General features: G+C 55.6%; 91 protein-coding genes, 1 rRNA gene and 1 pseudogene (1 of these 93 running past the window's edge). 35 read left to right on the top strand and 58 right to left on the bottom strand.

Going from position 1 to position 106,317, the window contains the following annotated elements:
• Positions 1 to 107: ribosomal RNA gene (locus OB87_RS09920) — 16S ribosomal RNA — on the bottom strand; the annotation flags it as partial.
• Positions 108 to 482: 375 nt separating this feature from the next.
• Complete coding sequence (gene gmhB / locus OB87_RS09915) at positions 483 to 1,049, bottom strand: D-glycero-beta-D-manno-heptose 1,7-bisphosphate 7-phosphatase (RefSeq protein WP_033569279.1); 567 nt, start codon at positions 1,047 to 1,049, stop codon at positions 483 to 485.
• 179 nt (positions 1,050 to 1,228) lie between these two features.
• Here gmhB and metN point away from each other — a divergent pair, with 179 nt between their 5' ends.
• The 6 genes from metN to proS all read left to right on the top strand — a co-directional run bounded on the left by metN (position 1,229) and on the right by proS (position 6,845).
• Positions 1,229 to 2,260, top strand: coding sequence for a methionine ABC transporter ATP-binding protein MetN (metN, locus tag OB87_RS09910; RefSeq protein WP_033569278.1), 1,032 nt, complete (start codon positions 1,229 to 1,231; stop codon positions 2,258 to 2,260).
• Positions 2,253 to 2,906 (top strand): methionine ABC transporter permease MetI, encoded by a 654-nt coding sequence (locus OB87_RS09905; RefSeq protein WP_033569277.1) that lies wholly within the window; start codon positions 2,253 to 2,255, stop codon positions 2,904 to 2,906. The genes metN and OB87_RS09905 overlap by 8 nt, the downstream gene beginning before the upstream one ends.
• Positions 2,907 to 2,969: 63 nt before the next feature.
• Positions 2,970 to 3,785, top strand: coding sequence for a MetQ/NlpA family lipoprotein (locus OB87_RS09900; protein WP_033569276.1), 816 nt, complete (start codon positions 2,970 to 2,972; stop codon positions 3,783 to 3,785).
• Positions 3,786 to 3,899: 114 nt separating this feature from the next.
• Complete coding sequence (gene rcsF / locus OB87_RS09895) at positions 3,900 to 4,307, top strand: Rcs stress response system protein RcsF (RefSeq protein ID WP_033569275.1); 408 nt, start codon at positions 3,900 to 3,902, stop codon at positions 4,305 to 4,307.
• On the top strand, positions 4,304 to 5,011 hold the full coding sequence (tsaA, locus tag OB87_RS09890) for a tRNA (N6-threonylcarbamoyladenosine(37)-N6)-methyltransferase TrmO (protein WP_033569274.1): 708 nt from the start codon (positions 4,304 to 4,306) through the stop codon (positions 5,009 to 5,011). The genes rcsF and tsaA overlap by 4 nt, the downstream gene beginning before the upstream one ends.
• A 115-nt stretch (positions 5,012 to 5,126) precedes the next feature.
• A complete protein-coding gene (gene proS / locus OB87_RS09885; protein WP_033569273.1) occupies positions 5,127 to 6,845 on the top strand; it encodes a proline--tRNA ligase in 1,719 nt (572 codons plus the stop codon).
• 79 nt (positions 6,846 to 6,924) lie between these two features.
• Here the strand turns inward: proS and rpoS are convergent, their stop codons facing one another.
• The 15 genes from rpoS to cysJ all read right to left on the bottom strand — a co-directional run bounded on the left by rpoS (position 6,925) and on the right by cysJ (position 22,534).
• The gene (gene rpoS / locus OB87_RS09880) at positions 6,925 to 7,917 is read right to left on the bottom strand and encodes an RNA polymerase sigma factor RpoS (RefSeq protein ID WP_033569272.1); all 993 of its coding nucleotides are present in this window, start codon (positions 7,915 to 7,917) and stop codon (positions 6,925 to 6,927) included.
• Positions 7,918 to 7,970: 53 nt separating this feature from the next.
• Entirely contained in the window at positions 7,971 to 9,182 is a 1,212-nt protein-coding gene (nlpD, locus tag OB87_RS09875; protein WP_033569271.1) for a murein hydrolase activator NlpD, read from the bottom strand.
• A 307-nt stretch (positions 9,183 to 9,489) separates the two neighbouring features.
• Positions 9,490 to 10,116: a protein-L-isoaspartate(D-aspartate) O-methyltransferase gene (locus tag OB87_RS09870; RefSeq protein ID WP_033569270.1), complete on the bottom strand. Its 627-nt coding sequence runs from the start codon at positions 10,114 to 10,116 to the stop codon at positions 9,490 to 9,492.
• Positions 10,117 to 10,245: 129 nt separating this feature from the next.
• Positions 10,246 to 11,286, bottom strand: a complete 1,041-nt coding sequence (gene truD, locus OB87_RS09865; RefSeq protein ID WP_033569269.1) for a tRNA pseudouridine(13) synthase TruD — start codon at positions 11,284 to 11,286, stop codon at positions 10,246 to 10,248.
• The gene (ispF, locus tag OB87_RS09860; RefSeq protein ID WP_033569268.1) at positions 11,280 to 11,777 is read right to left on the bottom strand and encodes a 2-C-methyl-D-erythritol 2,4-cyclodiphosphate synthase; all 498 of its coding nucleotides are present in this window, start codon (positions 11,775 to 11,777) and stop codon (positions 11,280 to 11,282) included. The genes truD and ispF overlap by 7 nt, the downstream gene beginning before the upstream one ends.
• 14 nt (positions 11,778 to 11,791) lie before the next feature.
• Positions 11,792 to 12,511, bottom strand: coding sequence for a 2-C-methyl-D-erythritol 4-phosphate cytidylyltransferase (gene ispD, locus OB87_RS09855; protein ID WP_033569267.1), 720 nt, complete (start codon positions 12,509 to 12,511; stop codon positions 11,792 to 11,794).
• Positions 12,512 to 12,513: 2 nt separating this feature from the next.
• The gene (gene ftsB, locus OB87_RS09850; RefSeq protein WP_033569266.1) at positions 12,514 to 12,852 is read right to left on the bottom strand and encodes a cell division protein FtsB; all 339 of its coding nucleotides are present in this window, start codon (positions 12,850 to 12,852) and stop codon (positions 12,514 to 12,516) included.
• A 214-nt stretch (positions 12,853 to 13,066) separates the two neighbouring features.
• A complete protein-coding gene (locus OB87_RS09845; protein WP_033569265.1) occupies positions 13,067 to 13,411 on the bottom strand; it encodes a DUF3561 family protein in 345 nt (114 codons plus the stop codon).
• A gap of 122 nt (positions 13,412 to 13,533) precedes the next feature.
• Positions 13,534 to 14,157: an adenylyl-sulfate kinase gene (gene cysC, locus OB87_RS09840; RefSeq protein WP_033569264.1), complete on the bottom strand. Its 624-nt coding sequence runs from the start codon at positions 14,155 to 14,157 to the stop codon at positions 13,534 to 13,536.
• A gap of 1 nt (position 14,158) precedes the next feature.
• Positions 14,159 to 15,586 (bottom strand): sulfate adenylyltransferase subunit CysN, encoded by a 1,428-nt coding sequence (cysN, locus tag OB87_RS09835; protein ID WP_033569263.1) that lies wholly within the window; start codon positions 15,584 to 15,586, stop codon positions 14,159 to 14,161.
• A gap of 11 nt (positions 15,587 to 15,597) precedes the next feature.
• Positions 15,598 to 16,506: a sulfate adenylyltransferase subunit CysD gene (gene cysD / locus OB87_RS09830; protein WP_033569262.1), complete on the bottom strand. Its 909-nt coding sequence runs from the start codon at positions 16,504 to 16,506 to the stop codon at positions 15,598 to 15,600.
• 10 nt (positions 16,507 to 16,516) lie between these two features.
• On the bottom strand, positions 16,517 to 17,938 hold the full coding sequence (cysG, locus tag OB87_RS09825) for a siroheme synthase CysG (protein WP_033569261.1): 1,422 nt from the start codon (positions 17,936 to 17,938) through the stop codon (positions 16,517 to 16,519).
• Positions 17,939 to 18,248: 310 nt separating this feature from the next.
• Positions 18,249 to 18,983, bottom strand: a complete 735-nt coding sequence (locus OB87_RS09820) for a phosphoadenylyl-sulfate reductase (RefSeq protein WP_033569260.1) — start codon at positions 18,981 to 18,983, stop codon at positions 18,249 to 18,251.
• A gap of 12 nt (positions 18,984 to 18,995) precedes the next feature.
• Positions 18,996 to 20,711 (bottom strand): assimilatory sulfite reductase (NADPH) hemoprotein subunit, encoded by a 1,716-nt coding sequence (cysI, locus tag OB87_RS09815; protein ID WP_033569259.1) that lies wholly within the window; start codon positions 20,709 to 20,711, stop codon positions 18,996 to 18,998.
• Positions 20,711 to 22,534 carry an NADPH-dependent assimilatory sulfite reductase flavoprotein subunit gene (gene cysJ, locus OB87_RS09810; protein WP_033569258.1) on the bottom strand — a complete coding sequence of 608 codons (1,824 nt, stop codon included), beginning with the start codon at positions 22,532 to 22,534 and terminating at the stop codon, positions 20,711 to 20,713. Before cysJ ends, cysI begins: the two co-directional genes overlap by 1 nt.
• Before the next feature lie 292 nt (positions 22,535 to 22,826).
• Between cysJ and OB87_RS09805 the strand changes: the two genes are divergently transcribed.
• Positions 22,827 to 24,536: a hypothetical protein gene (locus OB87_RS09805; protein ID WP_033569257.1), complete on the top strand. Its 1,710-nt coding sequence runs from the start codon at positions 22,827 to 22,829 to the stop codon at positions 24,534 to 24,536.
• Positions 24,537 to 24,554: 18 nt separating this feature from the next.
• Here OB87_RS09805 and OB87_RS09800 read toward each other — a convergent pair whose 3' ends face one another.
• Positions 24,555 to 25,844: an ABC transporter substrate-binding protein gene (locus tag OB87_RS09800; RefSeq protein ID WP_033569256.1), complete on the bottom strand. Its 1,290-nt coding sequence runs from the start codon at positions 25,842 to 25,844 to the stop codon at positions 24,555 to 24,557.
• Positions 25,845 to 26,378: 534 nt separating this feature from the next.
• On the opposite strand from OB87_RS09800, the gene OB87_RS09795 reads away from it, so the two are divergent.
• Both OB87_RS09795 and queD read left to right on the top strand, forming a co-directional pair.
• The gene (locus OB87_RS09795; protein ID WP_033569255.1) at positions 26,379 to 27,713 is read left to right on the top strand and encodes a glycoside hydrolase family 28 protein; all 1,335 of its coding nucleotides are present in this window, start codon (positions 26,379 to 26,381) and stop codon (positions 27,711 to 27,713) included.
• Positions 27,714 to 27,842: 129 nt separating this feature from the next.
• The gene (gene queD, locus OB87_RS09790) at positions 27,843 to 28,211 is read left to right on the top strand and encodes a 6-carboxytetrahydropterin synthase QueD (protein WP_033569254.1); all 369 of its coding nucleotides are present in this window, start codon (positions 27,843 to 27,845) and stop codon (positions 28,209 to 28,211) included.
• Positions 28,212 to 28,250: 39 nt separating this feature from the next.
• Here queD and queE read toward each other — a convergent pair whose 3' ends face one another.
• Positions 28,251 to 28,922, bottom strand: a complete 672-nt coding sequence (gene queE / locus OB87_RS09785; RefSeq protein WP_033569253.1) for a 7-carboxy-7-deazaguanine synthase QueE — start codon at positions 28,920 to 28,922, stop codon at positions 28,251 to 28,253.
• 330 nt (positions 28,923 to 29,252) lie between these two features.
• On the opposite strand from queE, the gene OB87_RS09780 reads away from it, so the two are divergent.
• Positions 29,253 to 30,227, top strand: a complete 975-nt coding sequence (locus OB87_RS09780; protein WP_033569252.1) for an MBL fold metallo-hydrolase — start codon at positions 29,253 to 29,255, stop codon at positions 30,225 to 30,227.
• A 70-nt stretch (positions 30,228 to 30,297) separates the two neighbouring features.
• On the opposite strand, the gene bglB is transcribed toward OB87_RS09780, so the two are convergent.
• The 7 genes from bglB to rlmD form a co-directional block, all read right to left on the bottom strand.
• The gene (gene bglB / locus OB87_RS09775; RefSeq protein WP_033569251.1) at positions 30,298 to 31,437 is read right to left on the bottom strand and encodes a beta-galactosidase BglB; all 1,140 of its coding nucleotides are present in this window, start codon (positions 31,435 to 31,437) and stop codon (positions 30,298 to 30,300) included.
• Positions 31,438 to 31,512: 75 nt separating this feature from the next.
• A complete protein-coding gene (locus OB87_RS09770) occupies positions 31,513 to 33,087 on the bottom strand; it encodes an MFS transporter (RefSeq protein ID WP_033569250.1) in 1,575 nt (524 codons plus the stop codon).
• A gap of 451 nt (positions 33,088 to 33,538) precedes the next feature.
• Positions 33,539 to 34,837 (bottom strand): phosphopyruvate hydratase, encoded by a 1,299-nt coding sequence (gene eno, locus OB87_RS09765; RefSeq protein WP_033569249.1) that lies wholly within the window; start codon positions 34,835 to 34,837, stop codon positions 33,539 to 33,541.
• A gap of 97 nt (positions 34,838 to 34,934) precedes the next feature.
• Positions 34,935 to 36,572, bottom strand: a complete 1,638-nt coding sequence (gene pyrG / locus OB87_RS09760) for a glutamine hydrolyzing CTP synthase (protein WP_033569248.1) — start codon at positions 36,570 to 36,572, stop codon at positions 34,935 to 34,937.
• A gap of 226 nt (positions 36,573 to 36,798) precedes the next feature.
• A complete protein-coding gene (mazG, locus tag OB87_RS09755) occupies positions 36,799 to 37,596 on the bottom strand; it encodes a nucleoside triphosphate pyrophosphohydrolase (RefSeq protein ID WP_033569247.1) in 798 nt (265 codons plus the stop codon).
• A gap of 67 nt (positions 37,597 to 37,663) precedes the next feature.
• Positions 37,664 to 39,901: a GTP diphosphokinase gene (relA, locus tag OB87_RS09750; RefSeq protein ID WP_033569246.1), complete on the bottom strand. Its 2,238-nt coding sequence runs from the start codon at positions 39,899 to 39,901 to the stop codon at positions 37,664 to 37,666.
• A gap of 9 nt (positions 39,902 to 39,910) precedes the next feature.
• Entirely contained in the window at positions 39,911 to 41,245 is a 1,335-nt protein-coding gene (rlmD, locus tag OB87_RS09745; protein ID WP_033569245.1) for a 23S rRNA (uracil(1939)-C(5))-methyltransferase RlmD, read from the bottom strand.
• 60 nt (positions 41,246 to 41,305) lie between these two features.
• On the opposite strand from rlmD, the gene barA reads away from it, so the two are divergent.
• Positions 41,306 to 44,077 carry a two-component sensor histidine kinase BarA gene (gene barA, locus OB87_RS09740; RefSeq protein ID WP_033569244.1) on the top strand — a complete coding sequence of 924 codons (2,772 nt, stop codon included), beginning with the start codon at positions 41,306 to 41,308 and terminating at the stop codon, positions 44,075 to 44,077.
• Between the two features lie 157 nt (positions 44,078 to 44,234).
• On the opposite strand, the gene OB87_RS09735 is transcribed toward barA, so the two are convergent.
• From OB87_RS09735 to OB87_RS09710, 6 genes and pseudogenes are all read right to left on the bottom strand, one after another.
• Positions 44,235 to 45,377: a glycerate kinase gene (locus OB87_RS09735; RefSeq protein WP_033569243.1), complete on the bottom strand. Its 1,143-nt coding sequence runs from the start codon at positions 45,375 to 45,377 to the stop codon at positions 44,235 to 44,237.
• Between the two features lie 271 nt (positions 45,378 to 45,648).
• A complete protein-coding gene (garR, locus tag OB87_RS09730) occupies positions 45,649 to 46,539 on the bottom strand; it encodes a 2-hydroxy-3-oxopropionate reductase (RefSeq protein WP_033569290.1) in 891 nt (296 codons plus the stop codon).
• Positions 46,540 to 46,610: 71 nt separating this feature from the next.
• Positions 46,611 to 47,377, bottom strand: a pseudogene (garL, locus tag OB87_RS09725) (2-dehydro-3-deoxyglucarate aldolase); the annotation flags it as partial.
• A gap of 70 nt (positions 47,378 to 47,447) precedes the next feature.
• Positions 47,448 to 48,788 (bottom strand): glucarate dehydratase, encoded by a 1,341-nt coding sequence (gudD, locus tag OB87_RS09720; protein ID WP_033569241.1) that lies wholly within the window; start codon positions 48,786 to 48,788, stop codon positions 47,448 to 47,450.
• Positions 48,789 to 48,803: 15 nt separating this feature from the next.
• Positions 48,804 to 50,165: an enolase C-terminal domain-like protein gene (locus OB87_RS09715; protein WP_033569240.1), complete on the bottom strand. Its 1,362-nt coding sequence runs from the start codon at positions 50,163 to 50,165 to the stop codon at positions 48,804 to 48,806.
• Between the two features lie 21 nt (positions 50,166 to 50,186).
• Positions 50,187 to 51,539: an MFS transporter gene (locus OB87_RS09710; protein ID WP_033569239.1), complete on the bottom strand. Its 1,353-nt coding sequence runs from the start codon at positions 51,537 to 51,539 to the stop codon at positions 50,187 to 50,189.
• Positions 51,540 to 52,320: 781 nt separating this feature from the next.
• On the opposite strand from OB87_RS09710, the gene garD reads away from it, so the two are divergent.
• From garD to OB87_RS09685, 5 genes are all read left to right on the top strand, one after another.
• Positions 52,321 to 53,910 (top strand): galactarate dehydratase, encoded by a 1,590-nt coding sequence (gene garD / locus OB87_RS09705; protein WP_395856716.1) that lies wholly within the window; start codon positions 52,321 to 52,323, stop codon positions 53,908 to 53,910.
• 569 nt (positions 53,911 to 54,479) lie between these two features.
• Complete coding sequence (locus OB87_RS09700; protein WP_033569237.1) at positions 54,480 to 56,015, top strand: methyl-accepting chemotaxis protein; 1,536 nt, start codon at positions 54,480 to 54,482, stop codon at positions 56,013 to 56,015.
• 158 nt (positions 56,016 to 56,173) lie between these two features.
• Positions 56,174 to 56,506, top strand: a complete 333-nt coding sequence (locus tag OB87_RS09695) for a FlxA-like family protein (protein WP_033569236.1) — start codon at positions 56,174 to 56,176, stop codon at positions 56,504 to 56,506.
• 174 nt (positions 56,507 to 56,680) lie between these two features.
• Positions 56,681 to 57,064, top strand: a complete 384-nt coding sequence (locus tag OB87_RS09690) for a FlxA-like family protein (RefSeq protein WP_033569235.1) — start codon at positions 56,681 to 56,683, stop codon at positions 57,062 to 57,064.
• 122 nt (positions 57,065 to 57,186) lie between these two features.
• Entirely contained in the window at positions 57,187 to 57,555 is a 369-nt protein-coding gene (locus tag OB87_RS09685; RefSeq protein ID WP_033569234.1) for a FlxA-like family protein, read from the top strand.
• 148 nt (positions 57,556 to 57,703) lie between these two features.
• Here OB87_RS09685 and OB87_RS09680 read toward each other — a convergent pair whose 3' ends face one another.
• From OB87_RS09680 to OB87_RS09660, 5 genes are all read right to left on the bottom strand, one after another.
• Positions 57,704 to 57,925, bottom strand: a complete 222-nt coding sequence (locus OB87_RS09680) for a DUF3820 family protein (protein WP_033569233.1) — start codon at positions 57,923 to 57,925, stop codon at positions 57,704 to 57,706.
• Between the two features lies 1 nt (position 57,926).
• Positions 57,927 to 59,984 carry an NAD-dependent DNA ligase LigA gene (gene ligA, locus OB87_RS09675; protein ID WP_033569232.1) on the bottom strand — a complete coding sequence of 686 codons (2,058 nt, stop codon included), beginning with the start codon at positions 59,982 to 59,984 and terminating at the stop codon, positions 57,927 to 57,929.
• 11 nt (positions 59,985 to 59,995) lie between these two features.
• On the bottom strand, positions 59,996 to 61,423 hold the full coding sequence (gene hldE / locus OB87_RS09670) for a bifunctional D-glycero-beta-D-manno-heptose-7-phosphate kinase/D-glycero-beta-D-manno-heptose 1-phosphate adenylyltransferase HldE (protein WP_033569231.1): 1,428 nt from the start codon (positions 61,421 to 61,423) through the stop codon (positions 59,996 to 59,998).
• A gap of 155 nt (positions 61,424 to 61,578) precedes the next feature.
• Complete coding sequence (gene glnE, locus OB87_RS09665; RefSeq protein WP_033569230.1) at positions 61,579 to 64,428, bottom strand: bifunctional [glutamate--ammonia ligase]-adenylyl-L-tyrosine phosphorylase/[glutamate--ammonia-ligase] adenylyltransferase; 2,850 nt, start codon at positions 64,426 to 64,428, stop codon at positions 61,579 to 61,581.
• A 111-nt stretch (positions 64,429 to 64,539) separates the two neighbouring features.
• On the bottom strand, positions 64,540 to 65,871 hold the full coding sequence (locus OB87_RS09660) for a CYTH domain-containing protein (RefSeq protein WP_033569229.1): 1,332 nt from the start codon (positions 65,869 to 65,871) through the stop codon (positions 64,540 to 64,542).
• Between the two features lie 307 nt (positions 65,872 to 66,178).
• Here OB87_RS09660 and OB87_RS09655 point away from each other — a divergent pair, with 307 nt between their 5' ends.
• Together OB87_RS09655 and OB87_RS09650 are read left to right on the top strand one after the other, a co-directional pair.
• On the top strand, positions 66,179 to 66,799 hold the full coding sequence (locus OB87_RS09655) for a TIGR04211 family SH3 domain-containing protein (protein WP_033569228.1): 621 nt from the start codon (positions 66,179 to 66,181) through the stop codon (positions 66,797 to 66,799).
• 151 nt (positions 66,800 to 66,950) lie between these two features.
• Complete coding sequence (locus OB87_RS09650) at positions 66,951 to 68,198, top strand: multifunctional CCA addition/repair protein (RefSeq protein ID WP_033569227.1); 1,248 nt, start codon at positions 66,951 to 66,953, stop codon at positions 68,196 to 68,198.
• Positions 68,199 to 68,243: 45 nt separating this feature from the next.
• Here OB87_RS09650 and bacA read toward each other — a convergent pair whose 3' ends face one another.
• Both bacA and folB read right to left on the bottom strand, forming a co-directional pair.
• Positions 68,244 to 69,065, bottom strand: coding sequence for an undecaprenyl-diphosphate phosphatase (bacA, locus tag OB87_RS09645; RefSeq protein WP_033569226.1), 822 nt, complete (start codon positions 69,063 to 69,065; stop codon positions 68,244 to 68,246).
• Between the two features lie 175 nt (positions 69,066 to 69,240).
• Complete coding sequence (gene folB, locus OB87_RS09640; RefSeq protein ID WP_033569225.1) at positions 69,241 to 69,603, bottom strand: bifunctional dihydroneopterin aldolase/7,8-dihydroneopterin epimerase; 363 nt, start codon at positions 69,601 to 69,603, stop codon at positions 69,241 to 69,243.
• 107 nt (positions 69,604 to 69,710) lie between these two features.
• Between folB and plsY the strand changes: the two genes are divergently transcribed.
• Positions 69,711 to 70,352 (top strand): glycerol-3-phosphate 1-O-acyltransferase PlsY, encoded by a 642-nt coding sequence (gene plsY, locus OB87_RS09635; RefSeq protein WP_033569224.1) that lies wholly within the window; start codon positions 69,711 to 69,713, stop codon positions 70,350 to 70,352.
• A gap of 67 nt (positions 70,353 to 70,419) precedes the next feature.
• On the opposite strand, the gene OB87_RS09630 is transcribed toward plsY, so the two are convergent.
• Entirely contained in the window at positions 70,420 to 72,006 is a 1,587-nt protein-coding gene (locus tag OB87_RS09630; protein ID WP_033569223.1) for a methyl-accepting chemotaxis protein, read from the bottom strand.
• A gap of 312 nt (positions 72,007 to 72,318) precedes the next feature.
• On the opposite strand from OB87_RS09630, the gene ppa reads away from it, so the two are divergent.
• Positions 72,319 to 72,849, top strand: coding sequence for an inorganic diphosphatase (gene ppa, locus OB87_RS09625; protein WP_033569222.1), 531 nt, complete (start codon positions 72,319 to 72,321; stop codon positions 72,847 to 72,849).
• 112 nt (positions 72,850 to 72,961) lie between these two features.
• Here ppa and OB87_RS09620 read toward each other — a convergent pair whose 3' ends face one another.
• From OB87_RS09620 to tamA, 3 genes are read right to left on the bottom strand one after another with little or no spacing between them, the layout of a single operon-like run.
• Positions 72,962 to 73,309 carry a gamma-glutamylcyclotransferase family protein gene (locus tag OB87_RS09620; RefSeq protein ID WP_033569221.1) on the bottom strand — a complete coding sequence of 116 codons (348 nt, stop codon included), beginning with the start codon at positions 73,307 to 73,309 and terminating at the stop codon, positions 72,962 to 72,964.
• A 2-nt stretch (positions 73,310 to 73,311) separates the two neighbouring features.
• A complete protein-coding gene (gene tamB / locus OB87_RS09615) occupies positions 73,312 to 77,067 on the bottom strand; it encodes an autotransporter assembly complex protein TamB (protein ID WP_033569220.1) in 3,756 nt (1,251 codons plus the stop codon).
• On the bottom strand, positions 77,064 to 78,761 hold the full coding sequence (tamA, locus tag OB87_RS09610; RefSeq protein WP_167334388.1) for an autotransporter assembly complex protein TamA: 1,698 nt from the start codon (positions 78,759 to 78,761) through the stop codon (positions 77,064 to 77,066). The genes tamB and tamA overlap by 4 nt, the downstream gene beginning before the upstream one ends.
• Before the next feature lie 433 nt (positions 78,762 to 79,194).
• Here tamA and msrA point away from each other — a divergent pair, with 433 nt between their 5' ends.
• Entirely contained in the window at positions 79,195 to 79,833 is a 639-nt protein-coding gene (gene msrA / locus OB87_RS09605; RefSeq protein ID WP_152605889.1) for a peptide-methionine (S)-S-oxide reductase MsrA, read from the top strand.
• A 137-nt stretch (positions 79,834 to 79,970) separates the two neighbouring features.
• Positions 79,971 to 81,287, top strand: coding sequence for a hemolysin family protein (locus tag OB87_RS09600; RefSeq protein WP_033569217.1), 1,317 nt, complete (start codon positions 79,971 to 79,973; stop codon positions 81,285 to 81,287).
• A gap of 85 nt (positions 81,288 to 81,372) precedes the next feature.
• On the opposite strand, the gene OB87_RS09595 is transcribed toward OB87_RS09600, so the two are convergent.
• Complete coding sequence (locus OB87_RS09595; protein WP_022634715.1) at positions 81,373 to 81,579, bottom strand: DUF1107 domain-containing protein; 207 nt, start codon at positions 81,577 to 81,579, stop codon at positions 81,373 to 81,375.
• Positions 81,580 to 81,996: 417 nt separating this feature from the next.
• Positions 81,997 to 82,737 (bottom strand): 3'(2'),5'-bisphosphate nucleotidase CysQ, encoded by a 741-nt coding sequence (cysQ, locus tag OB87_RS09590; protein ID WP_033569216.1) that lies wholly within the window; start codon positions 82,735 to 82,737, stop codon positions 81,997 to 81,999.
• Between the two features lie 234 nt (positions 82,738 to 82,971).
• Between cysQ and OB87_RS09585 the strand changes: the two genes are divergently transcribed.
• Positions 82,972 to 84,921 carry a bifunctional 2',3'-cyclic-nucleotide 2'-phosphodiesterase/3'-nucleotidase gene (locus tag OB87_RS09585; RefSeq protein WP_033569215.1) on the top strand — a complete coding sequence of 650 codons (1,950 nt, stop codon included), beginning with the start codon at positions 82,972 to 82,974 and terminating at the stop codon, positions 84,919 to 84,921.
• A gap of 134 nt (positions 84,922 to 85,055) precedes the next feature.
• A complete protein-coding gene (gene ytfE, locus OB87_RS09580; protein WP_033569214.1) occupies positions 85,056 to 85,721 on the top strand; it encodes an iron-sulfur cluster repair protein YtfE in 666 nt (221 codons plus the stop codon).
• 104 nt (positions 85,722 to 85,825) lie between these two features.
• Here ytfE and OB87_RS09575 read toward each other — a convergent pair whose 3' ends face one another.
• Both OB87_RS09575 and fklB read right to left on the bottom strand, forming a co-directional pair.
• A complete protein-coding gene (locus OB87_RS09575; protein ID WP_033569289.1) occupies positions 85,826 to 86,185 on the bottom strand; it encodes a DUF2502 domain-containing protein in 360 nt (119 codons plus the stop codon).
• A gap of 294 nt (positions 86,186 to 86,479) precedes the next feature.
• Complete coding sequence (gene fklB / locus OB87_RS09570) at positions 86,480 to 87,100, bottom strand: FKBP-type peptidyl-prolyl cis-trans isomerase (RefSeq protein WP_033569213.1); 621 nt, start codon at positions 87,098 to 87,100, stop codon at positions 86,480 to 86,482.
• 226 nt (positions 87,101 to 87,326) lie between these two features.
• On the opposite strand from fklB, the gene OB87_RS09565 reads away from it, so the two are divergent.
• Positions 87,327 to 88,034, top strand: a complete 708-nt coding sequence (locus tag OB87_RS09565) for a LysM-like peptidoglycan-binding domain-containing protein (protein WP_033569212.1) — start codon at positions 87,327 to 87,329, stop codon at positions 88,032 to 88,034.
• On the opposite strand, the gene OB87_RS09560 is transcribed toward OB87_RS09565, so the two are convergent.
• From OB87_RS09560 to yjfP, 6 genes are all read right to left on the bottom strand, one after another.
• Positions 88,018 to 88,392, bottom strand: a complete 375-nt coding sequence (locus tag OB87_RS09560) for a DUF488 domain-containing protein (protein ID WP_033569211.1) — start codon at positions 88,390 to 88,392, stop codon at positions 88,018 to 88,020. The genes OB87_RS09565 and OB87_RS09560 overlap by 17 nt on opposite strands.
• Positions 88,393 to 88,508: 116 nt before the next feature.
• Positions 88,509 to 88,958, bottom strand: coding sequence for a 50S ribosomal protein L9 (gene rplI / locus OB87_RS09555; protein WP_033569210.1), 450 nt, complete (start codon positions 88,956 to 88,958; stop codon positions 88,509 to 88,511).
• A gap of 41 nt (positions 88,959 to 88,999) precedes the next feature.
• Positions 89,000 to 89,227, bottom strand: coding sequence for a 30S ribosomal protein S18 (rpsR, locus tag OB87_RS09550; protein ID WP_000135199.1), 228 nt, complete (start codon positions 89,225 to 89,227; stop codon positions 89,000 to 89,002).
• Positions 89,228 to 89,231: 4 nt separating this feature from the next.
• Positions 89,232 to 89,552 carry a primosomal replication protein N gene (priB, locus tag OB87_RS09545; protein ID WP_026594838.1) on the bottom strand — a complete coding sequence of 107 codons (321 nt, stop codon included), beginning with the start codon at positions 89,550 to 89,552 and terminating at the stop codon, positions 89,232 to 89,234.
• A gap of 5 nt (positions 89,553 to 89,557) precedes the next feature.
• Entirely contained in the window at positions 89,558 to 89,950 is a 393-nt protein-coding gene (gene rpsF, locus OB87_RS09540; RefSeq protein ID WP_012768533.1) for a 30S ribosomal protein S6, read from the bottom strand.
• Positions 89,951 to 90,157: 207 nt separating this feature from the next.
• Positions 90,158 to 90,907, bottom strand: a complete 750-nt coding sequence (gene yjfP / locus OB87_RS09535; protein WP_033569209.1) for an esterase — start codon at positions 90,905 to 90,907, stop codon at positions 90,158 to 90,160.
• A 225-nt stretch (positions 90,908 to 91,132) separates the two neighbouring features.
• Between yjfP and OB87_RS09530 the strand changes: the two genes are divergently transcribed.
• From OB87_RS09530 to OB87_RS09520, 3 genes are all read left to right on the top strand, one after another.
• Positions 91,133 to 93,073 (top strand): methyl-accepting chemotaxis protein, encoded by a 1,941-nt coding sequence (locus OB87_RS09530; RefSeq protein ID WP_033569208.1) that lies wholly within the window; start codon positions 91,133 to 91,135, stop codon positions 93,071 to 93,073.
• A 138-nt stretch (positions 93,074 to 93,211) separates the two neighbouring features.
• Entirely contained in the window at positions 93,212 to 93,610 is a 399-nt protein-coding gene (gene bsmA, locus OB87_RS09525) for a biofilm peroxide resistance protein BsmA (RefSeq protein WP_050515684.1), read from the top strand.
• Positions 93,611 to 93,620: 10 nt separating this feature from the next.
• On the top strand, positions 93,621 to 93,896 hold the full coding sequence (locus tag OB87_RS09520) for a hypothetical protein (RefSeq protein WP_033569206.1): 276 nt from the start codon (positions 93,621 to 93,623) through the stop codon (positions 93,894 to 93,896).
• Between the two features lie 98 nt (positions 93,897 to 93,994).
• Here the strand turns inward: OB87_RS09520 and rlmB are convergent, their stop codons facing one another.
• The 3 genes from rlmB to nsrR all read right to left on the bottom strand — a co-directional run bounded on the left by rlmB (position 93,995) and on the right by nsrR (position 97,767).
• Positions 93,995 to 94,729 (bottom strand): 23S rRNA (guanosine(2251)-2'-O)-methyltransferase RlmB, encoded by a 735-nt coding sequence (gene rlmB, locus OB87_RS09515; protein WP_033569205.1) that lies wholly within the window; start codon positions 94,727 to 94,729, stop codon positions 93,995 to 93,997.
• Between the two features lie 94 nt (positions 94,730 to 94,823).
• On the bottom strand, positions 94,824 to 97,301 hold the full coding sequence (gene rnr / locus OB87_RS09510; protein ID WP_033569204.1) for a ribonuclease R: 2,478 nt from the start codon (positions 97,299 to 97,301) through the stop codon (positions 94,824 to 94,826).
• 40 nt (positions 97,302 to 97,341) lie between these two features.
• Complete coding sequence (gene nsrR / locus OB87_RS09505; protein ID WP_033569203.1) at positions 97,342 to 97,767, bottom strand: nitric oxide-sensing transcriptional repressor NsrR; 426 nt, start codon at positions 97,765 to 97,767, stop codon at positions 97,342 to 97,344.
• 360 nt (positions 97,768 to 98,127) lie between these two features.
• On the opposite strand from nsrR, the gene OB87_RS09500 reads away from it, so the two are divergent.
• The 3 genes from OB87_RS09500 (at position 98,128) to codA (ending at position 102,177) form a co-directional block, all read left to right on the top strand.
• On the top strand, positions 98,128 to 99,714 hold the full coding sequence (locus tag OB87_RS09500) for a methyl-accepting chemotaxis protein (RefSeq protein WP_033569202.1): 1,587 nt from the start codon (positions 98,128 to 98,130) through the stop codon (positions 99,712 to 99,714).
• Between the two features lie 298 nt (positions 99,715 to 100,012).
• Positions 100,013 to 100,924 (top strand): PucR family transcriptional regulator, encoded by a 912-nt coding sequence (locus OB87_RS09495; protein WP_033569201.1) that lies wholly within the window; start codon positions 100,013 to 100,015, stop codon positions 100,922 to 100,924.
• Positions 100,925 to 100,926: 2 nt separating this feature from the next.
• Complete coding sequence (gene codA / locus OB87_RS09490) at positions 100,927 to 102,177, top strand: cytosine deaminase (protein WP_033569200.1); 1,251 nt, start codon at positions 100,927 to 100,929, stop codon at positions 102,175 to 102,177.
• Positions 102,178 to 102,376: 199 nt separating this feature from the next.
• On the opposite strand, the gene yajD is transcribed toward codA, so the two are convergent.
• The gene (gene yajD / locus OB87_RS09485) at positions 102,377 to 102,724 is read right to left on the bottom strand and encodes an HNH nuclease YajD (RefSeq protein ID WP_033569199.1); all 348 of its coding nucleotides are present in this window, start codon (positions 102,722 to 102,724) and stop codon (positions 102,377 to 102,379) included.
• A 140-nt stretch (positions 102,725 to 102,864) separates the two neighbouring features.
• Entirely contained in the window at positions 102,865 to 103,878 is a 1,014-nt protein-coding gene (locus OB87_RS09480) for a type IV pilus twitching motility protein PilT (RefSeq protein ID WP_033569198.1), read from the bottom strand.
• Between the two features lie 27 nt (positions 103,879 to 103,905).
• Between OB87_RS09480 and OB87_RS09475 the strand changes: the two genes are divergently transcribed.
• The 4 genes in view from OB87_RS09475 to yggU are tightly spaced (at most 43 nt apart) and all read left to right on the top strand, a layout consistent with a single transcriptional unit that may run on beyond the window.
• Positions 103,906 to 104,619, top strand: a complete 714-nt coding sequence (locus OB87_RS09475) for a YggS family pyridoxal phosphate-dependent enzyme (protein WP_033569288.1) — start codon at positions 103,906 to 103,908, stop codon at positions 104,617 to 104,619.
• A 33-nt stretch (positions 104,620 to 104,652) separates the two neighbouring features.
• Positions 104,653 to 105,474 carry a pyrroline-5-carboxylate reductase gene (proC, locus tag OB87_RS09470; protein WP_033569197.1) on the top strand — a complete coding sequence of 274 codons (822 nt, stop codon included), beginning with the start codon at positions 104,653 to 104,655 and terminating at the stop codon, positions 105,472 to 105,474.
• Between the two features lie 43 nt (positions 105,475 to 105,517).
• Positions 105,518 to 106,072 carry a YggT family protein gene (locus OB87_RS09465; protein WP_033569196.1) on the top strand — a complete coding sequence of 185 codons (555 nt, stop codon included), beginning with the start codon at positions 105,518 to 105,520 and terminating at the stop codon, positions 106,070 to 106,072.
• Positions 106,069 to 106,317, top strand: the 5' portion of a protein-coding gene (gene yggU, locus OB87_RS09460) for a DUF167 family protein YggU (protein WP_033569195.1). 42 nt of this gene lie beyond the right edge of the window; the window shows 249 of its 291 coding nt (coding positions 1-249); the start codon lies at positions 106,069 to 106,071; its stop codon lies beyond the right edge, outside the window. Before OB87_RS09465 ends, yggU begins: the two co-directional genes overlap by 4 nt.

Below are 106,317 nucleotides of genomic sequence, written 5' to 3'. Positions count from 1 at the left end.
CGCCGCTCGTCACCCAGGGAGCAAGCTCCCTTGTGCTACCGCTCGACTTGCATGTGTTAGGCCTGCCGCCAGCGTTCAATCTGAGCCATGATCAAACTCTTCAATTTAAGATTTGTTTGATTTGCTGAACTCGTCAGCGATGCTCAAAGAATTTACTGTTAGTTCGTAATGAATTAACTGTTGTCACTCTTCAAGACTTTTCACTAATTTTTTAGTGAAGTGTCCTGCGAGTGCCCACACAGATTGTCTGATTAATTGTTAAAGAGCAGTGCGACCGGCTTACAGCCTGCTGTCGCGAGGTGGCGTATACTACGCTTTCCTCATTCAGAGTCAACGACTTTTTTTTTCGTTTTCTCTGCCTCACACCGCGCTGGCTCATCGCCGTTGCCGTGTCAGTGGATGCGCATTATAGGGATCCGAACGGGTTACACAACCACTTTCTCGATCTTTTTTTCCGTTCGCGCATTTTTCAACCCTTACGGCTAATTTACGCGCTGTTTAATCGTTTTTGGCAGGTCTGCCAGGCTGTCTATTAGCCAATCAGCCAACTTTTCGCCTTCTTCGGTGACGGTTTTACCGGTTTTAACCAACACTTTAGTACCGACCCCTGCCGCCTGCGCTGCCTGCATATCTTCAACTTTATCGCCCACCATATAAGAAGCGGCCATATCAATGTGTAAATGGCGCTGCGCAGAGATAAGCATCCCCGGATGAGGTTTACGGCAATCACACTGTTGACGATATTCCCCTTCGCCAGCATCAGGGTGATGCGGGCAATAATAGATACCGTCCAGGTCAACACCACGGTCAGCCAGCGACCAATCCATCCACTCGGTCAGTTGCATAAACTGATCTTCAGTGAACTTGCCCCTGGCAATCCCCGACTGATTCGTCACCAGTACCAGGGCAAAGCCCATGCTTTTAAGCTCACGCAGGGCATCGATCACCCCATCGATAAACTGAAACTGATCGATTTCATGGACATACCCATGGTCTACATTAATAGTACCGTCACGGTCTAGAAAAATTGCTGGAACGCTATTTGCCACTTACCTTGCTCCTGATGGCGTAAATTGCGCGTAGTATCGCATGTTTTTATCATCTGAGAGAATGTCATCCCTAACGGGATCTCGATTGACTTAGACGTCTAGACGCCTTAACATCCCCTCCACATTGGGTCGGAATATTATGGTTTCTTATCCGACCATCGTCATCTTTGATAAGACTTATGATTGAACTGATTAATATTACAAAGGTTTTTCAGCAAAAAGGACGCGCCATCACTGCGCTGGACGACGTGACATTACGCGTGCCTGCGGGTCAGATTTATGGCGTGATTGGCGCATCAGGTGCAGGTAAAAGTACACTGATTCGCTGCGTGAACCTGCTGGAAAGACCGACTCAAGGGAAAGTGCTAATCGACGGGAAAGATCTGATGAGCCTGTCGGAAAGTCAATTGACACGCACCCGCCGCCAAATCGGCATGATTTTCCAGCATTTCAATTTGCTATCCTCACGTACTGTATTCGGCAACGTGGCGCTGCCGCTGGAATTGGACAACACCCCTTCTGCTGAAATCAAACAGCGGGTGCATCAGCTTCTGGATCTGGTCGGGCTGGCGGACAAACACGACGCCTATCCAGCTAACTTGTCCGGTGGGCAAAAACAGCGCGTTGCTATTGCTCGTGCGCTGGCAAGCAACCCCAAAGTACTGTTATGCGATGAAGCCACCAGCGCGCTGGACCCGGCCACAACCCGTTCCATTCTTGAATTGCTGAAAGACATCAATCGTCGGCTAGGGCTGACTATCCTGTTGATTACACATGAGATGGATGTGGTTAAACGTATCTGTGATCAAGTGGCGGTTATTAGTGACGGCAGACTGATTGAGCAGGATACGGTTAGCGAAGTGTTTTCCCACCCGAAAACGCCGCTGGCTCAGAAATTTATCCAATCTACTCTGCACCTGGATATTCCGGATGACTACCAGCAGCGACTGTCGGCAACGTCTCGCCCAGGCAGCGTACCGCTGCTGCGTATGGAGTTTACCGGCCAGTCGGTTGACGCGCCGCTGCTGTCCGAAGTGGCTCGCAAGTTCAACGTCAACAACAACATTATCAGCGCGCAGATGGATTACGCCGGTGGCGTGAAATTCGGCATCATGCTGGCCGAAATGCACGGGCAGGAAGCCGACACCCAAGCCGCCATCACTTTTCTGCAAGAACATCACGTGAATATTGAGGTATTGGGTTATGTCTGAAGCCATGATCTGGTTGATTGCCCGCGGCGTTTGGGAAACCGTGGTGATGACATTTGTGTCCGGCTTTTTCGGTTTTATGCTGGGTTTGCCCATCGGTGTGTTGTTGTATATCACCCGCCCTGGGCAGGTTATCGCCAACCCTAAGCTCTATAGTAGCATTTCCGCGTTAGTGAATATCTTCCGCTCTATTCCCTTTATTATTCTATTGGTGTGGATGATTCCTTTTACCCGAGTGATTGTCGGCACCGCAATTGGTCTACAAGCAGCCATTGTTCCGTTAACAGTCGGTGCGGCACCTTTTATCGCTCGCATGGTGGAAAACGCCCTGCTGGAAATTCCGACCGGGCTGATTGAAGCGGCTCGCGCGATGGGTGCCACGCCGTTGCAAATTATCCGCAAGATTCTGTTACCCGAAGCGCTTCCTGGCCTGATCAACGCCGCCACGATTACATTAATCACATTGGTTGGTTATTCAGCCATGGGGGGGGCAGTCGGTGCCGGTGGTCTGGGGCAGATTGGTTATCAGTATGGTTACGTCGGCTATAACGCCACCGTGATGAATACCGTACTGGTGCTGTTGGTGGTTCTGGTTTATCTCATTCAGTTTTTTGGTGACAGAGCAGTGCGCGCGGTTACCCACAAATAACGGGTTTTATTATCGCGTCTATTATTCTTTGGTGCAGGTTAAAAACATTACACAGAGGTAAAAATGGCAATTAAATTGAAATCTCTCGCGGCGGTTGGTGCATTGATTGGTGCGCTGGCGCTGGCCGGATGCGGCCAGGAGCAGAAGAACCCTAACCACATTAAAGTGGGCGTGATCGTCGGTGCCGAGCAGCAGGTAGCGGAAGTGGCGCAGAAAGTCGCCAAGGAAAAATACGGTCTGGATGTTGAGCTGGTTACCTTTAATGATTACGTACTGCCGAACGAAGCGCTGAGCAAAGGCGATATCGACCTGAACGCTTTCCAGCACAAACCGTACCTCGACCAGCAGATCAAGGATCGCGGCTATAAACTGGTTTCTGTCGGCAACACGTTTGTGTATCCGATTGCCGGTTACTCCAAAAAAATCAAATCGCTGAATGACCTGCAGAACGGTGCTCAAATCGCCCTGCCGAACGATCCGACCAACCTGGGCCGTTCACTGCTGCTGCTGCAGAAAGTGGGTTTGATCAAATTGAAAGACAACGTTGGCCTGCTGCCAACCGTACTGGATGTGACTGAAAACCCGAAAAACCTGAAGCTGGTCGAACTGGAAGCACCGCAATTGCCACGCTCTCTGGATGACGATCAGATTGCTCTGGCCATCATCAACACCACTTATGCCAGCCAGATCAACCTGACCCCAACCAAAGACGGTTTGTTCGTAGAAGAAAAGGACTCCCCGTACGTTAACCTGCTGGTTGCTCGTGAAGACAACAAAGATGCAGAAAACGTGAAAAAATTTGTAAAGGCTTATCAGTCTGACGAAGTAAATCAGGCGGCGCTGAAAGTATTTAATGGTGGCGCGGTGAAAGGATGGTAAGTTAACACTTACTTTCTTGCATAAAAGAGATAAAAGACGGGCAACTGCCCGTCTTGTTATTTTCTGTATTGCTTGCTTCAATAACCGCACTTTATCCAAGTCAGAGGAAAATTTATGCGTGCTGTACCTATTCTGCTGTTGGCGTTTTCGCTGACAGGATGTTCCCTGCTGCACAAACCTGCTGCGCCGGCACCACAACCGCAGACACCAGCGGCTGTGGAACCTCCGCCGAAGCCGAAGCCGGTCACGCATCCCGCCCCTGCCGTGTTGTATAAAAGCGCCGAAGAGTTGGTAGGTAAACCATTCCGCGACATGGGTGAAGTATCGGGTTCATCCTGCCAGGCCAGCGCGCAAGATACGCCGCCCAGCATTCCGTCTGCCCGTAGAAGAATGCAGAACCGTGCCACCGCCATGAAAGCCAATGCTGTGCTGCTGCATGACTGCCAGATCATCAGCAATGTTGCAGGGTGCTACCGTCAAGCCGTCTGCCAGGGTTATGCACTAAAAGTTTCCGCGCAATGAGCCAATTTTGCTTTAATCAGATCGGCGTTATCCGCTCACCTTATAAAGAAAAATTTGCTGTACCCCGACAACCCGGTCTGATTAAGGATGGCGGCGGAGAGCTACATCTCCTCTCGCCTTATAACCAACCCGAGGCCGTGCGCGGGCTCGAAGATTTCAGCCACCTGTGGTTGCTGTTCATTTTCCACCAGACCGCCTCTGCGGGCTGGCGCCCGACGGTCAGGCCGCCTCGCCTGGGCGGCAATGCCCGCATGGGCGTATTCGCTACCCGCTCAACGTTTCGCCCTAACCCTATCGGTATGTCACTGGTTGAACTGAAAGCAATACGCACCATGCGCGATAGTGTGATACTGGAGCTGGGCAGTCTGGATCTGGTGGACGGCACCCCGGTCGTGGACATCAAACCTTACCTGCCGTTCGCAGAAAGCCAGCCACAGGCGCGGGCCGGTTTTGCCCAATTAGCACCCGAAGCCGATATGCCGATCCATTTTTCCGTTCTGGCGGAGCAGCAACTGACGGAGCATCAACAACGTCACCCTAATTTGCGGCGTTTCATTAGCCAGGTGCTGGCGCAGGACCCCCGCCCGGCTTACCGTAAAGGAGAAGATGACCTCAAGGTCTATGCCGCGCGGTTGCTGGAGTTTAATGTCAAATGGCAGGTTATTGACGGTCAAACGGAAGTTATCAGCCTTGATGCCGGTTAAAAAACGTGGCTGTGCCTTTTGGGGAACGGCTCGCACTGGTAAACTAAACCACTTTTTCTGCCTGAACCACATTGTGGTTAATGCTATTTATTTGTTCTGACGGAACTCAAACATCATGCGTACAAGTCAATACATGCTCTCCACGCTGAAGGAGACGCCCGCCGATGCCGAAGTCATCAGCCATCAGTTGATGCTGCGAGCTGGGATGATTCGTAAACTGGCTTCCGGCCTTTATACCTGGCTGCCGACCGGGTTACGGGTGCTGAAAAAAGTCGAAAACATCGTGCGTGAAGAAATGAACAATGCTGGTGCCATCGAAATTTCGATGCCGGTCGTTCAACCCGCCGACCTGTGGCAGGAAAGCGGCCGCTGGGAACAATATGGTCCGGAGCTGCTGCGCTTTGTTGACCGAGGCGACCGCCCGTTTGTACTCGGCCCGACGCATGAAGAAGTCATCACCGATTTGATTCGCAATGAAATCAGCTCCTACAAGCAGTTGCCGCTGAATTTCTATCAGATCCAGACCAAATTCCGTGACGAAGTGCGCCCGCGCTTTGGTGTAATGCGTGCCCGCGAGTTCCTGATGAAGGATGCTTATTCGTTCCACACCACGCAGGAATCCCTGCAGGTCACTTACGATGCCATGTACGCGGCCTACAGCAAGATTTTCAGCCGCATGGATCTCGATTTCCGCCCCGTACAGGCCGATACAGGCTCCATCGGCGGTAATGCATCGCATGAATTCCAGGTGCTGGCCAGCAGCGGCGAAGACGACATCGTATTCTCTACCGAGTCAGATTACGCCGCCAACATTGAACTGGCGGAAGCTGTTGCGCCGGAGCACGGCCGCGCGGTGCCGACTCAGGCCATGACGCTGGTGGATACCCCGAACGCCAAAACCATCGCTGAGCTGGTGGAACAATTTGCAGTGCCGGTGGAAAAAACCGTCAAGACCCTGCTGGTGAAAGCGACCGAAGAAAGCGGCCATAAATTGGTTGCACTGCTGGTGCGTGGCGATCATGAACTGAACGAAGTCAAAGCGGAAAAACTGGAGCTGGTCGCCAGCCCGTTGACCTTCGCGACTGAAGAAGAGATCCGTGCAATGGTGAACGCGGGTCCGGGTTCGCTGGGGCCGGTGAATCTGCAGGTGCCGGTAGTAGTCGATCGTACTGTAGCAACGATGAGCGATTTCAGCGCGGGAGCCAATATCGACGGCAAACACTACTTCGGTATTAACTGGGAGCGCGATACCGCGCTGCCGCCGGTTGCCGATATCCGTAACGTAGTGGAAGGCGATCGCAGCCCAGACGGCAAAGGCACGCTGCTGATCAAGCGTGGTATTGAAGTCGGCCACATCTTCCAGTTGGGCAAGAAATACTCTGAAGCCTTGAAAGCAACCGTTCAGGGTGAAGACGGCCGCAATCAAACACTGACTATGGGCTGCTACGGTATTGGTGTAACGCGCGTGATCGCCGCCGCCATTGAGCAGAACCATGACGATCGCGGCATTATCTGGCCTGACGCGATTGCACCGTTCCAGGTGGCGATTCTGCCGATGAACATGCATAAGTCCTTCCGCGTGCAGGAAGTGGCCGAGAATATCTATCAGCAACTGCGTGCCAACGGCGTCGATGTCTTGCTGGACGATCGTAAAGAACGCCCCGGCGTGATGTTTGCAGACATGGAATTGATCGGTATTCCGCACACTATCGTGATCGGCGATCGCAATCTGGATAACGACGAGATCGAATACAAGCACCGCCGTAAAGGCGAAAAAGAGATGCTCAAGGCTGGCGATATTGTCGAGTTCCTGCTGTCTCAGTGTGCCCGATAACGCACAAACCTGATTACAGATATAAAAATGGTGGGACATATCCCACCATTTTTTTGTGCCATGTTAGTTATTGTACGAGTTATTCGCGGAACAATTCTTCAATATCCAACCCTTGTACCTGCAGGATTTCACGCAAACGGCGCAGTCCTTCGACCTGAATCTGGCGAACCCGTTCACGAGTCAACCCGATTTCACGCCCCACATCTTCCAGCGTGGCAGCTTCATATCCCAGCAAGCCAAAACGGCGAGCCAGCACTTCACGCTGTTTTGCGTTCAGTTCAAACAACCACTTAACGATATTCTGCTTCATATCGTTATCCTGGGTGGTATCTTCCGGGCCGTTATCCTTCTCATCCGCCAGAATATCCAGCAGCGCTTTCTCCGAGTCGCCGCCCAGCGGTGTATCGACCGACGTGATACGCTCGTTGAGACGTAACATGCGGTTAACGTCATCCACCGGCTTATCCAGCCGCTCGGCGATTTCTTCCGCACTCGGCTCGTGATCAAGCTTGTGGGACAGTTCGCGTGCGGTACGCAGGTAGACATTCAGTTCTTTAACGATATGGATGGGTAAACGGATGGTACGAGTCTGATTCATGATGGCCCGTTCAATGGTCTGACGGATCCACCAGGTGGCGTAAGTCGAAAAGCGGAACCCGCGTTCAGGGTCAAACTTCTCGACTGCGCGGATTAAACCGAGATTCCCTTCTTCAATCAGGTCCAGCAACGCCAGCCCACGATTGTTGTAACGGCGGGCGATTTTCACCACCAGCCGCAGGTTACTCTCGATCATGCGGCGGCGAGATGAAACATCGCCGCGCAGCGCCCGACGGGCAAAGTAAACTTCTTCTTCAGCGGTCAGAAGAGGTGAGTAGCCGATTTCTCCCAGATAAAGCTGGGTTGCATCCAGCACGCGCTGAGCAGTTCCTTGCGACAGCAATTCCTCGTCGAGCAGGTCGCTATCACTGGTTTCTTCCTCCGCCAGCGCTTTGTCGTCAAAAACGTCGATTCCATTCTCATCGAATTCAGCATCTTCATGTAACTCGTTAACTTTCAGCGTATTTTGGCTCATAAGTGGCTCCTACCCGTGATCCCATGGCAGAATACCGAAATACTCTGCCCGATTTATCGCTGCGGAAGAAAACGCAGCGGGTTTACGGATTTCCCCTTGTAACGAATTTCAAAATGCAAGCGTACTGAACTGGTTCCGGTGCTACCCATGGTAGCGATTTGTTGACCCGCCTTTACCTCTTGTTGTTCCCGGACCAGCATGGTTTCGTTATGGGCATAGGCGCTCAGGTAATCATCATTATGTTTGATGATAATCAGATTACCGTAACCGCGTAACGCATTACCCGCATACACTACACGCCCGGATGCGGTAGCGATAACGGATTGCCCACGTGAGCCGGCGATATCAATCCCTTTATTTCCCCCCTCTGAGGCTGAGAAACTATCTATGACTTTCCCGTCTGTAGGCCAACGCCAGCTGGCAATTGCCGCGTTTGTTTGCGTCGGTTCGGTGGTCGGAAGCGTGGTCGCAGCCCCCGCTGTAGGCAACATCTTACCCACATTCTGTTTACCCGAACCTTCAGAATACGCATTAGTTGGTTGAGAATCAACCTGCGCAGTTTGCATTTGTGTTGACGATGATGACTGCGCGGCGGCCGCGTTAGCTGGCAGCATATGACCACTGCTGCTGGCGGTGCTATTACCTGACAACATACGGCCGTTGCCAGAGGCTTTGGCGGCATTTTCAGGCAACATATGACCGCTGTCGGACGGGCTGCTTACCACCGGTGCGGATGTTGCTACTGTCGTCGGCGCGCTGGCAATCGCCATGCCCTGAGTGCTGCCACCGGCATTCATATTGCTGCCGAGGCTTAACGACTGGCCCACATTCAGGCTGTAAGGTTCCTGAATGTTGTTGCGCTGAGCCAGCTCGCGGTAATCGTTGCCAGTAATCCAGGCGATATAGAACAACGTATCCCCACGTTTGACGGTATAGTTATTACCGCTATAGCTACCTTTGGGGATGCTGTTATAGCTGCGGTTATAGACAATTTTACCTTCACGGGTGGTGACCGGCGCATCGCCGGAAGGGCGGCTGATGCCCGCTGAAGGAGCAGATTGTGTATTGCTGCTCACACTGCCTACACTGGAAATGCGGGGCGGCGGAGAATAGGTGGTGGAACTACCCGAACGGCTTCCTGCGCCGTTATCTCCCACGCTGCTGATCGGAGCCGCCTGATTATTATCATTTGCACAACCAGCCAATCCCAGAGTAATCACCGAACACACAGCGATCTGACGCCAATTCACGATTTGGCTTCCCATGCGCCAAATTCCCCCTATAACCAAAAATGACGAAATCTGTCCGGTCCCGAAACGTATTTCCGCTCGGAACACCCTGATAAAGGCAAGCAATCATGCGAAGCGAGGAACGTAAAACGATTACCGTTTATTTTATTCGTCGACGCAAACAGGCGGCACCATAAGGTCTGTCTGGCGATCACGCCATACCAACAGGGTTAGAATCACGGACAACGACGGGACACAGCCTATCAATATCAATCCGTTATCACCATAAGACAGTTGTATTGAAATTTTAAAGACGGACTTTTTACCGAGATTGGCAACCGTATCAGGCCAACTCCCCTTTGACCAGCGGAACAAACCGAACCATTTCCACCGTCTGAACGACAAACTCGCCATTGCGATGCAAAACAACCTGCAATGTCTGCTGTTCTTCACCTACGGGCAAGACCATGATGCCGCCTTCGTCCAGTTGCGCCATCAGTGCGGACGGAATTTCCGGCGGTGCCGCCGTGACAATTATTGCGTCAAACGGCCCTTTGGACGACCAGCCTTGCCAGCCGTCGCCATGACGAGTAGACACATTGTGCAGGTCAAGTTGCTTAAGACGCCGCTTAGCCTGCCACTGTAATCCCTTAATACGTTCTACCGAAAACACATGCCGCACCAGATGCGCCAGAATCGCGGTCTGGTAACCGGAACCGGTGCCGATCTCCAGCACGCGGGACTCCGGCGTTAGCCGCAACAGCTCGGTCATTCTGGCTACGATGTAGGGTTGAGAGATAGTTTGTCCGGAACCGATCGGCAGGGCGACGTTATCATAGGCTTTATGTTCAAACGCCTCGTCAACAAAACGCTCGCGAGGAACCGAGGCCATAGCCTGTAACAGGCGTTCATCCTGAATGCCCTGTTGGTGAAGCTGCGCCAGCAACGTTTGCACGCGTTTATTCACCATTCTCCGTCAACTCCGGTGTTAGCCCACCTCATCAACTCGTCCCGTCCTCCGATAACCAAAAAAATCGATAGCCTATATCCAGATAAATCATACCGCCGAAACCGGGAAAGTTGTCGGCTATCAGGTCAGTCACTCAATCTCCTGGTGCACAGGAAGTAGCAGTTCCCGTATCACGCTGGTGGCGAAACACCCTGTCGGCAACCAGAAGTGTAACTCAAGCGTAGCGTCATCCCGCCATGACCAGCGCAGGTCTTGTGGATAGAGCATGATAGCGCGGCGCGCACTGTCTACTCGTTCACGTCTCAGTAGTGACAACAACAGCGTTTGGTCTTCCAGACATTGTTGTTCGAACGCCAATGCCTGTTCCTGTACGCCGGGTTCGCCCTGTCCTGGCAGTGCAGCAGTAATCCGCAGTTCGCCAGCTACCACGCGCGACTGCGCATCAGCCTGTTCTTCCGGCTTGACCACAAACCAACTGCCACGGCCAGCCAGTTGCAATGCATCGCCAGTTAACACCTGTGTTGTACCATACGTCGCAAGCCGCGCACTGGTCATCTGGTTGAATAACTCACTGCGAACGGCAGACAAGTAGAAGCTGCGCTTGCTGCGATCCTTAACCCGAATCTCATCATTCGCCCAACGGCGAGCCTGTTCCAGGTTGTTACCGTCACGACCAAAACGCTGACTGCCGAAGTAGTTGGGCACACCTTCACTGGCGATCAGCGCCAGACGAGCATCAACATCGGCACGGTCGCTAACCTCGCGCAACACCAGACTAAAATGGTTGCCGCGCAACGCGCCAATACGCAGTTTACGGCGATGACGCTGTGCTTCAAGAATTTCGCACCCTTCCAGCGCAAAGGCTGACCACACCGGCTCCGTTTTCCCCGGCAAATGCAGGCAGAACCATTGTTCGGTTACCGCATGGCGATCTTTCAACCCGGCATAACTAACAGAGCGCGCCGGAATACCGGCGAACTTCGCCAGCGCTTCCGCCACGAACGTGGTATTGCAACCACGTTTGCGCACCTGTACCAGCACATGCTCGCCATCACCATCCGGTGCAAATCCCAGATCTTCGGCAACAAAAAAGTCATCCGGCGATGCTTTCAGCACTCCCGTTGCAACCGGTTCGCCATGCAACCAAAACAGTGACTCGTGCATTACCATGCTACCACGCCAGTCGCATCGCTCTTGACCAGCAATACCACCGCCTCACAAGCAATCCCTTCGCCACGGCCGGTAAAGCCCAGTTGTTCAGTCGTGGTGGCTTTGACGTTGATGTCGTCCATGTGCGATTGCAGATCTTCGGCGATGTTGACACGCATCTGCGGGATGTGAGGTGCCATTTTCGGAGCCTGTGCGATGATGGTGACATCAAGGTTGCCCAGTTGGTAACCTTTGGCGGTGATGCGACGCCAGGCTTCGCGCAGCAGTTCGCGGCTGTCAATGCCGCGGTAGGCCGGATCGGTGTCGGGAAACAATTTACCGATATCACCCATCGCCGCTGCACCTAACAGCGCATCGGTGACGGCGTGCAACACCACGTCGCCATCAGAATGCGCCAGCAAGCCACGTTCATAGGGAATACGTACCCCACCGATCACCAGCGGACCTTCTCCGCCAAATTTATGCACATCAAAACCGTGACCGATACGCATCACTCAGGCTCCTTTTAATTATCTTGTTGATGTTGAACTGTGCTACGTGTCAGATAAAACTCCGCCAGCGCCAGATCTTCCGGGCGCGTGACTTTGATGTTGTCTGCCCGCCCAGGGACAATCTGTGGACGGTAGCCGCAATATTCCAGTGCCGATGCTTCGTCGGTGACCGTCGCGCCTTCACGCAGCGCCCGTTCCAGGCAGCTGCGCAGTAATGCCAGTGGGAACAGTTGCGGCGTCAGGGCGTGCCACAGTGCCTCTCGCTCCACCGTATGATCGATGACGCCATCCTGACTTCGCTTCATGGTATCACGCACTGGTGCCGCCAAAATGCCACCGACCTCACTTTGCCCAGCCAGCGCCAGCAGTTGGGACAGATCGTCCTGATGCAGACAAGGGCGCGCCGCATCATGCACCAGCACCCAGTCGGTGTGCGATAAATGCAGCAAACCGGCCAACACGGAGTCAGCACGCTGGCGGCCACCGGTCACTACCTGAATACGTGGATCAGTGGCGAGAGGCAGTTCGGGAAAATAACGGTCATCGGCACTGATAGCGATCACGACCCGTTGAATACGCGGATGGCGCAGCAAAGCCGCAACCGTGTGTTCAATAATCGTTTTATCGCCGATGGAAAGGTACTGCTTGGGGCGGTCGCTCTGCATCCGGCTGCCGTTACCAGCCGCAGGCAAAACAGCAACCACCTCAGCCAAAGACTGATTTGGAGTAGACATACCTAACGAGACGTCGATGATGGAGTGGAAGGGGCCGGTGACGGGTTCACACCAACGCGGCGATCCGCCTGGTCGGCCACCAGTCGATAGAAGCTTTCTCCGGGTTTGGTCATGCCCAGCTCGTTGCGCGCCCGTTCCTCAATGGCTTCCTGACCACCATTGAGATCGTCTATTTCCGCAAACAACTGTTCGTTACGGGATTTCAGCTTGACGTTGTTAGCCTGTTGCACCGACACGTCATCCTTCACCCGCACGTAATCATGAATACCGTTTTTCCCCAGCCAGAGCGAATATTGCAACCAACCGAGAAGAATCAACAATAATAGCGAAAGTTTTCCCATCCAGCCCCCTGAAAAGCCGCCTAATCATCCCATAACTTTTGTCAGGACTCCACCTTCGCCAACAGCATTCCCCGCTGACAGGGAAAAGCCAGACGCACACCGATGGTGAAGGAGAAGATTAGTTGTATATGGAAATAATTTTAATAAGGGAATAAACGTTCTGAAACCGTTTTTTCTGAAGCTAATAGACTGGTGAACGACACCATTTGCGCGGCTACCATCCGGTGATCAATAAAAACACCAGCCAGAACAAGCCCGGAATGCTGACCATGCAGCAGAGCATCATCCACACCACATGATTCGGCAATAACACGCGAAACAACATGCCGATCAAGACCGACAGAGGCATTAACGCCAGAAAAAAAGGCCAGGTGTAAAGCATCAGCAACAGCGTGGAATTGAGGCCATAAACGATGAACGGCAGAGAGAAAGCCAACCAGTAAAAGCAAAAGCCTGCCAGCGCTCCTACCAGCGGGCTGGAAGAAGCAAAAGGCGAGTCATCCTCCTCGGTATGGTCGGCTTGCGAATTACTATCAGGTAATGGCGTCACACTCTGCATCATCGTTCCTGCTTTACCCCATCACCGGGTAACTATTGGCCTGAAGACTGCCCCTTCGTCAGGCAACCGGCAGCGAGTCAAAACACGCATACCGTAGCGCCTGCAAAGGGGCAAGCTGAGGCTTAGATGATAGCTCGACCATGCAGCATATCTAATAATTCAGCGACTAAATTTGTTACCAATTGTTGGCCGTCCAGATGCAATTCCGGCTGTTCCGGTGCCTCATAAACTGCGTCAATGCCGGTGAAATTGCGCAACTCGCCAGCGCGGGCTTTCCTGTATAACCCTTTAGGGTCGCGGGCTTCACAAATAGCCAGCGGCGTATCGACGAACACTTCAAGAAACTGCGTCTGATCAAGCAGTTCACGCACCATCTGCCGTTCAGCACGGTGTGGAGAGATAAAGGCGGTTAATACAACCAGCCCGGCATCGACCATCAATCGGGCCACTTCCCCTACCCGGCGGATGTTCTCCCGACGATCATCATCGCTAAACCCCAAATCCCGACACAGCCCATGCCGAACGTTATCACCATCCAGCAGATAGGTACTTACGCCACGGGCAAACAAAGCCTGTTCCAGTGCACCGGCCAGTGTCGACTTGCCGGAGCCAGACAACCCGGTGAACCACACCACGACGCCACGATGCTCATGCTGACGTTCACGGTCTTCGCGCGTGACGGCATGGTCATGCCACACCACATTGTCATCGGCCGGTGCGCCCGGCCGGGAATGCGTTTGCGCCACGTTATTTTCCCCCCAGCAGATCGCGCGCGCCCCAATGCGGGAAATGGCGACGAATCAGTGCATTCAGTTCCAGTTCAAAAGCGCTGTAGTTGCCGGTTTCCGCTTCCGCCACGTCGAGCGGCTCCCGTACCAGTCCGGCACCGACTGTCACGTTGCTCAGGCGATCGATGAAAATCATGCCGCCGGTGACAGAATTTTGCTGATATTTATCCAGAACCAATGGTTCATCAAAGGTCAGCTCGACCAGACCAATACCGTTGAGTGGCAACGACTCGGTAACCCGTTGGGTTAGCGTATTGATTTCCACCTGATAGTCGATGTTCTCCACCCGCGCACGCGTTTTCTTACCGGCAATCTTGATATCGTAGCTTTGTCCCGGCACCAGCGGCTGCTCCGCCATCCACACTACATCCACCTTCGCGCTGCGTACCGCCTGGAGCGTTTCCTCGTGACCGACCAGCAGGTCGCCCCTGCTGATATCGACTTCGCTGGACAACACCAGCGTCACTGCTTCGCCAGCCTGTGCCTGTTGCAGGTCACCATCAAAGGTGACGATACGGCTAACGCTGGACTCCACGCCGGACGGCAGCACCTTCACACGCTGACCGACGCGTACCACGCCAGACGCCACCGTGCCAGCGTAACCACGAAAATCAAGGTTTGGACGATTAACGTACTGCACCGGGAAACGCATCGGCTGGCTTAGGCTACGTGAAGAGACATTCACTGTCTCCAGCACATCCAGCAGTGTCGGGCCACGATACCAGTTCATGGTCGTGCTCGGTGTCGCAACATTGTCGCCATCCAGCGCGGAAATCGGCACAAAGGTGATATCCAGATCGGTCGGCAGTTGGCCCGCGAAGTCCAGATAATCCTGTTTGAACTGCTCGAAGACCGCCTGCTCATACCCCACCAGGTCCATCTTGTTGACCGCCACCACCAGATGGCGAATGCCCAGCAGCGTAGCAATAAAGCTGTGGCGGCGGGTCTGATCCAGCACACCTTTGCGCGCATCAATCAACAGGATCGCCAGTTCGCAGGTAGAAGCGCCGGTCGCCATATTACGGGTGTACTGCTCATGCCCCGGTGTGTCGGCAATAATAAACTTCCGTTTTTCCGTCGAGAAATAGCGGTAAGCCACGTCAATAGTGATGCCCTGCTCGCGTTCCGCCTGCAAGCCGTCCACCAGCAACGCCAGGTCGAGCTTTTCACCCTGAGTACCCAGGCGCTTGCTGTCATTGTGCAATGTAGAAAGCTGATCTTCGTAAATCTGACGGGTATCGTGCAACAACCGGCCAATCAGGGTGCTTTTACCATCGTCAACGCTGCCGCAGGTCAGAAAACGCAACAGGCTTTTGTTCTGCTGTGCGTGAAGATAAGCCTCAACCCCGCCCTGCTCGGCAATCTGTTTTGCAATACTATGATTCATTTGACGATTCCTCAGAAATACCCTTGACGCTTTTTCAGTTCCATCGAACCGGCCTGATCGCGGTCAATCACCCGACCCTGACGCTCGCTGGTGGTCGACACCAGCATCTCTTCAATGATTTCTGGCAACGTCTGCGCCTGCGACTCCACCGCACCGGTCAGCGGCCAGCAACCGAGCGTACGGAAACGCACCATGCGCTGGGTAATCACTTCACCTGGCTGCAGGTCGATACGGTCGTCATCCACCATCAGTAACATGCCGTCGCGCTCCAGCACCGGACGCTCCGCGGCCAAATACAGCGGCACAATATCGATATTTTCCAGGTAGATGTACTGCCAGATATCCAGCTCGGTCCAGTTGGACAGCGGGAATACGCGGATGCTCTCGCCCTTGTTAATCTGGCCGTTATAGTTGTTCCACAGTTCCGGACGCTGGTTTTTCGGGTCCCAGCGATGGGAGCGATCACGGAAAGAGTAAATACGCTCTTTAGCACGGGATTTCTCCTCGTCACGACGAGCACCGCCAAACGCGGCGTCAAAGCCGTATTTGTCCAACGCCTGTTTCAACCCTTCGGTTTTCATGATGTCGGTATGCTTGGCGCTGCCGTGCACAAACGGGTTAATCCCCATCGCCACCCCTTCCGGGTTGCGATGCACCAACAGCTCACAACCGTAAGCTTTAGCGGTACGATCACGGAATTGGTACATTTCGCGGAATTTCCAACCGGTATCCACATGCAGCAACGGGAACGGCAGCGTGCCAGGAAAGAACGCCTTACGGGCCAGATGCAGCATCACCGAGGAATCCTTGCCGATGGAATACATCATCACCGGGTTGCTGAACTCAGCCGCTACCTCACGAATGATATGAATACTTTCTGCTTCAAGTTGTTTTAAATGCGTGAGTCTTTTCTCGTTCATAACCTTAACCTTAAGCCAGATTCACCACGGCCGAGCGCCCGTCAGTCGGCGTCATCCGCGCTTGTTCACCAAACCAGGCGATGTGTTGATGTAAACTCACCACTTCGCCAATCACCAGCAGCGCCGGTGTCGGCGACTGCTGTGCCAGTTGTTCCAGTTCCGCTAGCGTACCGGTCAAAACCGACTGATCCTGCCGTGTGCCGCGGCCAATGACCGCCACCGGTGTGTGCGGTGCCCGACCATGCGCGATCAACTGCTGGCTGATTTCTGCCGACTTGACCGCCCCCATGTAGATAGCCAATGTCTGTCGGCCACGCGCTAACGTCGACCAATCCAGCGCGTCGCCATCCGGGCGACAGTGCCCGGTGATGAATATCACGCTCTGCGCATAATCCCGGTGTGTCAGCGGAATACCGGCATACGCCGTAGCGCCCGCCGCCGCGGTGATGCCCGGCACCACCTGAAACGGAATCCCCGCCTGCGCCACTTGCTGTAGCTCTTCGCCGCCACGCCCGAAAATAAAGGGGTCACCGCCTTTCAGCCGCACTACCCGTTTACCTTCCTGCGCCAGCTTCACCAACAGCGCATTAATCTCGTCTTGCGGCAGCAGATGCGCACTGGCGCGTTTGCCGACGCAAATCCGCTCTGCATCGCGGCGCACCAGATCCAGCACCTCATCGCTGACCAGATGGTCATAAAGCACCACATCCGCCTGCTGAATCACCTGTAGGCCACGCAGCGTCAGCAGACCAGCGTCGCCCGGCCCAGCGCCAACCAGCGCCACCTCACCTTGCTGAATATCAGGCTGCGTCAGTTGCTGTTCCAGTTCCTGCTCAGCCTGTGTCAGTTGCCCGGCGGCCACCAGACTGGAAAAACGACCGGTAAAAATGCGTTCCCAAAAACGACGACGTTCCGCTACCGATGCCAACCGCTGCTTGATGCGCCCACGCCATTTTCCGGCCAGCTCCGCCATCAACCCCAGACGCGCGGGCAACAGCGACTCCAGTTTTTCCCGCAGCAAGCGCGCCAGCACCGGTGCCTGGCCGCCGGACGAAATCGCCACCATTAGCGGTGAGCGGTCAATCAGCGAAGGAAAAATAAATGAGCATTTAGGCTGGTCATCCACCACGTTGACCAACAACTGTCGGCGATTGGCTTCCTCAAATATCGAGGCGTTCAATGCAGCATCGTCGGTCGCGGCAATCACCAGAAACACGTTATCCAGCAGCGCAGGCGAAAATTCCTGCGCGACCCATGTCAAGCGGCCCGTCTGATGCTGCTCGTGCAGCGGTTCGCACAGCAACCGTGCCGCCACCCACACCTCGGCCCCGGCACGTTGCAACAAGTCAATTTTGCGGGTTGCCACCTCGCCGCCCCCGACGACCAGCACAGGGCGTTGCCGGAGATCGGCGAATATAGGGAGATAGTTCACAGATGCCTTTACTAAGCTAAAAATTCTATAAAGCGACTATAAAACGTGAAGAGAAAGGTTATGAAATGCCGAATTAGTATGATTAGTTCCGTAATGGAATAACAAACCATGCGGGAAAGAATAAAAACGCTTAATAACGGTTTTCATGGTTTTTTTACACTTCGCGTTCACGGTAGCCTGCTCCATGCAGGCAAGCACATCAGCACATGGATAATGTGATAACACCGTACACCCGTAGCCGACATCGCTACAGGTAACAGTGTTCAACGTTATGGATATGACTGACAAACCCTCTGTGGTCAAGAGTATATCAACCTTCGTGCAGCCCGCATTCGCGTTTCAGGCCGAAGAAACGGGTTTCTTCCTCGCTCATGCCCGGCTCCCACTTGCGGGTGGTATGCGTATCTCCCACTGACAGATAGCCTTGTTCCCATAGCGGGTGGTAGCTCAATCCATTGGCTCTCAGATACTGGTACACCATGCGGTTATCCCAGTCGATGATCGGCAAGAACTTAAATACACCGCGCATGACAGCCAACACCGGCAATGCTTCACGACTGGCCGACTGTTCATGGCGCAGACCGGCGAACCAGGTGCCTGCGTGCAACTCCTGCAATGCCCGATCCATCGGCTCGACTTTATTGATCTGATTGTATTGTTCAATACCGGTCAGCCCCTGCTCCCACAATTTGCCGTAACGCGCCTCCTGCCAGGCAGGAGACTGTATGGCACGGAAAACCTGAAGGTTAAGACTCAATTGCTCGGTCAGCTGATCGATGAATTGATAGGTTTCAGGGAACAGATAACCGGTATCAGTGAGAATCACCGGAATATCAGGTCGTTGCCGGGTAACCAGATGCAGGCACACCGCCGCCTGAATACCGAAACTGGAAGAAAGCACGAACTCGCCTGGCAGGTTTTCCAGCGCCCAACTGACACGCTCCTGTGCGGACAGATTCTCCAACTGTTGGTTGACTTCCGCCAGCGCAGCAGCCTGTTCCGGTTGAGGCAAGGCGCGCAGCGCCTCCAGATTCAGCGTAGACATCAGCGTCTCCTGTCAGTCGTAAAAATCAACGGCGGGGTCCAGCACCGGTTTAATGATACCGACGCGAATCGCAAAATCACCAAACCCTTCGCCGCGCTCGCGCTCGCTAGCCCAGCGCCCAACCAGTTGGTCGATCTCGGCCAGAATCTCTTTCTCGGTGATGTTCTCCCGATACATGCGCGGAATACGCGTACCTTCCCGGTTACCGCCAATATGCAGGTTGTAACGGCCGATGGCTTTACCCACCAGGCCAATTTCCGCCAGCATGGCGCGGCCGCAACCATTAGGACAACCGGTCACACGTAACACGATATGATCGTCGCCTACGCCGTGCTTTTGCATGATGGCTTCAACGTGCGTGACAAATTCCGGCAGGAAGCGTTCGGCTTCCGCCATCGCCAGTGGGCAGGTCGGCAACGATACGCACGCCATCGAGTTCTGACGCTGCTCGGTAACGCTATCATCGATCAGGCCGTACTGACGCGCCAGCGCCTCGATCTTGGCTTTGTCGCGGGTAGCGACACCAGCGATGATCACATTCTGGTTAGCGGTTAACCGGAAATCACCCTTGTGGATTTTGGCGATCTCCGCCATGCCGGTTTTCAGCGGACGCCCCGGATAATCCAGAATGCGGCCGTTTTCAATAAACAGTGTCAGATGCCATTTATTGTCGATCCCTTTCACCCAGCCGATGCGGTCGCCGCGACCGGTAAACGCGTACGGACGAACGGTTTCAAAAGTGATACCCGCGCGACGCTCCACTTCCTGTTTGAAGGTTTCTACGCCCACCCGCTCCAGCGTGTATTTCGTCTTGGCATTCTTGCGGTTGGTACGATTGCCCCAGTCACGCTGGGTAGTCACCACCGCTTCAGCTACCGCCAGCGTGTGCGCTAACGGAATGTAGCCCAATTCACTGGCGGTACGCGGATAGGTGGCTTTGTCGCCGTGGGCGATAGACAGGCCACCACCTACCAGTACGTTAAAACCGACCAATTGGCCGTTATCTGAAATGGCGACAAAGTTCAAATCGTTGGCGTGCAGATCCACATCGTTCTGCGGCGGGATCACCACCGTAGTCTTGAACTTACGCGGCAGATAGGTCGCCCCCAGAATCGGCTCTTCATCGGTAGTCGCGACTTTCTCCTTATCCAGCCAAACCTCGGCATAGGCACGGGTGCGCGGCAGCAGGTGTTCGGAAATCGTCTTCGCCCATTCATAGGCCTGCTGATGCAACTCAGACTCCACCGGGTTAGAGGTGCACAGCACGTTACGGTTGACGTCGTTGGCAGTCGCCAGCGCATCCAGCCCAACCTCATGCAGCAGTTGATGAGCGGATTTCAGGTCGGATTTCAGAATGCCGTGAAACTGGAACGTCTGACGATTGGTGATGCGGATACTGCCGTACAGCGTCTTTTCACCGGCGAACTGGTCGATGCCGAGCCACTGTTTCGGCGTCATCACCCCACCCGGCAGGCGGCAGCGTAGCATCATGGCATGACGTGGTTCCAGCTTCTGCTCCGTACGCTCAGCACGGATATCACGGTCGTCCTGCTGATACATGCCGTGAAAGCGAATCAGCAGAAAGTTGTCACCGTTAAAGCCGCCAGTCAGGCCATCGCTCAAATCCTTTGTAATCGTGCCGCGCAGGTAATTGCTTTCCAGCTTCAAACGCTCAGCATCAGTCAGCTTGCCCTCGACCACCAGCGGACCAGAATATCTTTCGCTCATTAGTACACATCTCTCTGATAACGCCGCTCAAGACGCAGCTCGCTTAAAAACTCATCCGCCTGCTCGGCGTCCATCCCACCGTGTTCAGCCACCACATCCAGCAGCGCTTGCTCCACATCTTTCGCCATACGATTGGCGTCGCCGCAGACATAAATATGTGCACCATCCTGAATCCAGCGCCATACATCTGCGCCTTTTTCACGGATTTTGTCCTGTACATAAACTTTGTGTGCCTGATCGCGCGACCAGGCCAGATCGATAGCCGTCAACAGGCCGTCTTTAACGTAGCGCTGCCACTCCACCTGATAGAGGAAATCTTCGGTAAAATGCGGGTTGCCGAAGAACAGCCAATTTTTACCGCTCGCCCCCTCGGCCTCACGCTGCTGCATAAACGCGCGGAACGGTGCGATGCCGGTGCCTGGGCCAATCATGATTACCGGCGTTTCAGGGTTGGCAGGCAGGCGGAAATTATCATTGTGCTCAATGAACACGCGAACGTCGCCGTCCTCTTCCAACCGGTCAGCCAGATAGCCTGACGCGCCGCCGCTACGCGCACGCCCCTCATACTCATAACGCACAGTGCCGACGGTGATGTGCACTTCGCTGCCAACATCGTCCTGCGACGAGGCGATGGAATAGAGGCGCGGCGTCAACGGACGCAGCAACCCAATGAGCTGCTCTGGCGTCAGTTCCACTGGCGCTTCACGCACCATATCCACCAGAGGAGTACGCTGGGCGTACTGCTGCAACGCGGATTTATCGGCAACCAGCCCCAACAGCGTCTCATTGCGGGACAACGCTGCGTATTTGGCGACAATCGGCGCGGTGTTTTGTGTCAGTTCGAAATGGCGTTGCAGTGCTTCACTCAACGGCAGGGTATTACCGTCCACAACAACGGATTCATCACCTTTCAGCCACAACAGCCCCAGCAGTTCCTGTACCAGCGCCGCATCATTCTCATACCAGACGCCCAACGCATCACCCGGCTGATACTGCAAACCAGAGTCACCCAGATCGATTTCGATATGACGAACGTCTTTTTCCGAGTTACGGCCAGTGATCTTCTGATTGACCGACAGCGACGCCGTGTAAGGAGCCTCTTTGTGATAAGGGCTGGTGGTGATGGCGTTGACCTGACCGCTGGCCGCGGTTTGCACCGCGACGGTCGTTTGGCTGGCAAAGCGAGTCTTCAACGTTTCCACAACCTGACCACGCCACTGCGCCGCCAGCGGCTGGAATTCCACATCGGCATCGACGCGATCGAGCAGGCGTTCAGCGCCTAACTCAGCCAGACGGCCGTCAAAGTCCTTACCCGCTTTGCTGAAAAATTCGTACGAGGTATCGCCAAGACCGAACACCGCAAACGCCGTGCCCGCCAGCGATGGCGCTTTTTTCGAGAACAGGAATTTGTGCAAGGCGACGGCTTCTTCCGGCGGCTCACCTTCACCCTGCGTCGAGGTGACAACCAGCAGCAGTTTTTCCTGCGCAATCTGTTTGAATTTGTAGTCACCAGCATTCACCAGCGTCACCGGCAGGTTGGCTGCCAGCAAATCGTCTCGCACCTGCTCGGCCACACGACGGGCATTACCAGTCTGAGAGGCGGAAATCAGCGTGATGGACGACGGCACCACCGCGTCAACCGCTGGTGCCGCCGCGGTGGACGGTGTGGCAACCACACCGGGCTGTTGCTGAATCACGCCCCAGAAATAGCCGGACAGCCAGGCCAGTTGCGTCGGTGAGAGATCACCGGTCGCGGCCTGAAGACGCGAAAGTTGCTCCGCGCTCAACGGGAGCAGCGAAGTCGGAGAAGCCGGAGTTGTCATTGTAGTGTCGGTATCCTTGTTCTGATCGCGGGCGCTAATGCCGGGTTGCCGCAATAGTCAAATTCATAAAATAGAAAGTTAGATGGGATATAAGGTAACCATCCCCATCTTAACAATTAAAGACATGATGGAAATATTTAATAACCAAAACGACTAAATGGTTTTTTTGATAACACTTATTGCTTTAAGTGTTATTGATCACAATTTACTGCATTGATTATTTTAATGTTTCTTTTGCGCTATCGCGCTGGCGTTATACTCGATGCTCTGTGGCTCAGGGAGCACACCGATTATGTGGCAGCATCGCGCACTGGAACTGAACACCCAGGATATCTGGCACTGGCGGCACATTACCGCGCTGGTGGATTACGCTCGCCGCTATGGTTTCAATACGCTGGTGCTGGGGCAGGCGGACTTGTTGGACAAACTGGTGACGCCCCCCGCTTATCAACATGCCCGCTTTGACGACCGCATCAGCAGCCAGCAACGCTCGCGCTGCGTCTATCTCAATCAGGTCGCTGCCTACTGCCGCGAGCAAGGGCTGGCGCTGTACCTGCAATGTAAGGAACTGGCCTTCCCCACTGACCTGTTGTTGCAGCACCCGCAGTTGCTGGACGATGCGCGTCAGTTCCGTATCGATACCCCTTTCTGGTGCGATTATCTGGCCGCCAAAGTGGACCTGTTGATGCAACAGATCCCGCGTTTGAGTGGATTGATGCTGGCGATTTCCAACAGTGACAGCCTGATACGTTTTGCTCCACCGCCCGGTGAAGAGATGCAAAGCGGCAACATGCTGCCGACAATAGACAGCGAGCCTATCTACCGACAACTGTTTACCGCCGTCTCACGCGTTACCCACGCCCACCAACGTCATCTGGTCTTGCGCGCCTTTCCAGCCAATCATCACGATATGTCTCACGTACTGGAAGCCATCCGCAGCCTGCCGACCACCGTCTCCGCCGCCATCAAGATAACGCCGGAACGCTTCTGGCCGGAATTTCCTAACAACCCGGCACTGCTGGCGCTGGATGACCGGGAGATCTGGGTGGAGTTGGATCTGGCTGGCGAGGAAGTCGGCTGGGGCAATCTGCCGTTTCTGCGTTACACCGAGATTCAGGGGCGGTTGCTATGGTGTCGGGAAAAGAACCCAGCCATCGTCAGCGCAGCCTGCCGCATCAGTTGGGACGGTGTCGATAACCACAGCGTGCTGGGGTCATTAAGCGAATTCACGCTGTTCGCCTGTGCACGCCTGCTGAACGATGGCGCACCGCCGGTTAACGAAAGTGAACTGTTTCGCCAGTGGCTGGCGGAATGCTGGCAATGGCAGCCGGACGATGTGGCCTGTCACACCATGCTTACCCTGCTGGAACAAGCGCAGCAGGCGCTGTCGTTATCGCTGTATGCGCGTCACCATGTGTTCCACCGCCATAGCCTGCTGCCGTCCAGCTACGGTCAGGCGGTGTGGAGCTTGTACGGCCAGCTTAACCGCAACCACTGGTTGCCCGGCTCCGGGCGCGACATCACCTTTGATCGCCGCGAAACGGAACTGGCCTCCCAGAATCTGTACCAGATAGTACGAGAGAAAGACGCGGCCTGGCTGTTAGCCGACCAGAGCCAGCAGGCTGCCAGTCAGTTTGCCCGCGACTACCGTCTGCCGGAACCATTACACCAACGTTGGCAGCAAGAATGGCGTGGATTGGCGCTCTATTGCCGCGCCTTTATCCATGCACAGAAAGCCTTTTTCACGCTGCACTACTGCCAGCGAGTGGAAAACAACTGGACGCTGCGTGAAATCGCCAAAACCAATATCCAGGCACTCTATGGTGCCGCGCATGAGATGGACGATTTCTGCCTGCAACACCGGGACTACCCAGTGAGTATGCATGTTATGTTTGATGCCACCCGCCCCCGCGCGCTGGCAGACAGCCTGCAACAGCAGTTGACTGAATTGACGCAGGACACCGGCAGTGGTCATCAGGCAGCGTCACGTCACGAGGCGTAACGCCGCCGGTTCGGCAAATCAGCGGATCACCCGTTTCAGAATACGGTTGCCCATGTCGTTGAAATTCTTCGCTGACGTCTCCACACTTCGGTTGCCATAATCCAGTTGTTCAACCGTTTGCAGAATCAGGCTAGCCAGTTGTGGGTCTTCAATATACGAGGACACCGGTGTCTGCATCGGCTTTTCCAGCGCCTGCATCAGCCCTTTCACCGCCAGATCCTGCGTATCCAGCCGTTGACTATCCTGCAACGCCTGACGCGCCACCCGGCTAAGCGGTACGCCGCGCTCGGTGCCCATCAACAGGCTGCCTTCTGGGTCATTCATCAGAAAATTGAGCAACAGTGCCGCTTCTTTCGGGTGTTTGCTGCTTTTGCTGATGGCAAACAGCATCGATGGTTTGAAGAATTGCCCCGGATTGTCGGAGCCCGGTGTCATGATGTACGGCCCCAGATCCAGTTTTGCGGGTGGCGCCAGCGGTTCGGCGTATTTTTTCACCACCGAAGCCCAAAGCTGAGCCCCGCCGTATTCGCCGTTGATCCACGGTCTTGTCTCAAATACGCCAGCTTTGCCAAAGGCGTTGTAGTATTTCGTCGACGGAATGACATGATCATCCACCAATCGTTTATAGAACCGAAACGCCTCCAGCCACTGTGCCTCGGTGTAATTAAAACGTTTGTTCTGTTCATCAATCATGCCGATATGAAATTTCTGGGTCATGTAGGTGTTGAGAAGCTCCAGCAATCCCTCGCCGCTGTCCTGCGCCGGGGAAGCCAGCGGAAAGTAATTGTCGCCGAGCTTATCCCTGAACACCTTGCCAGCCTGGAACAGTTCTTCCCAGGTGGTCGGGTACGCCAGACCGGCCTTTTTCCAGGTATCGACGTTGTAATACATCACCAGCCCGTTGAGGGAAGTGGAGATAGCGTTGACCTTGCCGTCTACCGTGGTCAGCGCATCCGCTGGGAAATCTTGTAATTTCAAGGTCGCTTTCAGTTTGTTTAGATCATAAAAACCCGTGCCGGTGCGGGAAAAAATCGGTATCCAGTTCCAGTTGATCTGTACCACATCCGGCTCTTCGTCGCTGGCGATTTGGGTGGTCAGGCGCGAGAGGTAACCATCCCAGCCGGTGTATTCCGCTTTGACCGTGATCCCCGGATATTTCTTCTGAAAAGCCTCAATGGCAGCCAGCGTAGCCTGATGACGGCTGTTGCCGCCCCACCAGGAGAGGCGCAATGCCACCTGTTCTGCGGCCTGAACCTGTCCCAGCCAGGCAAACGCCAACAACATGCCCCCCATCAGTAATCTCATCATTCCCCGATCCTCTTTATGTTGTTATTTCAGGGCGGAAGGGTAATCAGGCAGGTACAGAGCACCTCCCGCTGGGAAACAAGATAGGCAGATTGTTTTTTTCTTCACCAGTACTGGGGGGCGACCAAATGCGCGTTATGCGCGGCAGGCTGAAAAAATGGGTGTCGACAACCCTGATAGCGCTCATTTCACGGAATCGGGTTCACTGTCTGGCGCATTGCCGCGCCCTTGCCTCACAACCTGCCTTCAACGGTAAACGTGCTGCGCGATCAAGATCACATTAATTTAACAAATATGAAACATCATGCGCGGCGAATACGATGGACCTTCGTCAGAAGGGATAAAAATGTGATGAAACACACATCGTGTTTGGCTCGCGGCGAGTATCACGTTATCACGCTCACACTCCACCGGATTGCGTCAGGCAGGCTGTGAAGGCGCTCTAACCCTGAGCGATTTCCCGCTGTGCCACGGCTGCCTGCGATGAAAAACCGTGCTGGAATGATCCCGTTCCCCTACCGCAACAGGATAAAAACCATGAGGCTATCCATTCACTCCTACACGCCTGCCGCTGATGGCATGACCCCTGACACCGCGCGGTTCCAACGAGCTATCGACGACCTGGCAGCACAAGGCGGTGGCACGCTGGTGGTGGAAGCGGGACATTATCTGCTGGGAGGACTACGGCTGCCTTCGAATTTCTGCCTGCAACTGGACGCCGGAGCGGAACTGATCGCCAGTGCTGACTATGACGATTTTGCCCAAAATACAACCGTCAGCGTGGCCGAGCTTTCCGATCGTGCATTTCTGTATGCCCGAGGTCAGCGCAACATCACCTTGTGTGGGAAAGGGAAAATCACCGGTAGCGCCGACGCCTACTTCTCAGCCGAGCCCGACGAACAAGGCTATCGATTGCCAGCGCAACATCGTCCGCGCATTCTGGTGCTGGAGGACTGCGAACAGGTCCGTTTGCAGGACGTAATCATCGAACAGGCACCGATGTGGACCGTCCATCTGGTGAGTTGCCGCCAGGTCAACGTTGAACGCCTGACGGTGGATAACGACATGACGATGGCTAACACCGATGCGCTTAATCTCGACAGTTGCCAGGACGTGACGGTGCGCCACTGTCACCTGAGCGCCGCCGATGATGCCTTGTGCATCAAAACCACCGATAAACCTCCGGCCATGCAGTATAAAGCCCAGCGTATGATGGTCAGTCACTGTCGGCTACGTTCGCGCAGTTGCGCGCTGAAAATTGGCACCGAAACCTTCGCCGACATTGAAGACCTGACCGTCAGTCACTGCGCCATCTACGATTCCAACCGGGGAATTGGCCTGATTTCCCGCGATGGCGGCGCGTTTCGCCGTATCTGCTTCAGCGATATCACCTTCGAATGCGTCGCGGCACCACCGTGCCACTGGGGCAAGGCCGATCCGGTATTTGTGTCGGTACGTTATCGCGACCCAATGATTGAACCAGGGGTGATTGAGGATGTGCGCTTCGTGCGGCTGTCCGGCGTGAGCGAAGGTGCTATCAACCTGCACAGTACACCGGCAGGTTATATCCGCAATATTCATTTCGATGACATTACGCTAGAACAGCGGCCGAGCGATTCGCCGGAACAGGGCCTATACGACGTGCGACCGCCCTGCAACCCGGAACGCCCCACCGGCATGGGGCTGGACAATGCTTATCTGGTCAACCCGGATACCGGGCGCGCCTACGGGGTGGAAAACTACCCAACCGGGCTGCCTGTACTGTTTGCACGCGGCGTCAACGGATTAACGTTACACAACATAACGTTACATCGTCCGTCCCCCTTGCCCATCGGTTGGAGCCACCATGCGATTATCGAACTGACAGAATAGCCCGATTGACAAGCAGGCAGGTTGCGCGCTGATACTGGCAAAAAGGATAGTCTGGCGTCAGGAAACGTGCTTAACACGGCACTTTCCGGTAGTATGCGACGGTTTTTTGAATGACACGAGAGCCTCACCATGCCAACCACACTGTTTAAAGATTTCCAGTTCGAAGCCGCGCATCGGCTTCCCCATGTGCCGAATGGCCATAAATGCGGCCGCCTGCATGGTCATTCGTTCATGGTTCGTCTGGAAATTACCGGTGAGGTCGACCCTTATACCGGCTGGGTGATGGATTTCGCCGAGTTGAAAGCCGCATTCAAACCCACCTGGGAACAGTTGGATCACCATTACCTGAACGACATTCCAGGGCTGGAAAACCCGACCAGCGAAGTGCTGGCGCGCTGGATCTGGCAGCAGCTCAAACCGACGCTGCCATTATTAAGCGCGGTAACCGTCAAAGAAACCTGCACCGCCGGTTGCGTATACCGCGGCGAGGACGACTGAACCAGCAGCCCGCGCGGTTATCAGCTAAACCGACGCCCGTCAGGCAATATTGAGGTATTTGTGGGTCTGCATCGATAAACGCCAGTTGCGGGCGATGCAGGTTTCAATACACAGCCGGGTGGCGTCGTCTTTCTGACTGATCGGCTGCAACGCCACAACCCGCGCCTTGTCGTCATCCAGTCTTGCCAGCAACGCATCCAACACCTCAATATCCCGCTCACGCGCTACCGGATGTTTAATTTCATCCGCCCGTTGCAGCGCCTGATCCAATACCGCCAGGCCGCCGCGCATATTCACTTTGGGAGAAACTGTCACCCAGCAATCGGGTGAGCAGCGGACTTCGTGGGTGCCGCTGGTTTCGATCTGCGTACTGAACCCCCGCTGCTCCAGCGTCTGCGTCAACGGCGTCAGGTCGTAAATGCAAGGCTCGCCGCCGGTAATCACCACATGTCTGGCGCTGTACCCCTGCAATGCCATCTGCTGTAACAGATCCTCAACGCTGGAACCGCTCCAGGCGTCGCTTTCCCCGCTTTTCACCAGCACCTCCGCCAGCGGAATCTGCCGCTCCGGCAGTTTTTCCCAGGTATGTTTGGTGTCGCACCAGCTGCACCCCACCGGGCACCCCTGCAAACGGATAAACACCGCCGGGACGCCGGTGAAAAAACCTTCGCCCTGCAAGGTCTGGAACATTTCGTTAATCGGGTAAAGCATCGTGTTTCATTATTCCTTCTGGCTAAACCACTATTATCGCCGATAGCACAGGCCATGCCAAACTTCCGGGTGCGATAGCGAAAAACAACCGTAACCGGGTATTTGTGCCAACACGATTCCCGGTTAATAATCAACAGGTCGCACATGATACGACCCTACCGCTATCGCAATCGATTCGCATTGTGGGAAGATGGCAACGCCGCACATTCCCTGGGCTTGCTGAGTGCAATAAGCCACAAGAATGCGTGACAAGCTGGCGTAAGCCGACTTGAACGCTGCCAACTGCGATGTGGAAGATGAAAGGTTTGTTCACAAATAAGGAAATGTAAGATGACGTTATTAAAGCCCCTTGCTGTTTTCTGTTTGTCATTATCTCTGATTCCGGCATTCGCCAATGCAGAAGCCGTCGCTCAGGTTAAAACCCAGCCCGGCTATTACCGCATTATGGTTGGGCAGTATGAAGTTACTGCATTGTCCGACGGCACCAATACCATGCCGATGGACAAGCTGCTCACCCGCACGCCGCGGGAGAAAATCGTCAGCCTGCTGGAAGCCAGCTACCTGAAACCGCAGGTGGAAACCTCCATCAACGCGTTTCTGATCAATACCGGAAAAAACCTGATTTTGGTTGATAGCGGCACCGGTGCGCTGGGTGGAAAAACCACCGGTAAAACGCTGGCCAACCTGAAAGCCGCCGGGTATAAACCGGAGCAGATCGATACCGTACTGGTGACCCACTTACATGCCGATCACTTCGGCGGACTGGTCAGCGACGGGAAACTGGTTTACCCCAACGCCACCATTTACGTGAACCAGAAAGACACCGATTTCTGGCTAAGCCTGGATAACCTGAAAAAAGCGCCGCAAGACAAAAAAGCCGGATTTGAACGCGTGCAGGAAGTGTTCCGCCATATCCGCGAAGCCGGTAAGTTGAAGACATTTACCGATCATCAGTCACTGCCCGCCAGTATTACCGCTGTGCCGACGCCAGGCCATACCCCTGGCCATACCTCATTCCTGGTCAACAGCGACGGCCAGAAAATCCTGCTGTGGGGTGATATCGTGCACGCCGAAGCGGTACAAATGCCATTGCCGGACACCGCCATCGCATTTGACTCTGATAGCGATCAGGCGGTTCGCACCCGTGATGCATTGCTGAAAGAAACGGTGAAGCAGGGTTACTGGGTTGCAGGCGCGCACATGCCATTCCCCGGCATCGGTCATGTAGCGGTACAGCATGACACTAGCGGTAAAACCAACGGTTACCGCTGGTTGCCGGTCAACTACAGTCTGTCGGGGTTGTGAGTCACACAAGCCCCAAAAAACGGGCTTCCACTGGAAGCCCGTCCAAAACTCGCTATCTCTTCGACACGTTTTACAGATAAACGCGCAAATACTCCGACAGGCACAGAATCGCCATCGCCTGACCGTATGGCATTGAGGTCAGCGGAATCTGGCGGTAGTAGTCCAGATCTTTGCCCATCGCCGTCCCAAAGGAGACGTTGAGCAGTTCTCCGCTCTCATTGATATTCGCTATCACGCCGCGCATCGCCTTTTCCGCCACATCAGCGTAGCGGCGGTCGATATAGCGCTTGCGCACCGCTTTGAGGATACCGTAGGCGAATCCGGCGGTGGCGGAGCTTTCCAGATAGGAATTGGGGTCATCGAGCAAGGTATGCCACAGACCGCTGTCATCCTGATACTTCGCCAGCGCTTCCACCTGGCTTTCCAGCACTTGAATCAGAAAACGGCGGGTAGCGTTGTGTTCAGGCAAATCCAGCAATTCGATGAATTCCGGGATCACAATAGTCAGCCAGCTATTGCCACGTGCCCAGCGGGCCTGCGCAAAACTGTGGTTACCGTCGAACGTCCAGCCGTGAAACCACAGGCCGCTCTGGCGATCCATCAGGTACTGTACATGCAGCAGGAACTGGTAGGTGGCTTCTTCTACAAATTCGGGGCGGTTGAGTAGCTTGCCAATTTTCGCCAGCGGCAACACGCTCATCATCAACGTGTCATCCCACAGCTGATCGGTGTTTTCACTGTTGTAGACGATATGCTGCAAACCGTTCTTGTGGGTACGCGGCATGTCGTACATCACCCATTCCGCCCAACGTTCGAGATACGGCACCCAACGGCTGTCGCCGGTTTCTTCATAGCGGTAGGCCAGTGTCAGAAACGGACATACGGTATTGACGTTTTTAGTCGGCGTACCCTCTTCCAGCCGGGCAGTGAACCAGTCATCGATGATAGTGCGCATCCGCTCGTCGCCGGTCTGGCGATAATACTGGTAGATGCCGTACAGCCCGATGCCATGTGTCCACTCCCAGCCAGCCCAACCTTTGGTATCGATAACCCGGCCGTCATCCAGCCGCAGCAGGAATTCACCGGTTTTATCTTCAATGTTGATCAGATTATCGGTCACCCGGCAGATCAATGCTTTTAACGCATCCCGGGAGATAAAGTGCTCGGGCTGGCGCAGCAGCGCGCTATGTTTTACAGGAAAAATGGTCATAACAGATATCCGATTCCAGTTTTATTACCTATCAATCGATGACTTCTCGATACGTATCAATCTGCACATCACGGCTCAATGCACACCGTGGTGAGGCGTTCCACCGGTGATCGACCGGGCTGGTGCCTTGTGGCGATTGAGATAACCAATGTTGTTGTTCCCCCACAGGGATTCGTATGGCATACCGGCCAGCATTTCCACCGTAGCGCGAGCTTCCGGTGTGACCTTTTCCGGCACAATGCGGCCCGCTTCACGCATTTTTGCCGTTTCCTGCCGCAGCACTTCATGCGTTTGCAGGTTCAGCTTAAAGCCCAGCGATACCAGAAATCCTAACGTCAATACCCCGACCGTGCCGAAACACAGCATCATCAGAATGGTGTGACTAACACCCGGAGCCTGCACACTCTGTCCGGAGACAAAGCCGGACAGTTGCAGCACCACCCCCACCAACATCACCGCGCCAGCCTGCGAGGCTTTACGGGTCAGGGTCATAATGCCAGCAAAGATCCCTTCACGACGCTGGGCAGTGATGACCTCATCCACGTCAGCGATGTAGGTGTAAGTATTCCAGGGCACATAGTTGATACCGCCGCGACCCAAGCCAGCCAGAGCGGACACCAGCAACAACAGCGAAAATGCTGAATGCGTACCGCTGTAGTACAGAAAACCATAGGACAGTGCGCTTAAACCGAACAGACAAACCACCATACGGTAGGAAGGTGCCGGTCCAAACCGGATGCACAGTGGGATCATCGCAATCACCGAAATAAATTGCAGGATCGCCATCGTCCCCATCAGGTTAGACGCCACCGTCGGGCTTTGCATCAGCACGAATACCACGTAGTAAGTAAATACCGCGTTGAACACGTCCTGTGCGATATAACCGCCCAGATACATCCCCAGATGCTGGCGGAAGATGCGGATACGCAGAGTGGACAGCAGCTCAATGTTCAAACGTTTGAGGCTCTGCCCCAGCGTCAACGACTGACGCTCCTTTTCTGCCTGCAACGAGGCTTCTGACATTTGATCGCGTGGTCGCTCCCAGGTGAAGAAGTACACCAGCGTCAGCACGCAAGCGCAGATGACCGAAAACACCAGACTGGAATAGAAGAAGGACACCGCGTTATCTTTGCCGAAATACCCCAACAGGATACCGGGAAGAAACGCTGCCAGAATCGCTGACAGTTGCGCCAACGCGATACGCGCGCCAGAGAACTTGGTCTTTTGTTTGAAATCATCGGTCATTTCCGGCACCAGTGTTTCATACGGCACCAGTACCATCGTGTAGATGACGTCAAACAGCAGGTAGGTAATCAGATAGTACCAGTAATCCATGTGGCCGACCCACATCAGGCTGTAGCTAAACACACAGGGAATACCGAGCAAAATAAAGAACTTACGCCGCCCAAAACGTTTACCCAACCAGGTCGAACCGAAATTATCGGTCAGGAACCCCATCAACGGGCTGACGACCGCATCCAATACCCTGGCCATGGCAAAAATAAAGGTCGCCTCGATAGGCGTCAGACCGCAAAACGTGGTGTAAAAATAGAGCAGCCAGCCAGCGGTGAGCGCCGTGGTGCCGGCCCCGAGGAAATCACCGGAACCGTAGGCCAGATAATTCGCCAGCCCAATCTTACGTGTTTTCATCGCCATCCTTCCTCATTGATTGTATTTGTGAAGGTGTTGCGGCGGACCAAAAAACATCGTTGCCGCCGTAGCGTTAAGGTAACGAGGCGGCAAAGCAAAAACCTTTGCACGTTTGCCACCCCATCGCCGCTACTGGCATCCGCGGGAAGAACCAACCGATCGGCTTCAAACTTCTGGTCGAAATACGATTTTGAATCAGCAGAACCCGTGGTCCAAAATCACTCTAGCGGGTAGAGACGCAGGTCGCATGTAGGGAAGAAAGGATTTGGGATCGGGTTCATTGTTTGTTACGTCCATGACTCAACGGGGAATAAAAGTCTGGAAGCACGCTCGCAATTCACAGGATTCAACGCAGAATCAATCAGGCAGGCAAAAAAAATCCGGAAGCAGAAACGCTTCCGGATTGTCAGACGTGATGACCGGCGAGTCGAGTTCGCCGGTCGGCAAGCACTTACGCCTGGCCTTTCACTTCTTTCAGGCCGTTGAACGGTGCAGCAGCACCCAGCGCTTCTTCGATACGAATCAGCTGGTTGTATTTAGCCACACGGTCAGAACGGCTCATGGAACCGGTCTTGATCTGGCCCGCAGCAGTACCTACCGCCAGGTCGGCGATGGTAGCGTCTTCGGTTTCGCCGGAACGGTGAGAGATCACAGCAGTGTAGCCTGCGTCTTTCGCCATCTTGATAGCAGCCAGCGTTTCGGTCAGAGAACCGATCTGGTTGAATTTGATCAGGATGGAGTTAGCGATGCCTTTTTCGATACCTTCTTTCAGAATCTTGGTATTGGTTACGAACAGGTCGTCACCCACCAGCTGGATTTTGTCGCCCAGCACTTTGGTCTGGTAAGCAAAGCCAGCCCAGTCAGATTCGTCCAGACCATCTTCGATGGACACGATCGGGTACTGTTTGGTCAGATCTTCCAGGAAGTGGGTGAATTCTTCAGAGGTGAATGCTTTGTTGCCTTCGCCAGCCAGAACGTATTTGCCGTCTTTGTAGAATTCAGACGCAGCGCAGTCCATCGCCAGGGTGATGTCTTTGCCCAGCACGTAACCAGCCGCTTTCACCGCTTCAGCGATAACAGCCAGCGCTTCGGCGTTGGAACCCAGGTTCGGCGCGTAACCACCTTCGTCACCAACAGCCGTGTTCATGCCTTTGCCTTTCAGCACTTTAGCCAGGTGATGGAAAACTTCAGAACCCATACGGATGGCTTCTTTCACGCTTGAAGCGCCAACCGGCTGAATCATGAATTCCTGGATGTCGACGTTGTTGTCGGCGTGTTCACCACCGTTGATGATGTTCATCATCGGCAGCGGCATGGAGTATTTGCCTGGGGTGCCGTTCAGTTCAGCGATGTGAGCATACAGCGGCAGGCCTTTAGATGCCGCAGCAGCTTTCGCTGAAGCCAGAGAAACGGCCAGAATGGCGTTGGCGCCGAAGTTGGATTTGTTTTCAGTGCCGTCCAGGTCGATCATGATCTTGTCGATGGCAGCCTGATCCTTGGCGTCTTTGCCCAGAATAGCCTGTGCGATCGGACCGTTTACTGCAGCAATGGCTTTGGTTACGCCTTTGCCCAGGAAACGGGATTTGTCGCCGTCACGCAGTTCCAGCGCTTCGCGGGAACCCGTGGAAGCACCTGACGGTGCCGCAGCCAGACCGACGAAACCACCTTCCAGATGAACTTCAGCTTCAACGGTCGGGTTTCCGCGTGAGTCGATGATTTCACGGCCAATGACTTTAACGATTTTGGACATCAGATTTTCCTCAGTACAAGTTAAACTAAAACCTCAGACGGCAACGCGCGATCAGAGGACCGCGCGTTGCTGCACAACTCATTTCACTGGTAAAACCTTACTTCACCTGACGCTTCTGGTACGCCCCGGCGGCTTTCACAAAGCCAGCAAACAGCGGGTGCCCGTCACGCGGCGTGGACGTAAATTCCGGATGGAACTGACAAGCCACAAACCACGGATGATCAGGGATCTCAACGATCTCCACCAGTTTACGGTCGGCGGAGACACCAGCAACACGCAATCCCGCCGCCTCAATCTGTTTCAACAGCATATTGTTGACTTCGTAACGGTGACGATGACGTTCAATGATCGTCGGTTCACCGTACATCTGGCGCACCAGGCTGCCTTCCGTCAGATGGCACTGCTGCCCGCCTACGCGCATGGTGCCGCCAAGATCGCCGTCTTCGCTGCGCACTTCGATATTCCCCTCGGCGTCACGCCATTCGGTAATCAGCGCTACCACCGGGTATTTACAGTCTGGCACAAACTCGGTGGAGTTGGCGCCTTCCATACCGGCGACATTACGAGCAAACTCCATCAACGCTACCTGCATACCCAGACAGATGCCAAGGTACGGGATGTTGTTCTCACGGGCATAGCGCGCTGCCATGATTTTCCCTTCCACCCCGCGGTAACCGAACCCGCCAGGCACCAGAATTGCGTCTAATCCTTTCAGCACATCGACGCCGCGCGTTTCCACGTCCTGCGAATCGATGAGCTTGATATTGACCGTCAGGCGGTTCTTCAGACCACCATGTTTCAGCGCTTCAATCACTGACTTGTAGGCATCCGGCAGTTCTACGTATTTGCCGACCATGCCGATGGTCACTTCACCGCCCGGATTGGCTTCTTCGTAAATCACCTGTTCCCATTCTGACAGGTTTGCTTCCGGACAGTTCAAGCTGAATCGTTTACAAATATAATCGTCCAGACCCTGAGATTTCAATAGTGCTGGAATTTTATAAATGGAATCAATGTCCTTCAACGAAATGACCGCTTTTTCCGGCACGTTACAGAACAGCGCAATTTTTGCGCGCTCGTTAGCGGGGACGGTGCGATCAGAACGACAGATCAATACATCAGGCTGGATACCGATGGACAGCAGTTCTTTCACAGAATGCTGGGTCGGTTTGGTTTTTACTTCACCCGCTGCCGCCATGTACGGCACCAGCGTCAGATGCATGAACAGGGTATGCTCGCGACCCACTTCCACCGCCATCTGGCGAATCGCTTCAAGGAACGGCAGCGATTCGATATCACCAACCGTACCGCCGATTTCCACCAGCACCACGTCGTGGCCTTCGCCGCCTTCGATAATGCGTTCTTTAATGGCGTTGGTGATGTGTGGGATAACCTGAATGGTCGCCCCCAGATAGTCACCCCGACGCTCCTTGCGCAGAACGTCAGAATAAATGCGTCCGGTGGTGAAGTTATTGCGGCGCGTCATCTTTGTGCGAATAAAACGCTCGTAATGACCCAAGTCGAGATCGGTTTCGGCACCGTCTTCGGTGACGAACACTTCGCCGTGCTGCGTCGGGCTCATCGTGCCCGGATCCACATTGATATACGGGTCCAGTTTCATGATGGTCACGTTGAGGCCACGGGCTTCGAGAATAGCCGCGAGAGAGGCTGCGGCAATGCCTTTACCCAGAGAGGATACGACCCCGCCGGTCACAAAAATATAATTAGTTGTCATGCTGAACCTGAAAGTTTAGGTTTAAGGACGATGGAAAGACCAGGACGGGAAAGTAGTATACCCGAACCTGGGAGACGTCACAAATGATCGTTTTACCCTTTGTGACGTTGACAGGCTCCGGCTGATGCGGTATCTCCCACTCTCGCGGGAGACAATGACCAGGTTTAAAATCAGCTGGATAGCACCAAAAACCAGAAAAAAATCAGCGTTCACTCAGAAAATGGATTCAATCCTTTTTTTCTGATGCTTTTACCTGTTGCCAGGCGGCTTCCATCTCGTCGAGCGTGGCGTCGGCGAGGGATTTACCGCTTTCGCCAATCCGTTGCTCCACCTGCTGGAAACGGCGGGTGAACTTGCGATTGGCCTGTTGCAATGCGATTTCCGCTTTGTGCCCGAGGTGACGAGACAGATTGACCGCTGCAAACAGCATATCGCCAATTTCTTCGCCCAGTTTTTCCGGGTCGACCACCGCCTGCTGTGCTTCGACCATCACCTCGTCGATCTCTTCGTACAGTTTGTCCAGCACCGGTCCGAGCGTCGTCCAGTCGAAACCGACAGCGGCGCAGCGCTGCTGGATTTTATGCGCCTGCATCAGCGCAGGAAGCGCCTGCGGGATATCGTCCAACTGCGAATGACGATCTTTTTCCGCTCGCTCTTGCGCCTTGGTCTGCTCCCAGTTAGCCAACACCGCGTCGCTGTCCGACAAGGTGGCGTCGCCGAAGATATGCGGGTGACGGCGTTCCAGCTTATCGCTGATGGCGTCACATACGTCCGAGAAATCAAACAGCTCTTGCTCTTGCGCCATGCGGGCGTAAAACACCACCTGAAACAGCAGGTCGCCCAGTTCGCTGCGCAGGTCATCGAAATCCTTACGGCTGATGGCGTCGAGCACCTCGTAGGTTTCCTCCAGCGTGTAAGGAGCGATGGTGTCAAACGTCTGCTCACGATCCCACGGGCAACCGGTTTCCGGGTCGCGCAGTCGCTGCATGATGTGGAGTAAGCGCTCGATGGCGGATGAATTCATAATAATCCTGATAATGACATGATAAAGGCGGGACCAGCCCGCCTTAAGGTAGTAACAACAGTATCAACTAATTGCCCTGCAAGCGCCGAGCGTCGATCACATCCGGCAGTTGATTGAGCTTGGCCAGTACCCGGCCCAGCACCTGCAAGTTGTAGATCTCGATATCCATGTCGATAGTGGCAAGCTGCTGCTTCACGTCGCTACGGCTTGAAACCCCCAACACATTGACCTTTTCGTTAGCCAGAATCGTGGTGATGTCACGCAACAAGCCGCTGCGGTCGTTGGCGGTCACCCGTACCACCAACGAATAGCCGCTGGAGTAACTTTCGCCCCATACCGCTTCGACAATACGCTCCGGCGCGTGACTGCGCAGGTCATCGAGCTGTTCACAGTCCGCACGGTGGATGGAGATACCGCGTCCACGGGTGATAAAGCCGATAATATCGTCGCCCGGAATCGGCTGGCAGCAACGCGCGATGTGGTGCATCAGGTTACCGACGCCCTCCACCACCACCCGGCCGTTGTCTTTGGCACTGGTGCGCTGGGCCGGTTGCTGAGACTTCTGCGTCAACTGTCTCAGCGCTTCACGATCCTGCTCTTCGGCGCTCGGCTGGTTCACCTTCGACTGTAGGAAGTTCACCAACTGATTAAGGCGGATATCACCACCGCCAATGCCAGCCAGCAATTCATCCATCGAATTGATGTTGTAGCGCGGCAACAGCAGTTTTTCGGCCATTTTCAGGCTGACACCAAGGTGCGCCAGTTCGTCTTCCAGAATCTGTTTGCCCGCCAGGATATTCTTGTCCCGGTCCTGCTTGCGGAACCAGTTGTGGATTTTGGAACGCCCACGGCTGGTGGTGATGTACCCCAGATTGGGGTTTAGCCAGTCACGGCTCGGGTTCGGCTGCTTCTGGGTGATGACCTCGATCTGGTCGCCCATCTGCAACTGGTAGGTGAACGGCACGATACGCCCGCCCACCTTGGCACCGATACAACGGTGACCAATATCGCTGTGGATGTGATAGGCAAAATCCAACGGCGTGGAACCGGTCGGCAAATCCACCACATCGCCCTTGGGGGTAAACACATAAACGCGGTCGTCGAACACCTGGCTGCGCACTTCGTCGAGCATTTCGTCCGAGTCCGCCATTTCTTCCTGCCAGGCCAGCAATTTACGCAGCCAGGCGATACGCTCTTCGTAACCGGAACGCCCGCTGGTTGCGGCCCCTTCCTTGTATTTCCAGTGTGCGGCGACACCCAGCTCCGCGTCTTCGTGCATCTGCCGGGTGCGAATCTGAATTTCCAGCGTCTTGCCGCCCGGCCCCAGCACCACAGTGTGGATCGACTGATAACCGTTAGGTTTAGGGTTGGCGACATAATCGTCGAACTCATCCGGCAGATGACGATAGTGGGTATGCACAATCCCCAGCGCCGCGTAGCAGTCCTGCAACCGTTCCACCACGATACGCACGGCGCGCACGTCGAACAGTTCGTCGAACGACAGCGACTTTTTCTGCATTTTTCGCCAGATGCTATAGATATGCTTGGGACGGCCATACACTTCGGCTTTCAGCCCTTCCTGCGTCATGGACGCACGCAGGTTTTTGACGAAATCGTCGATATACTGCTCACGGTCAATGCGACGCTCGTGCAGCAGTTTGGCAATACGTTTGTACTCGTCTGGGTGCAGGTAGCGGAAGCAAAAGTCTTCCAGTTCCCACTTAAGCTGGCCGATCCCCAACCGGTTAGCCAACGGCGCGTAGATATTGGTACACTCTTTGGCCGCCAGTACGCGCTCTTCTTCCGGTGCATCCTTCACTTCGCGCAGGTGGGCGATACGCTCCGCCAGCTTGATCACCACGCAACGAAAGTCTTCCACCATCGCCAGCAGCATACGGCGGATATTATCCACCTGCTCAGAGGCCATCGAGTCATGCTGGGTTGCTTTAAGCTGGCGTATCGCATCCATATCGCGCACGCCATGCACCAGATTGACGATATTCTTGCCGAAGGTTTCCTTCAGTGTCTCCTCATCCACCACGTTGGCGTTCGCCAGCGGGAACAGCATCGCCGCGCGCATACTGTCGTTATCCATACTCAGCGTGGAGAGAATTTCCACCATCTCAATGCCGCGCCACAACAGCAGCATCGCATCAGGGTGACCTTCCGTTTTTTCTTCGCAATAGCGCCAGGTTTCGGCCAGGCGTTCGCACGACGTTTTACTGGCGATACCCAGGGAGGCAATCCACGCGTCCGGCACGAACTTGCCTTCGGTATTCAAATGCGCACTTCTTACCGCAACCATAATTTCTCCCTACTTTACCGAGCCATCGGAACCAAGCAAAAACAGTGCCATCGACTCAAGATGTCCAGTATGTGGAAACATATCCAGCATGGTCAGCCGGGCTAGACGATAACCGGCAGCCATCAGCACGTTGCTGTCCCGCGCCAGCGTGGTGGGATTACAGGATATATACACCACCCGCCGGGGAGCCAGTTTCACAATCTGCGGCATCACGCCCGGCGCACCGGCACGGGCAGGATCAAGCAATATCTTATCAAATCCCATCGACGCCCATGGTTGCCGGGTGACGTCCTCTTCCAGGTCATGATGATAAAATGTGACCTGCGTCAGCCCATTGCGCTGAGCGTTTTCCCGCCCTTTTTCCACTAACGCCGCCACACCTTCGACCCCGACCACGCTACCAGCCTGTTGCGCCAACGGCAGGGTAAAATTGCCCATGCCGCAAAACAGGTCGAGCACCCGGTCCTGCGGCTGTGGGTCGAGCCAGGCTAACGCCTGCTCCACCATCCGCTGGTTGATGTCGTCATTGACCTGAATAAAATCGCGCGGGCTGAACGCCAGCGATAACCCGGCGATACGATACGACGGCATATCACCGTGCAAGCATTCCAGCGTACCCGCTTCCGGTGCGGCAAACAGCGCTACGCCATGCTGAGCAGCGAATGCCGTCAGCGCCTGGCGGTCAGCGTCACGTAGCGGATCCAGGTGGCGCAAAATCACCAACGGCCCCTGCTCGGCCAGCACCAGCTCCACATGCCCAAGCCGCCGGACGGCCTGCAACTTCCCGAGACAGTCGCGCAAAGGTACTATCAGTGCCTCCAGTTCCGGACGCAGTATCGGACAAGCGCCGATATCCACCAAATCGTGCGATCCCGCCTGTCGATAGCCCATCAACAACCGGCGCGATTTCGCCTGATAGTATAATGCAAGGCGCGCACGGCGGCGGTAGGCATAGGCTGACCCGGCGATGACCTCCGGCTCCGGTGGCACAGCACCGGTTTCCCGCGTCATCAGGTGTACCAACGCAGCCGCTTTACTGCGATGCTGCAATGGCTGGCTGACATGCTGCTGTTGGCAACCACCGCAAGTGGAAAAATGCGGGCAACGCGGCGTGACGCGTTCTTCGCTGGTGGTCAACAACCGCCGCAACCGGGCATGGGCAAACTGGCGTTTTTCTTCCGTCAGTTGCACCTCGGCCTGCTCACCTGGCAGCACGCCGGGGATGAACAGCGTTTTTCCCTGATGGCGGGCTACTCCCTGTCCGAATGGATCCAGATCATTCGCCGTCACGGTAAGGGTTTGCCGGGTCGTCACGCGCCGGTTTGGAGAGTAGAATTGCGCCATAAGTGTGCTGTCATTGATTTAATGGAATAGTCGGCCTTAATTGTCCCACATTGGAACCTCATGACCAAATACAGTCTGCGCGCACGTATGATGATACTGATTCTGGCACCGACCATGCTTATCGGTCTGCTGCTCAGTAGTTTTTTCGTCATCCACCGCTATAACCAGTTGCAGGAACAGTTGGCCGACGCTGGTGCCAGTATCATTCAACCGTTGGCGGTCAACAGCGCCTATGCTCTGACCCAACGTCAGCCGGAGTCGTTGCGGCAACTGGTCAATATGCTGCATCGCCATCACTCTGGCATTGTGCGCACCATCAGCGTATTCGACGCCCGCAACCAGCTTATTGTCACCAGCAACCCCAACAATCCTCACGGCCAGCTGTTGCAGGTGCCGTCCGGCAATCCGTTGCCGACCGCTATGCGGCTGCAAAACGAAGAAGAATGCCTGGTGTTGCAGATGCCTATCGAGAATGAAGGCGAAGTCTCTTCCGGTACGCTAATCAGTCGGCAGGCACCGATGGGCTATGTCGCCGTCGAGCTGGATTTGAACACCATCCGGTTGCAGCAATACCGGGAGATGTTTATGGCTGCGATGCTATTGCTGTTCTGCATGGGCGTGGCGATGCTGCTGGCCTATCGGCTGATGCGTGACGTCACCATTCCTATTCGCAACATGGTGGAAACGGTGGACCGCATTCGTCGCGGCCAGTTGGACAGCCGGGTGGAAGGCCACATGCTGGGCGAACTGGATATGCTGAAGAATGGCATCAACTCGATGGCGATGTCACTCACCGCCTATCACGAAGAGATGCAACAAAATATCGATCAGGCCACCTATGACCTGCGTGAAACGCTGGAACAGATGGAGATCCAGAACGTCGAGCTGGATCTGGCTAAAAAGCGGGCGCAGGAAGCGGCGCGCATCAAATCCGAGTTCCTGGCTAACATGTCCCACGAACTGCGCACGCCGCTCAATGGCGTTATCGGTTTTACCCGTCAGACGCTGAAAACCCAGCTGACGCCGACCCAGAAGGATTACCTGCAAACCATTGAGCGCTCCGCCAACAATCTGCTCAATATCATCAATGACGTACTGGATTTCTCCAAGCTGGAAGCAGGAAAACTGGTGCTGGAAAATATCCCGTTCTCGCTGCACAACACGCTGGATGAAGTGATCATGCTGCTGGCGCATACCGCCCATGAGAAAGGGTTGGAGCTGACGCTAAACATTCAGCATGACGTGCCGGAGCAGTTCGTCGGCGACCCGCTGCGCTTACAGCAAATCATCACCAATCTGCTGGGCAACGCCATCAAGTTTACCGAGCAGGGCAACATTGATATCCGCATCGAAAAGCGCAGGCAGGAGAGTTTGCAGGTGCTGCTGGAAATCCAGATCAAGGATACCGGCATCGGCATTGCCGAAGCACAGCAGACCCAGCTGTTCCAGGCGTTCCGTCAGGCGGATACCAGTATTTCGCGCCAGCACGGCGGCACCGGCCTGGGGCTGGTGATTACCCAGCGACTGGTGCGGGAAATGGGCGGCGACATCAGTTTCCACAGCAAACTGAATCAGGGCACCACCTTCTGGTGTACCGTTAATCTACAGATGAACCCGCACGTGCTGGAGCCCGATTATCACTTTGACAGTTTGCAAAATAAGCATCTGGCCTATGTGGAAGCCAACCCGGCGGCGGCTCAGGCGACGCTGGACATTCTGGTACATACACCACTGACCGTCAGTTACAGCCCGACGATGGAGCAGTTGCCGGAACGCACCTTCGATATTCTGCTGTTCGGCGTACCGATCTACTACCGCAACACGTTGCTGGATTTCACACCGCAGATTCGTGACTTCTGTCGCCTGGCCTCCTGCGTGATTCTGGCACTGCCCAGCATGGCAGAAATGGAAGCAGAACAGCTCAAGTCGTTCGGCATCCATGCCAGCCTGAGCAAACCCATCACCGCACCACGGCTGTTATCACTGCTGCAGGACAACAACCTGTTTAGCCAGGATAATCACGACGAGGTGCGCGCCTTACCGTCACCGGAAGCATCATTCAACCGTTTACCGCTCAGTGTGATGGCGGTGGACGATAACCCGGCCAACCTGAAGCTGATCGGCGCTCTGCTGGAAGAACAGGTAGAAAACATCATTCTGTGCGAAAGCGGTGCCGATGCCATCTCCCGTGCCCAGGACACCCATCTGGATATCATTCTGATGGATATACAGATGCCCGGCATGGACGGCCTGCAGGCCAGCGAACATATCCGTAAGTTGCCTCAGCACGCGCATACCCCGATTGTGGCGGTCACCGCGCACACCATGAGCGGTGAGCGCGAAGTGCTGCTGCAATCAGGAATGGATGACTATCTTTCCAAACCTATCGACGAACAGATGCTACGCCAGACGCTGTTGCGCCATGCCTGTAAAACACCGGGCGAGCCGCCCGCGTCGCCAATAGCCGCGGTTACGGCACAATCTCCGCTGTCGCTGGACTGGGATTTGGCGTTGCGACAGGCGGCCAGTAAACCAGATCTGGCACTTGATCTGCTGGCAATGCTGCTGGATTTCCTGCCGGAGGTACGCCAACAGGTAGAGGCGGTGCTGGCGGGCAACTCACCAGTCAATCTGGTCGATATCATTCACAAACTGCACGGCAGTTGCAGCTATAGCGGCGTACCTCGGCTCAAACAGATCTGTCACTACCTCGAACAGTCGCTACGCAAAGGCTTGTCGGTTGATGAGCTGGAGCCGGAATGGCTGGAGTTGATGGACGAGATGACCAATGTGGAAAACGCGGCACGTAAACGGCTGGAAACCGCGGTCTAAAACGGGCCGCCGTCTAAAACGGATCGCCCTCTAAAACAGATCTCAGTGTAAAAGGTCAGCGGCGATGGCAAACCGAAAAGGCCATCAGGCAGGCGGTTGCTCGCAAAGGCAGCGCCTGCCGATTGGTCGGCCATCGTGATGGTTGTCGGTAACAAGTTCAGGACATCGCCTGCGACAGTTTGATGGTAGCGGCAATATTGCGTGCGGTCATTCGCACGTTGTTGGCGGCGTTGTCTAACGCTTCCTCCAGCGAACAGATGTTGTAAAGCACGCTAAATACCGCATCAAGCCCATGATCATGCACCACGCCCACATCAGCCGTCAGACTGCCAGCAATACCGATCACCGGTTTGTTATAGCGCTTAGCCACAGACGCAACGCCGATCGGCACTTTGCCGTGAATAGTCTGGCTGTCGATGCGGCCTTCACCGGTAATAACCAGCGATGCGTCCCTAACCAGTTCGTCCAGCCCTAACGCTTCGGTGACAATCTCAATGCCACGGCGCAATTCCGCGCCACAGAACGCCAGCAACGCTGCGCCCATACCACCGGCAGCACCCGCACCCGGCACCTGCTCCACATCGATATCCAGATCGTGACGGATCACAGAAGCATAGTGTTGCAACGCCTGGTCCAACTGCTCCACCATCGCCCTGGTGGCACCTTTCTGCGGCCCAAATATCGCCGATGCCCCCTGCTTACCGGTCAGAGGATTGGTGACATCACACGCCACCTCAAACCGGCATTGCCGGATACGCGGGTCCAGCGAACAAATATCAATACGTGTCAGTCGCGCCAGCTCTGCACCGCCAAACCCAATCGGCTTATTCGCCGCATCCAGCAGTTGTGCACCCAGCGCCTGCATCATCCCGGCACCGCCGTCGTTAGTTGCGCTGCCGCCGATGCCGATAATACAGTGACGAACGCCATGATCCAGCGCGCAGCGAATCAGCTCGCCGGTGCCATAACTGGTGGTCAGCAACGGATTACGCTGATGTGGCGGCACCCGTTCCAATCCGCTGGCAGCCGCCATCTCGATAAACGCGGTTTTTTCATCCCCTGACAGCCCGAAAAAAGCGTCGATATCATCGCCCAGCGGACCGGTGACGTTTACCTTGACGATTTTACCGCGGGTGGCCGCCACCATGGCCTCCACGGTTCCTTCACCCCCATCGGCGACCGGCAGTTTCACGTAGCTGGCGTCGGGGAACACCTCCCGAAAACCGGCCTCAATCTGCGTCGCCACTTCCTGAGCAGATAAGCTCTCTTTGTAAGAATCCGGTGCGATAACTATTTTCATAAACGACTCGCGTCATCAACTACCCGCGCAGTAGGCTGTGTCCCGCAATTATTCGCGTCGCCGGCGCAGGGCCGAGGCCAAAACGCAACATGCCACACGGCTAGACCGGTGTCTGGGCTTCCCCACTCACGCGGTTCACATCCGATCTCGTTGCGATTTGACCGCCAGCCGCTGTCACGCACAATTGCGGGACACAACCAGGAACCGGCGCAAGTCAAAAATGTTCCGTCAACCGGGCGGCCCGCGCGTTGTGCCGACGCCGCCCTGTCAACTACCGAGTAACTTCCACTTTCGCCAGTTTCTCGTAATAACAAGCCAGCGCGCTGTGGTCGGCGCTGCCCAGGTCATCGGCCTTCAATGCCTGCATCATTTCCATCACCGCGGCGGTCAGCGGCAGTTGTGCGCCGACACCGTGAGACGTATCCAGCGCGTTGGCCAGATCTTTGATATGCAGATCGATGCGGAAACCGGGCTTGAAGTTGCGATCCATGACCATCGGCGCTTTGGCATCCAACACGGTACTGCCTGCCAGACCGCCACGAATCGCCTGATATACCAGGTCCGGGTTCACGCCTGCTTTGGTCGCCAGTACCAGCGCTTCCGACATGGCGGCGATATTCAGCGCCACGATGACCTGATTTGCCAGCTTGGTGACGTTGCCTGCACCGATATCGCCGGTGTGCACCACCGAACCCGCCATCGACTTCATGATGTCATAGCAACGGTCGAATACCGCCTTGTCGCCACCCACCATCACCGACAGCGTACCGTCGATCGCTTTTGGCTCGCCGCCGCTGACCGGCGCATCCAGCATCTCGACGCCTTTCTCCGCCAGCGCCGCAGCTATTTCACGGCTGGCCAACGGCGCGATGGAACTCATGTCGATTACCACCGTGCCTTTACGCGCGCCTTCGATCACACCGTTTTCACCCAGCACAACGTCTTTCACGTGAGGCGAGTTCGGCAACATGGTAATCACGATATCGCTCTGCTCGGCTACCGCTTTCGCTGTCTCAGCCGAGGTGGCCCCCGCCGCAACAACCTCGGCGACCGCTGCGCTATTTCTGTCCAGCACCACCAATGAGTAACCCGCTTTGATCAGGTTTTTGCTCATCGGTTTGCCCATGATACCCAGTCCAATAAAACCAATTTTCATTGCGATAACCTCGTTGTCCATTCAGTGACATGGTCAGATATGTTTACGGCCGATGCGGCCCTGATAATCCAAGTTACTTTTTAAATTTGTCGCACAGCGCCTGTGTTGCGCCACGGAACACGCCCAAATCGCTGCCTACCGCGACAAAACGCGCGCCCCATTCCAGATAACGACGGGCATCCGCTTCCACCGGTGCCAGAATGCCGCTCGGCTTACCGTGGGCTGCCGCACGTTCGAAGATGTGACGAATCACTTTCTGCACTTCGGGGTGGTTAGGTTGCCCCAGATACCCCAACGCGGCCGACAGGTCACCGGGGCCGACAAAAATACCGTCAACGCCATCCACCGCGGCGATCGCATCCAGGTTGTCCACTCCTTCCTGGGTTTCGATCTGCACCAGCACGGTGATGTTGTCGTTAATGGTGGAGAAATAGTTCGGTTCAGTACCGTAAGCGTTGCTGCGATGGCCGACCGACACACCACGAATCCCCGCTGGCGGGTAACGGGTTGATGCGACGGCGCGAATGGCTTCCTCTTCGGTTTCCACAAAGGGGATGAGAAAGTTATAAAAACCGATATCCAGCAAGCGCTTGATGATCACCGGTTCATTGCAGGGTGGACGCACCACCGGCGCGCTGTGGCTGCCTTTCAGCGCCATCAGTTGCGGGATAAAGGTGTTGATATCGTTCGGCGCGTGCTCGCCGTCCAGCACCAACCAGTCGAATCCCGCCAGCCCCAGTACCTCGGTGGAAATGGGATTGCCCAGTGCGCACCAGCAACCGATCAAGGTTTTGCCCTGATGTAAATCCTGGCGAAATTGGTTAGGTAACAGTGGCGTCTTCATGTTTTGTCCTTACTCTCTTACCGCGCCGCCCGGATGAGACGGCGCGTCTTAATGAATAAACAGCGATGGATTAACGAACCAGGCAAGGGCGTTTGTTATCGAACGTCCAGCCAGGAACCAGATACTGCATACCAACGGCGTCGTTACGCGCGCCCAGTCCCATGTTTTTATACAACTCATGGGCTTTCATCACTTGATCCATATCCAGTTCGACACCCAGACCCGGTTTTTTCGGCACTTCAACCATGCCGCCGACGATCTGTAACGGTTCTTTGGTCAAACGCTGATTGCCTTCCTGCCAGATCCAGTGGGTATCAATGGCGGTAATCCGACCCGGTGCGGCGGCAGCCACATGGGTAAACATCGCCAGTGAAATATCGAAATGGTTGTTGGAATGCGAACCCCAGGTCAGCCCCCACTCATGGCACATCTGCGCCACGCGCACCGACCCTTGCATGGTCCAGAAGTGCGGATCCGCCAGCGGAATATCCACCGATTGCAGGGAAATGGTGTGGCCCATCTGACGCCAGTCGGTGGCGATCATGTTTGTCGCGGTAGGCAGACCGGTGGCGCGGCGGAATTCCGCCATCACTTCACGGCCGGAGAAGCCTTGTTCGGCACCGCACGGGTCTTCAGCGTAAGCCAGCACACCGCGCAGTTGTTTGCCAAGACCAATCGCCTCGTTCAGCGACCAGGCACCGTTCGGGTCCAGCGTAATGCGCGCCTGCGGGAAGCGTTTAGCCAGCGCGGTGACCGCCTCAGCCTCTTCGCTACCGGCCAGCACACCGCCTTTCAGTTTGAAATCGTTAAAGCCGTATTTTTCGTATGCGGCTTCCGCCAGACGCACCACCGTTTCCGGCGTCAGCGCTTCTTCATGACGCAGACGATACCAGTCGCATTTTTCATTCGACTGATTTTGGTACGGCAGGTCGGTCTTGTTGCGATCGCCGATGTAGAACAGATAACCCAGCATCTCCACCGCGTCACGCTGCTGACCATCACCCAGCAATGCCGCTACCGGCACGTTCAGGAATTGCCCCAGCAGGTCCAGCATCGCGGCTTCAATCCCCGTCACCACGTGAATGGTGGTACGCAGGTCGAACGTTTGCAGGCCGCGGCCAGAGGCGTCGCGGTCGGCGAACTGATGACGCACCGCGGTCATCACGTTTTTGTATTCGCCCAGTGTTTTCCCCACCACCAGCGCGGCGGCATCTTCCAACGTCTGGCGGATTTTCTCGCCGCCTGGGATTTCACCCACACCGGTATGACCCGCGTTGTCCTGGAGGATCACGATGTTACGGGTGAAGTACGGCGCGTGCGCTCCGCTGAGGTTCAGCAACATGCTGTCGTGCCCGGCGACAGGGATCACCTGCATACTGGTAATAACCGGGGTGGAACTTTGCGACGTCATGATAGTTTCCTTCTGTTAAAACGTTGAATTTTTAGGCAATTCGCGACCAAACACCGGGCGCTTGCGATCAAACTTCCAGCCGGGGATCAGGTACTGCATCGCCGCCGCGTCATTACGCGCGCCGCTCGGCAGTTTCTTGTGCAGCTCATGGGCTTTCATCACCTGTTCCATATCCAGCTCGATACCCAGCCCTGGGCGTTCCGGCACCTTAATTTTACCGTTCACAATCTGTAGCGGTTCTTTGGTCAGATGCTGACCTTCCTGCCAGATCCAGTGAGTGTCGATGGCGGTCGGTTTACCGGGAGCCGCCGCACCCACATGGGTAAACATCGCCAGCGAGATATCGAAGTGGTTGTTGGAGTGGCAACCCCAGGTCAATCCCCACTCATCACACAGTTGCGCGACCCGTACCGCACCGTGCATGGTCCAGAAGTGCGGATCCGCCAGCGGGATATCCACCGCCTGTAGCATCACGGCATGGTTCATCTCACGCCAGTTGGTGGCAATCATGTTGGTGGCGACCGGTAAGCCGGTAGCGCGACGGAATTCCGCCATCACCTCGCGGCCAGAGAAGCCCTGTTCGGCACCACACGGGTCTTCAGCGTAAGTCAGCACGCCGTTCAGGTCTTTGCACAAACCAATCGCTTCATCCAGCAGCCAGGCCCCGTTTGGATCCACCGTGATGCGAGCATCTGGAAAACGTTTTTTCAGCGCCTTGACGGCGTCGACTTCCAGTTCGCCCGGCAGTACGCCGCCTTTCAGCTTGAAGTCTTTGAAACCGTAGCGATCGGCCGCCGCTTCCGCCAACCGCACCACCGCCTCGCTGTCCATCGCCTTTTGGTGACGCAGGTGATACCACGGATGCTTGCCCTGCTCGCCTGCAAGGTAAGGCAGATCGGTTTTAGTACGATCGCCGATATAGAACAGGTAACCCAGCACCGTCACTTCGTCGCGCTGCTTGCCCGGCCCCAACAACTCGGCCACCGGTACATTCAGATGCTGACCCAGCAAGTCCAGCAGGGCGGCTTCCAGTGCAGCGACAGCGTTGACCCGCAGCTCGAACGTCCAGGCACCTTTGCCGAACGAGTCGAAATCCGACGACTGGTTACCTTTGTGAACCTGATGCACCAGATGGTTCATGCGCGCCACCTGCGCCCCCACCACCTGCGGGATTGCCGCCGTCAACGTGTTGTAAATCACCTCGCCGCCCGGCGCTTCACCTACGCCGGTGTGCCCAGCGTTATCTTTCAGAATCACGATGTTGCGGGTGAAATACGCCCCGTGCGCACCGCCAATATTGAGCAACATACTGTCATAGCCCGCGACGGGGATGACTTTCATGTCGGTAATGACGGGAGAGTCTTGTGTACTGCTCATAATCACGTCCTTAACCCTGAATTAGCGAGGTTTATAAGGTTTCAATTCGATACGTTTAATATCCTGCACGATGAACAGGAAGCTCAGAATCGCCACCAGTGCATGGATACCAACATAAATCAGGCCACCGTTGAAGGAGCCGGTGCTGCCAACGATGTAGCCAATAGCAATCGGGGTCACAATGCCGGAGATGTTGCCGAACATGTTGAACAGACCACCGCTCAGGCCGCTGATTTCTTTCGGTGCCGTATCTGCCATCACCGCCCAACCCAGCGCGCCGATGCCTTTACCGAAGAACGCCGCCGCCATCACCGCAATCACCACCCATTCCGTGGTGACGTAGTTACAAATCACCATCGACATGGACAACAACATACCCAGCACGATCGGTGTCTTACGGGAGATAGTCAGTGACTGAGTACGGCGCATCAGGAGGTCGGAAATCACCCCCCCCAGTACGCCGCCGACAAAACCACAGATAGCTGGAATAGAGGCGACAAAACCGGCTTTCAAAATCGACATACCGCGAGCCTGCACCAGATACACCGGGAACCAGGTAATAAAGAAGTAAGTCAGCGCATTGATGCAGTATTGACCAAGATAAATCCCCATCATCATGCGGGAAGTCAGTAATTGCTTAATCTGGTGCCATTTCTCGCCACGAGCGACCTCTTTTTTCGTTGACGCCGCATCCATGTTAACCAACGCACCGCCCGCTTCGATGTACTCCAGTTCCGCCTTGTTCACGCTCGGGTGATCTTTCGGGTCATGAATCACTTTCAGCCACAGGAAGCTGATGACCATGCCAAGACCGCCCATGAACCAGAACACATGCGCCCAACCCACTTCGTGCGTCAGCCAGCCCATGATGGGAGCGAAGATGACCGTGGCGAAATACTGTGCAGAGTTAAAGATGGCAACAGCGGTGCCGCGTTCCTGCGCCGGGAACCAGGCTGCAACGATACGGCTATTACCAGGGAAGGACGGGGATTCACATAACCCCACCATAAAACGCAGCATAAACAGTGAAACTACGATGGCTGAACCGTGGAACAGGTCCACGAACCCTTGCAACAGGGTAAACAGCGACCAGGTGAAAATACTCCAGAAGTAGACCCGCTTGGAACCGAAGCGGTCAAGCAGCCAGCCGCCGGGGATTTGGCCTATAACATAAGCCCAGGAAAACGCGGAGAAGATATAGCCCATGCCGACGGCATCAAGACCAATATCTTTGGACATGGCGGAACCGGCGATGGAGATCGTAGCGCGGTCGCCATAGTTGAATGACGTGACGATAAACAGCATCACGACAATCCAGTAACGGGCGTTGGTTTTCTTTTGTAATACGCCTGCTGCTGTGCTGACGGTATTCATGATGAACTCCTACTTTCAGATAGCGGTTAGCTCATTCATTCCGAATAACAACACAATGTAGGGTTGGGTTACCAGAATGAAATCAAGAGTCGGTAATGGTTTGAATCCTGAGCAAAGGAACAAACAGAACAGCAAAAATAAACCACGGATCTCTTCGACTTCTGGAGGGAATTATAAAGGGCGGAGGTAGGCGTCTCACTGGACAAGCGCCCAACAATAACCACCTTCACCAACACGGATTATTGCAATCGCCTAACGAATTGGGAGTCATTTCACGAAAACACCGTTTTTTGTCGTTCAGGTCACAGGACACAGCGACATCAATGGTTACCTCAATAAAGAAAGGGGGCAAAGAGAACGGAATAATGTGACAAGTCTCACTGCATGTTGTTTCTTCGCCAGAGAAATTAAGCACAGCACATCGGGATGTCAGTCAATTGCATAATGCCCGGATGAAGCCATCTCCCCTATACTGGTGGCGAGCAAAGTCATTATTAGCAACAGTGAAAATAAACCGCGCGTTATAACTTTAACCAGCGTTATATACCCCAATAATTCGGGTTGCAGGACAAAACGTTCGCGTTGGCTTTTCAGGGCAAGGCTCATAACGAGCCTTGTAACGCGGCGACCGAGTGAACTCCCAGGGAACTTATCGCAGTCAGCGGCTGAGGTAAGTGACAAACCGGCGCGAGCCGATTTGAACTCGGTTGGCGGCAGGCCTGAGTACGGGCCGGTAGCGACGCCGACATCCCGGCAACCTGATGCATGACGGGTATAACTCATGAAGGTTAGCACCATGTCAGATAACACAAATAAGGGTGTGGCCAGTGAGCGGCCGCTTTATATCAAAGTCCATGAGTCTGACAATGTTGCCATTGTCGTTAACAATAACGGCCTGAAAGCTGGCACCCGGTTCAGCTGCGGTCTGGAACTGAAAGAACACGTACCACAGGGCCACAAGGTAGCATTAAGCGACATCGCGCTCGGCAAGCCCATCGTCCGTTATGGCGAAATCATCGGCTACGCCCTCAGAGACATCGCCCGTGGCAGTTGGATCGACGAATCGCTGGTGGAATTGCCCAACGCCCCGGCGCTGGAAACGCTGCCACTTGCAACCCGCGTTCCGCCGTCACTGCCGCCGCTGGAAGGTTATACCTTTGAAGGCTACCGTAACCCAGATGGTAGCGTCGGCACCAAAAACCTGCTGGGTATCACCACCAGCGTACACTGCGTCGCCGGTGTGGTGGATTATGTCGTCACACTGATCGAACGCGACCTGTTGCCCCGTTATCCCAACGTCGATGGCGTGGTCGCACTTAACCATCTGTACGGCTGCGGTGTGGCGATCAATGCCCCGGCTGCGGTCGTGCCAATTCGCACCATCCATAATCTGGCGCTGAACCCGAATTTCGGCGGCGAAGTGCTGGTGGTCGGTTTGGGCTGTGAAAAACTTCAGCCAGAACGACTGCTGCAAGGCACGCCGGATGTGCAGGCCATTTCACTGGACGACACCAGTATTGTGCGACTGCAAGATGAACACCATGTTGGTTTCAAATCCATGGTGGACGATATCCTGACGATGGCGGATAAACATCTGCAACAGCTCAACCGCCGTCAGCGCGAAACCGTATCGGCTTCTGAACTGGTCGTCGGTATGCAATGTGGTGGCAGCGACGCCTTTTCCGGTGTGACTGCCAACCCGGCAGTAGGATTCGCCTCCGACCTGCTGGTACGTTGCGGTGCCACGGTGATGTTCTCCGAGGTGACCGAAGTTCGCGACGCCATCCATCTACTCACGCCGCGCGCCATCAACGAAGAGGTGGGCAAGCGCCTGCTGGAAGAGATGGCCTGGTATGACGATTATCTGGACAGCGGTAAAACCGACCGTAGCGCCAACCCGTCGCCCGGTAATAAGAAAGGTGGCCTGGCCAACGTGGTGGAAAAAGCGCTGGGCTCAATCGCTAAATCTGGCACCAGTGCGATTGTCGAAGTGCTGTCGCCCGGTCAGCGCCCGACCCAACGTGGCCTGATTTACGCGGCCACGCCAGCCAGCGACTTTGTGTGTGGCACCCAGCAGTTGGCTTCCGGCATCACGGTACAGGTATTCACCACCGGACGCGGCACCCCTTACGGGTTGAAAGCCGTACCGGTTATCAAGATGGCAACGCGCACCGCACTGGCGGAACGCTGGCATGACCTGATGGATATCAACGCAGGCACCATCGCCACCGGCGAGGCCACTATTGAGGATGTGGGCTGGCAGTTGTTCCACTTTATTCTGGATATTGCCAGCGGCAGGAAAAAAACCTGGTCTGATCAATGGGGTCTGCACAACGCCTTGTCGGTGTTCAACCCGGCACCAGTGACCTGACCGTCTCCTCCTTGTTCACCGCCGGATCTTGTATTCGGCGGTGAACATTTCAAAACCGCGTTCACCCTCCGCCGTCTAAATCGCTGACATTCATTAGCAATATTCTCTGCGTAAATTTATTGATGACAGAACACAACCTGCGGTTCCTTTCATTGAGTGACTATTTTAATCCACTTAATAGTTTTCATCTTGGCCTGTTATTTTTATAACGGACTTTTTCGTTATTACTGTTAATAAAACGTTTTTATTGTGACCCCGAGTTTAAGAAAAAATCGAACAATATTTAATAAACTCAAAGATGGTAAAAAAAACACTGTTCAAAAAATGATTTGATTGACAACACAAAGACGTAAAGCATAAATTTCACCCTGAAAAAAATGGAACAATTTTATTTAGGGATGCTTTGATATTTAAAGCGCCCGTTTTTTTGCATCTTTTAACCTTACATTAAAAAAATAAAAACAATGATTCAACACACCTCTTAGCTCGTGTGATTAATCAGACCGTGCTCACACGTCGGTCCTTCTATTCTCACGATATAATACTGATATACAGCATCGGGGTTTTCAATGAGGGTTAATACACCTATTACACAACAGGAATACCTGTTGGATGACAACACCACATTAATGTCGACCACGGATGTTAAAAGCCATATTACTTACGCCAATTCTGCCTTTATCCGCGTCAGTGGTTTTGATGAACATGAATTGATGGGAACACCACACAATCTTGTGCGTCATCCGGATATGCCCATCGAAGCCTTTGCCGACATGTGGTACACGCTACAGCAGGGAGATAGCTGGACCGGCCTGGTTAAAAACCGCCGCAAGAATGGCGATCATTACTGGGTGCGTGCCAACGTCACACCGGTTTATCATCATAATCAGCTTGCTGGTTACATTTCAGTACGCAATACCCCTAAAGCGGAAGAAATTCAGGCAGCGGAACCTTTGTACGAAGCAGTACAGAATAAGCAGGCCCGCCATATTCGGTTTTATAAAGGGCTGGTGGTTCGAACCGGCTTGTTCTCAATACTGTCTTTGTTCCAACGGCTATCGGTGCGCTCACGATTACGGCTAGCCGTCCTGATCGGTGGGCTGGTGCCGCTGGCACTGATCTTACTGGGTTTCGGTGCCGCGACGTCGATTGTCGCCACCCTGCTATTGATGGTAGCGCTCGATCACTTTCTGCAACGGCAAATCGCACATCCACTACGTTTGATTCTGCGTCAGGCACAACAAGTGGTATCCGGCCGTCGGGCGGACAGTATCCATCTTAACCGGGTAGATGAAATTGGCCTGCTGTTGCGGGTGGTCAATCAGTTCGGGCTGAATTTGCATTCGCTGGTGGACGACGTTGGCACCCAGGTCGCAGGCATCAAAAATGTCAGCCAACAGTTGGCCGACAGCAACGGCGATCTGAGCGCGCGAACCGAGGAAACTTCCGCCAATCTGCAACAAACAGCGGCAGCCATCGAACAGATTACCGTTGCCGTTCAACAAAGCGCAGAAACCGCCATACAGGCGACCGGCATGGCACAAAACGCCAGCCTGTCTGCCAGTAAAGGCGGCGATATCATGGCCGAAGCAGTCGGCATGATGGAGGCAATCTCAAACGCCAGCCGCAAAATCGTCGATATCATCGGCGTCATCGACAGCATCGCGTTTCAGACCAACATCCTCGCGCTCAATGCTGCGGTGGAAGCAGCGCGAGCCGGTGTGGAAGGACGCGGCTTTGCCGTCGTGGCGGCGGAAGTACGCAACCTGGCGCAGCATTCCGCGTCTGCCGCGCGTGAAATTAAAACGCTGATCGATGCCAACATGACCAGCGTTGAAAACGGCAGCGCGCTGGTGGACAAAGCCGGTCAGCATATTCAGGACATCGTCAACGACGTGCAACAGGTCGCCACCATGATCAGCGAGATCAGCAACGCCACCCGCGAGCAAACCGCCGCACTGTCGTTGATCAACGATTCCATTGCCCAAATCGAGCAGATGACCGCTGGTAATACCGGCATGGTCGACCAATCAGCCGAGTTCGCTACCTGCCTCAGCAATCAGGCGCTGCGGTTAACTGATGCGATTAATGTCTACGGGAAATAAAGGGTGGCGTAAAGATACAATTCTTTACGCCTCGCCCCGAACAAAGGGTGGATAGAATTCGCTTTTTGGTTAATAATCACTCATAAGATCGCACCAGGTGCCGATAATAGAGATAGCAGGGACAGTCCCCTGCCCAGACGACATAATCAGGAGGATGTATGCTGAGTCCAATTACCAGCTCTGCGTTTGCAGTGATGCCGGTGCCAGCATCCACCAGCGTCGAAACCAACACTGAACAAAAGGTTTCCGATCGCAATCTGCAAAACCTGAAAGCCGCCGAGACATCGGGCGAGAGCACTAAAAAGCAGCAGGAAACCACGATTAACGGGCAGCAGCAGTCGATGCAGGCTCAGATCGTCGTGATGCAGGGTCAAATTGCACAGTTGCAGACTCAGCAGGTGCCGCCACCGCAGGAAAGTAAATCGCTGATCAAGCCAGTTGAAGGCGTCAATCGCCCCTCTGCCGAACACGCGATTGATATTTACATTTAACCGATCAAAATGTGAAACCGAATAACGAAACCCGCTGCCATCCAGCGGGTTTTGCTTTTTAGGCAAGTGACAAGCTCCATCAACAGCGTAAAGATAAAACGCTAAAGTCACCGCAGAGCCGTGCCGATAGCCATACTGTGGTTATGAACGCTTTCGGAAAGCAAGGGGGAAGATATGGTAGGTTCTGTCGGTTCAGCAGCATCATCAGTCTCAGGTGCAACAGCTACCAGCACCGTGGGTATTGAGCAAAAAATCATGCAACTCACCAAACAGATTCAGACCTTGACCAAAGATCTGACGAAAACGGCGGAGCAAATGCTCGAAGCCAAGAGCGATGAAGAACGCCAACTGTTGCAGCAGCAACAGAAAATGGTCCAGGCGCAGATCCAGCAATTACAGCAGCAGATTCAGCAACTGCAGCAGCAGAAAGCGCAGCAGCAATCTCAATCAGCGGCTGAGGCACTTTCTCCACAACTCGACAAACAGGCCTCACAGACCGACAAACAGGAAAAGGCCAACCCGCTGTCATCCGATCGCACTATCGATACCTATATCTGACAAGCCGTTATTATTTCGCCAGGTTTGTATAGTTTCCGTCAGGAAAGCGAAAAGCCGATAAGGGTGCCACTGAGCCGAGCCGATAACGGCATAGCCACTATGGCTATTTTCAGGAGGAATTTATGGCAAGCTCTATCGGCTCAGCAACATCGGCCGTCTCTGCGTCCTCGGGTAGCAGCAGTACCAGCGTTGACCAACAGATTGCCCAGCTTAATCAACAGATCCAGAAGTTGACTCAGCAGGCGACAAAACTGGCAACACAGCTGGCATCGACCCAGGATGCCAATCAGCAGGAAGTTTATAAACAACAACAGGTACTGATTCAGGCGCAAATCCAGCAGTTGCAGGCACAGATTCAGCAGTTGCAGCAGCAGAAAACGCAGCAATCTCAGTCCCAACAGTCTGATTTGTCGTCATCAGTGCAATCGACCAAACCTCAGGAAGGCGTCAACGCGCCAACGGATGAGAACAGCATCAATATCTATATCTAATCCTGTCGCTGACTGATTATTTTCTGGCATGAACAAAGCATCATTATCACACGGATTAATGATGCTTTTTTCTTTTAGGGTACTCAAAACGGTAGGGAGCGGAAATAAGACTCAAGACGCCAGACCACAGCTATCACCACCACTCGATTCAGGGCTGAGGACGGCGCAGAGGCTTCACCAGCCCCTGTAACCCTTCTATCTTGATGGCCAGCGTAATCTGCATTAGCTCGCCTAACCGCCCAGCCGGAAATTCGCTTTTACGGGCGAACCAGAGGAGATACTCTTCCGGCAAGTCGATCAGCATCCGGCCTTTGTACTTGCCAAAAGGCATCGGGGTATTGGCTATCGCCAGCAGATCCGCCTTTTCCATCTTACGATTGCCCCAACAGGCGCATCATTTCCGCTTCATCAATCACTTCAATACCCAGTTCCTGCGCTTTGGTCAGCTTGGAACCAGCCGCTTCGCCCGCGATCACCAGATCGGTTTTTTTCGACACGCTGCCGCTGACCTTCGCACCCAGTGCCGTGAGACGATCTTTGGCCTCATCACGAGACAACAGCGTCAGCGAGCCGGTCAACACCACGGTTTTCCCGGCGAACGGGCTATCCGAAGCCTCAACATCCACCACCACCGGGGCTGGCCAGTGAATGCCAATACTCTCGCTGATCAAGTCCTGGATCACCTGTTGGTTGTGCGCTTCATCAAGAAAATTGCGCACATGGGTCGCCACCACGATGCCGACATCCTGCACCTGCTGTAACGCCTCCAGATCGGCGGACTGCAATGCCTCCAGCGTACCAAAATGCGCTGCCAGGCTGGCAGCGGTCGCCTCACCGACATCGCGGATCCCCAACGCATACAGGAAACGGGCAAAGGTGGTGGATTTGGCTTTGCTCAGCGCATTCACCAGATTCTGCGCCGATTTCGGCCCCATACGGTCAAGTCCGGTCAGGATACCGGCGCTCAGGCGAAACAGGTCCGCCGGTGTCTTGACGTACTCTTTCTCCACCAGTTGGTCGATAATCTTATCGCCCATGCCTTCCACATCCAGCGCGCGACGGGAAACAAAGTGCTTCAACGCCTCTTTACGCTGCGCGCCGCAGAACAAGCCGCCGGTGCAGCGGGTCACGGCTTCCCCTTCTACCCGCTCCAGCTCTGAACCACACACCGGGCATTGCTCAGGAAACACTACCGGGCGGGCATCCGCCGGGCGCTCGGACAGCACCACACTGACAATCTGCGGGATCACATCGCCAGCGCGTCTGACGGCAACCCGGTCGCCAATCTGAATCCCCAGACGTTCGATTTCATCGGCATTGTGCAGTGTAGCGTTGCTGACCACCACCCCGGCGACAGCGACTGGCTCCAGCCGCGCCACCGGCGTAATCGCACCGGTGCGGCCGACCTGAAATTCAACGTCGCGCAGCCAGGTCAACTGTTCCTGCGCCGGGAACTTGAACGCCACCGCCCAGCGCGGTGCACGAGCAACAAACCCCAGCCGCTCCTGCAACGCCAGCGCATTGACCTTGATCACCACGCCATCGATATCGAACCCCAGCGTCTCGCGTTCCTGTTCCACCTGACGGTAGAAATCCAGCACGGCATCGCTGCCAGTACACAGGCGAATGCGGTCGCTGACCGGCAGCCCCCAGTCCCGGAACTGCATCAGCCGCTGCCAATGAGTGTCCGGCAGAGTTCCCCCCTCAACCAGCCCAACGCCGTAGCACAGGAAGGTCAACGGACGGGTCGCGGTGATGCGCGGGTCCAGTTGACGCAGCGAACCGGCCGCAGCATTGCGCGGGTTGGCGAATACCTTACCGCCGGTGCGGCGCGCTTGCGCATTCAGGGCATCGAACCCCTTGTGCTTCATGAACACTTCGCCGCGTACTTCTAGCCGTTCCGGAATGTTGTCACCGCGCAGACGCAACGGAATCGCACCGACGGTACGAATATTGGCGGTAATGTTCTCACCGGTGGTGCCATCGCCACGTGTCGCCGCGCGCACCAACAGACCGTTTTCATACAACAGGCTGACCGCCAGGCCGTCGAGCTTCAGTTCGCAACAGAAGGTTAGCTCGCCGTCATTTTTCAGGCGGTCGTTGATGCGCTTACTGAATGCCAGAAAACTTGTCTCGTCGAAGACGTTATCCAGCGACAGCATCGGTACTTCATGCGCGATGGTATCAAACGCATCCAGCGGTGCGGCACCGACCCGCTGGGTCGGCGAATCCGGCGTTACCAGTTCAGGATGCGTCTGCTCCAGCGTTTTCAGCGCATTCATCAGCTTGTCGTATTCCGCGTCAGGAATTTCCGGCGCATCCTCGACATGATATTTGTACTCGTGATAGCGCAGTTGAGCGCGCAGTGCGTCAATCTGCACCGACACGGTAGAGATACCGTCGGCTGGCTTCGACTCTTTTTCCAACATAAGCGCGCCCGTCAGTCTCTGGCTTTGATGGTGTTGATGATATTGGTGGTCGAGCAGCCGTCTTCAAAGTTCAGCACCCGCACCTCACCGCCATTGGCCCACACTTCTTTGCTGCCGGCGATATCTTCCGGCTTGTAATCGCCGCCTTTCACCAGAATATCCGGCAGGACTTCGCTAATCAGGCGCTGCGGTGTGTCCTCCTCGAACGGCACCACCCAGTCCACGGCTTCCAGCGCACCCAGCACGATCATACGCTGCGTCAGCGGATTAACCGGGCGGCTCGGCCCTTTCAGGCGTTTGGTAGAGTCATCGCTGTTCACCGCCACAATCAGACGATCGCCCAGGCGGCGTGCATTAGCCAGGTAAGAGACGTGTCCGGCGTGCAAAATATCAAAGCACCCGTTGGTCATGACCACGGTTTCGCCGCGCTGACGCGCCAGCGCCACCGCATCTTTTAGTTGAGCTTCGGTCATAACGCCAAAGCCAGTGTCGGCACGGCCGCGAATGGCGTTTTCCAGCTCGATCGGCGTTACCGTCGAGGTGCCGAGTTTACCGACTACCACACCCGCCGCCGCGTTAGCCAGGAAGCAGGCTTCCTCCAGCGGTTTGCCCGCCGCCAGCGCCGCCGCCAGCACACCAATCACGGTATCACCGGCACCGGTGACGTCATACACTTCCTGCGCCTGCGTCGGCAGATGTAACGGTGCCTTGCCCGGTTGCAACAACGTCATACCCTGCTCGGAACGGGTGACCAGCAGTGCGGACAAATCCAGCTCCGCCAACAGCTTCTCGCCGCGCTCCACCAGATCGTTTTCGTCTTTGCAGCGCCCGGCCACCGCTTCGAACTCAGACAGGTTCGGCGTCAGCAGCGTCGCACCGCGATAACGGTTGAAATCGGTGCCTTTCGGGTCGATCAGTACCGGTACACCGGCTGCTCTGGCGGTTTGGATCATGCTCTGCACATGCACCAGCGCGCCTTTAGCGTAGTCAGACAGCACCAGTGCGCCGATTTTCGGCAATGCCTGCTGGATGCGTTCAATCATGGGCTGCGGATCGACGCTATCAAACCCTTCCTCAAAATCGAGGCGGATCAGTTGCTGATTGCGCGACAGCACACGCAGCTTGGTGATGGTCGGATGGGTGGGGACGGAAACAAAGTCACACTTGACGTTAACTTCATTGAGTTTGGCGCTCAGGGCGCGGGCGGCATCATCAATGCCGGTCAACCCCACCAGACGCGACCCTGCTCCCAGCGCGGCGATGTTCATCGCCACGTTGGCTGCGCCGCCAGGACGCTCTTCGATGGTATCCACCTTAACCACCGGCACCGGTGCTTCCGGCGAAATACGGCTGGTTGGGCCGTACCAGTAGCGGTCCAGCATTACGTCACCCACAACCAAAACACCGGCGTGGCGAAAATCAGGTAGCGTTACTTTCATTCCCTGGCTCCAAAAAACAGGTTCATTTTTAACGCGCGCTATACTATCACATTCAACTATCACACCATCACATTCAACGCCCACGCCATCACACTCAACGACCACGTGACTCCGGGTAGCCACAGCGTTTAGTGGGCTGTATTGCGCGACACGTCTCACCCCAGCCACGTTTGCCAGCTCTGTTGCACCTGCTCGCGCTCGGCACTGAAACGTTCCAGACCAACGCGACCGGGCAGCTCCTGCAACGCCAGATGGTGGATTTCATCGCGCAGGGTGATGTAAGCCAGCCGTAGCGCGTCAGCCTCTTCTTCCGTCATCACACCATGGCGGGCCAACAGCTCCAGAATGCGCACATTATCGGACCAGTGCGTCAGCCGCGGCTCCTGCGCCGCGTAACGCAGCACCAGATACTGGGCGATGAACTCAATGTCGGTGATGCCACCGGCATCAGCCTTGATATCAAACCCTGACTCTTTGCTGGCGTGGTGCTGGCGCATTTTTTCTCGCATTTCCCGCACTTCGGTACGCAGCACATCGCCATCGCGCTCACGGCACAAAATACGCTGACGAATCTGCTCAAACTGCTGCTGAATGGCAGGTTCGCCATACACTACCCTGGCACGCACCAGCGCCTGATGTTCCCAGGTCCAGGCTTCATTGCGCTGATAATCCTCGAACGCCGCCACGGTACTCACCAGCATCCCCGCTGCGCCTGATGGCCGTAAACGGGCGTCAACCTCATACAAGATACCGGACGAAGTACGGGTGCTGAACAGGTGCATCACACGCTGGGCCAGCCGCAAATAGAACTGACGACCGTCGATGCTGCGTTCACCATCGGTCGCCACGTTATCCGGGCAATCGATCAGGAACACCAGATCAAGGTCAGAGCTGTAGCCCAGTTCCCAACCGCCTAACTTGCCGTACCCCACCACGGCGAACCCGCGCCCGGAATGAGAGTGCAGGTGGGCAGGCTGGCCGTAACGCGCCACCATCTGATTCCACGCCTGCTGTACTACGGCGGCGATGATCGCCTCCGCCAGATAAGTTAAGTGATCGCTCACTTTCATGACCGGTAGCGCGCCAACAATATCCGCCGCCGCGATGCGCAAATGCTGCGCCTGCTTGAACTGACGCAACGCTTCCAGTTGCTGTTCTTCGTCCTCTTCCGGCACCCGCATCAGGTACTGACGCAATTCGTCGGCGTAAGCATTCAGCGCGGTCGGTTGGTACAAGCTGGCCGGATCCAACAGTTCATCCAGCAGCAACGGATAACGCGCCAACTGGCTGGCAATCATTGGCGACACGGCACACAGCCGGATCAGCTGTGTCAGCGCCGAGCGCGACTCCAGCAACAGTTCCAGATAAGTGGTACGGGTGACAATGCCCAGCAACAGCGGCGTCAGGCGCGCCACGATGACGTCAGCGTTGGCGTGACCGCAGGCCTGCGCCAGCAATGCGGGCATCAGTTGGTCAAGTACGTCTCGCCCACGTGGTCCGATGGTTCTACGGGATAAATCCGCGCGGAAATCCGTCACCCGCGCAAGCAACCGCTCACACACCTCCGGGGTCAGTTCAGGTGCCAGCGTCGCCAGGTCGGCGCTATCCAGGCCATCCTGCCACAGGCTGCTGTAATGGCTATGCTCTGGGGTTTCGCTGCCGTCCGGCGCGTCATCACCAATCAACTCATGGAACACCGCACGCACGGCGTGCATCTGCTGATGTAAGCGTTCACTCAGCAGTGACCAGTCATCACAGCGCATCCCCCACGCCAGCCGAGCCTGATTAAGCGGGTCTTCCGGCAGGGTTTGCGTTTGTTCGTCAGCAATTGATTGCAGCAGGTTCTCCAGCCGACGCAAAAACAGATAAGCCTCGCGCAGTTGGGCCGCCTGCACGGGCGTCAATAGCCCCAGCTCGCCAACCTGCGTCAACGTCGGCAGCAGAGAGCGCCCCTGCAATGTGGGCTCGCGGCCGCCACGAATCAGCTGAAACACCTGGGTGATGAACTCCACTTCGCGGATGCCGCCCGCCCCCAGCTTGATGTTGTTGCGCAAGTCTCGCCGCCGCACTTCACGGGCGATCATGCTCTTCATGTTGCGCAGTGACTGAATCACACTGAAATCGATATAGCGGCGGAACACGAACGGCCGCAACATGCGGATCAACTCCTGGCTGTAGTGGTCGTCATCGCCACCCATCAGCCGGGCTTTGACCATCGCATACCGTTCCCAGTCGCGCCCCTGTTCCTGATAGTAATCTTCCAGCGCGGCGAAGCTCATCACCAGCGGGCCGCTGTCACCAAACGGCCGCAGGCGCATATCCACCCGGTAAACGAAGCCATCCACCGTCGGCTGGTCCAGCGCTTTAATCAGCCGCTGACCAAGGCGGGTAAAGAACTGGGCGTTATCCAGCTCCCGGCGTCCGCCGCGGGTCTGGCCGTTTTCCGGGTAAGCAAAAATCAGGTCGATATCCGAGGAAAAGTTCAGCTCACCGCCGCCGAGTTTGCCCATGCCCAAAATCAGCAATGGCTGAGGTTCGCCCGCCGTATTGCACGGCGTGCCCCATTCGCGGCAGCAGACGTCATACAACCACTGGCGAGCGGCAACGATCAGCCCTTCCGCCAGGACGCTCAGTTGCTGTAAGGTTTGCTCAGTGGTACTAAGGTGTAACCATTGCCCCCAGGCGATACGCGTCAGAATGCGGCGACGGAACAGGCGCAGCGCCTGCATTAGCGCCGCCTCATCGCTGACACCACTCAATGCCTGCGATAGCCAGTCCGCATACTGTCGCCACTCTTCTGGCTGGGGAGGGTGCTGCACCATTTCCTGCCGCCACTGTGGATAGCGTGCCAGCGCATCGCTGACGAACTCGCTGCAAATCAGTACCGCCATTGCCTCATCGGCCAACGGCGTCTGCCCGGAAGTCGACAGACGTTCCGCCTCATGGCGCGCCTGCTCGGTCAGTAGTTCAGATAGCGGAAACAACGATGCGGGATGACAGGTCATGGCGATATCCTTGCACAGCTGCCCCGTCAGGCAGCCTCAATAAAATGTGAATCGGGGAATATCGCCTTGCCGGTGCCGGAAAGGCGATAACCGCGAAGCGCGACAGCGAGATTACTGGCCGCTGTGCAGCCAGAACGGCGGCTGTTCGAGTGCCTGCTTGCGGCAATGCTCCAGCTCGCTGGGTATACTCTGGCCGACAGACAGCGCGTCAATCAATTGCATCAGTTCACGCCATGGCTGCAAATAACGGAGGGAGTCCTCCGGCGGATAGGCACCGCCCAACAGCAAAAAGGCGTACACGCCTCGCTGCAAGCGCGGCAATTGCTGGGCGTAATGCAACGCATCCAGCGCATGGCTAAATACCGCTTTCAGTTCAGCCAGCCCACGGCTCAGCATGATATCGGCAAAGCGTTTCCAGGAACTTTGCAACCGCATCAGCTCACGGTTGTCCATGTAGCCACGCCAGCCATGTTTTACCAGCCATGAGGTCAAAGTCAGTTTGCCCTTCAGGTAATCGACGCTGTAGCAGAGCGTATCCGCTGTTTCCGTACGCTCGATCGCCTCTTCAAGATGGGTTAACGCCGCACGGAACTCCGAGGTTAACTTGCGCGGCACCACGCCCCCCACCAGCACCAGCAGTTCCCGCATCATCGCACCGGCCTCCAGCAATGCCTGACGTGCTGCATTATCACCGCGCGACCACAATTCCTCGTGGTATTGCCAGTGACTAAACGCATATTCCAACCCGGCAGCAATGCCGTGATCGAGGGTCATTTTTGGCTCCACTGGCAGGAACCCCAACGTTCTAAGCGGCCGTACCGGATTGCCTTTCGCCAGATGATAGCCACGGGCAGCTTTGCTCAGGCTCCCTTGCCGTAAACCGCCGATATCAGCCAGTTCGCTAGCGAACGCCAGCAAATCCTCGGTGCGGCCGTTTTTCAGCTCCAGTTCCAGTTCACACAGCGGTTCGACGAATTCGCCTGCGCTGACCTCGCCCTGGTCTATAGCAATCTCAATCAGGCTCTGATGGTGAGACACCACCCAGGCTTCTCGCTGAAAATCGGTGCTGAACAGCGGCTGCAATGCCTGAGCCAGCGCATCGATATCGCAATCCTCCGGCCAAATCTCAGCGGGCAGTAGGCGAATATCCAGTTGCGGCCCAGGTAAATCCACGTTGTATTCTGGATGCTGATGTAACCCGCCCACCACTTTTCCCGCGGTTTTCACCGTCATTTCATAACGGCCGTTTTCTCCACGGATACGCAGCCCGATACCATGTTGGCGCAGATAGGCATCGGCGGTTTCGTAATAAATATTCGCCAACTTTCGGGTATGCAGATGGTTGCTGTGCCCCACATCACTCTGCCAGTTTTTCAGGCCCTGTTTAACCGTCGCTACTGCATCGGGGTGAATGATAAATTTTAACTCGATCTCTTCGCTCATAGTCTTGCACTACCGGATATTGCGGAAATGTCGCCAGTAGATAACATTTTATCTTAGGTTGCCACTTTTGCGGCATGGCGTCGTCAACGCCTTGCGAGCGTTCTCACAAGGCGCAGGTAACCGGTTTTCGCCTCTGTCGAATTTTGACTATGCTTAATTCCTCATCCCACATTAACCAACACACTGATTTACAAAACCAAGTTTACAAAACCAAGAGTAAGACTGTTCCCATTCAGGTTTGCTGGCGTCATCGTCAGACTGGGCGCGCTAACCGCAGAATCTTTATGAACTTAATATATTGAATATGATGAATAAATTACCCTTGTTCCTTGCCGCTATCCTCGGTCTGTCCACCACATTGGGCCTTCATGCGGAAGAAAAACGCTACATCTCCGATGAACTGGTTACCTATACCCGCAGCGGCCCGGGCAACCAATATCGCATTGTCGGCACGTTGAATGCCGGTGAAGCGGTCACACTCATCAGCACAAATGAGGATGCCGGTTACGCCCAGATTCGTGACGACAAAGGCCGCACCAGTTGGATTCAGCTTGACCAGCTCAGCCAGACGCCCAGCCTGAAAACCCAGGTGCCAGAATTGGAGAATCAGGTCAAAACCCTGACAGACAAGCTTAACAGCGTCGATCAGGACTGGAATCAGCGCACCGTCGACCTGCGCCAGAAAGTCGCCACCAGTGACAGCACCCTCACCGCGTTGCAAAAAGAAAATCAGGCTCTGAAGAGTCAGCTGGATGTGGCGCAGAAAAAGCTTGAAGTCGCCAATCTGCAACTGGACGACAAGCAGCGCACGCTGATCATGCAGTGGTTTATGTACGGTGGCGGCGTGGCGGGTGGCGGTCTGGTACTGGGACTGTTGCTGCCACATTTGTTGCCCCGACGCAAAAAGAACGACCGCTGGATGGGGTAAAACCTGAACACCGGCTCGTTGGCCGCACGGATGTCCCGTTGTGTTCGAGAGGATGTTAATCAACAATAAGCGAAATTATCGTTAACTATAATTTCGTTTACGGCTGGTGATTATTCTCGTTATCGACACAGCCTAACATCAGGAGCCGGGTTTGAAGATTTACCTTGTAGGGGGCGCAGTGCGCGATGGCCTGTTGGGCAGACCGATCACCGAACGCGATTGGGTCGTGGTCGGTGCGACACCGGATATGCTGTTACAACAAGGCTACCAGCAGGTCGGGCGGGATTTCCCAGTATTCCTGCACCCGGAGAGTAAAGAGGAATATGCGCTGGCGCGTACCGAGCGCAAATCTGGCAATGGGTATACTGGATTTATTTGCCAGGCCACACCGGACATCACGCTGGAAGCAGATCTACAGCGGCGCGATCTGACCATCAACGCCATCGCGCAGGATGAAGACGGTCAGTTGATTGACCCTTACGGCGGTCAGCGCGATTTGCAAAACCGGCTTCTGCGCCATGTCTCCGACGCGTTCAGCGAAGATCCGCTGCGGGTGCTGCGGGTCGCGCGATTCGCCGCCCGCTATGCCCATCTCGGCTTCCTGATTGCCGAAGAAACCCTGAACCTGATGCAGGCGATGACCCGCAACGGCGAGCTGGATTTTTTGACGCCGGAGCGAGTGTGGAAAGAAACGGAGAAAGCCCTCGCCACGCAGGATCCGCAAGTCTATTTTCAGGTGCTGCGTGACTGTGGTGCGTTGGCGGTGCTGTTCCCCGAAGTCGACAGTCTTTATGGCGTACCCGCCCCCGCCCAATGGCACCCGGAAATCGACACCGGCATTCATGTGATGATGAGTCTGGCGATGGCCGCCCGCCTCAGCCCGGCGATTGATATTCGTTTCGCCACCTTGTGTCACGATCTCGGTAAAGGGCTGACCCCACCAGAACTCTGGCCGCGCCATCATGGGCATGGTCCGGCTGGCGTCCCCTTGGTTGAAGCCTTGTGCCAGCGCTTACGCGTACCTAACGCGCTACGCGACCTGGCCTGTCTGGTGGCCGAATACCATGATGTGGTCCACACCGTACAGATGCTACAGCCTCAAACGCTGCTTAAATTGTTTGACGCCATCGACGTCTGGCGCAAACCCCAGCGTCTGGAACAGTTGCTCCTCGCCAGTGAGGCGGACGCACGCGGGCGGGCCGGACTGGAGCAACAGCCCTATCCGCAAGGGGACTATCTGCGTGAAGCCTTTGCTGCCGCCAGCAGTATAACCAGTGCAGAAGTGGTAGCAGCCGGATTCCAACATGCTGCGATCAGGGAAGAGTTGCTGCGCCGGCGCCGTGCTGCATTGGAAGAATGGAAAACCCGGCGCACTGAAGCTGCCGGGCCTTCATCATAAACGCATGACCATGATCGTCGGGATGCACCACGCATCCCGACAGCGTTACATCAGTACCAGCCACACCACCGCCGCCACGATGAAACGATAAATGGCGAACGGCACGAAAGAGATGCGCTTAATTAACTGTAGGAACGTTTTAATAGCGATCATCGCCACCACAAACGCGGTCAAGAAACCGGTAGCGAACATCGGCAGGTCGGACAGCGACAGGAAATGCCAGCTTTTGTATAAGTCCAGCCCACTCGCGCCCAGCATGATCGGCACCGCCAGAATAAAGGAGAACTCAGACGCCGCATAGCGATTGACCCCGACCAGCATCCCGCCAGAAATCGTCGCCCCTGAACGCGAGAACCCCGGCCACAGCGCCAGACACTGAAAACAACCAATCAGGAATGCCTGAAGATAACTGATGTCATCCAGCCCTTCCGCCTTCGCTTTTTTCGGTTTAAGCCACTCAGCCAGCAGCAACAGCACACCACCGACAACCAACGCATAAGTCACGGTAACCGGATTGAACAGCGATTTGATGAAATCATGCAACAGCAACCCCAGCACCACCGCGGGGATCATCGCCAGCACGATGTGCGCCAGCGTCAGATGGCCTTTACCGCGCCCTTCATGCTGCGGTGGTTGACCGAAATGAATACCAATTAAGCCGAACATTCTCCGCCAGAACACCACGACCACCGCCAGGATCGACCCTAACTGGATGATGACTTCAAAGGTCTTGGCGGTGTCGCCTTCGAACCCCAGCCAGTGACCGACAATGATCATATGCCCGGTGGATGACACCGGCAGAAATTCGGTGAGCCCTTCCACCACCCCAAGAATGAACGCCACCAGCAACGAATGCAGATCCGCCATCGACCGTTAACTCCCTACCTGCCACATAAAAAAGCGGCCTTGCCGTCAGCAAGCCGCAACGTATAAAGCACATCGAAGATGTCCCACGTGTCGGGGACTAACTTAAAATAGAGATATTATCTTTTGATTACCTTAAGAAGGGTCTGTGTTTGCGTTGAAATGATCGCCAACCGATTCATCGCGCCGGGCGAACACCGCGTTCAATCACCACGCCCACGCTGCGTGCCTGCGCCACTGCGCCGGGCTTGCTGACCTTCAGCCGCAGCCAGGGAATGCCAAAGCGCTGCATCAGTGTGGCGGCCACCTCTTCAGCCACTCGCTCCACCAGCGCAAATCGCCCACCGGCGACCCGTTCAATCACCGCGTCGCTGACGTCAGCATAACTCAGGCAATCCGCTACATTATCGCTGGCAGCTGCCGGGCGGTTATCCCAGGCCATTTCGATATCGAACATCAACTTCTGCTGGATGGTCTGTTCCCAGTCATAAACACCGATGGTGGTGATTACGCTCAGTTCTTCAATAAACACGATATCCATCACGTCATCCCCTGTTTTTGCCGCCGCCGGATACCACTTCCGACAGAAAGTGCGTATTATCCACAGATGCTGAACTTAAAACGACCTTTATTAGACGGAAGCCGTTTATGAGTGTTATCGCGCCCGGAATGATTATCGTCGCGTATCTGTGTGGCTCGATCTCCAGTGCGATTCTGATTTGTCGCCTCGCGGGTTTGCCTGACCCACGCACACACGGTTCCGGCAACCCTGGTGCCACCAATGTCTTGCGCATCGGCGGTAAAGCCGCTGCCTCCGCCGTACTGGTTTTTGACGTTCTTAAAGGGATGCTGCCGGTGTGGGGCGCTTATGCGCTGGGTAGTTCGCCGCTGTATCTCGGCCTGACGGCTATCGCCGCCTGCCTGGGCCATATTTACCCGATTTTTTTTCGCTTCCAGGGCGGCAAAGGCGTCGCGACTGCGTTTGGTGCCATCGCACCTATCGGCTGGGACCTGACCGGTTTGATGACCGGCACCTGGCTTCTGACCGTGCTGTTGAGCGGCTATTCCTCACTAGGTGCGATTATCAGTGCGCTGATTGCGCCATTCTACGTCTGGTGGTTCAAGCCCCAGTTCACCTTTCCAGTCGCCATGCTTTCCTGCCTGATTCTGATGCGGCATCACGATAATATTCAGCGCTTGTGGCGCGGCCAGGAAAGCAAGATCTGGAAAAAGTTGCGTCGCAAACACCAGTCGGCGGATGACACCCCAGAGAAACACGACGAACCCTGAGTGTAAAAAAGCGGCCTTAATTGGCCGCTTCGTTTTTCATCAGGTTCGGTGGTCTTCCCGGTTTTAATCAGTAACGCCCTAACGCCGCCAGCGCCTGCTGTTCCAGCCGGAACTGCGCCATGCTGGCCGCCAGTTCGCGCGCCTGCTCTTCCAGCGAGCGGGTTGCCGCCGCCGACTCCTCCACCAGCGATGCGTTTTGCTGCGCGACCGAGTCCATCTGCGACACCGCCAGATTGACCTGCTCAATGCCATTGCTCTGTTCACGGGTCGCGGTGGAAATCTCACGCATCAGGGTGGTGACCTGCGATACCGATGAGGCCACGTCACTCATGGTTTCGCCAGCAACGCGAGCAATTTCAGCACCTTCGTTAACCTGTGTTTGCGAATCCTGCATCAGTACCTTGATTTCGCGGGCTGACTGAGCACTACGCTGTGCCAGACTACGTACCTCGCCCGCCACCACGGCGAAGCCGCGGCCTTGCTCACCGGCGCGCGCCGCTTCCACCGCTGCATTCAGCGCCAGGATATTGGTCTGAAACGCGATACCGTCAATCATCGTCAGAATGTCGGCTACCCGCGACGCCGTAGCGGAGATCATCTGCATTTTATCCAGCATCTGCTCAACCGCCTGGCTGCCTTTCGTGGCGGTATCGGATACCCGCTGCGCCAGCAAATAAGCCTGATCGGCGCTATCAGCATTCAGTTTCACAGTGGAAGCCAGCTGTTCCATGCTGGCAGCGGTTTGCTCCAGCGACGCCGCCGACTCCTCGGTACGTTCCGCCAGGTGACTGTTGCCGGAGGCCAGCTCACTGGTGCCGACATCAATCTGGCTACCAGCATCACGCACGCGGCCCACCGCGACAGCGAGGGCGTGCTGCATGGATTTCATCGCCTGGATCAACCGGCCGATTTCGTTGTTGCCGCCGTCTTCAATGGTGCGCGATAAATCGCCTTGCGCAATCACCTCAAGCTGCTGTACCGCACCGTCCAGCGGGCGTAAAACTACCAGGCGGATAGCCCACCATGCCAGCACCGACAGCAACAGCGCCACTGCAAAGACAATCCCCATCGACCACAGGCGGCCATAAGCCAGCTCGTCCGCCTGCTGCAACATGTTTTCACCCACCTGCAACGCAAAGTCGCGGAAATCGGCGATGGACGTATCCATCCCGATGCTAAGCGACGGCAAGGTATCCTGCATCAGCGAATAATAGTCGTCGAGATTGTCTTTCTTCAGCGCGGCAATCATCGGCGTCATACCCTGACGATCGTAGGCTTCATAGGCAACTTTGATATGTTCAGCCATTTCAGCACCACGTTTGGTCACCGTGCCATACGCCAGAAACCGTGCCATCTCCCGGCGCGACACCTCGGTATAATTTTCCACGCGCCCCACGGTTTCCTTCGCGTTGTCGATCAACCCGATTTCATACAGTCTCACCGCCTGCGCTGCAGCGGTACGGGCACGCAACGTAGCGGTATAGCTTGACGACAGCGCACTCAGTTCTTTCCCCTGAATTTTATCGATAGACAGTAGCGAGCGGTTTCCCTGACTGATAGCGCTGGTGCCGATTCCAACGACAATCGCCAGCAGCACCAGCATGATGCCTACCAATGCCAGCAGGCCATGCTTGACCGTAATGTTCTTTAACATCCGTTTTCCCTTGTGATTCAAAATAATAAAAAGCAGCTAAATAAATTAAGATGACGCAGTCCGATACGACGCACCATGTCGGTACATCCAGGAGCCCGTCGGGTGACACGATTCAGGATCCTCGATTATCGGAATCCTGCCGTTGTTCTTTAATTAGATTAATTATTTAATTTCCATTGATTAGGCTTATGGGAATTTGGTGCGCGAGCGGTAAACCGGCGCAATGCGCCGGCCTAAAAAATCACGACTTTCGTCATCAGTTGGCTATAATGAGCGCCACTCCATTCTGGTTTGAAGAAGAAGGAAACCGACATGAGTTTGAATACGGTCCCGGCGGGCAAAGACCTTCCGGAAGATATCTATGTAGTAATCGAAATCCCTGCCAACTCTGATCCGATCAAGTACGAAGTGGACAAAGAAACCGGCGCACTGTTCGTAGACCGCTTTATGTCTACCGCCATGTTCTATCCGTGCAACTATGGCTACGTCAACAACACGCTGTCCCTGGATGGTGACCCGGTTGACGTGCTGGTGCCGACCCCGTATCCGCTGCAACCGGGCTCGGTTATCCGCTGCCGTCCGGTTGGCGTGCTGAAAATGACCGACGAATCCGGTGAAGACGCTAAAGTGGTGGCTGTGCCGCACACCAAACTGAGCAAAGAGTACGACAACATCAAAGACGTGAACGACCTGCCGGAGCTGCTGCGCGCCCAGATCGGTCATTTCTTCGAGCACTACAAAGATCTGGAAAAAGGCAAGTGGGTGAAAGTGGAAGGCTGGGCCGACGCCGCTGCCGCGAAAGCCGAAATTCTGACCTCTTTCGAACGCGCCAAAAATAAATAAGGCTATCCTGTCGGTTCAGCACATTCGAACCGGCAAAGCCAGAACGGAACCCCCAGCCTGGCTGGGGGTTTTCTATAGACAAATAGAAACACCGCCGATGGCGGTGTTTTTTTTACTGCTCTTCGTGACGCTTCAACCAGTCGCCGCTGGCGATGCGGCGCAGACCGGTAACCGGGCGCTGATACAGGTAAATCCAGGCGCTACCAAAAGGTGTGGCGATAAGCTCACGCTGGTAAACGCCGTCTCCCCGCTTCAGCTCATCCAATTCGGTCAGAATAGACGAACTGATGCGGTATACTTCGCAGTAAATCTCTCCTTCGCCTGCAACCGCCGCCGGGTAGTGTCCCAGATCATACAGCTCATACCCTTCGAGCTGATAATCTCCCAACCACTGAGCGTTGGTCATCCAATGACTGTTTCCCTGTTTGCGCCGTAAACTGCCGTAGACAATAATTCGCATTGCTAAAACTCGAACTGATAGAGCACATCAAGTGCCTGATTCATACCAGACACCGCTTCCAGATATAGTTTTGGCATTAAACGGTAACGTAAGGTTAACGTTGCCAATGAATCGAACAAGCCAACACCATACTTGACCTGTAGGCCCGGAAGGACGTAACCGCTGACAACCACCTGCGATGTGTCGCCAACTCCCTGTGTATCCAGAGCTAAATTACTTACGCCGAAGGCCTCGCCGATTTTACCCACAACTTGACCACTTTGTGCAACCCCTAAACCGATCAGGGCCGATGTCATCATTGAACTATCTGCTCCGCTGCTGTTCAGCCCCTGGCCGCGCAGCAGGTAGGATAAGGCTTCTTCCTGCGATAAGGTCGGGTCGGAGAATACCTCAAGCTTAGGCGCGGTGGCCGTACCTGTCACCCGTACACCGACTGTTACGCTGTCTGCGGTATTATCCGGGTTGCGGATCGCCTCGATATTCAGCACTGGCTGGGTTGGTGGGCCAGAGAACAGCAACTGCCCTTTGCGTACCTGCAAATCCTGCCCATACGCTTTGAAACGCCCTTCCGGCATCGAAATCTGACCGTTCAGGCCCAGCCCCTGCGTATCCTGCGTGACGTTCAAGTCACCACTCAACCGGGCCCGCAGGCCATAAGCATCAAGCCAGACATCATTACCCACCCTGATGATCAGGTTGCTGGCAATCGGAATCGAACTGGTGGCAGTCGGCATCGGGCGTCGGCGTTCATCCAGAATGACCTCATCCGACGACACATCGACCGCACTGGCTGGCATGTCATGCACCACGATGCGTGCCCAGGGAATGGTTACCATGCCGTTGAGCGTTAGCAATTGTGGCGTTGCTTCGAACACAATATCCGGCGACACATCCAGCCGTGCCATCGGCGGCACCGTCACCCGCATACGGTCGCCGTTAACAGCAATACGCGCCCGCCAGGCTTCAGGCACCGACCAGTCGGCGTTCCCCGCCAGATTAATCTGCCCTTGCGTGGTGCGAAATACGCCCTGCAACGTTGACGACATGCCGTTGAACAACAGCGCCAGCCGTCCGCTGGTTAAATCCACCGGCATCCAACTGCCGTCCACATCAAAATTATCCAGCGCCATCTGCCCGAACACCTGTGGACGTTGCAGGTCGCCCCCCAACCGCAGGTCGGCATTAACGACCCCGGTGGCCTTCTCGTTCTGGCGCAAAATCGGCCGCAGCAGATCGAGAGACAACGCGTTTAACGTCACCGTACCGCTCAGGTTACGGCGTCGCTGCGGGTCAGCAATCTGTACGTCGCCCCGAAAACGGCCATTGCCCTGAATCCCCATCAGCCAGGCCAGCCGCGCCTGCCCTTTCTGCAACCCAGCGTCCAGCGTCAACGTATCAAAAGCCACCGGCAGCGTACCGCCCTGCACCTGTTGACGCACAGTGACGCCATTACCCACCAGCGCGACGTGCGCTTCCGGCAGACCGCCATTTGCCTGCCAGCTCACCTGAGCGTTACCGGTAATCGTACCGGTGACCGCCGTTTGCTGGCCGAGAAAGGGTTTCAGCATTGCCAGATTAAACCGGTTTAGATTGACGCTCGCCTTGCCGCTGGCCCCCGCTTCAATCGGCTGCGGTACGCACAGTTCGGCATCCGGGTTACGCCAGCAATGTGCACCTATCGTGACTTTCTGCGCCGCCGCCTGATAAACCAGCGACATCGCCGGTGCCAGCCGCCACTCGCCGACCGGGGTGTCAAAGCGTGTATCGCTGAGTTCCCCCTGCCAGCGCTGCTGCCCACGGTCAAAATGACCGCTCAACAACAGCTGCCCGCCTACCGGTTCGCCGTTCATGGTCAAACGCAGTTGGTGCTGGTTTTCGTCACCCGTAGCACGCACATTCAGGGACGTCAGATGCAGGTCCCCCTGAACCAATCGCTGTAACTGCAATGTCAGCGTGCCGTGCACCTGTTTATCCGACTGCACATCACCATTGAGTGTCAGTTTACCCAGGCTCAGTTCCTGCCAGCGCAGCGCCGTGGCATTGATTTCTGTCTGCAACTGCGGCGCATCGCGTTTGCCGCTCAGTCGCAATGTCCCCCTCACCTGCCCGCCCAGGCCTGGCAGAATCCCGTTGAGCGATGGTGCGTTGATATCGCCATTTAGCCGCCACTGGTCGCTAAGTTCGCCCTCCAGCGTCAGTTGATTGCGCCCCAACGCCAGCGTCACGCCCGGAATCGACCACTGGCCGCTGGCGTTACCGCTCAGCGCCCCTTTGATCATCACCTTGTTCTGCCGTACCTGCCCGTCCAGCGCCAGTTGCGGCACGTCCAGTTGCCACGCCTCCCCCACCAGACTACCGCGGGTGGTCAACGAGCCGTCCAGCCGTGCGGGCCACTCCGGCCATTGCTGTGCGGTATTGATGCCTTTCAGGGTCAGGTTGCTGTTCCAGCTGATCGCATCGCGCCAGTCCAACTGACCGGTGATATCCGCCGTCCCCTGCAACGCAGCCAGCCGCAATCGCGTCAGCGCGAACTGCTGCTCACTGCCATTGCCCTCCAGCGTCAACGTGCCCGGCGGTAGCTCGCGGCCACGAAGATCACCCCGTAGAGCCAGCGCGTACTCGGTGGCTTTACCGCCGATGTTCAGTTGCACATCGTTGAATTGATACTGGGCGTCGCCGGTCAGCGGCCAGCGCAGTTGCGGGCTATGCAGGCTGATATTCAGCGGCAGTCCCGGCTCGGCCAGCGCGGTCTGGATATCCAGTTGCGCCCGTTGTGGGCCGGACAGGTTCATCACCAACCGCAACTGCTGACGCAGGCTGCCTTCGGCCGTCAGTCGCAGCCGTTCACCTTTGAGCGGGTCGCTGTTCAGAATGCCATTCACGTTGAGCGTCACCGGCCAGTCGCCGACAAGCCGAGCCTCGCCGTGGGCGTATAACGCGCCTTGCGGCGACTGTAGCATGAGCTGTTGCAACGTCAGCGTCTGCTGCCGGGTGACAGCCTGCAATTGAAACTGAGAAAGGGTCACCGGCTGGTCGCCCAGAATCTGCCACGACTCGCCGTGCAAATCGGCGATGGTGATATCCAGCGGCAGCGTAAATTCCGGCATCGACGGCAACAGCGGTGCGGCAAACAGGGTGCGCAGCGTCTCGCCCAGCGGTTGCGGTTTCCCCGCCGTTACGGGTGGCGTGGACGGCGTTTTCGGTGTGGCAGGCAACGCCACGGTGAGGCCCGATACCTGTGTCGGCAGCAGCGTCAACGAACGCCCCTGCCAGTTCAGGCCGGTTTGCAGCAACGACAGCGACACATCGGTGCCATCGACAATGATACGGCTGTTGCTCAGGTTGACACGGCGTAGCAGCATCGCCACCGGCGCGCTGATTTCGGTCACCGGCGTAGCCTGCGTCACCGGCTCGGGTGCAGCAGGCGGCATATCGCGAGTATTGATCGCCACCGTCAGATTTTGCAGCGACAGGTCATCCAAACACAGTTGACTGCGCCACAGGCAATCCAGTGCCAACGCCAGATGCAGATTATCCGCCTGCACGGTCACGCCGGGCATGTGATAGCGTACTGCTTTCAACGTCAAATTGCGCCAGCCGCCCTCGACCTGCCCTATTTCCAGCCCTGGCACCCAGCGCGTGGCGGCGTTGAGTAACAGATGCAACCCCGGCGTGGTGGTCACCAGCAACACCACCGTCAGCAACAACGCGACTACGCCAGCCATCAGGCCAATTCCGGCTTTTTTCATCCTGCTCATAACTCCGGCCCCAGCCCGATATAAAACTGCAATCCGTGCTTGTCGTCATCCCCAATCGGCCGGGCAATATCCAGTTTGATTGGCCCCACCGGCGACGCCCAGCGCACACCGACACCGGCACCGGTCTTGAGGTTGGTGCGAGTCAGGTCGTTAACCGCCTCGCCGCTATCCACAAACACCGCCCCCCACCATTTCCCGGTAACGTTGTACTGGTATTCCAGCGAACCGGTTGCCAGTTTTGAGGCCCCGGTGAGTTTGCCGTCGCTATCGCGCGGAGAAACGGACTTGTATTTATAGCCGCGAATGCTGCGATCGCCCCCCGCGAAGAAACGCAGTGACGGCGGTACACGGGAGAAGCTGTCGGTTTCGATCCAGCCCAGATTGGCACGCGCCACGAAGCGGTGTTTTTCCGCCAGCGATCGGATCCAGACGTTCTGGGCCTGGAACACCGCAAAATCGATATCCGAGCCCCACAGGGTATTGGAGACATCCACCGAATAGCGTTGGGTATCGCCCCAGTCGGGCATCAGCCCGCCTCGCTGCCGGGTACGGTTAATACTGAGGCCGGGATAAACCAGCATGGTGGTATTGGTGACGTTGGCCTGGGTAAAGTGATCCAGCGTCCAGTGCAGGTTGACCGCGCGCTGCCAGCCGCTGGTCAGTTCCCAGTAGCGCGCCAGGTTGAGCGATGTCGAGTCGGACTGGGTATCGTTGAGATCTTCGCGCTTGAAACCGCCCTGCACCAGATAATATTGCTCCAGCGGGCTTTTCAGCAGCGGAATCTTGTAGCTCAGGTCCAGTTGCTGCTCCGGCGCGGACAGACTCAGGCTGCTTTCCAGACTGTGGCCGTAAGTATTGACCCAGGGCCTTTTCCAGGTAGTTTTCAGCCGCGGCCCGACATCGGTGGCGTAACCGCCCCCGGTTTCCACGCTGTTGCGGGTACGTGGTGTGAGCACCGCATCCAGCGGCAGTACTTTACTCTGGCGGCCCTGTTCGAAATCCGGCGCCACCACCACCGAATTGAACCAGCCGGTGGCGGATAGACGCCGATTAAACTCCCCCAACTGTTCGGCCGAATAGACATCCCCTTCCTGAAACGGCACCAGATTATGCAGATAAGCCGACTGGATCTGGGAACCGCGAAAGTTGACCTTGCCGAAGCGATAACGCGTACCGCTGTCGTAGTCAATGTCCCACCAGGCTTGATGGGTGGACGGCATTACGCCCAACTGGCTTTTATCGAAGCGGCTGTCAAAGTACCCCTTTCGCATCGACAGGGTGCCGAGTTCGCTTTTGAAATCATCGTAAGCACCGTGATTGAGGATACTCCCCTCAGCAGGACGATGCTGTTTCACCAGCTTTTGATAGTCTTCATCATGTTGCGCGCCGCCGCGGATGACAATACTGGAGCCAGCGATTCTCACCGGTTCCCCCGGCTTGACGGTCACTTTCAGCACCGGGCGGCCGCGCCCCTGTGCCGGAATAAACGCAAAGCGAATCTCCGGGTCGTAGTAACCCAGCGCACGCAGCCCTTTGCGGATCGCTTCATCGACCCGAGCACGGAAACGGCCATCGGCGTTGACTTCATCCGGGGTGATGGTGGAAAGGCGGGCACGTACATTTTTCTGTAGCTCACCGTCCAGCCCAGTGAGTTGCAAGCGCACGTTCGATGCGGCAAACGCCGACCCCGCCATCAGCAACAGGCTCCCAAGTCCCAACAGGTGGCAGAATATGACGCCGCAACGGCAAAATCTGTTTTTTATCCTGATAAAAATTGTCACTTAACTTCCCGGAAGTGTCAGCATAATCGACGCATTTTCTGATTAACTACAGACAAGTATGCCTGTAACTGTAAGGTTAACGATAGAGTCATGTTAACTATAGATAGTCGTTGCCATGCAGACAACGCTATCGCCCTGCCTCATTTTTCGAGCCAGAGATAACCCGTGACGGGCGGCTCGGGCGGTTTTTGCATCACCACCAACCATGCGTCTATCGTTGTGCCCATTACCCGACGCCAGCATCACTGTCATATTGCTGTGCTATTTCGCCATAAAGACAGAGCGCATTAACTCGGTTATGCTCTGAAAATATGAAACACAGGGTGATAATCAGGAGCCAAACGTGATAGCGAATTTTGATAAGACACAGCTGATCGGCCAGTCGGACGCCCTGCCGGGCCGGACGACACCGATGCCGGTCGCCCGTCTGCACGTAGTGAGTCAGCATTCCATGACCCATGTGCCGGATCACATGGAAGTGGCTTTCTTCGCCATGGGCTGTTTCTGGGGTGTGGAGCGTCTGTTCTGGCAACAGCCGGGGGTGTACAGCACCGCGTCCGGGTATTGCGGCGGCTATACTCCCAACCCGACTTACCGGGAAGTGTGCACCGGAAAAACCGGCCACGCGGAAGCCGTGCGGGTGGTGTTTGATCCTGCCGTGGTGAGCTATGCGCAGTTGCTGCAACTATTTTGGGAAAACCATGACCCGGCACAAGGCATGAAACAGGGCAACGACATCGGTACGCAGTATCGTTCCGCTGTCTATACGCTGACCCCGGAGCAGGAAAACGCGGCGAAAGAGAGCTACCAACGCTTCCAGCAGGCCATGCGTGATGCAGGTGAGAACCGCAGCATCACTACCGAAATTCAGCCTGCGGGGCCGTTTTACTACGCCGAAGACGAACACCAGCAATACTTGCACAAGAACCCGAACGGCTATTGTGGGCTGGGCGGTATTGGGGTTTGCCTGCCTCCGCAGGGGTGAAACTGGCGGCGATTTAACCTCGCCTGCTATACTGGGCGACCACGGGTCGGCTTCCGGCCCCTTTTGCGGCGATGCCGCACCCATAATGTTATTCCCTTTCAGAGGTTCGCCGTCTGTGACGACTGTGCGAAAAAACTATGTTAAACAGTCTGTTAATTATTTTATGTCTTATTGCCATCAGTGCATTTTTCTCGTTATCTGAAATATCTTTGGCTGCGTCACGCAAGATCAAGCTGAAGCTGATGGCCGACGAAGGAGACTTGAACGCCGCCATGGTGCTGAAATTTCAGGAAACACCAGGCATCTTCTTCACCGTAATTCAAATTGGCCTCAACGCGGTCGCCATCCTCGCCGGTATCATCGGTGACGCCGCCTTCTCACCCTATTTTGAAATGCTGTTTTCCCGCTTTCTACCACAGGACATGATCGCCCGCGCCAGTTTTATCTGCTCGTTTGTGCTAGTTACCAGCCTGTTCATCCTGTTTGGTGACCTGACGCCGAAACGCATTGGTATGATTGCCCCGGAATCGATAGCGATTCGGATCATCAACCCCATGCGCTTCTGTCTGCTGGTGTTCCGCCCGTTGGTCTGGCTGTTCAACGGTCTGGCTAACCTGATTTTCCGGTTGTTCAAGCTGCCGATGGTGCGCAAAGAAGACATCACCCCCGACGATATCTATGCGGTGGTGGAAGCCGGGGCGCTGGCTGGCGTACTGCGTAAACAGGAACATGAGCTGATCGAAAACGTGTTCGAACTGGAGTCGCGCACCGTGCCTTCTTCCATGACCTCGCGCGAAAGCGTGGTCTATTTCGACCTGCACGAAGATGAAGCACAGATTAAAGAGAAAATCGCCCACCAGCCGCATTCCAAGTTTCTGGTGTGCAACGGCACTATCGATCAGATTGTCGGCTACGTGGATTCTAAGGATTTGCTGAACAGGGTGCTGGGCAATCAGAGTTTGGAGCTGACCAGCGGCGTACAGATTCGCCCGGCGCTGATCGTGCCGGACACGCTGACACTGTCGGAAGCGCTGGAAAGTTTTAAAACAGCGGGTGAGGACTTTGCTGTCATTCTCAACGAATATGCGCTGGTGGTGGGGATTATCACCCTCAACGACGTGATGACCACGCTGATGGGCGACCTGGTCGGCCAGGGGCTGGAAGAGCAGATCGTCGCCCGTGACGAGAACTCCTGGCTTGTTGATGGTGGTACGCCAATCGAAGATGTGATGCGTGCACTGGCTATCGATGAGTTTCCTCACTCCGACAATTACGAAACCATCGGTGGGTTCATGATGTACACGTTGCGTAAAATCCCCAAGCGCACCGATTTTGTACGCTACGCCGGGTATAAGTTCGAAGTGGTGGATATCGACAGCTACAAGATCGACCAGTTGCTGGTCACACGGCTGGAAGAAAAAACGGCGACCAACGCCGAAACGCATCCGGCATAAGCCATTTCATACGCGACGCTCAGTCTCCCCAACAAATAGCAACGGCCCGTTAACGGGCCGTTTTCCTGCTGCTGGGGCAATGTCCTCAACCCAGTTCAGCCTGCAACTTCAGTACCTGACGGTTGACTTCAGACATCACCACCAGATGCTGTTTATCCTGCGTTTTTGGCAACAGAATGCGGCCCTGATCAAACTCAAAAGCGCCAACCCCTTTAATGTAGAGTCTTCCACGAAACAGGATTTTCACATACTTGGCGACCTTCAGGGGGTTGTAACGTTCGAAGATCCTCATCGTCTTCCTCTCCTCCCGTTTTTTCTCCACCACGCTCGCCGTTCCTCATTAAGGTCGGATAATGTTCAGCGTGGCAATTACGTACAACTGGTTAGTGTCTTTATCCTACGGTTAGTTCCCGCAATGACAGAATTATTTACGGCGTTTACATACTTTTACCGAACAGATGAATGCCATACTTTTTAAATCAGTATAAACCTTCAAGTTATTACCGTATGTGCGATATACCGCAAACTCACATACGCCGCAGTGACTGCATCAACGGCCGCCAATCTACCGTGAAAATATGACCAAAAAACGACAGCACGCCGACAGCGGCGTAAAGACAAACAAGAAAAGGGGAAAAGAGCACGGCAGGCTCATCGTCTGCCGTTGCTATCATCAGGAACAGTCCGGCCGAAGCGGCCGGAAAGGGAATCAGAACAGAGAAACGCGAAAACCCGGATTCAGGAAGGATTCACGCGGCAGATAGGAGAGTGTGCGCCCTTGCCAGTCATGCACCTGTGCACCGGCGGCCAGCGCCACCGCGTGCCCAGCAGCGGTATCCCAGATATTGGTCGGCCCGAAACGCGGGTAAAGCTGGGCCTTACCCTCCGCCACCAGACAAAACTTCAGCGACGAGCCAATCGACACAGTCTGGTGTTCGCCCAACTGTCGCAGATAATCGTCCAGCTCAGTGTCGGCATGAGAGCGGCTCACCACGACTAGCGGTGGCCTGGCGTCTTTTACCTGAATGGCGCGACGTTTCCCGCCCTCTTCCTTCCAGGCCTTACCGTCCGCTGCGGCGTACATCACCCCGGTCACCGGCACGTATACCACGCCCAGCACCGGTTTGCCGTTATCGATCAGCGCGATATTGACGGTAAACTCGCCATTGCGATTAATAAATTCTTTGGTGCCGTCCAGCGGGTCCACCAGCCAGTAACGCTGCCAGTGCTGACGTTCAGACCAGGCTTGCGGGTCCTCTTCCGACAACATCGGCATTTCGGGGTAGTGTTCGGCCAATCCACGCGCAATGACCTGATGCGCAGCCAGGTCGGCAGCGGTTACCGGCGAGTCATCTTTCTTCAGTGCCACATTCAGCGGCTGCTGACCATTATAAACCTGCATGATGGCGTCTCCCGCCTCACGTGCCAGTTGGCAAATCTGTTCTAACATCGTTTCACCTCATTATACGTACAGGCCATGTGTCAGGTGCTGTAACAGCGCACGCACCGAGCCATTTTTATGGCAGCCCCGGAATTCTATGTCATGCTTCACGATTTAGGCTGATATTTAACACGATATTCATCAAAATCTGCGATACACATTCTGGCCGCGCCGCCATTGTTGGACAACCGCCCGACTGCGCAGGCGTTGCCATATTAATACCTCGTCACAGGAGCGACCTTTATGAAGCATAAGCTGGTGCTGAGCCTGCTCGCGATAACCATCGCTAACGTCACTCAGGCAGCCACTGTCGATTTACGGGTGCTGGAAACCACCGATCTTCACAGCAATATGATGGACTATGACTACTATAAAGACAGTCCAACGGATAAATTCGGACTGGTCCGTACCGCCAGCCTGATTCAAGCTGCCCGTCAGCAAGCCGTCAACAGCGTGCTGGTGGACAATGGCGACATTATTCAGGGCAGCCCGCTGGGCGACTACGCCGCCGCCAAAGGGTTGAAGAAAGGTGAGGTTCACCCGGTCTATCTGGCGATGAACACGCTGGATTATGCGGTCGGCAATATCGGTAACCACGAATTCAACTACGGGCTGGATTACCTGCACAACGCGCTGGCCGGTGCCCATTTTCCGTATATCAACGCCAACGTGCTGGATGCGAAAACCGGCAAACCGCTGTTTACCCCTTATCTGATCGAAAAGAAAACGGTGAAAGACCGTGACGGCACATCCCACGAGCTGCGCATCGGTTATATCGGCTTCGTGCCGCCGCAAATCATGGTGTGGGACAAAGCTAACCTGAGCGGCAAAGTTACGGTCGCGGATATTACCGAAACCGCGAAAAAATGGGTGCCGGAACTGCGCAAACAGGGCGCTGACGTGGTGATTGCTATACCGCATTCCGGCCTGTCAGCAGAACCGTACAAAGCGATGGCGGAAAACTCGGTCTACTACTTAAGCCAAATTCCCGGTATTGACGCCATTATGTTCGGCCACGCCCACGCGGTATTCCCGAGTAAGGATTTCGTCAGCATCAAAGGTGCCGATATCACAAAAGGCACGCTGAACGGCGTACCTGCCGTGATGCCCGGCCAGTGGGGTGACCATCTCGGTGTGGTGGATCTGGTACTGAACAACGACAACGGCCAGTGGAAAGTGACCGAAGGCAAGGCGGAAGCCCGCCCGATTTACGACAAAGCGCAGAAGAAATCGCTGGCGGCGGAAGACCCGCAACTGGTCAACGTGCTGTCGGACGCCCACCAGAAAACCCGCGAGTTCGTCAGTAAGCCGATCGGCAAAGCTTCCGACAACATGTACAGCTACCTGTCGCTGATTCAGGACGACCCAACGGTGCAGATCGTCAACAACGCGCAGACAGCCTACGTCGAGCATTTTATTCAGGGCGACCCGGATTTGGCGGAACTGCCGGTACTGTCGGCAGCAGCGCCGTTCAAAGCGGGCGGTCGCAAGAACGACCCGGCCAGCTACGTGGAAGTGGAAAAAGGCCAGTTGACCTTCCGTAACGCTGCCGACCTCTATCTTTACCCCAACACACTGGTGGTGGTGAAAGTGAAAGGCGAGCAGGTACGGGAATGGCTGGAATGCTCCGCCGGTCAGTTCAACCAGATTGACGTGCACAAGCGCGAGCCGCAGTCGCTCATCAACTGGGAAGGCTTTCGCACCTACAACTTTGACGTTATTGACGGCGTGAACTATCAGATCGACGTCACCCAGCCCGCCCGCTACGACGGCGAGTGCCAGTTAATCAACGGCAGCGCGCATCGCATCAAGGATCTCACCTTCAAAGGCAAACCCATCGATCCGCAGGCCACGTTCCTGATCGCCACCAACAACTACCGCGCCTACGGCGAGAAATTCGCTGGCACCGGCGAAAAACAGGTCGCGTTCGCCTCACCGGATGAAAACCGCGCGGTACTGGCCGCCTATATCAGCGCCGAAACGAAAAAAGTCGGCGAGGTAAAACCGGCTGCTGACAATAACTGGCGTCTGGCAAAAATAGTCAGCGATACCCCGCTGGATATCCGAGTGGAAACATCGCCGTCGCCGAAAGCAGCGGCGTTCATCAAGGAAAAATCGCAGTACCCGCTAACGCTGGTAGGTAACGACGACATCGGCTTTGCCGTCTACCGTCTGGACCTGCAAAAACAGTAACCCTGTCAAACCGCGCTACCGGCGCGGTTTTTTTTTCCCCGCATTCCCCACCGTAATCCTTTTGAGGGATAGCTAATTTTAAAAGATGCATTTAAAATACACTTTATTAATTACACCGTCCGGGGGGACCCATCATGCATTATCGCGACCAATCATTAGGCGAACTGGCCATCACCATCCCTCGCGCTACCGCGCTGTTTCGTGAATTCAATCTCGATTTCTGCTGTGGCGGCAAACAGACGCTGCTACGCGCCGCCAGCAAACAGGCGCTGGATATTGAGATACTGGAATCGCGTCTGGCCGATCTGGCGGCGCAGCCGTCAACGGAAAAAGACTGGCAGCAGGCCTCGCTGAGCGAGATGATCCAACACATCATCAGCCGTTTCCACGACCGTCACCGTGAACAGTTGCCGGAACTGATCCGTATGGCCGAAAAAGTGGAGCGCGTGCACCACGACAAACCGGCCTGCCCGCATGGGCTGACCCATCAACTGATGCTGATTCACGACGATCTGGCGCAGCACATGATGAAAGAGGAACGGATCCTGTTCCCGATGATTCAGTCCGGTATGGGGGCACAAGCCAGCGGACCGATTTCGGTAATGGAACATGAACATGATGACGCCGGTCAGCAACTGGAAGTAGTCAAAACCATCACCAACGACGTTACCCCACCCGCCAATGCCTGCACTACCTGGCGAGCACTGTATACTGGCATCAACGAGTTTATCGACGACCTGATGGAGCACATCCATCTGGAAAACAATCAGCTATTTCCACGGGCACTACGGGGCGAGTAATTGGCATTATTCGTCAGCGCCTCTCGATCACACCGTACCTACAGCCACAAAAAAACCGCGCCATTTTAGCGCGGTTTTGGTCTTTTCGTTATCGGCCGCCCGGCTTACCAGCGCGGGCCACCGCCATGATGGCCCCAGCCGCCCCATCCTGGGCCAGGCCCCGGACCGCGTGGCCCGGCAGGGACAACATAAACCGGTTGCGGGCGTTCAATCACCACAACACGTGGCGGCGGCGGTGGTGGTGCGTAGTAATAAACCTGGCGGGCATGATGGTGCCGACGCTCATACCAGCTGTCGGGATCGCACCAACGATTACCGTCCCAGTAATAGCCACGATCGTCACGATCACCGATGTGAAGATACACACCCGGCAGCGCCAGACTCAGGCTGTCGGCCTGTGCGGCGGGCATCGCCGACAACAGCACACCCGTCATAATGGCACCCAATAAAAGTGGCTTAATCATAATGCTGACCTCTGCTTCACCGCGATGCGGCGGATGACTCACTTATACGGCGCACCGCAATTAGCCGCTATCAGAAAATGGCTAAATATTAATACCTTTAGGAAAGCAATTCAGGGTGGGTGCCGCCTCTTGACGTCAGCATAGCCGAAGCTATCGTCAGGCTGCCGTTACGAGGTGTATCGGCTGGTTACACAGCACGGAATCAGTGGGATAAAAACGATGAGGCTATGGCAGCTAATACCATGATAGAAAAACAGAAAATATGCCGGGTCACGACGTACCCGGCAGAGAAACTTACAGGATTTCCAGCAGTTCCACTTCAAAAATCAGCGTGCTGAATGGCGGGATGGACGCACCCGCGCCACGCTCACCATACGCCAGGTTCTGAGGAATATAGAGTTCCCACTTCGAACCAACCGGCATCAGCGTCAGTGCTTCGATCCACCCTGGAATTACGCCGCTAACCGGAAACTCCGCTGGCTGGCCACGCTGTACAGAGCTGTCGAACACGGTGCCGTCAATCAGGCGACCGGTGTAGTGAACCCGCACCCGATCCTGACGCGCCGGGATCGCACCTTCGCCCTGAGTCAGTACACGGAACTGCAGGCCCGTTTCGGTGCTGCTCACGCCGTCTTTGCTGGCGTTAGCTTCCAGAAAGCGCTGGCCTTCCGCTGCCTGCTCACGCTGACGCTCACGACGCACCCCATCCGCCCGCTCATGCACTTCACGCAACGCGCGATGTACCACATCAACCGGCACTACAGGCGCTTTTCCTGCCAGCGCATCGCACAGACCCGCTACCAGCGCATCGGGGAGCAACCCCTCCAGACCGGATTCCTGCAGTTGTTGACCAATCTGCAAGCCAATGCCGTAGCTTGCCTGCGCTTCGACGCTGTCATAAGAAGGCGTTGTCATGAATGTTCCTTTAATCTGTAAAATACGAAAGCGCAGCATAGCAGTGAGTCGGTTGAGGGTAAAACGTTCTGTCGCGATCCCCCCCTCTTGCCAACCAATACGAGGTTAAACCGCTCATGTTTGCGGCGGCTATACCTCATGGTGATGACCTTAACTGGTTATCTGTCCTTGATTACCGATATAATTGGGTTGTTTTCACCTTTATACGGTTCTAAGAGAGGTCACCATGGGCAGAATCGCGCCCAGGAGAAAGCAATCCACCTGGAATCACCTGACGCTATGGCAATCCTGCCAGAACTGGCTGGCTCAATGGCGTCAACGCAAGGGCATTCCCGGTGAACCGGAAGAAAGCGCAGACGAGGCGGAGGCGGTTAACCCGGCCCCCGTGCCACGCCGCAAGCATCGCAAGCCGCAACCCTGGCTGCGAACGCTTTGGCATCTGCCGGATGATTTCAGCTGGATGGAACCGCTGCCCTATTTTCACCGTCGTTGTATTCTGATTTTGCTGTGCTTACTGTTGCTGGTGCTGCTGTGGCCGGTGTCTCCCCCAGCGACTGCACCGTCCAGACAGGTGGATGTGCCACTCACTTCTCAAACTGCGCCGATACAGGCGCAATTGGTCGATCCGACCGTCACCGCCAGTCAGACACCGCGCCCCGCGACGCCTGATGCCAACTGGCAATCCTATCAGATCGCCTCCGGCCAGACGCTGGCCCAGCTATTTCGCGACAACAATCTTCCTGTCAACGATGTCTTCGCCATGGCGCAGGTGGAAGGGCAAAGCAAGCCGCTCAGCAACCTGCGGGCCGGGCAGAAAGTCCGGCTACAGTTGAACGCGCAAGGAATGGTGAGCCAGCTTGAGCTTGACACCCAAGACGGTCAGCAGGTGCAGTTTGTTCGCCAGCAGGACGGTTCCTTCATTCGCGTTCGCTGAGTTCCGCCTGCTCTATCAAGAAATCACGCAACACCACCGCATGATTCCACTCCGTATCCCGGCTGCCATATAGCAGGGTTATCGGCTGCGACTGATGCAATAATGCCGCCAGAGGCTGCCACGCAGTATGCTGACTCAGCTCCGCACGGTACATCCCGACGAATGTTTCCCATTGCACTGGATTAGCGTGAAACCAACGCCGTAATTCATGGCTTGGTGCTACGTCTTTAAGCCAGACGACATCGGGCAGACGGATTTTGGCAATGCCACGCGGCCACAGCCGATCGACCAAAAACGAGGGAGAAGAAAAAGGAGGGTGCGCATCATAGACACGCATCAATTGGACCAGTTCGCTCATCTCGCATATCGTTCAGTGATACACACGTTGATGATAGGCCTCTTTAACCTATTTACCAATGCAAAACGCTGGCACAAGGCCAGCGTTTTACGCGTTGCGGTGAAGCGAAGTAAAAATTACTCAGCAACAACAACAACGTTCAGCTTAGCGAATACGTCGCTGTGCAGCTGGAAGCTCACTTCGTGCTCACCCAGCGTGCGCAGAACGCCGTTCGGCAGGCGAACTTCGCTCTTAGCAACATCAACACCCGCAGCGGTAACCGCGTCAGCGATGTCGCGAGTACCGATAGAACCGAACAGTTTGCCTTCGTCACCCGCTTTAGAAGCGATAGTCACAGAAGCCAATGCGTTGACTTTCTCAGCGCGGGCTTCAGCAGCAGCCAGAACGTCAGCCAGTTTGGCTTCCAGTTCAGCGCGGCGGGCTTCGAAGAACTCAACGTTTTTCTTGGTTGCCGGCACAGCTTTGCCCTGCGGAACCAGGAAGTTACGAGCATAGCCCGCTTTAACGTTAACCTGATCACCCAGGCTGCCCAGGTTTGCTACTTTATCCAGCAGAATAACTTGCATTACCTTATCCTCTCAAAGTCTCGTTAATGGACAGTGGCCGATTACTGATGACGATCAGTGTACGGCAACAAAGACAGGTAGCGCGCACGCTTGATAGCGCGGGCCAGTTGACGCTGGTATTTTGCACGGGTGCCAGTGATGCGGCTCGGTACAATTTTACCACTTTCAGTGATGTAGTTTTTCAGCGTAGCGATGTCTTTATAGTCAATCTCTTGAACGCCTTCCGCGGTGAAACGGCAGAACTTGCGACGACGGAAATAACGTGCCATTTGGCTAGTCTCCAGAATCAATCAATTCAATCTGCTCGGCATGCAGCACCACTTTGCTCAGGCCATTGCGCCCTTGGTGGCAACTAATGAACCCCTGAACCCTGAGTTGCATACCGACCGTTATACTGTGGGTAAATGCCTGTGACGGGTGTCCGCTGACAATGACGGGCATTCTGCACCATGCTTGTCGGCTAAGTCCGGCTTCTTCCTGCACTGAGCGGTGCTCAAGCACAAACTGGCAGTGAGGAATACCTGACGGACTGACTTTTCGAATAGGCGTCTTGCACACCGTGCCCGACAGCTCCAGCCGATTCGCCGTCACCACAACAATTACTCTTCAGAATCCCCAACTTCAGCATCATCATCAGCTTCAGCGTATTCGTCACGACGCTCACGGCGTTCGTCTTTCGCTTTCACCATCGGAGATGCTTCAGTTACCGCGTGTTTAACGCGCATAACCATGCTGCGGATAACGGCGTCGTTGAAGCGGAAGTTAGTTTCCAGCTCATCGATCACTTCCTGCGGCGCTTCAACGTTCAGCAGAACGTAGTGTGCTTTGTGCAGTTTGTTGATCGGGTAAGCCAGCTGACGGCGGCCCCAGTCTTCCAGACGGTGGATCTTGCCTTCCGCTGCTGTGATAGCACCGGTGTAACGCTCGATCATGCCCGGAACCTGTTCGCTCTGGTCAGGATGAACCATAAAAACGATTTCGTAATGACGCATCGAATTGCTCCTTACGGATTATTCAGCCTCCTGTCAGGGTCAGCCGCGGCCCATGGAAGCAAGGAACGTGTTGTGTGTACGGCTGAAAAAAATGACGCGTAATTATAATGAGCACCTCATGGGAAAACAAGCCGTATCGCTGATTTTGATCATGAAGGAACTGGGCCTGAGAAATAGCCCGTCATTGACGGGCCAGAAACGGGTAAATCAGAGAGAACGCGAGAAAAAGTCCGCGCCAGCCTGTAGGGCAGTCGGGGTGATCTTGTGACCAATACCGGCCTCGGTCAGGTAAGTCAGGTGCTGATGAGCGTCGCGAGCGGTTAACTCCCGGTGCAATCGCACGCTTTCCTGGGCTGGCACCAGTTCATCCGCCAGGCCGTGCCAGAGCAGCAGCGGCCGGTCGGAAATCTTGTCCAGTTGATGCTGCACATCAAAGGGTGCGACGCGATCAGCCAGCGCCTGTAGCTGTGCTTGCGCTTCAGGTTCTTCCGGCGCGACCGGCGGAAACAGCGTCTGCGACAGCGATGAAAAGTATCCGGAGCCCATAAAACAGGCCACAGCTCGTAGCCAGGGGTATTGTGTCATCGCAGCCAATGCGGTCATTCCCCCCATTGATGCGCCACAAATCCCGACCCGATCCCCGTCAATCAGCCCTTGTTCACGGCACCAGTCCAGATGGTGTGGCAGCTCTCTGACATTACTCAGAAAAATATCCCAAAAACAGCGCCAGCGACGCGCTTCATCGCCGTCAAAGCGTGCGCCATGCATCAACGCATCCGGCGCGATAACGCGAAACCCAGCCTTCGCCAACGCATAGGGGAAATACGCGTAGACTTCCTTTGACGAGGTATAACCATGAAAGAAGAAAATGGTGGGTAGCGGCCTCGTTCTGCTGCCAGATGGAAAGGCATGTAACACCTCTATGCCTGAAATATTCTCATTGCCCATTTCGATCATCACCGTCTTCCTTCCTTCGTTGATCAACAGGTAAAACCGTAAAAAACACCTACAATTATGCTGTATATCATTTAACCATTAACAACTAGTCGACACACAGAAAAACAGATCGCAATGATCTTGATCAAATTAGTTACAAAAGCACCAGTTAGTGTAAAATTTCGCACTTTTTTGCCGTTAACGGCATTAAGTAACCCATCCATCCCCACAATAAAGAGAACTATCATGCAGCTTGCTTTTAGACGCTGGAGCCTCGGTGTCAAACTTTCAGTTATCGCCTCCCTGAGCGTGGCCGTGCTGTTTATCGCATTCAGCCTCAGCCTGACGCGCTCGGCCGGTGAGAAACTGGAATCATTGACAATGCATGACATGGAAAGTCAGGTTACAGGTATTACAGATATGATTGCTATGTACGACACGAGCCTACAGGCCAGCGTCGACAGCTATACCACTCTGTTTGCCAGCTTTCTTCCTTCTCGTTTTACCGTGGATAATCAGGCGCGCCTGCCTATCAGCGGCACGACTGCACCAACCCTGAAATCCGGTGATACCGTTCTTAACATGAACACCGCTGTCACCGATGATTTTCTCAGCCGTACTGGCGCTATTTCTACCATTTTTGTGCGTGACGGCGATGACTTCGTGCGCGTCACCACGTCGCTGAAGAAGGAGGACGGCTCACGCGCCATCGGCACCAAATTGGATCGCGCCAGCCCGGCGTTCGCGTCTATCTCCGGCAACAAGTCCTACAGCGGCCTGGCCGTACTGTTTGGCAAACAATATATCACCCAGTACAAACCGGTCACCGACGCCAGTGGCAGCGTAATCGCCATTTTGTTCGTGGGGATTGATATCAGCAAAGAATTTGCCCAGATGCAAAAACGCATTCTGGATAAACGTATTGGTGATACCGGCCACTTTATCGCGCTCAGCAAGTCAGGTGCGACGGCAGGAACCTACCTGGTGCACCCGACACAGACCGGGAAAAAACCGGACTGGTCTGGCGATACGCTGCAACAAGTGCTGAAAAATGACAATGGCAGGCTGGTATACGATGACAACAACCTGAGCGGTGATGACCGTACCCAGGTGATGGTGTATCACAACGTGCCACAGTGGAAATGGGTCGTGGTCGGCACCATCAGCAAAGCCAGCCTGCTGGCGGAAATCAACACGATCCGTAATCTGTTTCTGGGTGGCGGCATCGCGCTGGTGGTGCTGTTTGCCGTGTTCTTTGTCTACCTTACCCGCCGCTGGCTGAGTCGCCCGCTGGATGAAGTGGTGAAGGTGGCGGAACAGTTCGCGGCGGGTAACCTGCAAGCAACGTTGACCACAAAAAGCCAGGATGAAGTCGGCCGACTGGTGGATGCTATCAATGGTATGGGCCACGGCCTGACCCGCCTGGTGTCTCAGGTGCGCGACGCCGCGGAAGAGATCGCCGCCGGTACTGACGCGCTGGCCGAAGATAGCGGCAACATCAGCGAGCAGATTTCCCGTCAGGCCAGCAGTGTGGAAGAAACCTCAGCGACGATGGAACAGTTGTCCTCAACAGTGAAACAGAATGCCGACAACGTTTCCGCCGCTAAAGGACTGGCGGCGGAAAGCGCCAGTGCCGCGCAAAACGGCAGCATCACGGTGACGGACTCGGTAGAAACCATGAGCGAAATCAAACGCTCGTCGCAGAAGATTGCTGACATCACCACCACCATTCAGTCTATCGCCTTCCAGACCAATATTCTGGCGCTCAACGCGGCGGTAGAAGCCTCACGCGCCGGTGAGCACGGCAAAGGCTTTGCCGTGGTTGCCGCCGAAGTCCGCTCGCTGGCCCAGCGTAGCTCTTCGGCGGTAAAGGAAATCGAAGCGCTGATTGCCGAGTCGCTGCATCAAATCGAAACCGGCTACCGTTTCTCGGAAAAAACCCGTTCGGTAATGGACGACCTGCTGCATCGCATCCAACAGGTCAGTACCATCGTCAACGACATCGATATCGCCTCGCGCGAGCAGTCGCTGGGCATTGAACAGGTTAACGTGGCTATCAACCAGATTGGACAGGCCATCAACCAAAACGCATCGCTGGTGCAGAACTCAGAAAATACCGCGCAGGGCCTACGCGAGAAAGGCCATCATCTGAGTGATGTGGTCAGCGTGTTCCGCATCCACCCCTAATCGTGACGCCACCTCTGCCGACCACCGGCAGAGGTCCGCTTCGGCGGTTTATCCCCCGTTACATGCCAGCGGTATCCCTGTTTGTCTCAAGGGGTTACACTATATCCATCCAGAAGCATCCACCCAGAGCCGGACCTGATGACACGCCCATCATGGCGATTACGCGTTATGCCGTTGTACCGAGTACTGCTGAGTGCCTTACTGTCGCTGCTCATCAGCGGCTGCACATTGCTGGCCGGTAAACCGGTTCCACCGCCACCGCCTACAGAACAGGCGGTGGAAGTGTCCAGAGAGCAGAGCTATCTGCTGGAAAAAGTCGGTTCGGTTTCAGTCGATGTGCGTGGCAGTCTGGATGATGCGGTACGGGAAATACAGCGTCAGGCTAACGCACATGGTGTGCCTTACTATCGGGTGGTCAGCCTGACAGAAAACGAACATGTGCGGCGGGATAACTGGCACGGCTATGCAATCTTCTACCGGCCGTCTGCCGCCACCACCGTTAAAAACCAGGCCGAATCAGCGCCCAAAAAAGATTAAGAGGATAAGGATGAAAACAAAGATTGCCGCCATCACCCTGTTACTGCTGACAACCGGTATTAGCGGTGTAGCAACGGCCTCGGAGTACCCCTGCCGTAGCCCGGAATGGAATGTCTGGGTTGAAATGCAGGTAAACACTCGCGGTCTGTTGGGTGATGTGGAAGTGGGGTCACTGGTGTGGCAACAGGCGGTAGAAAGCCGACTGCCTTCGGCCTCCTGGCCATCGCGCAATTCCGTGCTGTGGTGCGCAGCCGTAGAACAAAAACTCGCCAGCCTGAAAAAATAATCCCCATCCTGAACCTGATAGCAACAGGGCAACCTACCGCGGTTGCCCTGCCAGTCGGAAGCCTTTCCTGACATCCGTTTTTTAGCGTCTGCGCATGATTACGCCGAGCGCTGACGTACCGCCTCAAACAGGCAAACACCGGTAGCAACCGACACGTTCAGCGACGACACGCTGCCCGCCATTGGGATGCTGATCAGCTCATCGCAGTGTTCGCGGGTCAGGCGGCGCATCCCTTCCCCTTCCGCGCCCATCACCAGCGCCATCGGGCCGGTCAGTTTGCTCTGATACAGGGTGTGATCCGCTTCGCCCGCCGTGCCGACGATCCAGACATTCTGCTCCTGCAAGAAACGCAACGTCCGCGCCAGATTGGTCACCCGAATCAGCGGTACGGTTTCTGCCGCACCACAGGCGACCTTTTTCGCGGTGGCATTGAGCTGAGCCGACCGATCGCGCGGCACAATCACCGCGTGAACGCCCGCTGCGTCAGCGCTGCGCAGGCAGGCTCCCAGGTTGTGCGGGTCGGTTACGCCATCCAATACCAGCAGGAACGGGGTATCCAGCGACGCCAGCAAACCCGGCAGGTCGTTTTCCTGATACTGTCGTCCCTCTTTCACCCGAGCGACAATGCCCTGATGCACCGCGCCTTCCACCTTGTCGTCGAGCCACTGGCGGTTAGCGACCTGTACCGCGATGCCGTTGGCTTCCAACTCGGCGATCAACGGCTGCAGGCGGCGATCCTCGCGTCCTTTAAGGGTGAACACTTCCAGAAAACGTTGAGGGTCTTGCTCCAGCAGTGCTTTCACCGCATGGATGCCGTAAATAATTTCGCTCATTAATACTCTTCAATAATACGCGTCAAACAGGTTAACAGGGCAGCCGACCCGGCTGCCCGTGATACATACAGGTACAATGGTCAGCCGACGTCCGTTACTCCGTCGGCTTCTTTTTTTTGCTGGCACGTTTGGCACGCGTGGCGGCGGCAATTTTACGCGTTTTTTCCGCGTTCTTTTGCGTTTTTGCCGTCTTCTTCCTGCCGCCAGTTTTCGCTTTATCTTTATCCTTGCCTTTGCCAGCAGGCTGACGTTTACCGTCACCCTCGCTACGGAATGCGCTATCCGGCTCAAAGTTGGCCCGCTGACCGGTACGACGACGACGTGGCGGTTTTGCATCCGCGTCACCGCCTTTCTTCGCCCGATCGCGCGCGGTTTTACCTTCGCCGCGCACCTTACGGGTGGAAGACACCAGGGCGAAATCGATCTTGCGCTCATCCATATGCACGGCTTCAACGCGGATCTGCACTTCATCCCCCAACCGATATACCTGACCGCGGGATTCGCCGATCAAGCGCTGGCCAACATTGTCATAACGATAGTAGTCGTTATCCAACGTGGAGACATGAACCAGACCATCGATAAACAGGTCGTTGAGGCGCACAAAGAAACCGAAACCGGTGACGCTGGAGATAATACCGGTGAAGGCTTCACCGACATGATCCTGCATGAAGTCGCACTTCAGCCAGTCAGCCACGTCGCGCGTGGCTTCATCAGCCCGGCGTTCGGTCATCGAACAGTGTTCACCCAATTGCAGCATCTCGTTGAAATCCGAGTGCCAGCCACCGCTATTCGTCCAGCGAGCCTGACGGTCACTGAGCAGGTACTTAATGGCACGATGCAGCGACAAGTCCGGGTAACGCCGAATCGGCGAGGTGAAATGCGCATACGACGTCAGCGCCAGGCCAAAGTGACCGCGGTTTTCCGGGTCATACACCGCCTGTTTCATCGAACGCAGCAGCATGGTTTGCAGCATTTCGTGATCCGGCCGGTCGGCGATGGAATCCATCAGTTCAGCGTAATCTTTCGGCTGCGGTTTCATGCCGCCTTTCAGCGTCAGCCCCAGTTCGCCAAGCACACTGCGCAGCGCCAGCACATGATCCTCGCTGGGCTGGTCATGCACACGGAACAGCGCCGGTTCTTCACTCTTCTCGACAAACTTCGCCGCCGAAATGTTCGCCAGAATCATGCACTCTTCAATCAGCTTGTGCGCATCGTTGCGCACCACCGCTTCCACCCGCTCAATGCGGCGTTCGGCGTTAAAAATGAATTTGGCTTCTTCGGTTTCGAAAGCGATGCCGCCACGCACCTCACGGGCATGTTCCAGCACCTTATACATCCGGTGCAGTTCTTCCAGCGGTGCCACCAGCGGCTGGTAGTGCTCACGCAGCGCCTCGTCACCCTGCAGAATGCTCCACACCTTGGTATAGGTGAGACGGGCGTGAGAACTCATCACCGCTTCATAGAATTTATAACCGGACAGTTTCCCTTGGGTGGAAACCGTCATTTCGCACACCATACACAGGCGATCCACCTGCGGGTTGAGCGAACACAGCCCATTGGACAGGACCTCCGGCAACATCGGCACTACCTGCGACGGGAAGTACACCGAGGTGCCGCGCGCACGGGCTTCATGATCCAACGCCGTGCCGGGGCGCACGTAATAGCTCACGTCGGCGATCGCCACCCACAGCCGCCAACCGCCGCCGCGTTTTTTCTCACAGTACACCGCATCGTCAAAATCGCGTGCGTCTTCGCCATCGATGGTCACCAGCGGCAGGGAACGTAGATCAACCCGGCCTTTCTTGGCGCTTTCCGGTACTTCGTCCGTCAGGTCACCCACTTGCTCTTCCACCTTGGGCGGCCAGCTATGCGGAATTTCATGGGTACGCAGCGCGATATCCACCGCCAGCCCGGTTCCCATGTTGTCGCCGAGGATCTCGACGATCTTGCCAATAGCCTTGGTACGACGCGTGGCGCGCTGGGTCAATTCCACCACCACCACAGAGCCCATACGGGCACCCGCGATAAACTCCGGCGGAATCAGGATGTCAAAACTCAGTCGGCTGTCATCCGGCACCACAAAACCAGTACCGGCTTCGGTGAAATAACGCCCGACAATCTGGCTGGTGCGAGGCTCCAGAATACGCACAATGCGCCCTTCGCGTCGCCCTCTGCGGTCTTCACCCAACGGCTGGGCCAGCACCACATCGCCGTGGATCACCGTCTTCATTTGTTCGGCGGAGAGGTAAAGATCGTCTTTGCGCCCCTCCACCCGCAGGAAACCGAAGCCATCGCGGTGGCCGAGCACCGTGCCGCGCAGCAGATCCAGTTTTTCCGGCAGCGCGTAGCACTGGCGGCGAGTGAACACCAATTGACCGTCACGCTCCATCGCGCGCAACCGACGACGCAACGCTTCCAGTTGCTCATCATGGGTCAATTGCAGGTCAGCGGCCAGTTCCTCACGGCTGATGGGCGTGTCCCGTTTTGCCAGGTGCTCAAGAATGTATTCACGGCTGGGGATAGGGAATTCGTATTTTTCTGCTTCACGTTCCAGAAACGGATCTTGTGACATTGCGGTTCCTCCGTTGTCATCAGCAGGCGGCTGAACAGGCTTATTCAACCAGAAGTAATTTATAGAGGGGCGGGTTTTCTTCCACCATATCGGCGAGCGTGTAATTATCCAGTTCCTTCAGGAAATTCTGTACGGCCTGCTGCAGCACCTGCTTCAGGCGGCAGGCGGGGGTGATATGACAAAACTCCTTGCTGCAGTTCACCAGCGACAACGGTTCCAGTTCCCGCACCACATCCCCAATGCGAATAGAGGATGGATCGCGGCCCAGCCGGATACCACCGTTTTTGCCACGCACTGCCATGACCAACCCGGCGCGGCTCAGCTGATTAATGATCTTCACCATATGGTTACGTGAGACGCCATACACTTCCGTCACTTCTGAAATGCTGGTCATTTTGCCTTCTGGCAATGACGCCATATAAATCAGCGCCCTCAAACCATAATCTGTAAAACTGGTTAACTGCACATAGACCTCTGGTTACCGTGCCGGGCAGCCATTCGACCGCGCCGAAAAACGCGTGCTGGAACCGGGATAGCGCTCGTTAGCCCTGGCTCGCGCCCGCCATGTTCATTTTTTATCAGCAGATGATAAACCAGTGATCAACGCCGGGCGAATTTATTTAGCGCTAACGGATCCTTTCCAAAGTGGAATTCCCCGAGTCCATGCATTTCCATTCACAAAAGATAAGAGAATCATGCTTCCTAACATGCTGTTTCATCTGTTATGTTCTGAACAAAAATAACCCTGTAAGACCTTAACGTACGGCGAGCCAGAAACAGGCTCTGTCAGTGGTTTTTTGCTCTGCACACACTTAGGAAATGAACCATGCGTTTGAAAAATCTCTCCATCCGTACCGGCTTGCTGACATTGCTGGCCGTGATCACCCTGCTGTTACTGCTGGTCAGCGGTATGGGGATTCAGGCCATCAACAAGAGCCGAGCCTCCCTGATGGCGCTCAATCAGATTCAGGGTGAACAATTGGGCGCATTGATGAATGGTTATAACCTGACGCTGCGAGCCAGAGCTTCCGCAACATTGGCGGTGCGCAAAATCGAAATCGGTTTGCTGGACGTCGGTGCCAAGGAAACCGAAAAGCTGGAAGGCTATGTACAGCAATCGGAAAAGGAGATTCACCAGTTCAGCAGTGTGGGGACCACTGGCGAACAGGAGCAAAAGCTGGCACAACAGGTACTGAAAAGTTATCAGGACTACCTGAATCAGGGGCTGAAACCGATGTTGGACTCCCTGAAAAAGCAGTACACCGACGAATATTACACCTTGCTGGAAAACAACCTGACGCCTCTGAGCGACGCATTTGATAAATCCATCCAGAACTTCCGCAGCTACTCCCAGCAACTCTCTGAACAACATATCCAACAGGCTAATCAAAACGAGCGGATCATGCTGATGCTGATCGCGTTCGCCTGCCTGCTCTCTCTGTTGCTGGTGCTGCTGGGCTGGCTGGCGCTGCGCCACATGCTGCTCAAACCGCTGGATCAGGCCATTGAACAACTGGAGCACGTCGCCTCCGGTGATTTGACCCGCCGCATTACTCAAGGGGGCAACAATGAACTGGGTCGGCTGAGCGATGCTATCGAGCGTATGCAAATGGGATTGCTGGATTCGGTCAGTCAGGTGCGTGACGCCAGTCATCAGATCGATCAAGGCAGCCGCGAGTTATTCAGCGGTAACCGTAATCTGGCGGAACGGACCGAAGATTCGGTCGCCGCACTGGAACAGACCGCCGCCAGTCTGGAAGAGCTGAGCGCGACGGTTAAACGTAACGCCGATAACGCCGAGCTGGCTCATCAGCTGACCAATCAGGTTTCCGACACCACCGACCGCGGCAACGAATCCGTTAACTACGTGGTGGAAAAAATGCGTGAAATCGCCGCCAGTGCTAAACGGATCAGCGATATTCTCGGTGTTATCGACGGCATTGCCTTCCAGACTAACATTCTGGCGCTGAACGCCGCAGTGGAAGCAGCCCGTGCGGGTGAGCAAGGCAAAGGCTTCGCGGTGGTGGCAGGCGAAGTGCGAAGTCTGGCACAGCACAGCGCGCAGGCCGCTAAAGAGATCCGTACCCTGATTCTGGATTCTCAAACCCACGTATCAGAAGGACTGGAACTGGCCGCCAAAGCCGGTGCAACCATGGATGACGTGGCAGAAGAGATCAACCGTATCACCAGCCTGATGAAAGAGATCTCCTATGCTTCTCAGGAACAGCATCGCGGCATCGAACAGGTGAATATCGCCTTCACTCAGATAGACAAGGTGGCCCAGCAGAACGCCTCGCTGGTCAAAGCCTCCGCCGATACCACCCAATCGCTGGAAGAGCAATCTCGCCAGTTAGTGCAGGCGATGGCCATGTTCCGAATCGAAGACCACACCGCACTGCTGCAATCACGTTAATTCTCACCCTTGTTTTGGCAGTGACCAGCTACCGGTCACTGCCATTACACCGAGCAGCAGCCAGGCCGATTCACGCTTCCAGTGCATAATGCAGCACAACGCACAATAAACGGGCATAACATGCCTGTTTTCAGCACCAAACTATGCAACCTGCACAAGATATCCCCCTCAGCGCCCAACTATCGCTAACAGCAAAAGCGGCACATTCCTTGCTCACACTCCTTGCTGTTGTAACGTTCAGGACGTCATTGCACGGACATTGCTGTTCTCCGTATCGGGGCAAACCAGAGGGACCATCATGCCGGTATTTCATCACAACAACGCACCTCATCATCATACCGAGAGTGACCGGGACAGATGGCGAAGCGACATTCTGCTTCAATTGCTGACCAGCGATCATCCGGACTGGCCCCTCCTTCATCGGCGCGCCGCCTGGCTACAGCTAGAGCTGGACAAGCCTCATCGGGTAACGGCCTGGCGTCTGTCCGGGATGCCGTCGTTGTTTTCCTCGTCGCATTCTGGCTGCCCGGAAGCGCAACTGCACGACGCGCGCCAGCGGTTACAACAACAGTTACAGGAACACATGGCGGAGAACCTGCCACCAGTGATGCTGGGCGACCTCGGCCTGCTGGTGCTGCCAGCCGACAGTGCACTACTGCACGGTGGACAACAGACATTTGCCGCCTTGCGTCAGGCAATCAACATCGATATCGCGCCACTGACGCTGTTTGGCGGGATCTCCGGCCCAGTCAGTGCGGCCGAGCACTATCAGCGAGGGCTAAGCGAAGCCCGACAAGCGCTTAAAACCGCAGAAAGTCTGCGCCCGGAAAAAGGCCTGTGCGACTACACTGAGCTGGGGGTGCTGCAACTCTTGACGTCCGTCAGCGACCCGACATTACTGACCCGCTTTATGCACGATGTACTGGGTAACCTGATAGAAAAGCATCGCCAATCACCACATTTGCTGATTGAAACCCTGGATGCGGTATTGCAGGAAAACGGTAACCTGATCAAAGCTGCCGAGCGGCTGGCGATCCACCGCAATACGTTGCACCAGCGACTGCAACGCATCGAACAGCTGTCGGGCGGCACATTGAGCGAACCGTTGTTTCGCCTCAATGCATCCGTCGCGCTATTAGTCTGGCGTCTGTCTGGCTCACAGACTCAGGGAAGCGCCATGCCGTCATTCAAGACCACCTCACAGGAGTGATTATGAAGATTATCAACGCCGCCTTGCGTCATCAGGCCGGGCTTCACACACTGCAACTGCAAGACGGCCTGATTGCCGCGATTACCCCCCAGCCCGCCACGCAGCCCGCGATGCCGGGAGAGATCGACGCCGCCGGGCAACTGGCGATCCCGCCGTTGGTGGAACCGCATATTCACCTTGATGCCGTCCTCACTGCGGGCGAGCCGGAATGGAACATGAGCGGCACACTGTTTGAAGGTATTGAACGCTGGAGCCAGCGCAAGGCGGTCATCACCCACGAAGACACCAAACGCCGGGCGCATACCGCCATCGGCATGTTGCGCGACCACGGCATCCAGCATGTGCGTACCCACGTTGATGTGACCGACCCATCGCTGGCGGCGCTGGAAGCCATGCTGGAGATTAAAGCAGAGGCGAAGGAACTGATCGACCTGCAAATCGTCGCCTTCCCGCAGGAAGGCATCGAGTCGTACCCGGCAGGCCGTCAGTTGATGGAGCGCGCCATCGCGCTGGGTGCTGACGTGGTCGGCGGTATTCCCCATTTTGAGAACACCCGTGAACAGGGCGTCAGCTCGGTGAAATTCCTGATGGACCTGGCGGAGCGCACCGGTTGTCTGGTGGACGTACATTGCGATGAAACCGACGATCCGAACTCACGCTTTCTGGAAGTGCTGGCGGAAGAAGCCAGGGTGCGAGAGATGGGCGAGCGCGTCACCGCCAGCCACACCGTGGCGATGGGCTCTTATGACAACGCCTACTGCTCAAAACTGTTCCGCCTGCTGCGCCGCTCGGGCATCAGCTTCGTCTCCTGCCCGACCGAAAGCATTCACCTGCAAGGGCGCTTCGACACCTTTCCCAAACGCCGTGGCGTCACCCGCGTCGCCGAACTGGACCGCGCCGGGATGAACGTTTGCTTCGGACAGGACTCGATCAAAGACCCCTGGTATCCCTTAGGTAATGGCAACATCCTGCGTATTCTCGACGCCGGGCTGCATATCTGCCACATGATGGGGTATCAGGATTTGCAGCGTTGTCTCGATTTCGTGACCGACAACAGCGCCAAAGCGCTGCATCTGGGCGAACGCTACGGCCTCGTTGTCGGCCGCCCAGCCAACCTGCTGATTCTGGAAGCAGAAAACGACTACGAAGCGGTACGGCGACAGGCCAAGGCACGCCTGTCGATACGCCACGGCAAGGTCATTATGCAGCGTGAACCGGAGCGAATTCGGTATCCGAACCATCAACCTGATTAACATCATCCACAATACGCGTGACCAAATGAGCGTGACGAAGCGCCTATTGAAACAGGCGCTTCGTTGCACCCGCACAGGAATGGGCTCATTCAATGCTATGCATCAACCGTATTAGCTCACACCTGAACTGCACGCTTACGGCGCAGAGGTTGACCTAAGCTGGTAGGCAGCGTTGTGCGTGAAGCGGACGTTGCTGGCACTATTTCTTCTTATTAAGCATCGCCTTTAAATCGGCAAAGGGATTATAGGTTGCTGCGCCAATATCTTTTTGCGCATCTTCCCCCGCCACAACGGTTGTACCGTACTGCTCGGCTTCAGTGTACTTCGCGTGTTCGTGGTCATGACAATACAGACACAACAACTCCCAGTTGCTGCCATCTTCCGGGTTATTGGTATGGTCGTGATCGATATGGTGAACCGTTAATTCGCGTAGGTTTGAATAAACAAACTCCCGTGAGCAGCGCCCACACACCCATGGATAGATTTTTAGTGCTTTCTCACGGTAACCGCTTTCCAGCCGCGAGTAGTTTTTTGGGATCAAAGCCATTGCTGATGCCACCTGTTATAAAGAGATAATTTTACAATATATCCCATATATGGGACAGAAAGAGCCTGTTCGTCGTAGTCTGTTCCTCACGGTGAATTCAACCGATGGATGCAACACATCATGCCCCCTGACATCCAGAATTAACCGGCATTCATTTCAGGCCGCAGCATCCCCTCGCGGCATTGCTGCTGGTAACTCTGTTCAAAGGTCTGCATTCCGGCCTGGCTGCCGGTTTGCAGCAGGCTCGGTAACTGGTGGGTTTTGCCTTCGCGGATCAAGTTGCTGACCGCCGGGGTGGCGAGCAGCACTTCAAACAGCGCCACACGCCCGCCTTGCGCGCCCGGCAGCAGTTTCTGCGCCACCACCGCCTGTAGACTGCCAGCCAATTGCGTGCGAACAAAGGCTTTCTCCTCAGCGGGAAACACATCCACCAGCCGGTCCACCGCTTGCACCGCCCGCCGGGTATGCAGCGTCGCCAGCACCAGATGACCGGTTTCCGCCGCCGTCAGCGCCAGCCGAATCGTCTCGCTGTCGCGCAACTCACCGAGCAGCAGCACGTCCGGGTCTTCGCGTAGCGCAGAGCGCAGCGCGCTGGCGAACGCATCGCTGTGACGGCCAATCTCCCGCTGTTGGATCAGACAGCGCTGACTGGTGTGCAGGAACTCTATCGGGTCTTCCAGCGTAATAATGTGGCGAGCACGGCGTTGATTGAGCGAGGCTATCATCGCCGCCAGCGTGGTAGATTTACCGCTGCCGGTCGCGCCGGTCACCAGAATCAGGCCATCGGGACGGTCGGCTAACTCGGCGACTACAGGCGGCGCGCCCAGCGTCTGTAGATCTGGCTGATGTGACGGGATCAGGCGCAGCGCTGCCGACAGGCCGTGGCGCTGCATAAATAGATTGGCCCGTAACCGCTGGCCCTCCGGTAGCGTCAGCGCACAGTCGGCCTGCCCGTTTTGCCGTAGCTGCTGCTCGCAGGCCGGTTCCAGCCAGCGGCTGCACCATTGTTCCAGATCGTCGTTGTGCAATGGCGGCTGCGCAGCATCCGCCACCAGTTGCCCGTCGATACGCCAAACCGGCGGATGACCGCTGCACAGGTGCAGATCAGACACATTCTGTTTTACACTAGACCGCACCCATTCACTCACATCCATTGATTGGCCTCCTGAACCATGATGACGATATCGACAGTCCAGCAAAACCTACAGGACGTCCGGCAAAAAATCTCAACAGCGGCGCAACATTGCGGGCGCGCCCCGGAAGACATTACGCTGCTTGCAGTCAGCAAAACCAAACCTGTGAGCGCGCTCGAAGAAGCCATTGCAGCCGGGCAACGGGCATTTGGTGAAAACTATGTGCAGGAAGGGGTCGACAAGATTCGTCATTTTCAGACCCATCAACCGGATACGGCGCTGGAATGGCACTTTATCGGGCCGTTGCAGTCGAATAAGAGCCGCCCGGTCGCAGAGCATTTCGACTGGTGCCACACCATCGATCGGCTGCGTATCGCCCAGCGGCTGAGCGAGCAGCGCCCGGCGCACCTGCCGCCGCTTAACGTGCTGTTGCAGGTGAATATCAGCCAGGAACCGAGCAAATCCGGCATTCTGGCTGCGGACTTGCCCGCACTGGCGGCCAGCGTGTCCCCGTTGTCGAACCTGCGGCTGCGTGGTTTGATGGCGATCCCCGCGCCGGAAACTGATCATGACCGCCAACTGGCGGTATTTCGCCAAATGACCGAACTTTTCCTGCAACTAAAAGCGGATTATGGCACTTTGGATACCTTGTCGATGGGCATGACCGACGACATGGCCGCCGCCATTGAGGCCGGTAGCACGCTGGTGCGGATAGGCACCGCAATTTTTGGCGCACGTGATTATCATTCACCGGCCAGTTAACCTTAACGGACAGACGAAAACAGCGAGAACCTGATGGAACACCGTAAAATAGCCTTTATCGGCGCGGGCAATATGGCGCAGGCGATCATCGCCGGTCTGATAGCAGGCGGCTACCCTGCCAGCCAGGTCAGCGTTAGCGCACCGTCCGATACCCATCGAGATGCGTTAGCCGCTCGTTATGGCGTTGCCAGCCTGAGCGACAATATCACCTGTGCCCGTGACGCTGACGTTGTGGTGTTAGCCGTCAAACCGCAACTGATGGCGGACGTCTGCACAGCACTGGCGCAGCAGGTGGATTTCAGCGGCAAGCTGGTGTTGTCCATCGCCGCTGGCGTCAGCGTCGCCCGTTTCCGTCAGTTGCTGGGCGATGCGCTCAACATCGTGCGCATCATGCCCAATACACCATCACTGGTAGGCCAGGGCATGAGCGGCCTGTACGCCCCAGACAGCATCAGCACCGCCGATCGTACCTTTGCTGCGGATCTGATGAAGAGTGTCGGCAAACTGTGCTGGGTGGCTGACGAAGCACAAATTAACGGCGTGATCGCCGCAGCGGGTAGCGCCCCTGCCTACTTTTTCCTGTTTATGGAAGCCATGCAGCAGGAAGCCATCCGTCAGGGTTTTGATGCCGACATCGCCCGTTTACTGGTGCAACAGGCAGCCTGCGGTGCGGCAGCGCTGGTGGAAGCCAGCCCAGACATTCCGCTGTCAACACTGCGGGAAAATGTGACCTCAAAAGGCGGCACCACCGCCGAAGCACTGCGCGTATTCAACCAACGCCAGTTGGGCCAGATTGTCGCCGACGCCATGCAGGCCGCCGTACATCGGGCAAAAGAAATGGAATCGCTGTTCTGATTGCCGTCTGAAACATGATTTTTACTGAAGGAATGACCGTCTCATGCTGACCCTGACTTTTCTGGTCAAAACTCTGATTGACCTGTACGTGATGGTGTTATTGCTGCGCATTTGGATGCAATGGGCGCGCAGTGATTTTTATAACCCGCTGGCGCAGTTCGTGGTGAAGCTCACCCAGCCTATCATCGGGCCGTTGCGCCGCATCATCCCTTCACTGGGGCCGATCGACACCGCCTCGCTGCTGCTGGCGTTTCTGCTCACCACGCTCAAGTATCCATTACTGTTGCTGATTCAGGTCGGTTCATTGTCGCTAAGCCCGATCAATGTGCTGGTCGGTCTGCTGGCGCTGGTTAAATCCGCCGGTTATCTGGTGTTTTGGGTGGTGATCATCCGTTCGCTGATGAGCTGGATAAGCCAGGGCCGCAGCCCGGTGGATTACATGCTGTATCAGTTGACGGAGCCGTTGATGGGGCCGGTACGCCGTGTTCTGCCTTCAGTCGGTGGGCTGGATTTCTCACCGATGGTGGTGATATTGCTGCTGTACCTGTTGAACTATCTCGGCATGGATTTCTTCCCAGGGCTGTGGTTCTTGTTGTGAGTGCCGTCAGTCGCTGCGAAGACGGGCTGGTGATTCGGCTGTATATTCAGCCGAAAGCCAGCCGGGATCAGATCGTCGGGCTGCATGGCGACGAGCTGAAAGTCGCCATCACCGCGCCGCCGGTGGACGGCCAGGCCAATGCTCACCTGATCAAATTTCTGGCTAAACAGTTTCGGGTCGCCAAAGGCATGGTGACCATCGAAAAGGGTGAGCTTGGGCGTCACAAACAGATTAGAATCGTCAAC

Origin of the sequence: Dickeya undicola (assembly GCF_000784735.1) — a bacterium.
Classification (GTDB): domain Bacteria; phylum Pseudomonadota; class Gammaproteobacteria; order Enterobacterales; family Enterobacteriaceae; genus Dickeya; species Dickeya undicola.
Note: the sequence above shows the minus strand (reverse complement) of the source record. Positions and strands in the feature narration are given on the sequence as shown.

Excerpts from the sequence above, each read along its gene's own strand:
- metN (WP_033569278.1), top strand. The coding sequence starts at position 1,229 with ATGATTGAACTGATTAATATTACAAAGGTTTTTCAGCAAAAAGGACGC.
- OB87_RS09905 (WP_033569277.1), top strand. The coding sequence starts at position 2,253 with ATGTCTGAAGCCATGATCTGGTTGATTGCCCGCGGCGTTTGGGAAACC.
- OB87_RS09900 (WP_033569276.1), top strand. The coding sequence starts at position 2,970 with ATGGCAATTAAATTGAAATCTCTCGCGGCGGTTGGTGCATTGATTGGT.
- rcsF (WP_033569275.1), top strand. The coding sequence starts at position 3,900 with ATGCGTGCTGTACCTATTCTGCTGTTGGCGTTTTCGCTGACAGGATGT.
- tsaA (WP_033569274.1), top strand. The coding sequence starts at position 4,304 with ATGAGCCAATTTTGCTTTAATCAGATCGGCGTTATCCGCTCACCTTAT.
- proS (WP_033569273.1), top strand. The coding sequence starts at position 5,127 with ATGCGTACAAGTCAATACATGCTCTCCACGCTGAAGGAGACGCCCGCC.
- rpoS (WP_033569272.1), bottom strand. The coding sequence starts at position 7,917 with ATGAGCCAAAATACGCTGAAAGTTAACGAGTTACATGAAGATGCTGAA.
- nlpD (WP_033569271.1), bottom strand. The coding sequence starts at position 9,182 with ATGGGAAGCCAAATCGTGAATTGGCGTCAGATCGCTGTGTGTTCGGTG.
- OB87_RS09870 (WP_033569270.1), bottom strand. The coding sequence starts at position 10,116 with ATGGTGAATAAACGCGTGCAAACGTTGCTGGCGCAGCTTCACCAACAG.
- truD (WP_033569269.1), bottom strand. The coding sequence starts at position 11,286 with ATGGTAATGCACGAGTCACTGTTTTGGTTGCATGGCGAACCGGTTGCA.
- ispF (WP_033569268.1), bottom strand. The coding sequence starts at position 11,777 with ATGCGTATCGGTCACGGTTTTGATGTGCATAAATTTGGCGGAGAAGGT.
- ispD (WP_033569267.1), bottom strand. The coding sequence starts at position 12,511 with ATGTCTACTCCAAATCAGTCTTTGGCTGAGGTGGTTGCTGTTTTGCCT.
- ftsB (WP_033569266.1), bottom strand. The coding sequence starts at position 12,852 with ATGGGAAAACTTTCGCTATTATTGTTGATTCTTCTCGGTTGGTTGCAA.
- OB87_RS09845 (WP_033569265.1), bottom strand. The coding sequence starts at position 13,411 with ATGCAGAGTGTGACGCCATTACCTGATAGTAATTCGCAAGCCGACCAT.
- cysN (WP_033569263.1), bottom strand. The coding sequence starts at position 15,586 with ATGAATCATAGTATTGCAAAACAGATTGCCGAGCAGGGCGGGGTTGAG.
- cysD (WP_033569262.1), bottom strand. The coding sequence starts at position 16,506 with ATGAACGAGAAAAGACTCACGCATTTAAAACAACTTGAAGCAGAAAGT.
- OB87_RS09820 (WP_033569260.1), bottom strand. The coding sequence starts at position 18,983 with ATGTCTACGCTGAATCTGGAGGCGCTGCGCGCCTTGCCTCAACCGGAA.
- cysI (WP_033569259.1), bottom strand. The coding sequence starts at position 20,711 with ATGAGCGAAAGATATTCTGGTCCGCTGGTGGTCGAGGGCAAGCTGACT.
- cysJ (WP_033569258.1), bottom strand. The coding sequence starts at position 22,534 with ATGACAACTCCGGCTTCTCCGACTTCGCTGCTCCCGTTGAGCGCGGAG.
- OB87_RS09805 (WP_033569257.1), top strand. The coding sequence starts at position 22,827 with ATGTGGCAGCATCGCGCACTGGAACTGAACACCCAGGATATCTGGCAC.
- OB87_RS09800 (WP_033569256.1), bottom strand. The coding sequence starts at position 25,844 with ATGATGAGATTACTGATGGGGGGCATGTTGTTGGCGTTTGCCTGGCTG.
- OB87_RS09795 (WP_033569255.1), top strand. The coding sequence starts at position 26,379 with ATGAGGCTATCCATTCACTCCTACACGCCTGCCGCTGATGGCATGACC.
- queD (WP_033569254.1), top strand. The coding sequence starts at position 27,843 with ATGCCAACCACACTGTTTAAAGATTTCCAGTTCGAAGCCGCGCATCGG.
- queE (WP_033569253.1), bottom strand. The coding sequence starts at position 28,922 with ATGCTTTACCCGATTAACGAAATGTTCCAGACCTTGCAGGGCGAAGGT.
- OB87_RS09780 (WP_033569252.1), top strand. The coding sequence starts at position 29,253 with ATGACGTTATTAAAGCCCCTTGCTGTTTTCTGTTTGTCATTATCTCTG.
- bglB (WP_033569251.1), bottom strand. The coding sequence starts at position 31,437 with ATGACCATTTTTCCTGTAAAACATAGCGCGCTGCTGCGCCAGCCCGAG.
- OB87_RS09770 (WP_033569250.1), bottom strand. The coding sequence starts at position 33,087 with ATGAAAACACGTAAGATTGGGCTGGCGAATTATCTGGCCTACGGTTCC.
- eno (WP_033569249.1), bottom strand. The coding sequence starts at position 34,837 with ATGTCCAAAATCGTTAAAGTCATTGGCCGTGAAATCATCGACTCACGC.
- pyrG (WP_033569248.1), bottom strand. The coding sequence starts at position 36,572 with ATGACAACTAATTATATTTTTGTGACCGGCGGGGTCGTATCCTCTCTG.
- mazG (WP_033569247.1), bottom strand. The coding sequence starts at position 37,596 with ATGAATTCATCCGCCATCGAGCGCTTACTCCACATCATGCAGCGACTG.
- relA (WP_033569246.1), bottom strand. The coding sequence starts at position 39,901 with ATGGTTGCGGTAAGAAGTGCGCATTTGAATACCGAAGGCAAGTTCGTG.
- rlmD (WP_033569245.1), bottom strand. The coding sequence starts at position 41,245 with ATGGCGCAATTCTACTCTCCAAACCGGCGCGTGACGACCCGGCAAACC.
- barA (WP_033569244.1), top strand. The coding sequence starts at position 41,306 with ATGACCAAATACAGTCTGCGCGCACGTATGATGATACTGATTCTGGCA.
- OB87_RS09735 (WP_033569243.1), bottom strand. The coding sequence starts at position 45,377 with ATGAAAATAGTTATCGCACCGGATTCTTACAAAGAGAGCTTATCTGCT.
- gudD (WP_033569241.1), bottom strand. The coding sequence starts at position 48,788 with ATGACGTCGCAAAGTTCCACCCCGGTTATTACCAGTATGCAGGTGATC.
- OB87_RS09715 (WP_033569240.1), bottom strand. The coding sequence starts at position 50,165 with ATGAGCAGTACACAAGACTCTCCCGTCATTACCGACATGAAAGTCATC.
- OB87_RS09710 (WP_033569239.1), bottom strand. The coding sequence starts at position 51,539 with ATGAATACCGTCAGCACAGCAGCAGGCGTATTACAAAAGAAAACCAAC.
- garD (WP_395856716.1), top strand. The coding sequence starts at position 52,321 with ATGAAGGTTAGCACCATGTCAGATAACACAAATAAGGGTGTGGCCAGT.
- OB87_RS09700 (WP_033569237.1), top strand. The coding sequence starts at position 54,480 with ATGAGGGTTAATACACCTATTACACAACAGGAATACCTGTTGGATGAC.
- OB87_RS09695 (WP_033569236.1), top strand. The coding sequence starts at position 56,174 with ATGCTGAGTCCAATTACCAGCTCTGCGTTTGCAGTGATGCCGGTGCCA.
- OB87_RS09690 (WP_033569235.1), top strand. The coding sequence starts at position 56,681 with ATGGTAGGTTCTGTCGGTTCAGCAGCATCATCAGTCTCAGGTGCAACA.
- OB87_RS09685 (WP_033569234.1), top strand. The coding sequence starts at position 57,187 with ATGGCAAGCTCTATCGGCTCAGCAACATCGGCCGTCTCTGCGTCCTCG.
- OB87_RS09680 (WP_033569233.1), bottom strand. The coding sequence starts at position 57,925 with ATGGAAAAGGCGGATCTGCTGGCGATAGCCAATACCCCGATGCCTTTT.
- ligA (WP_033569232.1), bottom strand. The coding sequence starts at position 59,984 with ATGTTGGAAAAAGAGTCGAAGCCAGCCGACGGTATCTCTACCGTGTCG.
- hldE (WP_033569231.1), bottom strand. The coding sequence starts at position 61,423 with ATGAAAGTAACGCTACCTGATTTTCGCCACGCCGGTGTTTTGGTTGTG.
- glnE (WP_033569230.1), bottom strand. The coding sequence starts at position 64,428 with ATGACCTGTCATCCCGCATCGTTGTTTCCGCTATCTGAACTACTGACC.
- OB87_RS09660 (WP_033569229.1), bottom strand. The coding sequence starts at position 65,871 with ATGAGCGAAGAGATCGAGTTAAAATTTATCATTCACCCCGATGCAGTA.
- OB87_RS09655 (WP_033569228.1), top strand. The coding sequence starts at position 66,179 with ATGAATAAATTACCCTTGTTCCTTGCCGCTATCCTCGGTCTGTCCACC.
- bacA (WP_033569226.1), bottom strand. The coding sequence starts at position 69,065 with ATGGCGGATCTGCATTCGTTGCTGGTGGCGTTCATTCTTGGGGTGGTG.
- folB (WP_033569225.1), bottom strand. The coding sequence starts at position 69,603 with ATGGATATCGTGTTTATTGAAGAACTGAGCGTAATCACCACCATCGGT.
- plsY (WP_033569224.1), top strand. The coding sequence starts at position 69,711 with ATGAGTGTTATCGCGCCCGGAATGATTATCGTCGCGTATCTGTGTGGC.
- OB87_RS09630 (WP_033569223.1), bottom strand. The coding sequence starts at position 72,006 with ATGTTAAAGAACATTACGGTCAAGCATGGCCTGCTGGCATTGGTAGGC.
- ppa (WP_033569222.1), top strand. The coding sequence starts at position 72,319 with ATGAGTTTGAATACGGTCCCGGCGGGCAAAGACCTTCCGGAAGATATC.
- OB87_RS09620 (WP_033569221.1), bottom strand. The coding sequence starts at position 73,309 with ATGCGAATTATTGTCTACGGCAGTTTACGGCGCAAACAGGGAAACAGT.
- tamB (WP_033569220.1), bottom strand. The coding sequence starts at position 77,067 with ATGAGCAGGATGAAAAAAGCCGGAATTGGCCTGATGGCTGGCGTAGTC.
- tamA (WP_167334388.1), bottom strand. The coding sequence starts at position 78,761 with ATGGCGGGGTCGGCGTTTGCCGCATCGAACGTGCGCTTGCAACTCACT.
- OB87_RS09600 (WP_033569217.1), top strand. The coding sequence starts at position 79,971 with ATGTTAAACAGTCTGTTAATTATTTTATGTCTTATTGCCATCAGTGCA.
- OB87_RS09595 (WP_022634715.1), bottom strand. The coding sequence starts at position 81,579 with ATGAGGATCTTCGAACGTTACAACCCCCTGAAGGTCGCCAAGTATGTG.
- cysQ (WP_033569216.1), bottom strand. The coding sequence starts at position 82,737 with ATGTTAGAACAGATTTGCCAACTGGCACGTGAGGCGGGAGACGCCATC.
- OB87_RS09585 (WP_033569215.1), top strand. The coding sequence starts at position 82,972 with ATGAAGCATAAGCTGGTGCTGAGCCTGCTCGCGATAACCATCGCTAAC.
- ytfE (WP_033569214.1), top strand. The coding sequence starts at position 85,056 with ATGCATTATCGCGACCAATCATTAGGCGAACTGGCCATCACCATCCCT.
- OB87_RS09575 (WP_033569289.1), bottom strand. The coding sequence starts at position 86,185 with ATGATTAAGCCACTTTTATTGGGTGCCATTATGACGGGTGTGCTGTTG.
- fklB (WP_033569213.1), bottom strand. The coding sequence starts at position 87,100 with ATGACAACGCCTTCTTATGACAGCGTCGAAGCGCAGGCAAGCTACGGC.
- OB87_RS09565 (WP_033569212.1), top strand. The coding sequence starts at position 87,327 with ATGGGCAGAATCGCGCCCAGGAGAAAGCAATCCACCTGGAATCACCTG.
- OB87_RS09560 (WP_033569211.1), bottom strand. The coding sequence starts at position 88,392 with ATGAGCGAACTGGTCCAATTGATGCGTGTCTATGATGCGCACCCTCCT.
- rplI (WP_033569210.1), bottom strand. The coding sequence starts at position 88,958 with ATGCAAGTTATTCTGCTGGATAAAGTAGCAAACCTGGGCAGCCTGGGT.
- rpsR (WP_000135199.1), bottom strand. The coding sequence starts at position 89,227 with ATGGCACGTTATTTCCGTCGTCGCAAGTTCTGCCGTTTCACCGCGGAA.
- rpsF (WP_012768533.1), bottom strand. The coding sequence starts at position 89,950 with ATGCGTCATTACGAAATCGTTTTTATGGTTCATCCTGACCAGAGCGAA.
- yjfP (WP_033569209.1), bottom strand. The coding sequence starts at position 90,907 with ATGATCGAAATGGGCAATGAGAATATTTCAGGCATAGAGGTGTTACAT.
- OB87_RS09530 (WP_033569208.1), top strand. The coding sequence starts at position 91,133 with ATGCAGCTTGCTTTTAGACGCTGGAGCCTCGGTGTCAAACTTTCAGTT.
- bsmA (WP_050515684.1), top strand. The coding sequence starts at position 93,212 with ATGACACGCCCATCATGGCGATTACGCGTTATGCCGTTGTACCGAGTA.
- OB87_RS09520 (WP_033569206.1), top strand. The coding sequence starts at position 93,621 with ATGAAAACAAAGATTGCCGCCATCACCCTGTTACTGCTGACAACCGGT.
- rlmB (WP_033569205.1), bottom strand. The coding sequence starts at position 94,729 with ATGAGCGAAATTATTTACGGCATCCATGCGGTGAAAGCACTGCTGGAG.
- rnr (WP_033569204.1), bottom strand. The coding sequence starts at position 97,301 with ATGTCACAAGATCCGTTTCTGGAACGTGAAGCAGAAAAATACGAATTC.
- OB87_RS09500 (WP_033569202.1), top strand. The coding sequence starts at position 98,128 with ATGCGTTTGAAAAATCTCTCCATCCGTACCGGCTTGCTGACATTGCTG.
- OB87_RS09495 (WP_033569201.1), top strand. The coding sequence starts at position 100,013 with ATGCCGGTATTTCATCACAACAACGCACCTCATCATCATACCGAGAGT.
- codA (WP_033569200.1), top strand. The coding sequence starts at position 100,927 with ATGAAGATTATCAACGCCGCCTTGCGTCATCAGGCCGGGCTTCACACA.
- yajD (WP_033569199.1), bottom strand. The coding sequence starts at position 102,724 with ATGGCTTTGATCCCAAAAAACTACTCGCGGCTGGAAAGCGGTTACCGT.
- OB87_RS09480 (WP_033569198.1), bottom strand. The coding sequence starts at position 103,878 with ATGGATGTGAGTGAATGGGTGCGGTCTAGTGTAAAACAGAATGTGTCT.
- proC (WP_033569197.1), top strand. The coding sequence starts at position 104,653 with ATGGAACACCGTAAAATAGCCTTTATCGGCGCGGGCAATATGGCGCAG.
- OB87_RS09465 (WP_033569196.1), top strand. The coding sequence starts at position 105,518 with ATGCTGACCCTGACTTTTCTGGTCAAAACTCTGATTGACCTGTACGTG.